We start from the raw sequence: 115343 nt of genomic DNA on the forward strand, positions 1-115343 counted from the left end.
TCGTCGCGCGCAACCGGGCCCAGCGCAGCAAGCAGGGCTCGTCGGTGTTCTACAGCGCGCCGGAGGCCGGTGCTCCGGGGGACCCGCTGGGCGGGGACGGCGCGTCCTGAGGCCGGGCGGGCTCCGTCTCACCCACCGAAGAGACGTTCCCGTCCGACCGTCACGGCAGCACCCGTGCACGCGCCCGGGTGCGGGCCGGATGCGGGCCGGGCACGGGCCGGGCGCGGAGGCGTGCCACGTCGACCCCGCGCCCCCGCGGGCCGGGCCGGTGTGCCGTTCAGGCGAGGAAGGGCAGGTCCTCGCGCCGCACCGGATGACGGAAGCCGGCACCGGACGCCCACCGTCCGGCCTCGGCGACCGCGAGGTCCGCGAGGCGGCGCCACTCGTTGCCGGACGCGCCGGCGACGTGCGGCGTGATGAGGACGTTCTCGCAGTCCCACAGCGGATGGCCGGGCGGCAGGGGCTCGGGGTCGGTCACGTCCAGCACGGCACGGATCCGCCCGGCGACGGCGGCCTCGGTCAGCGCCTCCTGGTCCACGACCGCACCGCGCGCGGTGTTCACCAGCACGGCGCCGGGCCGCATGGAGGCGATCAGTTCCCGGCTCACCAGCCCACGGGTGGCGGGCAGCAGTGGGGTGTGCACGCTGACGGTGTCGCAGGACCGGAACAGCTCCGCCGCCCGAACCCGCCGCGCGCCGAGGGCGCGGGCCTCGTCGTCGTCGACATGGGGATCGTGCAGCAGCACGTCGATGTCGTGGGAGCGCAGCAGGGCGATGACTCGGCGGCCGACGAGGGAGGCCGAGAGGATGCCGACGGTGCGGCGGTGGTTTCCCGTGGTGCGGGGCGTGCGCAGGCCGTCGGGGAGAGCGCGGGTGGCCCGGTAGGCGCGGGCGGACTCCAGGACCTGCTTGCCGGTGAGCAGGATCATGGCGAGCGTGTACTCGGCGACCGGAACGGCGTTGGCCGCGGCGGCGGAGGACACCTCGATGCCGCGTTCCCAGCAGGCCTCGGTGACGTGGCCGCGCACGCTTCCCGCGGTGTGCACGACGGCCCGCAGCCGGGGCGCCGACCGGAGCACGTCCTCGTCCAGGGGCGGGCAGCCCCATCCGGTGACGAGCAGTTCGGTCCCGGCGAGCAGGGAGCGCGCCCTGGGGGTGGTCAGGTCGTCCAGGACCGGGGGTGGGGCGAGGTCGCAGACCTCCGCGAGGGCCGCGAGCGGCTGGGCGTCGAGGACGGCGGCGGCCGCGTCCCGGGACATGGCCAGTGCGGCGCGCGGCCGGCGGCCGGGGAGCGACTCGGTCATGACGGCGACCCAACCGCCCCGCACGGCGGCCGGTCAAGCCGCCGGACCATCGACGCGCTGGTACGCAGGCGCGCCGGGGCCCCTGTCCCCGAGTGACGGGCCGTCACCCGTCGGCCGCCCGGGTCACCGCGACCGACAGGTCGTTGTCGACGGTGTAGTAGGGCCGCACCCCGGCCCCGCGGTGCGTGACCCGCGGGTACACGTGCACGTGTTTGCGGTCCGCGAGGTCGTCGAGCAGACGGCCGACCCGGATGGGCGGAGCGTCCTCGGCGGGCCGTACGAACACGTCCCACACGTGGTCACCGCCGTCCACCGGTTCCGGATGGGGCACGGTGAAGGAGACGTCCCGGCCGTCGACGTCCACCGGCAGGACGCGCACGGTGCCGGGGTGCCCGCGCAGCCGCAGCACGGCGGCGGCCCCGGCGCCGGGTTCGGCACCGTGGAGCCGGGCCCGCACGGTCAGCGCCCGGTCGTCGAGCGCGACCGGGCCGCCCTCCGCGTGCGCGGGGCGCAGCCAGGCCCGGACGGCGAGGTAGCCGTCCCGGGTGGTGTACGGGACGCGGACCGCCACCGGTGCCGTCCGGTCGCGCAGGGCGCCGTCGACGAGCGCCCGCACGTCCCGAAGCCGGGGCCGCACACGCAGCCGGGCGCCGTCCGGGCCGGTCAGCAGGAACACGTCCCAGCGGCCTTCCCGGAGCGCGGGCAGCGGGGGCAGTACGGCGGTGGGGCGGCCGTCGTCCGTGACCGGTCCGGGGGTGAGCAGGTGCGGCTCGCCCTCGGGGCGGCCCTTGCCGGGCCGCCGGACCAGGGCGGGGCGGGCACCGTCCGGCACGGGGGCGAGCAGCGCGAAGGTGAGGCGGCCGTCGGCGTCGGCCGTGCAGTCGGCGCGGGGGTGGAGGTCGGTGCTCGGGCCGGTCATCGGTGTCCCTTCCGCAGGGTGCGCAGCGCGGTGGAGGCGGCGGTGCGGGTGAGGTCGCGCACGGCGTGGCCGTGGCCGAGGAGGGCGCGGCGCGGGCCGCCCCGGCCCGCAGCGGGACGGCGGCCGTCGGCGCGGGCCTCCGTCGCCGCGCGCAGGAGGCGTTCCGCCCGCTCCACGACGGGCCCCGGGGCGTACCGTCCGGCCTGGGCGAGGGCGGCCCTGCCCATGCGGCGGCGGCGTTCACCGTCCCGTACGAGGTCCAGCAGGGCCGCGGCGAGCGCGTCGGCGTCGCCGGCCGGCACGAGCCGTCCGTCGACCCCGTCGGAGACGATCTCGCGCGGGCCGTGCGGGCAGTCGGTGCTGACCACGGGCAGTCCGCAGCGCATCGCCTCCACCAGGGTCATCCCGAAGGACTCGAAGTCGGCGGCGGCCGCCCCGATCGAGCCCTTGACCCACTCGGCCTCCATCGCGCTGACGGCGCCCATCAGGAACACGTTGTTCCACAGGCCGCGTCGCTCGATGAGGGAGCGCAGCCGGTCCTGTTCCTCGCCCTTGCCGTAGATGCGCAGCTGCCAGTCGGGGAACTCCGCCGCGACGCGGGCGAACGCCTCGATGAGCAGGTCGTAGCGCTTGACCGGGACCAGTCGCCCGGCCGCGACGACGACTTTCGCGGTGCCGTCGGCGGGCGGCAGCACGGGGTCGGGGACGCTGTTGGGCAGCGCCTCCACGAGGACGCCGGGCAGTCGCATGCGGCGCCGGTAGGCCTCGGCGTCCGCCTCGGTGACCGTGGTGAGCACGTCGAGGGAGCGGTAGGCGCGGCGCAGCGCGGTCCGCAGCCGCGGCGGGTGGTGGGCGAGGGTGAGGTGCTCCTGGCCGACCCGGGCGACCCGCTCGGGGGCCTGGAGCGCGAGGTGCACGTTGAGTCCCGGCCGGGTGCCGATGATCACGTCGGCGTCGGTGGTGGCGAGGCTCTCCGCGATCCGCTGGTCCGTCAGTTCGCTGTACTGGCGGTACCGGTACTCGGAGGCCGGATAGACGGCGGCGGGTCTGACGTGCAGGGGGTGGTCCCGTTCCCGTCTCAGGTCCACCAGGGCCCGCAGGGCGACACCGGGACCCGGGGTGAGGTTCGGGTGCTCCCGGTGCCGTAAGACGGAGACGATCTCCACGTCGTGCCGGCCGGCCAGCGCGGCGGCCAGGTTGAACGTGGTGCTGATCGTCCCCCCGATCCCGTAAGCGTTGTGGATCAGAAAGGAGATCTTCATGGCGGGCAAGACCGCATCGGCGGGTCGGGCGTTGTCTGTTGTTATCAGTTCGTGTCCCCGGCGGGGCCGGGCGAGGCGGGGGCGGGAGAACCGGGAGCGGACCGCTGGATGCGCATGCCGGGCCGGCGGCGGTGGACGGTCAGGTACGTCAGTCCGGCGGTGTCGGCGGCGAGGGAGCGGGTGGAGCCGTGCGGCAGCCAGGTGAGGCTGCCCTGCCGGAGGGAGTGCGTGCCGTCGGGGGCGGTGAGGGTGCCGCTGCCGGCGAGCACCAGCAGCAGGACGTCCAGGTCGGGTTCGCGGTGGGTGTCGACGCGCTGTCCGGGAGGGATGCGCACGACGTTCGCGTCGAGCTGACGGCCGGACTCGGCCAGCCGCCACAGGGCACCGGCCGGGGCGTCGTCGAGTGCGGCCAGGGCGGCCGTGTCGGCGAGGATCCTCGGGAGCGGGACGGCGTCACGGGGCGGCACCGGGATGTCGTCGCCTTCTGCCGTCATCTGGTCCACCCGTCCCGTGTGTCCGATCCCGTGTGTCCGGTCCGCCGGAGCGTGTCCGGCCGCGCGTAAAGATGAACGTAACATGCGTATTTGAGGGGGCGGCGAACCGCCGCACCGGGCCGGGAGGGTGCGACGGCGGCCGCGGACGGTCCGCGCTCCGACGGGCGTCCGGCCCGCGTCAGGACAGTCCCACGGGGTCCACCGCGTCGTCGGCCCGCGAGGCCGCGTCGTCCGGTGGTGTTCATGACGCCCGGGGTGCTGGTCTGCCGTTTGGGTGCTGGTCCGCCGTCCGGGGTGCTTGGGACGCCAGGGCGTTCATCTGCCGTCCGGACCGTGCGCGTCGGCGGCGACCTCCGTCCCGTCGTCCCCCGGCCGGGGCCGCGCCCCCGCGGCGGCCCGCTCACGGGTATCGATGGGCGGGCCGCCGTGCCCGTGGTAGCGCAGCAGGAGCATCGCGGCGTCGTCACCGGGCGGGCCCGCCGCGTGCTGGACGAGGTCCTCGCGCAGCGCCTCCAACGCCCGGTGGATGTCCGGCTCCTTGAGCAGGTGGGTGCGCTCGGCCAGCGGGTAGAAGCGGCCGTCGGCGTCGCGGGCCTCGGTGACGCCGTCGGTGTACAGCAGGAGTTGCTCGCCGGGCGCGAACCGGACCCGGTACGGCTGCGGTCCGTCGTCCGGAGCGGCCAGCGGGCCGAGCCCGAGCGGCAGCGCCGGGGCGGGCGGCTCGGGGAAGTCGGCGCCGCCGTCTCGCCGGACCAGCATCGGGGCGGGGTGACCGTAGTTGAGCAGGACGACCTCCTGGTCGGCACGGATCTCGGCGAGCACCGCGGTGACGAAGCGCTCGCCCTCCAACTCCCGCGCCACGCTGCGCTCCACGCGCGCCCCCAGCCCGAGGAGGTCCGGTTCGTCATGGGCGGCCTCGCGGAAGGCGCCGAGCACCACGGCCGCCGTCTCCACGGCGGCCAGGCCCTTGCCCTGGACGTCGCCGACGACGACGCGGACGCCGTGCGGCGAGGACACCACCTCGTAGAGGTCGCCGCCGATCCGGGCCTCCGCGACGGCGGAGGTGTAGGACACCGCGACCTGGACCGGGCCCGCGGTCAGCGGGACGGGACGCAGCAGTACCCGCTGCGACACCTCAGCGATCGAGCGCACGCTCGCGAGTTCCGCCTCCCGCCGGGAGCGCATCACGGCGGCGGCGATACCGACGCCGGTGACGCCGGCCACCGATCCCATCGCCGCGAAGCCCCGGCGTTCCGCGAACAGCCCGTTGAACAGGCCGAGGCCGACGCACAGGAGCAGGGCCAGCGCGCCGATCACGGCGGTCCTGCGCCAGCCGCCCACCAGGCCCGCGAAGGCCGGGCCCAGCGACACCAGCGGGAGCAGCCCCACCCCCGGGCCGGCCGTGAGGTCCATGACCGCGATCACCGCCATCACCACGAACGGCGTCAGGGCCAGCGCCGTCTGGGCCGGTGGCGGCTTGGTGTCGGTCATCCCCTGCTCCCGCGACGTCGAGGCGCTCGAGAACCTCCCGCTTCCGGCGCGGGCGTCCTTCTCCCCTCCTGAGACTATGCAAAGGCCGGCCGCGGCCCGGGACGCCCGGCACCGGTCTTTATCCGATCGAGTCCGCCCCCCGAGTCCGCACCCGGTCATGTTCTTCGCGGTCCTGCAAGCGGGCCGCCGGCCTCCGGGTCCGCTCCCCCGGCCGCTCCCCCGCCGTCCAGCGGGCGGCAACCACCCAGCGCCGCACGGGCGCAGGCCGTGCCCTCACGCGCTCGAATCCGTAGGATCTCCCGTGCCGGACCGGGAGCCGGCAGGTTCCGCCGGACCCGTCGTCGCCCTGTGCGATGATCCTTGCGGTGTTCAGGGGCGCTGGGGGCCTGCGGGGTGACCGGCGGACCTCCGCACACGAGAGGGAGCGACGGACGTGACCGCGCAGAGGCCGGACGACGACGGCGGGACGCCGGACGGGCGGGAGCCCGCGCCGTCGCTGCCCGACGACGTCTGGCAGCGGTTCCTCATGGACGACGAGCACGCCATCCGGGCTTCCGCGCCGAAGGAACCCTCGGCCGTGCAGCGGGCCGCGGCCCCCTGGCCCCGCCCGGCGGCGGCCCGGGAGACGGCCCGGCGCGGGCGGCGCCCGGCGGAGGCCGTCGGGGACCTGTGGCATCCGGACGACCCCTGGGAGGGCCCCTCCTGGCGGAACCTGGACGACCGGGCCCGGCGCCGCCGGGTCGGCCGGGTGGTGGGCGCCGCCGCCGCGTTCGCGCTGGCCCTGGGCGCCTGGTCGCAGTGGTCCACCGGTGCGACGCCCCGTCAGGAACGCCCCGGGGACACGATCCTGCAGCAGTCCGAGGAGGCGCCCGTGGAGCTTCCGGCGACGACGTCGCTGCCGACCGGTTCGCGTTCCGCGTCCCCGGCCACGCCCGCGGTCCAGCCCGGCTGACCGGGGCGGGACCGCGGGCTCGGCGTGCGGTCGCGGTGCCACGGACGGTGGCTCAGCCGCCGAGTGCGGCCAGCACCACCGACTTCGCCTCCTCCTGGACCCGGCGGAGGTGGTCGGTGCCCCGGAAGGACTCGGCGTAGATCTTGTACACGTCCTCGGTGCCCGAGGGCCGCGCCGCGAACCAGGCGTTCTCCGTGGTGACCTTGATGCCGCCGATGGCCGCTCCGTTGCCGGGTGCCTCCGTCAGGACGGCGGTCACGGCCTCACCGGCCAGGGTGTCCGCGGTGACCTGGGCCGGTGACAGCTTCGCCAGGCGGGCCTTCTCCTCCCGGGTCGCCGGGGCGTCGATGCGCTCGTAGGCGGGTTCCCCGAACCGGGCGGTGAGGGCGGTGTAGTGCTCGGACGGCGTGCGGCCGGTGACGGCCGTGATCTCGGAGGCGAGCAGCGCCAGGATGATGCCGTCCTTGTCGGTCGTCCACACCGAGCCGTCCCGCCGCAGGAAGGAGGCCCCGGCCGACTCCTCGCCGCCGAAACCGAGGGTGCCGTCGGCCAGCCCGTCCACGAACCACTTGAAGCCGACGGGCACCTCGACCAGTTCGCGCTTCAGGTCGGCCGCCACCCGGTCGATCATCGCGGAGGACACCAGCGTCTTGCCGATGCCGGCCGCCGACGGCCACTCGGGACGGTGGGTGTAGAGGTGGCCGATCGCCGTGGCGAGGTAGTGGTTGGGGTTCATCAGGCCGGCGTCCGGGGTGACGATGCCGTGCCGGTCGGCGTCGGCGTCGTTGCCGGTGGCGATGTCGAAGCGGTTGCGCTGCCGGATGAGGGACGCCATGGCGTGCGGCGAGGAGCAGTCCATCCGGATCTTCCCATCCCAGTCCAGGGTCATGAAGCGCCAGGTGGGATCGGTCAGCGGATTGACGACCGTCAGGTCGAGGCGGTGCTCCTCGGCGATCCGGCCCCAGTAGGCGACGGACGCGCCGCCGAGCGGGTCGGCCCCGATCCGCACCCCGGCCGCGCGGATCGCGTCGAGGTCCAGCACGTTCGGCAGGTCCGCGACGTAGCTGCCGAGGAAGTCGTGGCGGCCGGTGCCGTCGGCGGCGAGGGCGCGCGCGTAGGGGATGCGGCGGACGTCCTTCAGGCCGTCCCGGATGATCGCGTTGGCCCGGTCCTGGATCCAGGTGGTGGCCTCGGACCCGGCCGGGCCGCCGCTGGGCGGGTTGTACTTGAAGCCACCGTCGGCGGGCGGGTTGTGGGACGGCGTGACGACGACGCCGTCGGCGAGGCCACCGGTGCGGCCCCGGTTGTGGGTGAGGATGGCGTGCGAGACGGCCGGGGTCGGCGTGTAACCGTCGGTGCTGTCGATGAGCACCGTGACCCCGTTGGCGGCGAACACCTCCAGTGCGGTGACCCGCGCCGGCTCGGACAGCGCGTGGGTGTCGGCGCCCAGGTAGAGGGGGCCGTCGGTGCCCCGGTGCGCCCGGTACTCGCAGATGGCCTGGCTGGTCGCGGCGATGTGGTCGTCGTTGAACGCGCCGGCCAGGGACGAACCGCGGTGTCCCGACGTGCCGAACGCCACCCGCTGGGCCGGGTCCTCGGCGTCGGGGCGCACCGCGTAGTACGCCGTGACCAGCCGAGCGACGTCGACGAGATCCTCGGGGCCGGCCGGGCCGCCGGCTCGCTCGTGCTGCATGTGCCCACTCCTCCGCAGGGGTCGCATCCTTCGCTTGCGGACACATCTTTCCTCTTCGGGACGCCGACGCGCGAGTAGGGCCGGCGGCCGGCCGCTCCCGTCGGCCCCGGCGGCCGGGCCGCGGGACCCGGGCACCGGTACGGCGTCGCCGCCGCGCCCGGGCCCGGTGCCGTCGGCCCGGGTCAGATGCGTCCGCCGGTCATCCGGGTCAGCGGGCCCTGCGTGTGACGCCCGGCGCGCCGGCCCACGGCGTACGACGCGGCGCTCAGCGCGGTGAGCCCGGCGCCGACGCCCGCGGCGACCAGCTTGCGGTGGGCGACGACCGTCCAGGCGGTCTTGGCGCCGGCGGCGACCTGGCCGGTGGTGGCCACCACCGCGCGGCGGCCGGCCTCGACGCCCTTGGCCGCGGACTGCACGGCCCCGTTGGTCACCGCGGCGACGCGCTCGGTACCGGCCGCGACGGCCGACGTGGCGTCACCGGCCTTGGCGGCGGCGCCCTTGGCAGCGTCACCGGCCTTGGCCGTGGTTCCCTTGGCGGCGTCGGCGGCCGGCGCGGTCGCCTTGTCCGCCGTCTGCCGGGCCTTGTCGGCCGCGGTCCGGGTCGAAGTGGACTTCTGCCGTGTGTTCTTGCTCTGTTCACTCATGGAACTCCGACTTGCCTCGGACTCCCGCGGCAAACACTCCGGGTGACAATCCGTCCGGCGGACGGGGCTGCGGAGTGCCCCGAAGGGCTGGAAGGGACTGGGAGGGGCTGGGAGGGGCTGGGAGGGGCTCTGCGGGGCCGGGAGGGACTGCGCGAAGGGCTCCGGGCTTCCGGGCTTCGGGGCTCCGGGCCTCCGGGCCTCCGGGCCTCCGGGCCTCCGGGCCTCCGGGCTCCGGGCTCCGGGCTCCGGGCGCGAACGTCCGGCGGCGGGACGGGACTTCGCGGACGGGCGGGTCGTCGCGCCCCCCGGGGCCGGACGGAACACTGCGCCCAGGGCCGCAGGGACGGGGACGGTGTCCGGACGGCCCGGCCGGCGGGCCGGGGGCGTGGGAGACCCGCGTCCCGGTCACGTCCGGGGCGCGGGCTCCGGCACCGCGCCTCGCCGGGCCGTGTTCCCGTCTGCTCGGGTCCGGCCCGGCCCCTCCCCCACCGCGCGGCTCAGGGCTCCGGGGCCCCGGGCCCCGCTCAGCCGGGCCGGACCTGTCTGCTCGGGGTCGGCGGGGCCGGTCCCGTGTGCGCTCGGTCCGGCGGGACCGGTGCTGTGCGTGCTCCCGGTCCGGCGGGGCCGGTGCTGAGCGTGCCCTCGGTCCGGCGGGGCTGGTCCCGTGCGTGCGCTCGCTTCAGCGGGTCCGGTGCATGCGCTCGGTTCGCGGGTCCGGTTCGCTCCCGTGGGCAGGGCCGGGCGAACACTCCGGGGCTGACCATGGCCTGCGGGGGTATCCGGTCCGTGCGGGGACCAGGGCGTCCCCCGGACCTCGAAAGGAGCAGCCCATGCCGAGCATGCTGCAGCGCATCAAGGAGTTCAGCCGGAGCCCCCAGGGACGGCGCGCCGCCGAGCAGGCCCGACGGGCCGCCGCCGACCCCCGCCGCCGACAGCAGGCCCGCCGGCTGCTGAGCCGGTTCCGGGGCGGCGGTCACCGCTGACCGCGCCCACCGGGGGCTCGTCCCCCCCTCTCCGGCAGGCCCGGCGCTCCGCGGAGCGCCGGGCCGCGGCCGGTCAGGCTCCCACGTACGCGGCGAGGTGCTCGCCGGTGAGGGTGGAGCGGGCGGCGACCAGGTCGGCCGGGGTGCCCTCGAAGACGATCCGGCCGCCGTCGTGGCCCGCTCCGGGGCCGAGGTCGATGATCCAGTCGGCGTGGGCCATCACGGCCTGGTGGTGCTCGATGACGATCACGGTCTTGCCGGAGTCCACCAACCGGTCCAGCAGTCCGAGCAGTTGCTGGACGTCGGCGAGGTGGAGGCCGGTGGTCGGCTCGTCCAGGACGTAGACGCCGCCCTTGTCACCCATGTGCGTGGCCAGCTTCAGGCGCTGCCGCTCGCCGCCGGACAGCGTGGTGAGCGGCTGGCCCAGGGTGAGGTAGCCGAGACCGACGTCGGCGAGCCGCTCGAGGATCCGGTGCGCGGCCGGGGTGCGTGCCTCGCCGGAGCCGAAGAACTCCACGGCCTCGGACACCGGCATCGCCAGCACCTCGCTGATGTCCCGGCCGCCGAAGCGGTACTCCAGGACCGACGCGTCGAACCGCTTGCCCTCGCAGTCCTCGCAGGTGGTGGAGACGCCGGCCATCATGCCCAGGTCGGTGAAGAGCACGCCGGCGCCGTTGCAGGTCGGGCAGGCGCCCTCGGAGTTGGCGCTGAACAGGGCGGGCTTGACTCCGTTGGCCTTGGCGAACGCCTTGCGGATCGGGTCGAGCAGTCCGGTGTAGGTGGCCGGGTTGCTCCGCCGGGAGCCGCGGATGGGCGTCTGGTCGACCGCGACGACCCCTTCCTCGGCGGGGATCGAGCCGTGCACCAGGGAGCTCTTCCCGGAGCCGGCGACACCGGTGACCACGGTGAGCACGCCCAGGGGGATGTCGACGCCGACGTCGCGCAGGTTGTTGGCGGTGGCGCCGCGGATGGGCAGCTTGCCGGTGGGTTCGCGGACGGTCTCCTTCAGGGCGACCCGGTCGTCGAGGTGGCGGCCGGTGACGGTGTCGCTGGCCCGCAGGCCCTCCACGGTGCCCTCGTAGCAGACGGTGCCGCCCTCGGTGCCGGCGCCGGGGCCGAGGTCGACGACGTGGTCGGCGATCGCGATGGCCTCGGGCTTGTGCTCGACCACGAGCACCGTGTTGCCCTTGTCGCGCAGGCGCAGGAGCAGGTTGTTCATGCGCTGGATGTCGTGCGGGTGCAGTCCGATGGTGGGCTCGTCGAAGACGTAGGTGACGTCGGTGAGCGAGGAGCCGAGGTGCCGGATCATCTTGACGCGCTGCGCCTCGCCGCCGGACAGGGTGCCCGAGGCGCGGTCGAGGGAGAGGTAGCCCAGGCCGATCTCCACGAACGAGTCGAGGGTGTGGCGCAGCGCGGTGAGCAGCGGTGCCACGGACGGCTCGTCGAGCCCGCGGACCCACTCGGCCAGGTCCCTGATCTCCATCGCGCAGGCGTCCGCGATGGACATCTTGCCGATCTTCGACGACCGTGCGCCCGCGGTGAGCCGGGTGCCGTCGCACTCGGGGCAGGTGGTGAAGGTGACGGCCCGGTCGACGAAGGCCCGGATGTGCGGCTGCATCGCCTCCCGGTCCTTGCTGAGCATGGACTTCTGGAGCTTGGGGATCAGCCCCTCGTAGGTGAGGTTGGCCCCGCTGATCTTCACCTTGGTCGGCTCGCGGTACAGGAAGTCGTGCATCTCCTTCTTGGTGTACTTGCGGATCGGCTTGTCCACGTCGAAGAAGCCCGACTCGGCGATGACGCGTACGACCCAGCCGTCCCCGGTGTAGGTGGGGATGGTGAACGGGTCCTGGGAGAGCGACTTGGAGTCGTCGTAGAGCTGGGCGAGGTCGATGTCGGAGACGGTGCCCCGGCCCTCGCAGTGGGTGCACATGCCGCCGGTGCGGCTGAAGGTGACCTTCTCGGTCTTCGTCCTGTCGGCGCCGCGGTCGACCGTCATGCCGCCGCTGGCCGTGACGGAGGCGGTGTTGAAGGAGAACGCGCTCGGCGGGCCGATGTAGGGCTTGCCCAGGCGGCTGAAGAGGATCCGCAGCATGGCGTTGGCGTCGGTGGCGGTGCCGACGGTGGAGCGCGGGTCGGAGCCCATGCGCTGCTGGTCGACGGTGATCGCCGTGGTCAGCCCGTCCAGTACGTCGACCTCGGGTCGCGCCAGGGTGGGCATGAAGCCCTGGAGGAACGCGCTGTAGGTCTCGTTGATCATGCGCTGCGACTCGGCGGCGATGGTGTCGAACACCAGGGAACTCTTGCCCGAGCCGGACACTCCGGTGAACACCGTCAGGCGGCGTTTGGGGAGTTCGACGCTGACGTCCTTCAGGTTGTTCTCCCGCGCGCCGTGCACCCGGATCAGGTCGTGGCGGTCGGCGGCGTGCGGCTCGGACGGCCGCTTGTTCTTCCCCGTGCTGGTCATGTGCTCTCCGTCGGTGAGACGGGGCCGCCCCTCGGCCCCCTGGAACGCCCGGCTCGGTCGGGCCGTGCGGATCGGTGACTGTCCGCGGTCGCCCGCGCCCCGCCGACGCGGCGCGCGGGCACGGGGCGGGCGACCGCGCGGCCGGACGGCCGTCAGCGCACCTCTTGGACGCGGACCATGTTGCCCGCGGGATCCCGCACCGCGAAGTCACGTACACCGTACGGCTGTTCGGTCGGTTCCTGGACCACTTCGGTGTCACCGGCCTGGAGTTTCTCGAAGGTGCCGTCGAGGTCGCGGGTAGCCAGGATGATGCCGCCGTAGGTGCCCTTGGCCATCATCTCGGCGATGACGCGGCGCTCGTCGTCGGTGACGCCGGGGTCGGCGGCCGGCGGGTGCAGCACGATGGACGTGCCCGGCTGTCCCACGGGGCCGACCGTGATCCAGCGCATCCCCTCGTACCCGACGTCGTTGCGGACCTCGAAGCCGAGGACGTCCCGGTAGAAGCCGAGGGCGGCGTCCGGGTCGTCGTGCGGAAGGAAGCTCGAGTGAATGGTGATGTCCATGGCCCCCACGCTAGGCGTCGGTGGTGGTGCGCGCTTCTCGATTCCTGACCGGTCGGGTCACCTGCTTGGCCACGCACGACGGGATCCCCGCGGTGGCACGGGCCGCCTCGCGCCGGTACACGCTGGGCGGCATCCCGACGAGTTCGGTGAAGCGCGTGCTGAAGGTGCCCAGCGACGCACAGCCGACCTCGAAGCAGACCTCGGTGACGCTGAGCTCGCCGATGCGCAGGAGCGCCATGGCCCGTTCGACCCGCCGCGTCATCAGGTAGCTGTAGGGCGATTCGCCGTAGGCGAGGCGGAACTGGCGGCTGAGGTGCCCGGCCGACATGTGCACGCCGCGGGCCAGGGCCTCGACGTCCAGGGGACGCGCGTACTCCCGGTCGATCCGGTCGCGGACGCGGCGCAGCCGGGCGAGGTCCTTCAGGTGCTGCTGCGGTACGGGGGGTCTGCTGGTCACTTCTGCGATCGTGCCACGTCCCTTCCCCGTTGCCCAGGTTTTTCCGCTCTCCGCCTGAGGTCGCCGCCGGCGGGCGGTGCGGGCGGGCGGACGGACCCGTGGCCGGACCACCCGGTGCGGACAGACGACCTGCCGGCGTGGACGGGGGCCCAGGTGTGCGCGGGCCGAACCGGCTGGGCTGGACAGACGCCCAGGTGCGCGCAGACGGAGCCGACGGGGTGGACGGTTCCGGCACGGTCGGACCAGGGAGGGACTGCCCCATCCGGCGGGAGCGGACGGACCAGGGAGGGACGGCCCCACCCGACAGGGACAGCCCCGCTCGGCGGAAGCGGCCCGACCCGACAGGGCCGGACCGACCCGGCGGGGACGGGGGGAGGACCGAGCCGGCGTCGGCCACCGGACCCGGTCGGGGCCGGGCCGTCGCCCCGGCGTACGATCGGCCGGCCCTGTCCGACCCAGCCGAGGAGCACCGTCCGGTGACCGCCGCCCCGCCGCCCCCGACCGTCGACGGACTGCTGCCGCTGCGGCGGCTGAGCCGGGTCGAGGAGGGCGAAGCCCTGCACGCCCTGCTGTGGACCGCCGGCGCGGGCTGGCGGATGATCAGCAGCGCCGTCCTCGGCGGCGGACTCGGGGAGCGCGAGTGGATCCTCAACGCCCAGGTCTCCCACGGCTATCGGCGCACCGATCCCGACCGGCACCTGGCCGCGCTCGCCGCGGAGGCGGGACTGCGCGGGCCGGGGGTGGGTCTGATGACCGCCGCGGACGTCTCGGCGTACGGTCACGGCCGTGACGGGGGCGCGGAGGCCGTCGCAACCGTGGGCATCTCGGTGCGCGGCTGGGCCGCCTCGGCGCGGGAGGGCACGGACGGCCCGGCGCCCGCGGGCACGATCAACATCGTGGTGGCGCTGCCGGTGGCGCTCGGGGACGCGGCCCTGGTCAACGCGGTGAGCACGGCCACCGAGGCGAAGGTGCAGGCCCTGCTGGAGTCCGGCTACGACTGTTCGGGCACGCCCACGGACGCGGTGTGCGTCGCCGCGCGCGTCCCCTCCCCCGGTGAGGACGTGGTCGCGTTCGCGGGGCCCCGGTCGCTGTGGGGGGCCAGGCTGGCGCGTGCCGTCCACGGAGCGGTGCGGCAGGCGGCTCCGGCGCCCTGACGCGGGACCCCGGCGCCGCCGCCGCGGGTCAGGTCCGAGGCCGGGCGGCCTCCCGGTCGGCGGCGCCGCCGGCCCCCAGGAGACCGGTGTGCCGCAGGGGGTCCCGGGCCTCCAGCCGGCCCAGTTCCCGCCGGGTGGCCCACAGCACCACGGGCGGCAGCGCGGCGCGCGCCGCCTGCGCCAGACGCAGCCAGCGCGGCAGGTAGACGGCCGCGCTGCGGTGCTCCACGGCCGCGGCGAGCCGCTCGGCGGCCCGTTCCGGCGACAGCGTGCGCCGGGCGGGCGGCGGCAGGTGGGCGCGCAGTTCCCGCATCACCGGGTACCGGTCGGCGTCACGGATCATGGCCGTGTCGATCCAGTTCAGGTAGCCGATGCCGACGTCCACACCGCGGTGGGCGACCTCGGCGCGCAGGCTGTGGGCGAACGACTCGGCGCCGGCCTTGGAGGCGCAGTAGGCGCTCATCATGGGGGCGGCGGCGATCGACGCGAGCGAGGCGACCTGGAGATAGTAGCCCCGTGACGCCAGCAGGTCCGGCAGGAAGGTGCGGGCGGTGGCCGCGCTGCCGGTGAGGTTGACCTCGATCACGCGGCGCCAGTCGGCCGGATCCGAGTCGGCGAACGGGCCGCCCTCCGCGACGCCCGCGTTCGCCACCACCACGCTGGGCGGCCCGAGCCGCTCCCGTACGGCCGCGGCGGCGGCCTCCAGCGCCGCGTCGTCGGTGATGTCGACCTCGTGGGCGAGGGCGGGCGCCGGCAGGTCGGCGGCCAGCGCCCGCAGCGGCGCGCCCTCGTGCCCGAGGAGCGCCGTGCGGGCGCCGCGCCGGGACACCTCCCGCGCCAGCGCGGCTCCGACGCCGCGTGCCGCGCCGGTCACCACCACCGTGCGGCCGTGCAGGGACCAGCCGCCCGCGGCCCGCCTCACGCCGGGTCCGCCCGCTCGGCGTCGTTGCGCTCCTTCGCTCCGGTCTCGGTCTCCGGACCGGTCTCGGGGCGCGCGGTGTGGTCGGGGTGGCCGGCCGTGCGGCGGGCCTCCTTCATCTCGGCCTCGTACAGGTGGTCCCGTCCGTCGGCCAGTTCGTCGACGGCCGCGCGCTCGAAGTCGCGGAACGGCTGGTAGTAGGTGCCGTCGTAGGCCTCGACGATCTGGAAGGTCCAGTGGCCGGGGATCACGTTGCGGCCCAGCACCTGGGTGCGCACCGTCTCCGCCCAGTCCGGGTGCCCGGCCTTGTGGAGCAGTTCGACCGCCCGGTCCAGTTCCAGGTCGGCCGTGCCGGTGAGCTGGTGGAAGCTGTAGAGGTGCCCGCGGGCGCGTTCGGTGGTCTCCAGGGCCTTGGACAGCGCCCCGAGCGCCTCCACCGTCTCGGCGCTGACCCCTTCGGGGCGCCGGTGGGCACGGTCGGGTCCGTCGTCGTGACCGGTCATACGTCTCGCCTCCGTCTGTGGGTCGTCGTCAGGTACCCGGGCCGGTCAGGTGCCCGGGGTCCGGCGGCCCGGTACCGGGCGCTTGCGGCCGGTGCGGTCGCGGCGGGTCAGCAGGCGCTCCGCCAGAATCGGGACCGCCCGGCGGCGCAGGGCGGCGCGGGCCGCGTTGGCGCCCGGCGCCCCGTGGACGCCACCGCCGGGGTGTGCCGACGCCGACGCCAGGTACAGGCCGGGCACCGGGGTCTCCGGGCGGGCGGTGCCGGGCAGCGGGCGGAAGAAGAGCTGCTGGTGCATGGCGGCGGTGCCGCCGTTGATGGCGCCGCCGTGCAGGTTGCGGTCCAGCGACTCCAGGGTGGGCGGGGCCAGGATGCGGCGGGCCCGGATGCGGGAGCGGAAGCCCGGCGCGAACCGCTCGACCTGCCGCTCGACGCGGTCGGCCATGATCTCCTGCTCCCGGGCGTCCCAGGACCCGGTGAGCCCTTCCTCGCCCGCGTCGCCCACGACGTGGTGCGGTACGTGGGTGTACGCCCACGCGGACTCGGTGCCCCGGGGTGAGCGGGACGGGTCCGAGGTGGTCATCTGACCGAACAGGGAGAACGGACGGTCGGGGATCCGGCGCATGGCGAGCTGGGCGGCGAAGCGGGTGAGTTCGTCGACGCCGTCGGACAGGTGCACGGTCCCCGCGCGCGCCGCCTGCTCGGCCTGCCAGGGCACCGGGCCGTCGAGCGCCCAGTCCACCTTGAAGGTGGCGAAGTCCCACTCGAAGCGCCGCAGGTCGGACAGGACCTGCGCGGGCAGGTGCTCGGGCGCGACGAGTTCGCCGTACAGGGCGGGGACGGCCACGTCGGCGAGCACGGCGCGCCCGGCGGCGACCGTCTCCCCGCCCGCGGTGCGCACGCCCGCGGCCCGGCCGTCGCGGACCAGGACCCGCTCGACCCGCTGCCCGCAGCGCAGGACGCCGCCGAGGGACTCCAGGCGGCGGACCAGGGCGCCGGTGAGGGCGCCGGACCCGCCGGCGGGCACCGGAAAGCCGTAGGTCTGGCCGAGCATCGACATCAGCCAGCCGTAGCCGCCGCTGCCCGCGGCCTCCGGGGCGAGGTCGGCGTGCAGGGCGTTGCCGGCCAGCAGCAGCCCGCCGCCTTCGCCGCCGAACTCCTCCTCCGCCATCCGGCGCACCGGCAGGACCAGGGTGCGTGCCATGCGCAGCCCGCCGGCGGCGCGCAGCCGCAGGGCGACGCGCGCGGCCGACCGCACGGGCGGGAAGGGCGTGAACAGCGCCTCCAGCAGGTCGGGGCGCAGCCTCTCCCACGTCTGGTGCAGCCGTGCCCAGGCCGCCCCGTCGCCCGGCGCGAAGGTGTCCAGGGACGCGGCCGTGACGTCGACCCGGCGGTCCAGGACCGCGCAGCGTCCGTCGCTCAGCGGGTGGGCGAGGACGTGCGGGGCGTGCTGCCAGCGCAGTCCGTGTTCGTGCAGCCGCAGCCCTTCCAGGACGGGGGACGCCGCGGCGAGCGGGTAGAAGGCGCTGAAGAGGTCGCTGACGAAGTCGGGGTCGACGCCCCGGTCGTGGCGCGCCGCACCGCCGGGTTCCGGTTGCTCCTCCAGCACCTCGACGCTCCATCCGGCGTCCGCCAGCAGGTTCGCCGCCACCAGGCCGTTGGGGCCCGCGCCGATCACCACGGCGTCAGGCACGGGCCGGCCCCCCGCCGTTGTGCGGCGCCATGAGGTGTCCCATCGGCCGTCGGCGTTCCTCCTCGGCCGCCACCTCCTCGCAGATGTCCGCCAGCCGGGCCAGCATGGAGCGGTGCCGCAGCTGGATCAGCGCCTCCACGGCGGTGTTGTGCACGGCGCCGCCCATGCCCCGCAGCGGGTGCTCGTCGACGACGACGAGGGTGTGGTCTCCCCACGGCTTGAGGGCGATGGCGATCCGCGCGCTGCCCAGGGGGCCGGCCTTGGCCTCCAGCTCCAGGTCGTTGCCCGGCTCGCAGCGTCGGACGACCGTGCGGTTGGTCAGGGACAGAGGCCCCAGGCGCACCTGGTAGCGGATGGCCGAGCCGAGTTCCGGCCACCGGCCCCGCTCCGGTTCCGTCGTCGCGGTGCCCACCACCCATTCCGCGTAGCGGCTCCCGTCCGAGAGGACCTCCCAGACGGTCCGCGGGTCCGTTTTGATCAGGCGATGACGAACCGCCACTGCGACCTCCCGTGTCCGGCGGGTTTTCGGTCAGCACTGAGTGCCCCGTCTGCGGCGCGTCAACCGGCGGCACCTGCCAAGGCCGGCCGGACGGGTGCCGCCGGAGCCGGGCCGGACGCCGGGTTCAGGCCCGGACGGGGCGGTGGGCGCGGGCGCGAACGGGACGGGGCAGTGGGCACTGGCGCGGGCGCGGACGGACGGTGGCGCCGGGCGGCCAGGGTCTTTCGTTCAGATCAGGACGGATCAGGGCGGATCAGGGAGCGGGGTCCGGTGCCCGTATCGCAAGGCGGAGGAGGGCGGCAGGGCCGAGCCCTGCCGACCGACGAACAACGCGGCGAGGCGCGGTGCCGGGGCCCGCGAGCCCTGCCTGATCCGAACGACAGACCCTGGAGGACGGGAGACCGGCAGATGGCCCGGACCGGAGGGGCCCGGACCGGAAGCGGCCGGACCGGAGGCGCCCGGCGGCGCGGGCGGAACGGCAGGGACCGCGAAGGAGCGGCCCTGGGATCACGCGAAACGGCCCAGGACCACGGCGGAGCAGCGCGGGACACGCGGAGCGGCCCGGGACCACGGCAGAGCGGCGCAGGGGCGCCCAGCTCACGCCGGGGTGCGGCCCTCCCGGGTCGGGGCCAGGGCCCAGCGGATGCCCGCGGTCACGGCCGTGCCGAGGGGACGGACGCAGACGCCCTCGGCGGGAGGTATCCGGGGGACCCCCAGCTCGCGGGAGGCCCAGAGCGGCAGCAGCGACACGGCGTTGGCGGCCAGGACGCCGTAGGGGAGGCGGGCGAGGAACGGCACGGGCGGGTTGAGCAGCAGGAACCGGGCGGTGGCGCGGGCCTCGGGGGTGGCGCGCAGTTCGGGGCGGTAGTCGGCGAGGCGGGCCGCGAGTCCGGCGCGGCTGACCGGCGGGTCGGGGACGCCGAGGGCGGTGGCGATGCGCGCCATGTCGGCGACGTACGCGTCGCAGCCCGCAGCGTCCAGCGGGCGGGCGCCGTAGCGCTGGTGGGCGCGCAGGAACGCGTCGACCTCCGCGAGGTGCACCCAGGCCAGCAGACGGGGATCGTCGGCGCGGTACGCGCGGCCGTCGGCGGCGGTGCCGCGCACGGTGGCGTGCACCGCCCGGACGCGGTCGACGGCGCTCTGGGCGCTGTCGGCGGTGCCGTAGGTGGTGACGGCGAGGAAGGTGCTGGTGCGCTGGAGCCGTCCCCAGGGGTCGCCGCGGAACCCGGAGTGCCCGGCGACGGCGGCCATGGCGAGCGGGTGCAGCGACTGGTGCAGCAGGGCGGCGAGCCCGCCGATGAACATCGAGGCGTCACCGTGCACCCTGCGCACCGGGCGTTCGGGGCCGAACCAGCGGGGGCCGGGCGTGCCGTGGATGCGGGCCCGGCTGTCCGGACCGTCCGGCCCGGCGACCCGGGTGAAGATGGCCTGCCCGATCCGGTCGCGCAGGGCCGGCCCGGCCTCGGTCAGACGTCCCATGGTGCCCCTTTCCGCCCTGCCGGCCCGGCCGCACGCGTGTCGGCCGCCCTACGACTCCGTGTGCCCGGGGCGGCGGCCCGGTACCCCTCGGGACACCGCGCCCGACACCCGGCACCGGCCCGGGACCCCTGGGCCCGTCGTCCCGGGGCATGTCGTCCGCCCGGTGGCCCCGCTCCGCCGGGCCGGGCCGAGCACCCGCTCAGGGCAGGTCACCCCGCCACTCGAAGACACGGCCCGGCCCCCTCGGCACGTACACCGCCCGGCCACCCGGGCCGTAGCGGCCTATCTCCGTGCGCAGGCCGATCCCGTCCGCGAACTCCGCCGGGGAGCGGTCGGTGACGTCCAGCAGCAGACCGTCCAACGGCCCGCCCGACAGTTCGGCGTACACCCTCCCGTCGCGCGGCCCGGGGTCGTCGTGGTCCGCCCCGTAGACCCGGCCGCGCATGAACTCCAGTTCGTCCATGACGGCAGGGTCGCACCCCCCACTGACAACGGTCCCGGCCACCGGGACACGCGGGGCGGACCGGTCCTGCTCCGGAAGGCCGCGGTGGTGCGCAACGGGCGTGTCAGGATGGCAGGAGCTGACCCCGCCGGCAGGAGGCCAACGGTGAACTGGCGTGACTTCGCACAGCAGATGGCCGTCATGGCCCGGAACCTGCTGGCGGAATCCGGGCTCGAACCCACCCTGGAGGAGATCACCGACTCGGCGGTCCGGCTCGTCCCGGGGTGCGAGGCCGCCGGGATCCTCGTCCTGGAGGGCGGCCGGGCCCGGTCCCTGGCGCCCACCGATCAGGTGGTGGTGGACAGCGACCGTCTCCAGGACCGGCTCCGGGAGGGACCGTGCTTCGACGTCGCGCGCCCCGAACTCGACGAACGGGTCTTCCGCATCCGCGACTTCACCGCCCCGGCCGAACGGTGGCCCGCCTACGTGCCCCGGGCACGGGACCTGGGGCTGGGAAGCATGATGGGCTTCCTGCTGTACACCCGGGAGGAGGAGCTGGGCGCCCTCAACATGTACTCCCGCAAGCCCGGCACGTTCACCGAGGACAGCGAGACGGCGGGCTGGCTGCTGGCCTCCCACGCGGCGGTCGCCTTCTCCACCGCCCTCACCGACGCCCAGCTCCAGGAGGCCATCGCCACCCGGCACATGATCGGCGAGGCGATGGGCATCCTGATGGGCCGGCACCACGTGACCGAGGAGCAGGCCTTCGAGCTGCTGCGCACCCAGTCGCAGCGCACCAACACCAAGCTGCGGGACGTGGCGCGCCGCGTCTGCGAGACCGGGAGCCCGGAGCCGTGAACCGGCCCGCGGGCGGCCGTCCGGGGGTGACTGCCCCGCACGGCCGCCCGCAGGCGGTGCGCAGCGGCCGTCCGGCCCGTACGTGCGAGCCGTCCGCTCGTGCGTGCGGGCCCGGGTCCGGGCGGGCCCCGCCCCCAGACCCTGTCGTCACCTTCCCGTCTGCCGTCTGCCGTGCGTCGGGCGTCGGGCGTCGGGCGTCGGGCGGACGGGAGGGATGCGACGACAGGACCTCTAGCGGGCGCCCGTCCAGTTGTGCGCCACGTCGATCACGACGCGGTCCTGGAGTTGCAGCACCCGGAACGGCAGCCGCGCCCGGACGCCCAGTCCGACCTGCGTGTCGCCCTCGAAGCTGCCGGCGAATCGGGCGTCCCGGAAGGTGCGGTACCCGGTGAGGTCCACTCCGGGCAGGGCGTGCCCGGCGCGCGCCGGGTAGGTGGCCCGGCCGGTCTCGGGATCGTAGGCGGGCGCGGTCACCCGGATCTCCAGGACGGCTCCGCCCGCGACCGGGACGGGGCGTCCGGAGCCGTCCTGGTGGAGACGGTCGACGTAGCGGACGGAGTAGCCCACGTCCCCGGCGCCCGGGACGTCCACGACCATGCGGTCGTAGCAGTCGTGCCGTCCGGTGCGGATGTCCCGCACCGGCGTGGCGGTGGCGGGCGTGCCGGTCTCGGGCAGGCTGCCCCAGCCGGTGGGGCAGGCGGTGGCCGCCGACACGGCGGTCCGGGTGGTCGCGGCGGCCGGGACCGCGGCGGTGCCCAGTGCGGTGCCGATGAGTGCGAGCGTCGCGCAGACGATGGCGGTGCGGGTTGTTCCGGTTCGAAGCATCTTCGCCCCCCGAGGTGGCCTGTTGCTGATATCGGGTGAGACAACCGGGTTCACCCGATGGTTGCCCTGCGGCTCAGCTTCGGTGTGCGGCCCGCACCCCCGTGTTCCGCCCGGCGTTCCGCGAGGAGCTGGACGGGCCGGGACGCGGGAGACCGGCCCGCACCGGGCGACCTCGTCGCCGCCCGCCCCCCGGCGTCCGGGCGACCTTGTCGCCGACCGGCCCGGGGTACGAGCGACGCGCCGGGGCCCCGGTGCGCGCATCCGCCGCGCCCCGCCGCCCGGCATGGCACATCCTGGAGAGCGAACGATGTTCCCGTGCGTCCGCACCGGGGAGGACGCGAGATGCCAGAGCCAGCCGCCGTACCGGACGACGGTCGGTCCGGCGCGCGCGGAAACGGCGCGGCGGACCATGGGGCCGAGGCCCCGCCGGACCGGCTGGAGGACGCGCTCGCGGAGCCGCTGGTCGCGGCCGTCCGGGAGACCGGGAGCTACGGCGGTCTGGTGTACCTGCGCTCCCGCGACCGGCGTTCGCTGGTGCTGTCGGTGGTCACCGGTGTCCCCCGGTCCTTGCTGAAGACGTGGTGGCGCGTCCCGGTGGGCGGCGCGCTGCCGGTGTCGGAGTGCTACCGCACGGGCGAGGCCCTGTGGCTGGCGGACGAGCGGGTGACCATGCTCCGCTTCCCCCAGTTCACGGCCGCGCTGCCGTACGCGTTCGCCTCCGCCCAGTGGCCGGTGCGGGTCGACGGCGAGACCGTGGGCGTGCTGGTGGTGCTGCGTTCGGTGCGCGAGCCGTTGGGCCCGGGCGGCGTGGGGCCGGTGCTGTGGGACGCCGTGCGGGACATGGAGGGCCGGCTCACCCGGTACACGCGCGGGGTCCCGCCCCCGGGCCCGGCGGACGCCGACGCCGTCACGTACGGCATCGAGTACGACGACCAGCCGGTGAGCGTCCGGCTGCCCACCCCGCCGGCCCACACCGTGCAGGTCGGCATGGTCGAGTGGGACCTGGACAGCGACCGGTGGTCGGCCGACGACGATGCCCTGCACATCCTCGGCCTGACCCGGGAGGACTTCGGCGGCACCCTGGCCGACGTGGAGGCACAGGTCTGCCCGGACGACCTGTACGAGCTGCGGGCGGGCCGGCGGGACGCGCTGACGCACGGGCAGGTGCGTTCCCGGCACTTCCGGGTGGTGGCCGAGGAGGACGAGGACGGCCAGGTGCGCTACCGGCCCGTCGAGCTGTGGGGGCACGTGGTCCGCGCCGGCGTGTCCGGGAGGCTGCTGGTGGGCGCGCTGGTGGACACGGAGGGCGGGGTCACCGCCGCCGAGGCCGCCGAGCGCCTGCCCGACGGTCTGTTCTCCCTGGACCAGGACGGCCGGGTCACCTACGCCAACCGCCGCTGCACGGAACTGCTGGGGTGCGAACGTCAGCAGCTGCTCGGCCAGCACCCCTGGCACGTCATCACCTGGCTGCACGATCCGGCCTACGAGGACCGCTACCGGGCGGCGATGCTGTCCCAGGAGCCGGTCACCTACCTGGTGCGCGATCCGCACGGCACCTGGCTCGGTTTCGTCCTGTACCCGGGCGTGCACGGGCTGACCGGCCGGGTCTTCCGCACCGCCGCGCCCGTGAGCCCGCGGCCCACGACGCCCGGCCGGGCCGGTGCGCTGATCGGGGGCGCCACGGCGCCGCCGGAGCCGGTCGTGGCGGCGCGTGCGGGCGTGCTGTACCACGTGGTGCAGATGGCCAGCGTGCTCACCGAGGCGGTGACGGTGCGGGACGTGTGCCGGGCCATCGCCGAGCAGCTGCTGCCGGCGTTCGGCGCCCAGGAGGTCGCCCTCTACACGGTCCGTGACGGGCGCATGCACCTGCTGTGGGAGGCCGGTTACCCGGAGGGCTTCCTCGACCCGTTCGAGGGCGTTCCGCTGGACGCGCAGCTGCCCGGGGTGCACGCGCTGACGACGCGGTTCCCCCTCTTCTTCGAGTCGCCGGACGCGCTGAGCAAGGCGTACCCGGGGATCGCTCTGGACCGGATGCACTCCTGGTCGTTCCTGCCGCTGATCGCCTCCGGTCACGCCGTGGGCTCGTGCATCCTCGGCTGGTCGGAACCGCACCGCTTCACCCCGGACGAGCGGTCCGCCCTGACCGCGCTGAGCGGGCTGGCCGCCCAGGCGCTGGAGCGGGCCCGGCTCTACGACGCCGAGTCGGCCGTGGCCCGCGGGCTGCAGGAAGGGCTGCTGCCGCACCGTCTGCCCGCCATCGAGGGGCTGGTGACCACCGGACGGTACCTGCCGGGCACCCAGGGCATGGCCATCGGCGGCGACTGGTACGACGTGATCCGGACCGCGCGGGGGGTCGCGCTCGTCATCGGCGACGTCGAGGGGCACAGTGTCGGGGCGGCGGCCGTGATGGGCCAGCTGCGCAGCGCGGTGCACGCCTTCGCGACCAGCGGGCAGCCGCCGCAGGAGGTCATCACCCACACCAACCGGCTGCTCGCCGAACTGGAGTCGGACGCCTTCGCCACCTGCTGCTACATCGAGCTCGACCCGCGCAGCGGGCGGGCCCTCGCGGTGCGGGCCGGTCACCCGCCGCCGCTGCTGCGGCATCCCGACGGCCGGACCGAGACCCTGGACCTGGTGGGCGGGGTGATGCTGGGCGTCGAGCCGGACGCCCTGTATCCGGTCACCGCGCTGACCCTGACGCCGGGCAGCGTCCTCGCGCTGTACACGGACGGCCTGGTGGAGCAGCCGGGCAGTGACATCGAGGCCGGCATCGAGGCGGCCCGCGCCTGTCTGGCCCGTACCCGCACGGACTCGGTGGACCATCTCGCCGACCAGTTGGTCAAGGCCGCCCGCCGGGCCGAGGACCGCCCGGACGACGTCGCGCTGCTCCTGACCGCGTTCGGCTGGGAGGCCCGTGAACCGCCGTCCGGCCGGACGGGCGCGGACCCTGGCACGGGCGGGACGGGCGAGACAGGCGCGACGGGCGGGTCCTGAGGCCGCTCGTCCCGACGAAGCCAGGACGACGCCGCACCGCGTCCCGTGGCGGAAGGGGTCCCGGTCCGGCTTCGTCGCGCCCCGGCCCGGCCGGCTCGGAGGCGCCCCCCGGAGACGCGCGGGGCGGGCGGACAGCGGACCGGACGGCCCTCGGATCTCCCGGGTACGAGCGGAACGGCGGGCCCCGGCCTCACCGCCCACGGTGGGCGGCGGCCCGTCGTGATGCGGCGTCCGGACCGGGAACGGCCCGCGCGCCGCGGCCTTCCTGCTCCGCGCGCCGGGTCCCCCCTGCTCCGCGCGCCGGGTCCCCCCTGCTCCGCGCGCCGGGTCCTTCCTGCTCCGCGCGCCGGGGGCGCCCGGACCGTGACGGGCCGCCGGCCGGGCATCTCGCGGCGGTGCCCCGAGATGCCGGGACGGGACCGCCCGCCTGTAATGGGATGAGGGCCGAGAACGGCTCGGCTGGGCAAAGGGGACGACCCATGCCTTCCAGACGGGACGACGCGGCGGGGGCGGGGAAGCACGCCACGGCGGGACAGCGGCAGGGCGCGGGGACGCGGCCGGCGGGGAGACCGAGGAGGACGGGGCTGCTGCGGCGGCTGGGCGAGTGGTGTGCCCGCCACTTCGTGATCGTGATCATCGCCTGGCTGGTGGCCCTGGTGGCGCTCCAGGTCGTCAGCCGTGCGGTGGGCGGCACCTACTCGGACAACTTCACGCTGCCCGACGCGCAGTCCCAGCGGGGCATCGAGGTGCTGCAGCAGCACGATCCGCAGGCCGGGGGCTACAGCAGTCAGATCGTGCTGCACGACGAGCAGCAGCAGCTGACCGCCCTGGGCTCGCAGATGTCCACCACCATCGGCGCGCTGGAGAAGCTGCCGCACGTCCTGTCGGCGCAGAATCCGCTGTCCGCCACCGGATCCTCCTCCTCCGACGAGCAGCAACAGTCGAACGTCGGACCGCTGTCCACGGACGGGAGGACCGGTTACATCACGGTCCGCTTCGACGTGCAGCCCTCGACCCTCGGGGACGACTACCTCGACGGCGTCGACCAAGCGGTGGAGCCGTTGCGGCAGGCCGGAGCGCAGGTCGAGTACGGCGGGCCGCTCGGGGAGCTGGCCCGGCCGGCGCCCGACGACCGGATGAGCGAGCTGATCGGCTTCGCGGTCGCCATCGTGGTCCTGCTGGTGGGCTTCGGCAGTGTGATCGCGGCCGGCATCCCGCTGCTGACGGCCCTCGTGAGCGTGGTGGGCGGCCTCGCGATCCTCGGCCTGCTGGCGGCGGCGTTCACCTTCGCCACCGTCTCCCCCACGCTGGCCACGATGATCGGTCTCGGGGTCGGCATCGACTACGCGCTCTTCCTGATCACGCGGCACCGGCAGAGCCTCATGGACGGCGCGGACCCGGTGCGGGCCGCGGGTCACGCCAACGCCACCAGCGGCCGGGCGGTGCTCGTCTCCGGCTGCACCGTGATCATCGCGCTGGCCGGACTGTCGGCGTCCGGTGTCTCGTTCATCGCCAAGCTGGGACTGGCCGCGGCCGTCACCGTGGTCTCGGCCGTCGTCGGGGCCGTGACCCTGGTGCCCGCGCTGCTGGGGCTGATCGGCACCCGCATCGACCGGTACCGGGTGCGCAGGCCGGTGGCCGAGACGGGCGCGGAGCCGGGGGCCGAGGCCCACGGCACCTGGCACCGGTACGCCCAGCAGGTGGAGCGCGGGCCGTGGTGGTTCCTGGCCGCGGGGGTGGTCACCATCGCCGTGCTGGCGATCCCGGTGTTCTCGATGCAGCTCGGCCACATCGGTGACGGGGCCGACCCCACGTCCGACACCGACCGCCGCGCCTACGACCTGATGACCGACGCCTTCGGGCCCGGGTCCAACGGTCCCCTGACCGTCGTCATCGACCAGACGTCGGTCGCCGCCTCCGACCGCTCCGCCCTCGCCTCGCAGGCCCAGAAGACGCTGGACGGGGTCGCCGACGCCGCCGCGGTCACTCCTCTGACACCCACCCAGGACGGGGACGTCCTGGTCGGTACGGTGTACTCGGCCGAGTCGCCGCAGAGCGCCACGACGACCGACCTGACCAACCGGCTGGTGCACGACACGCTGCCGGAGGCCGTGCAGGGCACCGACGCCGAGACCTACGTCACCGGCACCACCGCGGCCCAGGTCGACTTCCGCGACGTGGTCGCGGACCGGCTTCCGCTGATCATCGGCGTGGTCGTCGCCCTCGCCTTCCTGATCATCCTAGCCGTGTTCCGGGGCCTGCTCGTGGCCGTGAAGGCGGCGGTCCTCAACGTCCTGTCCATCACCGCCTCCTACGGTGTCGTCGTCGCCGTCTTCCAGTGGGGGTGGGGCGGGCCCGCGCTCGGGGTGTCCGGCACGGTGCCGATCGAGAGCTACGTGCCGATGATGATGTTCGCGATCATCTTCGGCCTCAGCATGGACTACGAGATCTTCCTGCTGTCGCGCGTCCACGAGGCGTGGCAGCGCACCGGTGACGCCAAGGCGTCCGTCGCGCACGCCCTGGAGATCACCGCCCGGGTCATCACCTGCGCGGCACTGATCATGGTGAGCGTGTTCGCGGCGTTCGTCGTCAGCGACAACGTCGTGGTCAAGATGCTCGGGCTCGGCCTGGCCGTCAGTGTGCTCATCGACGCCACCGTGGTGCGCCTGCTGCTGGTGCCGGCCGTGATGACGCTGCTGGGGCGGCACGCCTGGTGGACACCGCGGTGGCTCGACCGGATCATGCCGCACATCGACGCGGAGGGCGAGGACACGCCGGCACCGGCGCGGACACCGCCCTGACCGCCCTCGCCCGGACTCGATCGGCCGCGCCGGGGCGGGGCGGTCCGGCGAGGGTGCCGCGACGGACCGGGCACCCGGACAGCACGAGGCGGCAGGACCCGCGAGGGGGCCCTGCCGCCGTGCACCTGCCGTGCGGAGGGGTCAGGCGTTGCGCCTCACGCTCCGCAGGACGAAGAAGCCGAAGATCACCAGCACTCCGCCGACCGCGGCCGGCCAGAGCTGCGCGCCGGTCTCGGCCAGGCTGCCGCCCTGGGCCTGGGCCCCGGTCGTCCTCTCGACCTCCGGGAGGGTGCCGGGCACCTGGGCGGCCTGGGCCTGCTGACCGCCGTCGTCCTTGCCGTCCTCGCCCTTGCCGTCCTTGCCGTCCTTGCCGGCGTCCTGGTTGCCGGCGCCGGTGTCCTGGTCGTCGTCGGCGGGGGACGAGGCCTTCACGTTGGGTTGAGCGGGCTTGTCGGCACCCTTGTCGGCACCCTTGTCACCGGCCGCCGGCTCCTGGCCGCCGTCGCCCTGGTCGCCGCCCTTGCCGTCGTCCTGCTTACCGTCGTTCTGCTTGCCGTCGTCCTGCTTGCCGTCGTCGCCCTTGCCCTGGTCGCCACCGTTGTTCTGGTCGCCACCGTTGCCCTGGTCGGCGCCGTCGTTCTGGTCGCCACCCTGGTTCGGGTCCTCGGCGTCGTTGTCGCCACCGTTCCCGGCGTCACCGCCGCCGTTGCCGTTGCCGTCGCCTCCGTTGTCACCGCCGTTGTCGCCGCCGCCGTTGCCGCCGGCACCGCAGGTACGGCCCTCGTTGATGCAGTCGACCATCTCGTTCATCAGGTCCTCGTCGAAGACGTTGATGAAGTCGCCGTGGTCGGTGATCGGCTTGTGCAGCTGCTCGGGGAAGGAGTCCACCGCGAACAGCGGGACCGTCTTGCCGCCGTCGTCCAGGCTCGGCGCGTCGACGTCGTAGACGATGCGCTGCACCAGCTGGGGCACGGGCTTGAAGCCGGACGGGCAGTTGCCCTGCTCGTCCACGAACGCCATGTGGGTGCGGTGGTTGGCACTGTCGGTGTTGCGGCCGTCCCAGCAGCTCTGGAAGTCGAACGTGCGCACCACGTCACTGCCCTCGGGGCACAGCGGGTACTTGTCCGTCAGCTGCCGGTCCTCGAAGCCCGTGCAGCTCCAGGACGCGTTGGCGTTGGCGGGGCCGTTGACGAACGACTTGGCGTCACCGGTGATGATGCGCAGGAACCGCGGCATCGCGGTGACCTCGCCCTTCGGGTTGCCCTCGAAGCTCAGCGTCACCTCCTTGGGCGTGACGATCTCACCGACGTTGCCCTCGATGCCGCCGCCCGGGGAGTTCGCGTCGCGCTCCTCGACGCCGTTCTGCAGACGCAGCACCGGCCAGTAGTACGACGACTTGTCGCCCTGGTCCGCACAGCTGGTCTCGGCGCGCGCCAGGTCGTCGTCGCTGGAGAAGGCGTTGGTGGCCTGGTTGCCGATGTAGTCGTGGAAGTGGTGGGCACCGTTGGCGACACCGGGCGCCGCGATCACGTTGTCCGAGTTGAACAGCCCGTTGGCGTTGACGCCGCACTCGCTGACGAAGGTGCCGCGGGAGGCGTTCGCGGACGCTTCCGGCTCGGCCACGTTGGGCTGGATGCTCTTGATGTCGACGTAGTCGCCCGCCACGGGCCCGTTGCCCGCCTCGCCGCCGTTGCCGGCGTCGCCGCCCTGCCCGCCTTCCTGGTCCTGGCCGCCCTGGCCGTCCTGGCCCTGTGCGCCGCCCTGCTGGTCCTGGCCGTCGCCGGCGTCACCGCCCTGCGCGCCCTCGCCGCCGTCGCCGCCGCCCTCCTGGCCGGCGTCCGGCTGGGCGTTGCCCGATTCGCGCACCGCGCAGGCGGCGAGCTCGTCGAGGCCCTCGGGCCGGTCACCGACGCGGTCGATGGCGGTGGCGATGCGGGCGAGGGTCGCGGACCGCTTCTCGGTGAGCGGGCCCGCGATCGCGTTCTCGGCGAAGTTCGGGTCCTGCCGGAGGGCGTCGGCGGACTCCCCGATCCGCTTGTACGCGTCGGCGATCTGCGCGTCGAGCGCGGCGAGTTCCTTGTCCACCTCCGGCCGGGCCTCTTCGGGGACGTCGGTCAGCTCGGTGGCCACGTCCGGGCAGTCGATCGTGGCGCCGGCGAACACCTGCGCGGCGTCCGCGCCCTCTTCCGTCGCGGAAGCGTAGACGTTGGCCGCCATCATCCCGCCTCCGCCCAGGATCAGGGCGAAGGCGGCGAGCGTCGCGCGCTGTTTGGGGCGTCTGCGTGTGTTGCGTGCCAAGGCAGTACTCCTACGCTTGTGTCGCGGGGGGTCGGCATGGAATTCCCACGCCCCATACGCAGGGGGACCGCCGTGTGTTCAAGGGCCGCACGAATTCTTCGCCGCTCCTCCTCCCCGACGGGCCCCGCAGGCACCCTCCCGCCCCTCCCGACTCGCCTTCCTCGACGGGGAATTGGGCAGGTCGGCGCGGCGGCGGGGGGCGCGTGCGGCGCGCGGGGGCACGGCAGGAGGAGCGGGCGTATTCCTCAGCGGCGGCCGGCGTCGGCGGTCGTCCGGCCGAGACAGGCGACCGTCGCGTCGAGCGGGGTCTCGATCTCGTGGAAGCCCATCCGGTCGTAGAAGGCCCGCGCGGGCTTGTTGGCGGTCGACATCACCAGATGGACGGCCGGGACCCCGGCCTCGTGCAGGGCGTCGAGGAAGACCCGCATCAACTCCCGCCCGTGGCCGCGCCCCTGCCACGGGGGCAGCAGGTCGATGTGCAGGTGGGCCGGGTAGGGGGCCAGTTCGGGGACGACCATCCGCTCGGGGCGGTGCAGCAGCCGGGCCATCGCCTCGTCGGGCGTGGCGGGCTCCCCGGCCGGTTCGGGGTAGCGGTCGGCCACCCGGGGCAGCCAGTCGGTACGGAAGTCCGCGGCGAAGCGGGGGGTGTCGGCGGTGCCGAGGATGTACCCGACGGCCTGCCCCCGCCCGTCGTCCAGGACGAAGGCGAGCTGCGGTTCGAGGTGGACGTAGGGGGCCGCGAAGATGGCGGGCAGGATGCCGGGATCCCGGTAGTGGGGGCGGCTGTCGAGACCGTTGTGCGCGGTGCGGATGCAGATGTCGTCGAGGGCGGGGCCGTCGGCGGGGCGGTACGGGCGGATCACGGGGTGCGAGGTCATGCCCGTGATCCTGCCCGGATGGGAGCGCTCCCACAAGACCGAGTTCCGTGACTTTCCGAGGGCGGCTTAACCGGCGGTGCGGTGGTTACCCGGTGTGCATGAAACTGCATCTACCGGGGCGGAACACCCGGCACCAGGGCGAGGCCGCGGACGGTGACGTCCGCCCGGGTTCCGGCACGGAACCCGCGGCGGCTCCCGCGCCCGGCAGGGACGACGACGCGGGCCGGACGGCGGATGCCGGCATCGAGCCGCACGACGACGCGGGCCGGAGGACGGAGTCCGGGTCCGGCGCGCGCGGTGAACCGGGGCCGACGACCGGCTCACGGCCGGGCCCCGACGAGCACGTGCAGCGGGCGGCACCGGACAATCCCACGGGTCTGCCGAAGCAGTCGTGGGGCGCGGCGCTCAAGGGCAGTCTCCGCGAGTTCAAGGACGACGAGCTCACCGACCGGGCCGCCGCGCTGACCTACTACGGCGTACTGGCCCTGTTCCCGGCGCTGCTGGTCCTGGTGTCCCTGCTGGGTCTGGCCGGGCAGTCGACCACGGACAAGGTGCTGGAGAACGTCCAGGACCTCGCACCGGGTCCGGCCCGCGACATCATCACCCGGGCCGTGGAGCAGTTGCAGGGCAACGCGGGCACCGGCTCCCTCGTGGCGATCATCGGTCTGCTGCTGGCCGTGTGGTCGGCGTCCGGCTACGTGGCCGCGTTCATCCGCGCGGCGAACGCCGTCTACGACGTCCCGGAGGGCCGGCCGGTCTGGAAGGTCCTGCCAGTACGGCTCGCGGTGACGGTCGTGCTGATGGTGCTGGCGGTGGCCAGCGCGCTGATCGTGGTCTTCACCGGCGGGCTGGCGCGCCGGGCGGGCGACTTCCTCGGGCTCGGGGACACGGCGATCACGGTGTGGTCCATCGCCAAGTGGCCGGTGCTCGTCCTGCTGGTGGTCTTCATGATCGCCCTGCTGTACTGGGCCACCCCGAACGCCAAGGTCAAGGGCTTCCGCTGGATCACACCGGGCAGCTTCCTGGCCCTGGTGATCTGGCTGGTGGCGTCCGCGGGGTTCGCGTTCTACGTGGCGAACTTCGGCTCGTACAACAAGACCTACGGCACCATGGCCGGTGTCATCGTCTTCCTGATCTGGCTGTGGATCACCAACCTGGCCATCCTGCTGGGGCTGGAGTTCGACGCGGAGATCGCCCGGCAGCGGGCCATCGCCGGCGGCCACCCTCCGCAGGAGGAGCCCTACACCGAGCCGCGCGACACCCGTGCCTGGAACGACGAGGACCGGCAGCGCCTCGACGGCACCTGACCCGCACCCCTCACCGGCTGACCGCAGCCCTTCACCGGCTGACCCCGGCCCCGGTGGGCCGGGGTCAGCCGGTGAGGCCGGCGGCGAGCGTGGCGCCCAGTTCCCAGCAGCGCTCGGTGTCGGCCTTGTCCGGGCCGCCCGTGACGGTGACCGGGTCGGCGGCGCGGCGCCAGCCCAGCCCCGTGGTGACGGTGTCGAGGGCGCGCAGCGCGCCGGTGACGTCGCTGCCGCCGTGCACGAAGGCGCCGTAGGGCCGTCCCCGGGTGCTGTCCAGGCAGGGGTAGTAGATCTGGTCGAAGAAGTGCTTGAGGGCCCCGGACATGTAACCGAGGTTGGCCGGGGTGCCGAGCAGGTAGCCGTCGGCCTCCAGGACGTCGGTGGCGGTCGCGGCCAGGGCCGCCCGCCGCACCACCCGTACGCCCTCGATCTCCGGGGCGGTGGCGCCGGACAGGACCGCCTCGAACATGGCCTGGCAGTGGGGTGAGGGCGTGTGATGCACGATCAGCAGAGTGGGCACGCCCCCGACCCTGCCGTGGCCTCCCCCGCCCGCGCAAGCCGGGCCGTGGCGCCGCCGTACGGCGGCGTCCCGTTGTCAGGGCCGGTGGCGGATGGCAGCATGCGCGGCATCGGCAAGCGGAGACGGGGTGCGTGTTGACCGACGAGGATCGCAGGTCACCGGCGGCGGTGGTGTTCGACGCGCTGGGCGACGAGTACGAGAAGGCGTTCGCCGGTTCGCCGGCCCACCGGGCCTCGCTGGAGTGGCTGCTGGCACGGCTCCCGGCGGGCAGCCGGGTGCTGGACGCGGGCAGTGGCACGGGCCGGCCGACGGCCGCCGTGCTGGCCGAGGCGGGGCACCGGGTGCTGGGCGTGGACGTGTCGCCGGTGATGACGGAGCTGGCCTCCCGCCAGGTGCCGGCGGCGGAGTTCCGGTGCGCCGACGTCACGTCCATGGAGCTGGAGGAGGAGTCCTTCGACGCGGTGTGCGTGTACTTCACGCTGCTGCTCATGTCCCGGGCCGAGCAGGCCGCGCTGGTCCGGCGGCTGACCCGGGCCCTGCGTCCGGGCGGGCTGCTGGTGCTGGCCACGGTGCCCCTGGACGTCGAGGGCTTCGCGGGCGTCTTCATGGGCCAGGAGGTGCGGCTCACCAGCTTCGCCCCCCAGGACGTCGTGGCGATGGTGCGGGAGGCCGGTCTGACGGTGCTGTCGGAGCAGAGCGCCATGTTCCGGCCGACGCATCCGGACGCCGCGCCGGAACCCCACCTCTTCCTGCACTGCCGGCGGGGGCCGGAGCCGTCCGCGGGCTGACGGGCCGGGCACCGCGGCCCGGCGCGCGCTCGGGTGTCCGGTGCGGCGGTCGGAGCGCGCCCGCGCCACGGGGCCGCCTCGCGCCGCCCTACGGCAGCCGGCCCGGCTCGTCGTGCGAGGCGCGCAGGTCGGCGAGCAGTTCGGCCTGGCCGGCCAGCACGCCGGAGAGGATGGTCCGGGCCACCCGCAGCAGTTCGGCGATGTGCGGGCTGGTCAGCGAGTAGTACACGGTCGAGCCCTCCTTGCGGGCGACGACCAGGTTCGCCCGCCGCAGCACCGCCAGCTGCTGGGAGAGGTGGGCGGGCTCGATGCGCACCTCGGGGAGCATCTCGGCGACCGCGTGCTCGCGCTCGCTGAGCAGTTCCAGCACCCGGATACGGGCGGGATGGCCGAGCGTCTTGAAGAACTCTGCCTTCAGCTGGTACAGCGGCGTGGTCATCGTGCCGTTCCCTTCCCGGCGGCACGGCCCCGACGGCCGGCTCCGAGCCCCTCGCCCCATCCGTCCGCCGGCTCCCGGCCCCGACGGTTCCCGACATTAGCAATGGCCCGCGTGCGCGCCGTCACGCGGCCCGGCCACCCGCCCCTCACAGCGGGAGGGTGATCCAGATGCTCTTGCCCCGGCCGTCGGGGTCGCCCCGGACCACGGCGGTGCCGCCGAGGCCGTGGGTGAGCTCGGTGACCGTGGCGAGGCCGCCGGTGCTCCGGTCGCCGGGCGCGGGGGCGAGCAGGCTCGGCCGGTGGGGGTGGCGGTCGTGCACGGCGAGGACGAGGCAGTCCGGGCCCGCCGCGTAGACGACCGTGATCTGCGGGGAGACGGGGGCGGCGTGCCGGACGCTGTTGGTGACCAGCTCGCCGAGGATGAGCAGGGCGGGGTCGACCGCCGGGTGGCTCCGGGCGATGCCCCATTCCGCCAGGGCCGCCTCGGCGGTCTCGCGGGCGACGCGGACGGCGGCCGGCCGGGTCGGAAGGGTCAGTACGTGCCGGTGCGCGAGTGCGGCCGGCGGCAGGGTCGTCGTCATGATGTCTCCCGGACGGCCGCGGACGGCGCGGCGGAGGTGGACGCGGCCGGGCCGGGCGGCCCGGGGGCGGGGGCGGGGTCGTCCGCGGCGCGGGCCGACGGGAGGACACCGGTCAGGTGGAGGCGGTCGCGGGCCGCGCGGATGGCCTCGGGGGTGGTGGCGTACTCCCCGTCCTCGTGCCGGAGCAGGTCCAGGACGCCGACGGAGTCGAGGACCCGGCGGTGCTCGGGGCGGATGCCGGAGACCATGACGACGATGCCGCGGCGTGCCAGTTTCTCCATCACGTCCTTCAGCACCAGGGCGCCGGTGGCGTCGACGACGCTGACGTGGGACATGCGCAGGATGACCACCCGCACGTCGGCCAGTTCGGTCAGTTCCAGCAGGAAGCGGTGGGCGGCGGCGAAGAACAGGGGGCCGTCGACGCGGTAGGCCACGATGTGCTCGGAGAGCAGTTCGTGCTCCGCGTCGGTGTGGTCGCCCTGCCGGTCGAGGGGCAGCGGGGCGAGCCGTGCCTGGCGGGCGACCGCGCTGAGGGCCAGGACGCCGGCGACGGCCAGCCCGATGATGACCGCGAGGACGAGGTCGAGCACCAGGGTCGCCACCGCGGTCAGGACCAGGATCAGGGCGTCGGAGCGGGTGGCCCGGGCCATCGCGCGCAGCGAGCCGACCTCGACCATGCGGACGGCGGTGGCCAGCAGCACGCCCGCCAGGGCGGCGAGCGGGATGCGGGACACCAGCGGGGCGGCCGCGAAGACGATCACGGCGAGGACGGCGGCGTGCGCCAGGGACGCCAGCCGGGAGGTGGCGCCGGTGCGGACGTTGACGGCGGTGCGGGCGATCGCGCCGGTCGCGGGGACGCCGCCGAACAGCGGGGAGGCGATGTTGGCGATGCCCTGCCCGAACAGTTCGCGGTCCGGGTCGTGGCGCTGGCCGACGGTCATGCCGTCGGCGACGGACGCGGACAGCAGTGACTCCAGGGCGGCGAGCGCGGCCACGGCCACGGCGGGGGCGACGAGGCTGCCGAGGGCGGCGGTGTCGACGAAGCCGAAGGAGGGGGCGGGCAGCCCGGAGGGCAGGTCGCCGATGGGCCGTACGCCGAGCCCGGCGGCCTCGGACAGCAGGGTGGCCCCGATCACCGCGAGGATGGAGAAGGGCACGGTCGGCTTCCAGCGGGCGCCGAGCAGCATGACCGCCGCCACGGCGACGGCCAGGGCGGGCGCGGTCCAGTCCGGGTGAGCGGCGAAGTCCCGGGCGGCGCTCAGGGCCACCCCCAGCACGCGTTCGCCGTCCGGCTGGTCGACGCCGAGGGCGTTGGGGATCTGCTGGAGACCGATCACGCAGGCGATGCCGAGGGTGAAGCCCTCGACCACGGGGGCGGGCACGTAGCGCATGCTGCCGCCGGCCCGCAGCAGCGCGAGGGCGACCAGCATCAGCCCCGCCATCAGGCCGACGGTCAGGACCCCGGAGGGCCCGTGGTCGGCGACGATGGGCACCAGGACCACCGTCATGGCCCCGGTGGGGCCGGAGACCTGGAGGTTGGAGCCGCCGAACACGGCGGCGAGGGCCCCGGCGACGACGGCGGTGGCCAGCCCCGCCTCGGCGCCGAGTCCGGAGGACACGCCGAAGCCGAGGGCGAGCGGCAGCGCGACGACGGCGACGGTCAGGCCGGCGAGCAGGTCACGGCGCGGACGGCGCCGCATCTGCTCCAGGTCGCCGCGGCCGGGCAGCAGTGCGGTGATCCGGGTCAGGACTCCGGCCCGCGCCATGGGTACGGACACGATTCCCCGTTCTCCCGGTGGCTTGCGGTTCCCGTGACCGGCCGGGGCCGCGTGCGGCGGCGAGCGGGCCGGGCGGGGCACCGAGGCCCCACGGGACTACGACTTACAGCATGTATGCAATTGCTAAATTTTGCAACTGCGCAGGTCAGGGCATCGCGACCGTCACCTGGGATGACCCGGGGACCCCGTCCGCCCGTCCCGCGGCGACTGTCGGAGCAGGCGCACCAGGCGCCGCGAACGGGCAGCCGGCGACCGTCGGAGCAGGCAGGCACCGCGGGTGCCGAGAACGGGCATCAAGCACCGAGGAGCACCGGGCACCCGGGGTGTCCCGAACGTACGGCTCGGTCCCGGCACGGTTCCGGCCGCGTGCGTCAGCCCGGCATCCGCCCGCGTCAGCCCAGCATCCGCTTGCGCCAGGCCGGCTCGACCAGCCGCCAGGCGGACTCCCACTCCGCCGTCCGTCGCCGCAGCAGCCGGGTCCGCAGCACCCATCCGGCGATCAGGGCCAGTCCCCCGGCGGTGACCCCGACCGTGGCACCGGCCATCACGGTCTGGAAGCGGGCCTCGGCGCCGCCGGGCGGCTCGGAGACGAGCCGGCCTTCCCGGTCGGTCCACACCGTGACCTCGGTCCCGGCCTTCGCGTCGGCGTCGGCCCTCGCCATGCCGGTGCGCGCGGTGCCGTCGGGAGCGGTCCAGCGCACCTTCGTCCACACCCGGGTGTCGCCCTCCTCCGGCGCCGGCGCGGGCAGCGCACGGGCCGCGTCCTCCGTCAGCACGGCGCCGACCGCGTGGCTGTGCGCCCGGCGCTCGGCGAGCGAGGCGTCCACCGCTCCGGCGGCGGCCAGGGCCCCGGCGCACGCGAGAACGAGCCCGCACACCAGCGTGGCGAGCAGCAGCCACGCCTCGACCACGTCGCTGCGGCGCCGCAGCGGGTTCCGCCGCCAACGCCAGAACCACACCCTGCGGGGGCACGCACCCTGCGTCCTCGCCATGGGTCGTCACCTCCTCGCGCGGTCCCGCACACCGCACCGCGCCGGGCCGCCGTCCGCCGGAGGGGCGGCGGACGCATCCGGCGGCACGGTGTCACCCTTCCAGGGTGGGCCACCGGGCCGCCGGACGCATGGGCCGAAGGGCCCCGGCCCGCTCCCCCGCCGGTCACCGCATATCGCGCCCGCGCGGAATGCGGCCGGGCGGGCAGCCCGGCGAGCACCAGGGGTCGGGTCACCAGGGGGCCGCGCGCCACCGCCGCAGCCACCGACATCCCCACCGGCACAGCACCCGGCCCACGCCACAACGCCCCCGACGGGACGCGAACAGCCGACACACCGGCCCGGGCAACGCCCGTCGAACCCACCACCAGGCACGCGACACCGCCGCGGCGCCCGAACCCGTACGGCATCAGCCCGGACGTTCGGCGGTCCGGGCATCGGCACCGCCCGTCAGGCCGCCACGGGCCGCGCGACGCCGCTGTGCAGCAGGTGACGGAGCTGCTGGAGGAACTCGCCGAGCCGAGGGGCACCGCGGGACGCGCTCTCGTAGAGGCTGCGCACCGGGCGCAGCCGCTCGAGGCGCGGGGCGAGGGCCGACAGTGCGATGGCGAGGGCCACGCCCGCCCAGGCCACCGGGCCCAGCGGGGTGCAGCCGAAGAAGTGGCTGACGCCGGGCGTCATGACCAGCGCGGCCAGCACCGCGGCGGACCCCAGCGCGGTGAACCACACCAGGCGGCTGTGGCGGCGGCCGGAGAGGGTCTGCACGAGCTGGGCGCCGACGACCCCGCACAGCGCCATGGTGGTCGCCCGGCGCTCGGTGCCCGGGGTGAGGCGGCCGATGATGTACGCGGTGACCGCGCCCAGGCAGGTGGTCACGCCCCGACGCCGGATGGCGCGCAGCAGGGGCGCGCCGAGCACGTCCAGGCCCATCGGGCCGCTCTCGGCGTGCGCGGCCGTGGACGGGTCGTCGCTCGGGGTCACGGCGACGGCCATGGCGGGGAACATGTCGGTGAGCAGGTTGACCAGCAGCAGCTGACGGGTCGACAGCGGCGAGGCTCCGGCGAGGAGGGTGCCGAGCACGCTGAACCCGACCTCGCCGGCGTTGCCGCCGATGAGGATGCTCACCGCGTCCGCGACGCTGCGCCACAGCGCGCGTCCCTCGGCGACCGCGTCGACCAGCGGGGACAGATCGCCGTTGGTGACGACGAGGTCGGCGGCGTTCCGGGCGGCCGCGGAGCCGCGGGCCTCGATGCCGACGCCCACGTCCGCTGCGCGGATGGCGGCCGCGTCGTTGGCGCCGTCGCCGGCCATCGCCACGACCCGGCCGGCCTGTTGCAGGGCCTCGACGACGTGCAGCTTCTGCTCGGGGGCGACCCGGGCGACGACCGCGGCGCCTTGGAGGGCCCGGACCCGGTCGCGCCGCCCCATGGCGACCAGTTCGTCCCCGGTGACGACGCCGGTGTGCTCCGGCCAGCCCAGCTGCAGTGCGATGGCGCGCGCCGTCTCGGGGTGGTCGCCGGTCAGCATCACGGGGGCGATGCCGAGTCGGCGCAGCTCCGCGAGCAGCGCCTCGGAGGTGTCGCGCGGGACGTCCGCCAGGGCGACGAGCCCGGCGAACTCCAGGTCGGCCAGGCCGGCGTCGAGTTCGGCGGCGGGGTCGTCGCCGCGGCAGGGCCGCCGGGCGACGGCGAGCACCCGCAGTCCCTGCCCGGCGAGGGCGTGGGCCGTCTCGGTGGCGGCGTCGGGCAGGTCCCGGCAGGCGGGGAGGACGGTCTCCGGGGCGCCCTTGACGACGAGGACCTGCCCGGTGCCGGCCGCGTCGCCGTTCCGGCCGACGGCCGCCGCGTAGCCGCGACTGGCCTCGAAGGGCAGCTCCCCGGTGGGGGTCCAGTCCGGGTCGGAAGGGGCGGCGTCGAGGACTGCCTCGTCGGTGGCGTGCGCGATGCGGCGCCCCTCCCCCGTCTGCTCCTGCGGGCAGGCGCGGGCGGCCAGCCGGACGACCGGGAGGGCGTCCTCGGCGTCCGGCGCGTGGACCGTGCCGTCGGCGGTGGCCGCACGGACCAGCCTGAGCCGGTTCTCGGTGAGGGTGCCGGTCTTGTCGAAGCAGACGGTGTCGACGCGGCCCAGCGCCTCCAGGGTGCGCGGGGTGCGGACCAGGACGCCGCGCCGGGACAGCCGCCGGGCGGCGGCCATCTGCGCGACCGTGGCGACGAGCGGCAGCCCTTCCGGGACGGCGGCGACGGCGACCGCGACGCCGCCGCTGACGGCGCGCCGCACCGGGCTGCCGCGCAGCAGGGACAGCGCCGTCACCAGCGCGCCGCCGGTGAGGGTGACCGGCAGGGCCTTGCGGGTGAGTTCCTGCAGCCGTGCCTGCACGCCGGCGGGCGGCGGGGTGCGCGCGGCCAGGGCGACGGCGCGGCCGGCCTCGGTGCGGTCGCCGGTGTCGACGACGAGGGCGGTGGCGCGTCCGGCCACCACGGTGGTGCCCTCGAAGACCATGCAGGTCCGCCGGGCCACGGGGGCGCCGGGGGTCGGCGCGACGTTCTTGGTGACGGGCAGCGACTCGCCGGTGAGCGACGACTCGTCGACCTCCAGTCCCTCCTCCTCGAGCAGGCGCGCGTCGGCGGGCACCACGTCGCCCGCGACGAGGTCGATGCGGTCGCCGGGGCGCAGCCGGGCGGCGTCGACGGTGACCGTGCGCCGGCGGGCGTCACGGCGGCGGGCCTTGGGCTGCTGCCGGGACGCGAGCCGGGCCAGCGCCTGTTCGGCGCGCATCCGCTGGAGGCCGCCGGCCACGGCGTTGAGGTCCATGGCGCCGACCACGAGCAGCGCGTCGACAAGGGAGCCCAGCAGGGCGGAGGCGACCGCGCCGGTGGCGAGGACGGGGGTGAGCGGGTCGTCGAGTTCCCGGCGGACGGCGCCGGCCGCCTGCCAGGTCCAGCGGGCGGGGGTGGCCACGGGGTGCCGGGCGAGCCGGACCGCCTGCCGGCGGGTGCGGTCGGCGAGCAGGGCGGCACCACGGGGTTCGGTCGCGGTGTCGTCGCGGCGCAGCCGGTCGCGGGCCTCGTGGGGTTCGAGCGCGTGCCAGGGGATGTGGAGCCGGGGCTCGGGCGGGGTGGCGCGGGCCACCCGGACGGCTTCGAGCACCCCGGCGCACAGGGCGTTCACGGCGGCGATGTTGACGGGGGCGTGCCGGGTGAGCAGCCGCCAGGCGCGGCCGGCGGGGGTGCCGCCGCGGGCCACCATCAGCCCGGACAGGGCGGCTCCGGCCCGGGCGAGGGCCTGCGAGCGCCGGCCGACCCGGCGGGCGGCGGGGATCGCGATGAGCAGCCGCACCACCCCGGTCAGCCCGGGGACGAGCGCGTCGGCGCCCCAGGCGACGGACGCTCCGGCGTCGGTGAGGGCGAGGGCCACGTCCGCGGCCGGCAGCCCGTCGGCCACGTCGTCGTCGCCGTGCGCGGACAGCCGGGCGACGGCGACGACGGTGCGCCCGTCGTTCTGGAGGGCCCGCACGACGTCCCCGAACGGCATGTCGTCGGGGGCGGCCTCGTCGGCCAGGCGGGTGATCTCCTTCAGGCCGGGGCCGCCCGTGACGACGACGTGCAGTCCGGCGCGCCGGGCAGCGTCCAGGACGGCCTCGGCGAACGGGTCGACCGGGTCCTCGGTGGTCTCGTGTCGCTCGTGGCCGCCGTCGAGGGAGCCGGCGGCGTCCGGCCGTCCGCGCAGGACGTCGGCGTGCAGGACGAGGGAGTCGGCGATCTCCAGCTGTCGCAGCCGTTCGGGGTTGCGCACCAGGATGCCGTCCCGGGCGAGGAAGGTGCCGAGGGTGGCGCTGAAGGCGCCGGGGCCGTAGCGGGCGGCCTTCGGGGACCCGGCGAGGACGGCCTCGGCGGCCTCCCGGGTGTCGTGGGTGACGAGCAGGGCGGCGGCGGCTCCGGCGACGCTGCCGGTCCCGGCGTGGGCCGCGTACTCCTGGGCGGGGGTGACCCTGAGCGGCGGGCGGACGCCGGCGCGGGCGGGCAGGCCGGGCCGGTCCTCCCGGCAGTAGTCGTCGTGCAGGGCCTCGAAGGCGGCGGCCCTGGCCGTCGCCTCGGTGAGCTGTCCGGCGCGCAGCAGTCCGTCGAGGACGAGCGACACCGGCGACTGCCCGGCGCCGTGCGCGGCCGCGTTGGCGGCGGCGAGGAGGAGTTCCGTGCCGCCGGAGCCGAACCGGCGGCGCAGCACCGCCCGGAACCGGGGGTTCTCGCGCAGCAGCGTCACCGTGGCGGTGACCGTCCTCGGCGTGCGGGGCAGGCGCAGGGACCGGCCGGCGAGGGCCCCGGCGGCGCCGGCCGCGTTCAGCAGCAGCGCGGCGGCGGCGACCCGGACGTCACGGGGGTCGCCGGGGTGGGGGGCGGTGTCCTCCGGTTCGGGGCCGGTGCCCTCGCCCGGGCCGAAGCGTTGTGCGAGGGCGGTGGCCCGTTCGGCCACGCGGTCGGCGGCCGCCTCCTCCACGGCGGTCACGACCAGCCGGGACAGGCCCTCGTCCCAGTGGGCGGTCAGGACGTCCGGGTGGGCGAGGAGTTCGGCGGCGACCTTGCGGGCGAGGGGGACGACGTCGGCCCCGACCGTGTGCAGGGCCAGGTGGAGGCGGTGGCCCGCGCGCCAGTGCCGTCCGCCGGCCAGGGCGTTGCGGGCGACGTGGCCGATGCGGCGGGTGGTGGTGTGGACGGACGTCGCGCCCTGGGCGGTGGTGCGTGCCGCGCCCGCCGCGGCACCGGCCACGGCCCCGGCGAGGGGGGCGACGTCGATTCGTGTGAGCATCTGCGGTGATCCCCGTCCGTTCCCTCAGGCGTCGTGCCGGCCGTTGCCGCCGGCGGTGTCGTCGGCCCGCTGCCGGGTGGGGTGCGGCTCGTGGTGCGCGGTGGCCTCCGCGACCTGCTTGAGCGCGGACGCCGTCGCGGTGTCGCCCACCTTCGCGGGTTGTTCGTGCGCCGTGTGTTCCGGCGGTGCGGGGCGGTGGCGGGCGGACTCCAGGCGGTCGCCGGGGCCGTCCGCGTCCGGGCCGGCGGAGGGGTCGGTCGCGGGTCCCGTTTCCGTGCTCTCCGCGTTGTCGGTGGTCTCCGCGTCCGCCGGCGGGTGAGGGGCCGGGGCGCCGTCGGGGTGAGCGGGGCGGGGCCGGGTGAGCCAGGCGACGGCGGCGCCGGTGACGGCCACCGGCCATTCCACGATCCCGGCCACGCCGAGCACGCCGGCCCCCGTGTAGACGGCGACGCGGCGACCGCGCGGCGACACCGCGCCGATCGCGTCGAGCGCGCCGCCGGCCACCTTGCCGGCCTGTCCGGCACCGGGCAGGTGCCGCAGGCCCGAGACGACGGCCCGCAGTGGCTGCGGAAGACCGCGCGATGCGGATGTGTCCTGGTCCATGTCGACCTCCAGAGCGCCTGTCACTCGGGCCTGAGTCGGTTTCCCAGCCTCGGACCCCATATTCGGCCCGGTTCGGCCCGCGCGCGCTCCGTGGGCCCCGGGGATGTCCGGCGGCGGCCGTCAGACCACCGTCTCCCCGTCGTGGACGCCACCGGAGCAGCGCATGGTGAAGGTCTGCCCGCCGGGTCCCTGGGCCGAGACGACGATCATGCCGCCGCCCGCGATGCACTCCCGCGCGCTGACGTCGGCGGGGGCGGCCACGGCGGCGGGGGTGCAGAGCAGGGTGAGGGTGACGGCGGTGAGGGCGGCGGACGGCAACCGGTGCATGGGGGCTCCTGCGGGGTGCGGGGCCGGACTCCCGGCCTTCGGACGCGCCCAGCGTCACCGGGCCGGAGGTGGTCCGCCACCGGGGGACGCTGCCGGGGGCCCGCCGGGCGGGGCACCCGGGCGGACGCACGGGGCGCTGCCGGGAGCCCGCCGGGCGGGGCACTCGCTGCGGAGGCCCGGCGCACCGGCGGGCGCCCACCGGGTGGGCACTCCGGATGGCCCCTTCCCGCGCGGCCGTTCCCGGGAGCGGTCCTGCGTCCGTTCTCCGGCGTCGTCCTTCGGACGGGGCCGGAAGGACGCCGTGCCGGTCCGTGTCGTGGCGGGCGCGCCGGGTACCCAGCACGGGCGGAGCGGGCCGGCCGCGGCGTGACAGGGCGCTCCCGCGGTTCGGGGTTCAGGACGATCCGGGACGAGAGGAGTGGAACGGCGATGACGGAGAACGGCGACGAGAGCCCGTTCGCGGGCCGGACGGGCATCCCCGATCTCCGCCTGGCCACGGACGTGCCCGGGCCGCCCCCGGTGGGCGTGACGCCGTCCGACGGCCCGGAGGCGGACCTGCCGCGCGACCGCAACCAGGCGATCCTGGAGGCCGCCAAGCAGGTCGGTGCGGTCCTCAAGCGGGCGGGACACCCGTTCGCCCTGGCCGGGAGCGTCGCCGTGTACGCCCACGGCGGCAACGGCAACCTCCAGCACGACGTCGACTTCTGCGTCCGGCCCGAGGAGGCCGAACGGGTGGCGGCCACGCTGCGGGAGGCCGGACTGACGGTCTACGCCCCGCCGGAGGACTGGCTGCTGAAGGCGCGGTGCTTCGGCCAGGACGTGGACATCATCTTCGAGCTGGCGCACCGGCCCGTCTCGGCGGAGATGCTGGAGCGGGCCGAGGAGCTTCCGGTGGAGTCGGTGCGGATGCCGGTCCTGGCGCCGACCGATCTGCTGTGGAGCCTGACGGCCGCCTTCTCCGAGCACCACTGCGACTTCGGCGCGGTGCTGCCCATCGCGCGCACGCTGCGGGAGAAGGTCGACTGGGACCGGGTGCGCCGCGACTGCGGTGACGAGCCCATGCCGGCCGCCTTCTTCTACCTGCTGGAGCGGCTGAACGTGATCCCGCGCCCCGAAGGGTGAGGGACCGCGCCGCGCCGTGACGACTCGGTCCGGACGCGCGGGCGTCCGGGCCCCGCGGAAAGGAGCACCCCATGAGCAGCCAAGGCGCCGCGTCCGCGAGCGGTGTGCCCCCGGCGCAGAGCCCGGAGTACCGGGTCGCCCACCTCCAGGAGCGGCTCGCCGCCGGTGCGGCGGGTCAGCTCGGGGTGCACGTCGAGGTGCGCGGCGGGACGGTGCTGGTGACCGGGACCGTCCCGTCCGCGCCGTGCCGGGAGGACGTGCTGCGCACGGTCCACGAGGAGCTGGCCGGCCTGGAGGTGCACTGCGACCTGGTGGTCGCCGAGGCGTCGTCGCCCGACCGTGCGGAGGAGCTGTCATGATCCGGATCGCCGCCGTCGGTGACATCCACCTGGGGCCGGACAGCCGGGGGCTGCTGCGGCCGGCCTTCGAGACGCTGCCCGAGTGCGCCGACGTGCTGCTGCTGGCCGGGGACCTCACCCGGCACGGGACCCCCGAGGAGGCCCGCGTGGTGGCCGACGAGATCCGGGGGCTCGGTGTCCCGGTGGTGGCGGTGCTCGGCAACCACGACCACCACGACGACCGCCCCGACGAGGTGTCGGACCTCCTGCGGGACGCCGGTGCCCGGGTCCTGGAGGGCGAGGGCACCGTGGTGGACACCGGCGGCGCACGCGTCGGGATCGCCGGGACCAAGGGGTTCGGCGGCGGCTTCCCGGGGCGCAGCGCCGGGGAGTTCGGCGAACCGGTGATGAAGGAGTTCGTCCGGCACTCGCGCGAGTGCGCCGACGGGCTGCGGACCGCGCTCGAACGCCTGGCGGCGGAGGACTGCGACGCGCGGGTCGCGCTCACCCACTACTCCCCCGTTCCCCAGACGCTGGCCGGGGAGCCGCTGGAGATCTACCCGTTCCTGGGGAGCTATCTGCTGGCCGAGGCGATCGACACGGCCGGGGCCGACCTGGCCGTGCACGGGCACGCGCACGCGGGCACCGAGCACGGGATGACGACGGGGGGCGTCAAGGTGCGCAATGTCGCCCAGCCGGTCATCGGCCGGGCCTTCCACGTGTACCACCTGCCGGTCGCGGAGCGCGTGGGCACCGGTTCCGGTGCCCGGCCCGCCGGGTAGGCCCTCCCCGCCCCGCTCCTCCGGCGCCGTCCGCACCCGCGGGCGGCGCTGTTCGTCGTGCCGGGCGGGGGCGCGTACCGCCTTGTGTGTGAACTCCCCGCACGCCGCGCACCCTTTACGCATTTTGTCTGCTTAGCATTCAGGCGCCGCCTCCCGTGATCGCTGTCGCCACACACCGGGCACGGGCGGCGGACCGCGCCGGCCGGTCCGGGCTCGCCGCCGGCCCGCGCGGGGCGACCGCCGGGGGCCCTGTCGCTCGTCGGGCCGTTCGTCGTCGACCGATCCGCCCCCGCACGAGAGGACCCCAGATGGCGCCGACCGGCCGCCGCCTCGAGCACGCCGCCTCCCCGCACGACACCGAACTGCGCACCGCCGCCCCGCGCCTGGCCCGGCGTCGCTTCCTGACCGTCACCGCGGCGGCCGCCGCCCTGGCGTTCACCACCAACCTCCCCTCCCGGGGCGCGTTCGCGGCCACGGAACTCGACGCGGCCCGCATCACCACCGACCCGTTCACGCTCGGTGTCGCCTCCGGGGACCCGCTCCCCGACTCCGTGCTCATCTGGACCCGGCTCGCCCCGGCCCCCTTCGAGGCCGACGGGGGGCTGGGGCAGCAGCGGGTGTCGGTGTCCTGGGAGGTCGCCCTCGACGCGTCCTTCGCCGTGGTCGTGCAGCGGGGCACCGCGCTCGCCTACCCGGAGTACGGCCACAGCGTGCGGGTCGACGTGCGGGGCCTGGTGCCCGGCACCCCGTACCACTACCGCTTCCGCACCGGCGCGTGGATCAGCCCGGCGGGCCGCACCCGCACCGCTCCCCCGGCCGGCAGCGCCGTGACGAGCCTGCGGCTGGCCGCCGTGGCGTGCCAGGCGTACCACGACGGCTACTACACGGCGCACCGGCACGTCGCGGAGGAGGACGTGGACCTGGTGTTCCACCTCGGCGACTACCTCTACGAGTACGCGGTCAACTCCGCGGGCGGCGCCCGCCGTTACACCGATGTGGTGCTGCCGCCGGTGTTCAACCGCGAGACGTCCTCGCTGGCCGACTACCGGATGCGGTACGCCCTGTACAAGAGCGACCCCGACCTGCGGGCCGCCCACGCGGCGCACCCGTTCGTCGTCACCTGGGACGACCACGAGACCGAGAACAACTACGCGGCCGACCGGGACGAGAACGGCAGCGCGCCCGAGCAGTTCCTGGTGCGCCGCGCCGCCGCTTACCGCGCGTACTGGGAGAACCAGCCGCTGCGGGCCGCCCAGCTCCCCCAGGGCCCCGACGCGCGGTTGTACCGCCGGCTCCACTGGGGCTCACTGGCCCAGTTCGACGTCCTCGACACCCGCCAGTACCGCTCCGACCAGGCCTACGGCGACGCGCCGCACGTCCCCGGCCCCGAGACCGACGACCCCGCGCGCACCCTGACGGGCGACGCGCAGGAGCGCTGGCTGACCGACGGGTGGGCGGCGTCGACGGCGCTGTGGAACGTGATGCCCCAGCAGGTCTGCTTCTCGCAGCGCAGGCTGGACCTCAACGCCGAGGCCAGGCTGTCCATGGACGCCTGGGACGGTTACCGCGCGAGCCGCGACCGGGTCGTCGCGGGCGCGAAGGCCGCCGGCCTCGCCAACTGGCTGGTGCTGACCGGGGACGTGCACGTCGGCTATGCCTTCGACATCAAGGACGACTTCGACGACCCCGACTCCGCCACCCTGGGCACCGAACTCACCTGCACCTCGGTGGCCAGCGGCCGGGACGGCGTGGAACGGCCGGCCAACTGGGACACCTACATGCGGGCCAACCCGCACCTCAAGCACTACGACGGACGCCGCGGATACCTCCGCGTCGAACTGGGACGGCAGAACGCCCGCGCCGACTTCCGCACCGTCGCGGCCGTGACGACCCCGGGCGCCCCGGTGACCACCACCGCCTCCTTCGTCAGCGAGGCGGGAGCGCCCGGCCTGCGGCCCGTCTGACCGTGGCGGACCGCCTCCGTACTGCACATGGCGCCCGGCGGGGTCTCCTAAGCGCGAAAAGCCGCCGCCGGTGACATCCCCTCCGGCGTCGCGGGCAAGGACTGGGGCCGTGCCGGACGCCGCGGCCGGCGCCGGGCACGACGCCCGGACGCTCGTGGACGTCACCACCGAACGAACGCTCGTGGATGCCACCACCGAACGAAGGAGATCCCCCGCATGGTCCACAGACACGCCAGGACCGCCGCACGGACGGCCCTGGCCGCCCTCGGCGCCCTCGCCCTGGCCGCGGCGCCGTCCGCGGTGGCGGCCGAACCGGCCCCCACCGCCGGGCCGGTGCCCGGCGCCGCCCAGACCCTGGGCGCCGACCGGCCCCCGGCCCACCTGTTGCAGGCCCTCGGGCGGGACCTGGACCTGACCCCGGCCCAGGCGTCGGAGCGCCTGGTCAACGAGGCGGAGGCGGGCGCCCGCGCGGGCGTGCTCCGCAACTCCCTGGGCGACCGGTTCGCCGGGGCCTGGGTGCGCGGGGCGACCTCCGCCGAGCTCACGGTCGCGACCACGGACGCCGCCGACGTCCCGGCCATCGAGGCCCAGGGGGCCGAGGCCGCGGTCGTCACCCGGACCCTGGCCGACCTCGCGGCGGCCAAGGAGAAGCTGGACACCGCCGCGGCCGGCCGGGACACCGCCGACACCCCGCTGTGGTACGTCGACGTGCCCACCAACCGCGTCGTGGTGCAGGCGCGCAGCGCGGCCGCGGGTGCCGGTTTCATCGAGGCGGCCGGGCTCTCGGGCGAGGGCGTGGCGGTCGAGGTGGCCGAGCAACGGCCGCGTCTGCTGGCCGACATCACCGGCGGCGACGCCTTCTACATCAACGACGAGGCCCGCTGCTCGGTCGGCTTCTCCGTCACCGGGGGCGAGCGGCCCGGCTTCGTCACCGCCGGGCACTGCGGCGACCCCGGCGACCCCACCACCGGCTTCGACCGCACCGCGCAGGGCACCTTCGAGGCGTCCGTCTTCCCGGGCAGGGACATGGCGTGGGTCGCCACCGACGACCCGTGGACGCCCACCGCGGGCGTGAAGGCGCAGGACGGCGAGATCGTGCAGGTCACCGGCTCGGTGCAGGCGCTGGTGGGCGCGTCGGTGTGCCGTTCCGGCTCGACCACGGGGTGGCACTGCGGCACGATCGAGCAGCACGACACGAGCGTGAGCTATGCGGAGGGCCGGGTCGACGGTCTGACCCGGACCACGGTGTGCGCCGAACCGGGCGACTCCGGCGGGCCCTACCTCGCGGGGTCCCAGGCGCAGGGCGTCACCTCGGGCGGCTCCGGCGACTGCACGAGCGGCGGCACGACGTTCTACCAGCCGGTCAACCCGATGCTCGCGGACTTCGGGCTCACGCTGACCACGGCCGCGGAGGGGGCGGCGGCGCCCCTCCCGCAGGACGGCGACACCCGGGCGTGGACGGCCGGCCGGGTCTACGAGGCGGGTGCCACGGTGACCCGCGACGGCGTCAGCTACCGGTGCCTGCAGACCCACCAGGCGCAGAGCGGGTGGGCGCCGGCGGGCACCCCGGCCCTGTGGCAGCGCGTCTGACACCTGTCCGTACGGCCCGCTTCGGCGCCGGCGGCGGCCCCCGGGCCGCGGCCGGCGCCGCCGTGTGCGGGGCGGGCGGTGCGGCGGAGCGGGCGGGCCGGCCGTACCGCTGAGGTCTGCCGCACGGCCGGGGCGGGCGAGCCCGGTCCGTCAGTCTTCCGCGAGGAGGGCGTAGGCACCCGCCACGAAGGGGTCGCGGGCACGGAAGCGGCGCGTGCAGACCGCGGCGAGGGCGGTGCCGGTGTCCGGCCGGAAGCCGAGGAACGCCTGCTGGCCCAGGGTGGCCCCGCCGTGGAAGTAGAGCGGTCCGCCGTCCGCGGGGTGGCGGAACCAGGCCGCCGTGTGGACGTGCCGGTGCCCGAGGCCCCGGCGCAGCACGGGGGTGCGCACGGCGTCGAGTGCTGCGGCCAGGTCCGGCGACCGGGACGGTTCGAGGTGGGCCTCCAGGAACGTCAGCAGATCGTGCGGGGTGGCCCGGACCGCCCCGGCCGCCTGGAAGCCCCCGGGGTCGAAGGGGGGAAGGCGCCGCCCGTCCGCCCGGTGGCCGGTGGCGTCCCGGTCGTCGGCGGCGGACCGCACGGTGGTGTCGTCCAGGCCCAGGGGGCGCAGCAGAAGGCGGTCCGTGAGGTCCGGCCAGGGGCTGCCGGTGGCGGTGGCGAGCGCGTGACCGAGCACGGCGACGCCGAAGTTGGAGTAGCGCCAGCGGGTGCCGGGCCGGTGGCGGGGACGGTGCCGCAGGAACGCGGCGACCACGCGGTCGTCGGGGAACCGGGCGTAGGGGTTGGTGTGCCAGGCGGGCAGGGCGCGGGCGAGGAAGCCGGGCGGGAGGGCGGGCAGTCCGGCGGTGTGGGTGATCAGGTGGGCGAGCGTCACGGGCGCGTCGGTCCGGGCCGGGTCGCCGCCCAGCAGGGGTGCGGCCGGTTCCCCGCCGGTCAGCCGGCCCGCCTGCACCAGCCGGGCCAGCAGGAGGCCGGTGAACGCCTTGGTGGCCGAGCCGATCTCGTAGCGCAGGCTCTCCCGGGGGCGGCCGGGGGGCGGGGCGGTGCCGCCGGAGCAGACGACGCGCCGGCCCCCGCGGGAGACGGCGAGGACGACGTCGGGCGCGTCGGCGGCGGCGACGGCCTCGGCGAGGCGGGCGCGCAGGCGTGCGTCACCGGGGTCCGGGGCCCGGCCGTTCCGCTGCGCGCGGTCGAAGGGCGTGCCGTCCGGGCGCGAGCCGTCCGGGGGCGCGGGGGGCGGCTCGTCGGGCGGCTGCGGGCGGCCCGGCCAGGGGGTGCGGACGGTGCCGGTCATGAGGCGCGGGCCAGTGCGCTCAGGGCCCGGGAGGTGGCCAGCACGGACGCGAACGCCGCGACCAGGGTGGGGTGGTAGACGATGTCGAACACCTCGTCCCGGTCGCCGAGGGGCATGTCCCGGACCGCGGGCATGGCGCCGTCCGGCTGCTGGGCGGCGGCGAACGCCGTCCACGCCGCCTCGTCGATCGTGGGGCGGGGCAGGCAGGCGTCGACCACGAGGAGTTCGCCGAGCAGGTCCCAGCGCCGCAGGTCGCACCAGTCGTCGATCCACACCGGCAGCCAGGTGGCGAGGTAGTCGGCGAGGTCGGGCGGCAGGCCGTCGGGGTTCTCCCCCCAGTCGGTCAGGTGGAACACGCAGTGGGTGATGTCGTAGGCGATGTGCCCCTCGACCGTCCAGGGTTCGGGCGTGCGGGCGAGCCAGGTGCCGCGCAGGGCCTCGGCCTCCGGGGGCCGGGGGGTGAGGCCGAAGCGGCGCTGGAAGGCGGACAGGCCCAGCCGGCGGGTCGGGGTGGTCTCGAAGGCGACCCAGCCCTCCAGCCGGTGGTTGAGGACCGCCGCGCGTTCCACCTCCGGTTGGCTGTAGCCCAGTTCGCGGAACGGCAGGTACACCTCGAACGGGATCGGGGAGATCGGCTCCTCGCGCTGGCCGCGCACCAGCATGCGGCCGCCGTCCAGGCTCTCCCGCCAGGCGTGGTCGAGGAGTTGGCGGGCGAGCCGGGTCTGGCGGGAGCCGGACACGCCCTCCCGGAACAGCACCTTGCAGATCAGGGCGAGTTCGCCGATGGGCTTGAAGCGTTCCAGGAAGCCCACTTCGGGGTCGGCGTCGGTCTCCAGCCGGAAGCCGTCGCGGTGCGCCCACAGCCATTCGAGGGCATCGGCCGAGACCTGGTGGATCAGACGGGTGTCGGTCATGCGGGCACTCCTTGTCCGCCGTGGGGTCGCACCGCGGCGGCGAGCGGGCCGACCGGCCGCGCGGCGGTCAGGACGGCCGCGAAGGCGGCCATGAGGGTGGAGTGGTAGTGGCCGGCGAAGTAGCGCTCGGCGGTCGGGGCGTCGGTGCCGTCGGCGCCGTCCGTGCCGCCCGAGCCGTCGGCGCCGTCCGTGCCGTTGGTGCCGTCGGTGCCGTCCGTGCCGCGGGGCGGGGCGGCGCCCGGGACGGCGGCAGGGGCGGGGGACGGCCCCGCCTCCTCCTCCGGCAGCGCGCCGGAGGGACGCTGGGCCGTCCGGACGCGCTGCCAGCCCTCGGTGAACAGGGGGTCCTCCGCGGGGTGCGGGACGGTCGCGGCCACGGCCAGCAGTTCGCAGGCCAGGTCCCACATCCCCGCCTCCAGGCAGGTGTCCAGCCAGGCGGGGAGCCAGTCGGCCAGGTAGGCGCCGAGGTCCGCCGGCAGGGCGCCCGCGGCACGGCCCCAATCGGTGAGGTGGAAGACCACGTGGGTGAGCGCGTACCCGGCGGAGCGCTCGAAGGCCCACGGCTCCGGCAGTCCGCCCAGCCAGGTGTGGCGTACGGCCGGCGGGTCCTCGCCGGGCCGCCGGATGCCGGCGCGCCGTTCCGCGTGCAGGACGCCGAGCCGGCGGGTGGGCTCCTGTTCGGTGAGCCGCCAGCCCCGGGTACGGCCGACGACAGCGGCGGCCGCCTCGAAGCGGGGGTGGCGCAACCCGGCGGAGGCGAAGGCCGCGTACACCTCCAGGGGGTACGTGGCGAAGGGTTCCAGGCGGTGCAGTCCGAGGAACAGCTCGCCCTCGGCGGTCTGCCGCCAGGCGAAGTCCAGCAGGCCGGCCGCCCGGGCGTGCAGGGGGTCGGCCGGGGCGGTGTGACGGGTCACCGTGGCGCACACCTGGGCCAGTTCGCCGAGCGGCTTCCAACTGCGGTCCACCCGCCCGTCGGCGGCGAGGGCGTCGTCGCCCAGCAGGAAGTGGTCGCGGTGGGCGGCCACCCACCCGAGCGCGTCCTCGGCGACCTGTCGGGCCGGTCCGTCGCCGTGCCCGGTCACACCGGCGCTCCGGCCGTCCGGGCCAGGCGGGCCGCCTGGACGTGCAGGGCCACCATGGGGTCCTGACCGCCCATCAGTTCCACGAAGTCCAGGCCGGAGGCGAGGCCGAGGGTGTCGGGAACACCGGGCAGCAGGGTGAGCCAGCGTCCCGCGCCGGCGGCCTGCCGCCAGTCCCGTCGGCGGACCGCGCGGACGAAGCCGCGGGCGACGTCGACCGGGCGGTGCGCGGCTACCCGGGCCACGGCGCAGTCCTCGCCGGGAAGCGCCAGTGGTGCCAGGACGGCGAGTTGGTGGGTGAGCAGGCGCCAGTCCGCCCCGTCGAGCCAGTCGGCGTCGGGGTGTGCGGCCGGCCCCTGGGGGACGGAGGGATCCAGCGTGCGCAGCGTGCGGACCATCGCCCAGTGGCTCCACCGGACCGTCGGAGCGGCGTCCGCGCCGGGCGGGAAGGCTTCCACCGCCTTGCGGAACACCGCGAGCCGTACCGGGTCGGGCGGGGTGTGCAACAGGATCTCCGGCAGCAGCGTGTCGGCTCCGACCACGCGCACCGCCGCGAGCGTGAGGCTCGCCGCTTCGCCGTCGGCCCCGTCGGGGGGCACGTGCGCGTGGTCCCCGCCCCGAAGGGCGGAGACCACACCGGAAGCGAGGTCCTGCACCGCGCCCTGCAAGAGGGTCGAAGTGCCTGACTGCTCCATCATTTCACTCCCGTCGATCCGGTCAGCCCTTCTTCGGCCGCGGGGTGGGCGGCGACAGAAGGAGCTGCGTCGTCCCGGAGGACAGGGCCAGCGCGGCGCACTGCCGGCTGTCGCGGTACACGCCGTCGATCTCGGCCGGGTCGAGTGCCGCCTCGATGTCGGCGCTCCGGATTCCGGTGAGTTCGTCGAGGACCTTTTCTTCGGAAGGCATAACACCATCTCCCTGAGACGTAGCGGTCACCTTCACCATTCGAATCACCCATATCGGGCGAAGCATGCCAACTTCCTCAGAAATAACTTCTGTCACATTTTGAACTTCTCGGACATCAGGCCATATTGCCCCCGCAGCCCACCCCGGGCGTCGGCGTGGACAGCAGCGACGCCCGGCCGGGTGCACCGCACCTGACCGAGCCTCACCGGCCCGGACCCTCGGCCGCCGCCCGGCCACCCGGCGCGCCTCACGGGACCGTCCGCGACCGGCGCTCCCCTCGCCCCTCGGAGGGCACCGCACGAGCGTGGGAGGGCACCGCACGGCGGCCCCCACGCCGGGCGGCCGAGAGGCCAACTGGCGGGCGACGGAACGGAGATGAGAGCGCACTACCGACCGCGGGCGGGAGGCCGGCCGTGGCGCCTGCCCGCTCAGGGCCAGGGCACCGATGGCCCGGCCGCACGCGCGGCCACCTCGTGGGCCCCTGCTCGCGCGGGGTCGCGTCCGGCGGCCCGCAACGGTGTCGCCGCGGGGCCCGGGGCGGGAGCCGGACCCGGGGCCCGGGGTGGGAGCCGGGACGGGGCGCGGGGCGGGCCAGGGGGCCGGGGCAGGCCGGGGGCCAGGGTCCGCGCCCGCTACCGGGCCCCCTGGGGGACGGCCCGACCGGGGTTCGGCCGTCCCCCAGGGCGCGCACCGTCCCGCCGAGCCCTCAGGCAGGCGGTCCGCCGTGCGCCGACGGTGGCCCCGGGCCGGTACACCGACCGCTCCCCACGACGGCCGGAGCCGCGCCGACCGCCCGACGCGGCCGAAAGCGCGCCGACCGTCCCACGGCAGCCGGGGGGACGCCGACCGCCCGACGACAGCCCGACGGCAGCCCGAAGGGCGCTACCCCTCCGACGGTGGCCGGATCCCGGTGAGGACGACGCCGCTGCGGGGGCGGGTGGGGACGCGGTGCAGCGGAATCGTCAGGTTCTGCTCGGGCACGGTGTACTCCAGGCGGGCCAGGCGCACCGTGAGCGCCTCCAGCACGCCGACGGTGACACCCTCACCGGGGCAGCGGTGCCCGGTCCGCGGGGAGCCGCCGCCCTGGGGGATCAGCGTGTCGCCCTCGGCGGGCCCGCCCAGGAACCGCTCCGGGCGGAAGGCGTACGGGTCACCCCAGAGGTCCTCGTCGTGATTCTGCCCGTACACGTCGAGCACCACCAGGCCACCGGCCGGCAGGGTCTCGCCCCGCCACTGGAGGTCGCGCACGGCCAGGCCGCCGAGGAACGGGACGAAGGGGTAGAAGCGACGCACCTCGTGGGTGAAGGCCACCGCGAACGCGGGGTCGCCCGCCCTCAGCGGCTCGCGGTGTTCCGGGCCTCGGCGCAGGGCGTGCGCGGCGAAGGCGACGAACCAGCTGACGGCGACCGTCGGGCGGAGCACGTTGAGCAGTTCGACCGCGGCGGTCTTCGCGTCGAGCCGCCCGCCGTCCGCGTCCCGGTGCCGGGCGACCAGGTCCAGCACCGAGCCGGCCGGGGCTGCGGCCCGCCCGGAGCGCACCTCGGCCACCAGGCGGGCCAGCCGTTCCTCCTGCCGGGTGCGGGCCCGGTGGGCCCGCAGGTGGCGGGGTCCGGCGGTGGCGAACCCGTCGACCATGGCGATCATGTCCCGCGCCACCGGTTCGGCCTCGGTCTCCTCCAGCGGGACGCCGGCCCAGCGGTGGACGCCGCGGGTGAGCACGGTGCTCACCTCGTCGAAGAGGGTGACGGCCGCACGTCCGCTCCAGCCGGGGAGCGCCTCGTCCCAGGCCGCGGTGACGTGGTCGACCAGTGCGGTGATCCGGTCCGGCTCCAGCAGGGGCAGGAACAGTTCCTTGCGGGCCCGGTGGGCGGTGCCGTCGAGGGTGTGCACCGCCCCGTGGCCGAACAGGGTGCCGAGAACCGGCTCGGGGATCGCCCGGTGCCGCTGCACGTTGCGCTCGTCGTAGAAGAAGCGCACGGCGTCGGGGCCGCGCAGCGCCAGGGCGGGCCGCCCCAGGAGCCGGGTGCGGACCACCGGGCCGGCGCTGTCGCGCATACGGTTGGGCAGCCAGCCGTAGCCCTCGACGAGCAGGGGCAGCGTGCGGTCGCCCAGGGGGCGGCTCAGGAGATCCATGGCCGTCGGGTGCCCCGGCCGCGCCTCGGGACACTCCGCCCGCCGGGTGACCGTCCGCCCCCACCGGTGTGGCCGACGCCACGCCGTGGAGGAGGTTTGGGTCACTCCGGAACCGTCACGTTCGGCACTACCGTGCTTAGGGAAGGCGCCCCTTACTTCCGACGTTCGGACGGCCCGCAGTGCACACAGATCTCTCCCCGGTCGTCGCGGCGACCGCCCAGTGGCTGACCCGCTCCTTCCCCGCCTGCGGCGGGGCGCTGTCCGCCGCCCTGTGCGAGGTGCAGGCCCGGCAGGCGGTGACCGTGGCGGCGCTGCTCCGCTACCCGACGGCCATGGACGCCGCGCTCGTCTCCCTGGCGGGCCCCGCCGGGTCGGCCCGGCTCGACTGGGTCACCGGCGCCGACGCCGCGGAGGCGGACGGGACCGGAGCGGCGGACGACACGGGTGCCTGGCGGACCTGGGTGGACGAGGTGGTGGCGAGCTGGGCGGCCTGTCTGCTCGGCGACCCCCGGCTGGCGGCGCGCGCGGTGGCCTCGCTCGCGGGCGACGGAAGCACCGGCGCGCCGGGCGAGTTCCGGCGGCTGCTCGCCCCCGACGACGCCGACAGCCGCGCCGCGGTCCTGCTGCGCCACCCCGACCTGCTGGCTCCCGTGCGCGCGCTGCACCAGGACGGCCTGGTCGCGCGGCTGGACCCGGACCACACGCTCACCGCCTGACGCGGACCCGCCTCGCCACTCCCCCGCCCGACGCGGACCCGCCTCTGCACCCCCCGCCCGACGCAGACGCCTCTCCACTCCCCGCCCGAAGCGGCGCGCTCCCCGCCCGCGCGCCGCGCCCCCGTGACACACCGACCCGCGCTCCGCCCGCGCCCCGCCCTCACGCCGGGTGATTCACCGGTTCGTACCAGCCCGCCGTGCCGGTGCGCGGTGGGGGGCCCACGCTGACACGGGGTCCGACACGCTGGGTACCCGGGCCCGTCCACCGACGTGCCGGAGGGCTGAGCACATGACCACCGTCATCTCGCGGGAGTGGGAACACGTCGTCGTCACCGGCGGCGCGGGCTTCGTCGGCTCCCACCTGTGCACCGCCCTGCTGGACGCGGGCGCCGCCGTGACCTGTGTCGACGACTTCTGCACCGGCCGGCCGGAGAACATCGCGCCGCTGCTGGACCGCCCGGGGTTCACCCTGGTGCAGGCCGACGTGTCCGAGGAACTGCCCGTGCGGCGCTCCCCCGATCTGGTCCTGCACTTCGCCTCCCCCGCCTCTCCCGCCGACTATCTCCGGCTTCCGCTGCACACCCTGGCCACCGGCAGCGACGGCACCCGCCACGCCCTCGAACTGGCCCGGGGCGCGGGCGCCCGCTTCGTCCTCGCCTCGACCTCCGAGGTCTACGGCGACCCGCAGCAGAACCCGCAGGACGAGCGCTACTGGGGCAACGTCAACCCGGTCGGCCCCCGCAGCGTGTACGACGAGGCCAAGCGGTTCGGTGAGGCGCTGACCACCGCGTACGCCGACGCGCACGGCGTCGACACATGCATCGTGCGGCTGTTCAACACCTACGGCCCGCGGATGCGGGGCCACGACGGGCGCGCCGTGCCCACGTTCGTGCGGCAGGCGCTGGACGGGGAGCCGCTCACCGTGACCGGTGACGGCGGACAGACCCGCTCCCTGAGCTACGTCGACGACACGGTGGCCGGCATCCTGGCCGCGGCCGCCCACGGCATGCGCGGCCCCGTCAACATCGGCAACCCCGGTGAGATCACCATGCTGGAGCTGGCCGAACTGGTCATCGAACTCGCCGGGTCGGACTCGGAGATCCGTTTCATCGAGCGGCCGGTGGACGACCCCGCCGTGCGCTGCCCCGACATCACGCTGGCCCGCGACAAGCTCGGCTGGCAGCCGCGGGTGGCCGCCGAGGACGGGCTGCGCCGCACCATCGACTGGTTCCGCGCCGAGTCGGCGGCCTGACCCCCGGCGGCCCCGCCCCGTCGGCGGGTCGGCGGGGCCGGCCGCCGGGGTCAGGCCGCGCGGCTCAGCGCGGGACGGACGGCGAGGTCGCCCCGGTCTGCGGGCGCGGGCGCGAGCACGGGCTCGGACGTGGGCGCGGGCGCCGGTGCGGGGGTGCGCCGGCCGCGCAGCAGGTGACCGGCTCCGATGGATCCGGCGATGATCAGTCCGCCGGTGACCAGGGCACCGCGCGGCCCGGCGAGCTCCATGAGGAGACCGAGGGCGGGCGGACCGCCGAGGCCCCACACCGTGCCGATGCTGCCCCACACGCCCAGCACCCGGCCGCGCAGATGGGCGGGCGGGTCGGTCTGCAGGACGGCGGTGCCCGCGGTGTCGGAGACGGACTCGACCACCGCCATGGGCAGCACCAGGACGAGCAGCACCGCCAGCGAGGGCGACAGTCCCGCCACCACCTGCAGCAGCGCCCCGGCCGCCGCGAGGGCCCCGACCAGCCGCACGGACGGCCTGCGCAGGCGGGCGCCGAGCAGCGCCCCGATGATGCCACCGACCGCCAGGACCGTGGAGACCGTGCCGAACGCCCCGGCACCACCCGCGAGCGGGCCGGTGACCAGGACGGCCAGGGTGAGCGCGTAGTTCCGGCCGAAGACCGCGCTGACCCCGGTGACCCCGGCCAGGGCGAGGAGGCGGGGGCGGCGCGCGAAGAAGGCCAGTCCCTCGCGCACGCTCATGCCCCGCCCGCGGCCGGCCCGCCGCTCCTCCGCGACCCGCCGGGCGGCGCCCCGCACGGGACGCAGGAGGGGGATGACGGCGGTGACGAAGAGGAACGAGAACCCGTTGGCGAAGTAGGCGGCGGCCGTCCCCAGGAGGCCGACGGTGACGCCGGCCAGCGCGGCACCCGCCAGACGCCCGGCGTTGTGCACCAGCGCGCCCACGCCGATGGCCGAGGGCACGTCCTCGGCGGGCACCAGGTCGTTGCCGAGCAGGGCGCAGGCGGGTCCGTCGATGGTGGCGACGACGCCGGTGACGGCGGCCAGGGTCATCAGGGACGCCAGGTCGAGCCGGTCCAGGGCGACCAGGACCGCGGTGGTGAAGGCGATCGCGCCGAGCAGGGCCTGGCTGACGGCGGCGGTCAGCTTGCGGGGGAAGCGGTCGACCGCGGCGCCGCCGAGGAGGCTCATCAGCAGCGCGGGGGCGGCCTGCACGGACATGGACAGACCGGTCGCGGCGGCCGATCCGGTGATCTGGAGCACGAGCAGGTTCTGCACCGTGAGCTGCATCCACGTGCCGGCGTTCGACACGAAGTTGGCGAGGGACCACCAGCGCATGCTGCGGTGGCGCAGGGACCGCCACGGCGAGCGGGCCCCCTTTCCGGCGCCGGTCGGCGGACCGGGGTCCGGGGCAGGGGTGGGCCGGGCGGGTACGGGTGAGGATGACACTGTGCGCTACTCGGGGACGAGCCGGAGGACTCCGGGCGAGGGGGCGCGGGGGGGCGGAGCACCGGCTGCGTCGCGCGGCGGCCCCCGGCACCGCGGGACAAGGCGCGGACCATCGTGGCAGACGGGGGCGGCGAGTCCTGTCCCGCGGACCGCGCGGCGGGGCCGGACGCGAGCCAACGGCAGGGGCGCACAGGGGGCTTGGCGGCGTGAGTGGGGTTGATCACAGCGGCGGCCCGGACGGGGGCGGGCACGCGAGGAGGGGCCCGCCTGGTGCGGGCCCCTCCTATGACGGTCCGGCGTCGTGCCGGTCGCGCGGGTCTGCGGTTCAGTCGGCCTTGCCGCGACCGCTGAGCGCGTCCCGGATCCGGTCCACCATGCCGGCGCCCGGCGCGAGCAGCTTGTTCGCCGGGGGCTTGTCCGGGGCGGCGGGGTGCGGACGGGTCGGCGCGGTCTTCTTCGCCTGGCGGACCTTCTCACCGAGCCGGTCCAGATCCTCGGTGCCGCAGGCCGCCCGGAGCTGGGGGAACAGGTTCTGCTCCTCGTCCGCGATGTGTTCGCGGATCTCGCTCATCAGCATGCCGATGAGCCGGTCGAACTCGGGGTCGTCCGCGTCGCAGCCCTCCAGATCCTTCATGATCTGCTCGGCCTCGGCGTGGTCCCGCAGTTCCCGGTCGGCCAGGGCGGCACCGCCGGGGACGTGCTCGCGCACCGCCGGGTAGAGGTAGGCCTCCTCGGCCACCGAGTGCCGTACCAGCTCCATGGTGGCCTGGTCGGCGTAGAGCTTGCGGTCCTTGTGACCGGGCGGCAGCGCCTCGATCTTGCCGAAGAGTTCCTCGACCTCCCGGTGGTCGGTCACCAGCTCGTCGATGACGTTTCCGCCGTGTCCCATCGTCTTCACCTCCGTATCGGCAGTGGCACCCGGCCGGGCGCCACTGTCCTCCCCCGGGTCCCCAGGGCCCCGCCGGGCTAACCACGGTGTTCCGCCGTCGCGACCCGGTCCTCCGCCGTCGCGGCCCGATGTTCGGCCGTCGCGGCCCGGCCGTGGTCAGCCGGGCAGTTTGGCGCGGACCCGGCCCGCCACGGCGGCGGGGCGGGCGCCGGCCCTGACCGAGCGGCGCACCAGGTGGGCGTCGCGGCGCAGGTCGTGGGCGGCGTGCCGGCCGCGCCACAGCAGGGAGGGGGCGGCGCCGGTGTCGTCGGCGGCGATCAGGAGCCCGCCGAGCATGGACAGGTTCTTCAGGAAGTGGACGCGCTGCGCGGAGCGCTCCGACGGGTCGTCCACCTCCCAGAAGCGGTGGGCCGCCAGGGTCGTGGGGACCAGCGTGGCGGCGACCGCGAGGGCGGCGGGCCGGGGCAGGCGCCCGGTGGCGAGGAGCAGCCCGCCGACGACCTGGACGGCGCCGCTCAGCCGTACCGACTCCTCGGTGCGGTCGGGCAGGACCGCGACGCGCTCGGTCACCGGCTGCACGACGGGTTCGGCGGCCGGTGCCACGCTCTTCGGGTTGCGGACGGACTCCAGACCGCCCGCGACGAACATCGAGGCCAGCATCGGGCGGCCGAGGACGCGCAGCAGACTCATGCCTTCTCCTGAGGTTCCGTGGGTGCGGGACGGGGCGTCGGGTTCCCCCACGGGGTGCGGGCATGCGACGGGCGGGGCGTGCTCACCAGTAGCGGGTGGTGAGCGCGGGCTGGTGGAGGGCCTCGACGGCGTCCCGGAGTGCCAGGGCGACGCTGATGGTGGCGCGCAGGGCCGAGGGCCGTACCTGCTGCGCGGTCTCGGTCGCCAGGACCAGCAGGCAGCCCGCGGCCTGCTCCACCACGGAGACGGGGAGGGTGTAGTCGCTGTCCGCGGCGGAACGGAACGCCTTCAGCGGGATGCCGGCCCCGTCGACGGTGCGCCGGGCGGCCTGTTCGAGGTGGTGCGCGGCCTGCTCGCAGACGGCGGCCGGCAGGATGAGGGTGCGCTGGAACGAAGAACTCGTCATGGTCCCATCAGTCCCACGGCGCCCGGCGGTTCGATCGCCGGCGGACCGGATTTCACCGTCCCGCGTGACCGGCGGCGGGTGCATCCGGAGCCGGTCCCGCGCGGGCCGCCCGGCCGGCCGTCGGCGCGCCTCGGCCGTCCCACCGCGCGTGGCGGGCCGTGGGCCTGTGGGCGCTGCGCGGTCGGCCGCGGTCCCCCGGCGGCCCGGGGCCGGGCACCCGCGTGCGCCGGCCGCCCTCATGGGTGGCCGGCGCACGCCTGTGCCGGGATGCGACCGCCGAGCCGCGGCCGGGTCACCGCCCGACGGCGCCGTCGGTGATCGGGGTGATCACCGGGACGCACGCCGGGGCGGGCCCGAGCACGTCGGTGGGGCGGCGGGTCAGCGGGTCACCACGTGCCGTTCGTTGGGCACGCAGTGCGTCATGGTGAGCCCCTCGACGTCCCGCGGGGGGTTGTCACCGAGGTTGGCGAGCCGCTTGCGGTCCTCGTCCGTGAGGTCCTGGCTCTGCAGCGGCTCCAGGTGGGCGATGTCCTCGGGCGTGATGCCCAGCCCCTCGGCGACCCGGCGGCCGAGGTCGTTCTCGGCCATGTAGCAGTGCCACACCATGCGGTCGCGGACCTCCTTGTCGCACTGGCCAAAGAGGTCGACGAAGTTCTTCACCAGGTCGTCGCGCTCCCAGTCCTCCATCAGGCAGTAGCGCTGGCCCGCCTGGAGGTAGTCGTTGGTGCGGGGGATGCGCTTGCGGGTGAGCCGGCCGCGGATCTCCGGGCCCTGCTCGTCGTGCGTCGGGAACTGCCCCTCGCGCAGACCGCCGGTGATCGACGGCTCGTAGTTGACCTGCGGGTTCTCCCCGCCGCCGTCCACGTGGTACGTCATCTGGCCGTCGCGCTGGTTGGTGCGCACCGAGGCGTTCTTCGCCTGGTTGACCGGCAGCTGGAGGTAGTTGGGGCCGACGCGGTAGCGCTGGGTGTCGCTGTAGGAGAAGGTCCGGCCGACGAGCATCTTGTCGTCGGAGAAGTCCAGGCCGTCGACGAGGACACCGGTGCCGAACGAGATCTGCTCGTTCTCGGCGAAGTAGTTCTCCGGCATCCGGTCCAGCACCATCCGCCCCACCGGCTTCGGCGGGAAGTCCTGCTCGGGCCAGGTCTTGGTGTCGTCCAGCGGGTCGAAGTCCAGCTCCGGGTGGTCGTGGTCGTCCATCATCTGGACCAGCAGTTCCCACTCGGGGTACTCGCCGCGGGACACGGCCTCGTACAGGTCCTTGGTGGCGTGGCCGAGGGACTCCGCCTGGACGTTGGCCGCGTCCTCCTCGGTCATGGACCGCACGCCCTGCTTGGGCATCCAGTGGTACTTGACCAGCTTGGTCTCGCCGGCCTCGTTCACCCACTTGTAGGTGTTCACGCCGAAGCCCTGCATGTGGCGGTAGTCCGACGGGATGCCGCGCGGGCTGAACAGGTTGACCAGCATGTGCATGGACTCCGGCGACTGCGACATGAAGTCGAAGATCCGGCGCGGCTGCTGCTCGAAGGTGACCGGGTCGGGCTTGAGGGCGTGGATGACGTCGGGGAACTTGATGGCGTCCCGGATGAAGAAGACGCCGAGGTTGTTGCCGACGAGGTCCCAGTTGCCGTCCTCGGTGTAGAACTTCACGGCGAAGCCGCGCGGGTCGCGGGCCGTCTCGGAGGAGTCGCGTCCGCCGATGACCGTGGAGAAGCGGACGGCGACGTCGGTCCGCTTGCCCTTCTCCTGGAACAGCTTGGCGCGGGTGTAGCGGGAGATCGGCTCGTCGCCCCAGGTGCCGTACGCCTCGAAGTGGCCGTAGGCGGTGACGCCGCGGGCGTGCACGACGCGCTCGGGGATGCGTTCCCGGTCGAAGTGGCTGATCTTCTCCAGGAACTGGTAGTTCTCCAGCGTGGCGGGGCCACGGGCGCCGACCGTGCGCTGGTTCTGGTTGTCGTAGACCGGGTGGCCCTGTCGGTTGGTGAGTACCTCGCGGTCGTCGCCCGGAGCGGGGCCCCGGCTGGAAACGTCCGTCATGATCGTGGGCTCCTTCGAACTGCTCATGGCTGGGCGGGCCGGTGCACGGTGAGCCGGCCACCGGCCGCCGTGGCGGGGGCCGGGTATCCCCGCGGGGCGGGGTCACGCATACGGCCCGCGTCCGGTTCGCCCGATCCGTCCGCCGGGCGGACGACGCGGGGCGGGGCACCGGGAGGCGCGCCGGGTGCGTACGCGGCCATGGTGCCGTGGATCACCCTCGACGGCGACTCGGCGCGCAGCGGTAGTTACTTTCCGTGACGGGCCACCGAGTCATTGCAAAGCGGAACAGCGATCCGTATCGTAAGCGGAGCAGTGTTCCGTTTCTCCTCGGACGGCGGTGCGCCTCCGGCGTGCTGCCCGGAAGGCCCCTCATGCATCCTGCGCACACCCGTCACCCGAACCCCGTGATCTCCGTCCAGCCGGTGGTCCTGCCCGCCCCCGGCCGGGGTGCGGACCTCCAGGTCCGGGTGTCCGCCCCGGCGGCCGGCGACGGCCTGCCGGTCGTCGTCCTCTCGCACGGCCACGGCTGCTCGATGCGCCACTACGGCCCGCTGGCGGACCACTGGGCCGCCGCCGGCTTCGTGGTCCTCCAGCCCACCCACCTCGACTCCCGCACGCTCGCCCTGCCCGCCACCGACCCGAGGACACCGCGGATCTGGCGGTACCGGGTCGAGGACCTGGTCCGCGTCCTGGACGGTCTCGAGACGCTGGAGAAGGCCCTGCCCGGGCTCACCGGGCGGGTCGACCGGGAGCGGGTCGCCGTGGCCGGCCACTCGTGGGGCGCCCAGACGGCGGGCGTCCTGCTCGGCGCACGGGTCCTCGGAACCGACGGCGAGCCCGGCGAGGACCTGTCCGACGCCCGGGTCGGCGCGGGCGTCCTGCTCGCCGCGGCCGGCCTGGGCGACGACCTCACGCCGTTCGCCGTCGAGCACCTGCCCTTCATGCGGCCGCACTTCGCCACCCTGACGACGCCGACGCTGGTCGTCGCCGGCGACCACGACCGGTCCGCGCTCACCACCCGCGGGCCGGACTGGTTCACCGACGCCTACCTGCACAGCCCCGGCGCCACCGACCTGCTCACCCTCTTCGGGGCGGAGCACTCGCTCGGCGGGATATCCGGCTACGAGGCGGCCGAGACGACCGACGAGAGCCCGGCCCGGGTGGCCCTCGTCCAGCGGCTCACCACCGCCTACCTGCGCAGCGCCCTGCGGCCGGAGGACACCTCCTGGAAGGAGGAGGCGTCGGCACCGGGGGCCGGGGCGGAACGGCTCGGGCAGCTGCGGAGCAAGTGACCGGCGGGCGCACCCGGTTCCCGCCGGGGCCGCCCTACGCGCGCGGTTCCGGGGCCGGGGCGGTGAGGAAGCGGTCCAGGGCGGCGGTGAGCGCCGCGGGCTTCTCCACCGGGAGTTCGTGTCCCGCGTCCACGATGCGGATCACCGCGTCCGGGTAGCGGGTCGCCATCCGCAGCATCTGCCGCACCGGCAGCTGGATGTCGTGCAGGCCGTGCACCAGCAGGACGGGAACGCGGATCTCGCCCACCCGGTCCAGGACGTCGAAGGCCCGCATCGCCGCGTACAGCGTCATCACCACCTCGCGGGGCGTGGCCGCCGAGTCGCGGACGTACCGCCTCACCTCCTCCCGGGGGTGGCCGGGGGCGAAGGCCCGCCGGATGTTGGCGGCGACGAACAGCTTGAAGGGCACCCGGGTGGACGCCGCCATCAGCAGCCCCCGCCCCCGGCTGTAGGTCACGCGGCTGATGGAGTTCACCAGCACCAGGCGTTCGACCCGGTCGGGGTGGGCGAGGGCCAGGGTCTGGGCGATCATGCCGCCCATCGAGTGGCCGACGGGGACGCAGCGGTCGACGCCGAGGTGGTCCAGCAGCGCGACGACGTCGCGGGCCAGCACGTCGATGGTGGGCACCCCGGCGCCGCCGCTCTCGCCGTGTCCGCGCAGGTCGAGGCGGATCACCCGGCGGCCGGGGGTGAAGTGGGCCATCTGGTGGTCCCAGCGGTGCCGGTCGGCGGTCCAGCCGTGGAGGAACACCAGGGGGACGTCCGCCGCGTCGCGGGGCCCCTCGTCGTCGTACGTCAGGTCCGCGCCGTCGACAGCGAACTGGGGCATGGGCGTCGCCTCCTGGGTGCGGTCCGGCGCGATCCGGTACGTCCGGCGCGATCCGGTTACTGGCGGGTAGCGTAGCGGGCGGCGGGACGGTCGTCAGCGCCGTTCGGCGAGGAAGTCCAGGATGTGGCCGTACACGTCCAGGGCGGCCCCGCGGCCGAGGAACGTGTCGAGGTGGCCGTAGCCCGGGATCTCCGTGTACCGCACGTCCAGGTGCGGCCGGCGGCGGGTCAGGACCTCGTGGCAGAGCTTCTGCGAGTCCAGCCACAGCCCGTTCTCGCTGCCCGACAGCAGCAGCACCGGCGTGTCGATCCGCCCGGCCGCGTCCAGCGCGTTGGCGGGCAGGGCGCGGTAGCGGTGGTCGGTGTCGTGCCAGCGGACCACGGTGCGGGCCAGCTCGATGCGCCGCAGGTGGGGCAGGATCCACAGCGGCGCGGGACCCAGCAGGTCGGCGAGCCGGTCGTGGGTGGCCGCCGCGAGGTTCTCGTGCCGGAACAGTGACGCGCCACTCCCCCAGGCGGAGTGGTGCAGGATCCGGCAGGTGGGGTCCGGGCAGCCCTCCCCTCGGGAGGCGAGGGCGAACAGCGGGGTGTACTTCGACCACAGGCCGACGGTGCGGAAGTCGACGGGGATGTGGTCGATCCGGTTCCTGAGCAGCTCCCCCGCCAGCGACATCCGCAGGGAGGTGCGGCCGGACAGCTTGGGGGTGAGGAACACCCCCTGGGTGACCACCCCGGCCAGTCCCGGCACCAGGCCCGCCGTCATGCTCAGGGACAGCGAGAGGGCGCCGATGCAGTGCGCCACCACGAACAGCGGCCGGTCGCCGACACGGGCGCGGACGTGCTCGACGGCGGCCGGGATGTCGTACAGGGCGACGTCGTCGTAGGTGTAGCGCGCGCCCGTCTCGTTGTAGGGCAGCCGGCAGCTGCCGCGCCAGTCGAGCAGCCAGGGCTCGCAGTCGTCGTCGAGCAGCACATCGACGAGGTTGCGGACCTCCGGCAGCAGGAACATGTCGGCGGAGGCGGTGTGGCCGTGCAGCAGCAGCACCGCCGGACGGTTCGGGCCGCCCCCGGGGCCGACGCGGGTGAGGGCGAGGCGCACGCCGTCGCCCGCGGTCAGGGGGATCTCCTCGACGGCGGCCGGGTCGAGCCGGTGCCGCAGCGGGCGCGGGGCGGGGCGCGACCGGACCCTGCGCAGGGCGGGCCGGGGCGCGGGGCGGGCGGTACGGAAGATCATCGGTGGCGCTCCGTGAGGGTCGTGGTGCGGCGCAGGTCGAGGAGGTCCGCGGTGACCCGGGCGAAGGGGGCGAGCAGGCCGCGGCCCATTTCGAGGCCGAACCAGGCGAGCCAGGCCAGCTTGGCGGCCCGCGCCTCCCGGTCCGTCAGCCGCGGGTCGGTCCGCAGGCCGTCGATCTGGTCCCGGACGTAGGAGTCGGCGGGGACGACGACCTCACCGCGGAAGGCGGCCGGTTCGCCCTCGCGGCCGATGCGGACGCTCAGCGCGCGGGCCTGCCGCCACAGGTCGCGGCGCGCCCGGGCGTGCTTGCGTCCCTCCAGCCACCAGATTCCGCCGTCGGGGTCCCGCAGCCGCAACCGGTAGCGGATGAGCTGGTGCGTCGTGCCGTGCTCCTCGGGGATGCCCTCCTCGGGGCGTACCCACAGCTCGCCGTGGGCCACCGTCAGCGGCCCGGTGTGCACAGCGGGACATGTGACCTCGCCGCGGACGTCCACGCGGCGCTCGGTGACCAGTTGGTGCATGCTCGCCACGGACAGCGTCAGCGCCATGGAGCACGGGCCGGTGGTGTCCTCGCCGACGGGCCCGACGGTGCCCTCGGTCGTCTCGGTGAACCACAGCAGGGGCGGGTCCGCGGCGCCCGGCAGCCGCCCCAGGCCGTCCTCGGCGAGCCGCTCGAACGTCCTCAGCTGCGCCCGGGCGTCGTAGCGGGCGGCGCGCGGCAGGTCCAGGGCCTCGACGAGGGCGGCGGTGCGTTCCGCTCCGGCCGCGGGTCCCGTGAGGGTCGCCTCGCACAGCTTCAGGGCGGTGGGGCTGCGCAACACGCGGGTGAGGAAGTCCAGTCGGGGGACCGGATCGGCCTCGAGCCGGGCCAGGACGTCGGTGCGCCACTCGTCCCAGTCCCGCACCCGGACGTGCAGGCCGCCGGACGCCATGTCCCGGACGACGTCGTCGAGGGTGTTGGGGACACCGGTGAGGTGGTAGTCGAAGCCCCACGCGTCGGGTTCGCAGATCACGGCGACGGCCGTCCGGCTCACCCAGTCGACGGGCGCCACGTTGAGGTGTCGGAAGGCGGGGACGGTGCGGAAGCGGCCGAAGGCCGAGATCAGGCCGCTGCTGAGGTCCTGCGGGTTGTAGGCGCCGGTGCGGGTGTGGCCGCCGATGCCGCCCGGGCGCAGGGCGGTGACGACCAGCCCGTGGTCGCGGGCCCGGCGCAGTGCCACCTCGGCGGCCCACTTGCTCTGGTCGTAGCCCGCGACGAGGCGGTCGACGTGGGCGAGCGGGTCGTCCTCCCCCATCGAGACGATCCCGACCTGGTTGAACACGGCGATGGAGGAGACGTGGTGCAGCGGCTTGGGGCGCCCCGTCGCGGCCAGTTCGGCGAGGGTGAGGGCGCCGAGGACGTTGCTCTGCCGCAGCGACGGGTAACCCCGCAGGAAGTCGACGGCGGCGGCCACGCCGACGATGCCGTCCAGGTCGTCCGCGAGGCGGGTCCAGGTCTCGTCGGTGAGGCCGAGACGCGGGCGGCGCAGGTCCCCGGGCAGGACGGTGATCCGGCGGCGCACCTCCGACGACCAGGGCAGGCGGTAGTTCCGGAGGGCCTCGCCCAGACGGTCCTGTGCGGCTCGCTCGTCGGCGGCGCGCACCAGGCAGTACACGTGGGCGTCGCTGTGCCGCAGCAGGTCCAGCAGCAGGTGACCGCCGAGGAAGCCGGTGGCGCCGGTGAGGAGCAGACGCCGGGGCGGCACCGGCTCCGGGTCCGCCGTGAAGGGCAGGCGGTCGGCCAGGGCCAGGTCGGCGAGGATCTGGTCGAGGTCCTCGCGCCGGGCCCCGGCGGGTGCCCGATCCGTGACGGCGACGGGCGCGGGGCTGCGGACGGGGGGCGGTGGCGGCGGGCTCTGAGGCGTGCCCGACGTGCTGACGGTGCCGGGCGTGGCGCCCTCGGGGGCCGCCGGTGACCGCGGCGCGGATCCTGCTGCGGGGACGGGGACGCTCGCGGGCGGCGACGCCTCGGCGGTGGACGCCGAACCGGTGTCCGGGGCCGGTGCGACCGCGGTCGTCCGCGAGCCGGCCGCGGGGCCCGCGGCGGGCCGGCAGCGGCGGGCGAGGCTGTTCGGGCGGGCGTCGGCGAAGAGGTCGTCGAGGTCGAGGACCAGGCCCAGTTCGTCCTCCAGGGCGGCGGCGAGCTCGACGGCCTGCACGGAGGTGCCGCCGGCGTCGAAGAAGTCGGCGTCGGCGGCGAGGTGCCCGTCGGGCAGGAAGCGGGCGGCCAGCACGGCGATGGCGGCAGCGAGGTCGTGCGGAGCCCCCGGGGAACGCGGGGCTCGCGGGGTGGGAGCGTCGGGTGGGGATGTGCCCGCCGTGGCCGGGCGGGGCGCCTCCGCCGCCGTGGGGACCCCGGGCTCCGGCGTGGCCGACGGGGCGTCCGCTCGGGCGGACCGTGTCGCCTCGGCCGCCTCGACCCGGGTGAGCAGGTCCGACACTCCGAGGGGGCCGCCGCCCCGTTCGATCGCCTCGGCCCGGGCCGCCGCGTCCTCGTCCGTCCCGCGCACGGGGTCCCCCGCCGCCTTCGGTGCCGTCACTGGTCGGTGTCCTTTCCGTTCCGCGGTCGCGGGTGGTGGTCGGTCGCCGGTCCCTCGTCCGTGAGTGCCGACGGGGCGTCGGCGTCCGTGAGTGCCGACGGGGCGTCGGCGTCCGTGGGCGCCGGCGGGGCGTCAGCGTCCGTGGGCGCCGGCGGGGCGTCAGCGGCGCGCCAGGACCGGAAGGTGCGCAGGTGCTCCGGGGTCACGATGGCCTCCAGCCGCTCGTCGTCCGGGGTGCCGCCGCCGAGCGCGGCCAGCAGCCGACGGGCGGGGGCGTTGCGCGGGGTGCGGTCGGCCGTCAGCCGCACCTTGGTGCAGCCCAGGGCACCGGCACGGTCGGCCAGCCACTGGAGGAGCCGTTCCTCCACACCGCGGCCGAGGGCCCGGCAGCTCATCGACCAGGCGAGGACGTCGAGCAGGTCGCCGTCCGCCCGGACGGCGAGCAGGGCGATCTGGCCGTAGTCACCGAAGCGGTCGCGGGCCGCGGCCGTCCACACCTCGCCGGCCGCCCGCCACCGGTGGAGGTCGCGGCCGTCGGCGGACCGGGCGCGCAGCGTGAACTGGTTGGTGCGGCGGACCAGTTGCTCGCCGCGCCGCACGTCGGCGTCGGCCAGCGGGCGGACGTCGACGGTCAGGCGCAGTCCGGCCAGGAAGTCCTCGAAGCCCTCCTCGGCACGCGCGGCGTCGCGCTCGCGTTCCTGTGCGTAGAAGCGGGCCCGGAGGCCGTCCTCGGCGGTCGCCGCGGCCGGGACCAGCGGCCACAACCGGTGGAGCAGGTCCGGCAGTCGCGCGGCCGGCGGGCAGGTCACCGACAGCACCCGCGGGTGCGCGGACCGCATGCGGGCGATCTCGGCGGGGTTGTCGTCCAGGAAGAGGAAGGTGTCGAGACCGAGGCCGAGATTGCGGGCGGCGCGGGCGAGGCGCCCGGGCTTGGGCTCCCAGCCGGCGGACAGCACGCTGAAGTCTTCGGGTGCCAGTGGGCTGTCGGGGCGGTCGAGCACCGCGCGGACGACGTCCTCGTCGTTGTTGCTGACGAGCACCAGCAGGGTCCCGGCCCGCCTCCACTGGAGCAGGCGGCGCGCGAGCAGGGCCCGCGGTCCGGTGAGGTCCACGGCCTCCGGGCCGATCTCGCCGGCCACGCCGCCCCACAGCGTCTCGTCGCCGTCCACGGCGATCACCTTCGGGACCGGGCGGCGCACCGCGTCCACGACCTCCGCGAGGGTCAGGGCGACGGCCGCCTGGAACTCGGGCGTGAAGGGCAGGTGGGCGAGCCGTTCGGTGCGCTCGTCGAAACGTTCCCCGACCGGGTGGTGCCGGGTCCAGTCCTCCGGGCCGAGGACCGCGATGCCGGGCTGCTCGGCGAGGGCCTCCGTCACGCCCCGCTCCCACGCGGTGAACCGGTCCTCGGGGCGGGCTGTCGGCAGGACGCCCACGACGAACGGTTTCCCCGTCCGGGCGGCCAGCTCGCGGAGGGCGTCCGGGAGGGCGGTGCCCAGTTCGGCGAGTACGGCCTCGTCGACGGGGCCGAACCGGGTGAGGTCGGCAGCGCGCAGCAGCACGACGCCCACGGCCGTCCGCGGATCGGCGAGGACACCGGACGGGTCACGGAGCGCGGCGAGCACCTGGTGGTACGGGGCCTCCGCGACCGTCACCCGGCCGTCCTCCCCGGTGCCCGGCGCGTCCTGCCGCCGGGCCTCGACGGCCGTGGCGCACAGCAGGGGCAGCCGGCCCGTGGCGAAGGTGGCGGCGAGGGCCAGGCGGAGCTCCGTGTCCCGGCCGGGGGGCCCGGCCTGACCGGCTGTGGCACCCCTCGCATCGGAACCGACACCGGAATCGACACCGGGACGGGTAGCGGCGACGGGGGCGGAGGCCGCGTCGGAGCCGGCATCGGCAGCGGCATCCGCACCGGCACCGGCACCGGCACCGGCACCGGCACCGGCACCGGCACCGGCACCGGCACCGGAAACGCTGTCGGCCTCGGTGCCGGCCTCGGTGTCGGCCTCGGTGTCGGCCTCGGCGTCCGCCCCTCTGCCCGTGCCGGATTCCGGCTCCCGGGCGACCGTCGCCGAGGGGTCGTCGGCCGCCGCTCCCAGCAGGTCCAGGAACGCGCGGGCCACGTCGCCCGTCGCCCGGGCGTCGAGGATGTCGAGGTTGTGGTCCAGCCGGATCCGCCCGGCGTCCGGGGTCATGGTGACCATCAGGTCAAGGTCGGACCAGCCGATGCCGGCGGGCAGCACCTCCAGATGCTCCGGCCGGGCGGCACCGGAACGCACGTAGTTGAAGTAGACCTCCACCAGGGGTGCCTCGGGCCGGTGCAGCCCCTGCCGGGCCAGGAGCGGCAGCACGTCGGAGAACATGGCGCCCCGGGCGAGGATCCGCCGCAGCCGCCGGTCGGTGCGGCGCAGCACCTCCTCGATCCTCTCCCCCTCCCGGGCGCCCGCCGGGAACGGCACCGGTACCCCGAAGAAGCCGACGGCGCCCTGGGCGTCGGCGTGGATGCGGGTGTCCACGGGCACGGCGAGGACGAAGCGTTCCCGCCGGCGCAGCCGGGCCAGCAGGACGGTGAGGACGCCCAGGCAGAAGGCGGCGGGGGTGACGGCCAGCCGGCTCGCGGCGGTCGCGATGCGTGCGGTGAGGTCGTCGGGGAGGGGCACGGTGACGCTGCCCGCCCGGTAGGTCCGGCGGGCCGGGCGCGGGCGGGTGAGCGTCAGGTCCAGCCGGGCCGCGCCCTCGAAGGCCGCACGCCACTCGGCGGCCCCGGCATCGCCCGTCCCGGAGCCCGCACCGGGGCCGGCCACGGCGGGGCCGGCCACGGCGGGATCACCCGAGGCAGAGCCGACCACGGCGGGATCACCCGAGGCGGGGCCGACCGCGGCGGGATCACCCGAGGCGGGGCCGGCCGCGGCGGGTTGCTGGGCCTCGGTCAGCAGGGCGAGGTCGTGGTTGTCGGGCGTGCCGTCCAGCACGGTGCCGGACAGTTCCGCGTCGATCTCCCCGGCGACGAGCAGCAGGGACTGCAGGTCGCCGACGACGTGGTGGGCGCCGTAGAGGAGGAAGCGGCCGCGGGCGCCGCCGTCCACGAACTCGAACCGCCACAGGGGCGTGACCGCCAGGTCGAACGGCGGCTCCAGCAGCGCCCGGAGCCGTTCGGCGGGGTCCAGGTCCTCGGGGTCGGGGACCGTGGTCCAGCGCAGCAGCGGCCCGCCGGGTTCGCGGTCGGCGCGCAGCAGCGGGCCGCCGCCCGCGCCGGGCACGACGGCGGTGCGCAGGGCGGCGTGGCGGGCGGCGAGGCGGGCGAGGACGCCGGTGAGGTGCTCGCGGGTGACGGGGGTGGTGACGCGGACCGCGAGGCCGATGGCGTGGGCGGCGGCGGGCATGCCGGGCCGGGCGCTGCGCAGCAGGCGGACGACGTCACGGGTCGCCGGGAACACCTCGCGGTCGGGCACCGGCACGGGAGGGCGCGTCCCGGGGCCCGGTGCCGGTCGCGGTGCCGGGGCGGCCGTCCGGCCGGGGAGGGCGGAGGCCAGCATCCTGGTGAGCCCGCGGGTGTCGGTGGCCGCGAACACCTCGGCGGCGGGGATCTCGATGCCCAGGTCGCGGGCGAAGTCGTTGCGCAGCCGGACCAGCATCAGGGAGTCCAGGCCGAGTTCCTTCAGTGCCGCGGTCACCGGGACGTCGAGGGCGCCGCCCGAGACGGCGGTGATCCGGGCGCGTACGTACGCCTCCAGCCAGGTGGTGCGGTCGTCGTCGGTGGTGGCGGCCAGGGCCTTGGCGGCGAGGCCGTCGGCGGCGCCGGGTGCGGCCGTGCCGTCGGCCAGGTCGCCGAGCAGGGGGCGGGTGCGCACCAGGTCGGGTGCGAGCGCCAGCAGTTCCCGGTCCAGGGCGAGCGGGGCGAGCTGGCGCCGGGTGCTGCCCAGGACCCGGTCGAAGAGGGCGCCCCCCTCCTCCGGGGTGAACGCCGCGAGACCCGAGCGGCCGGTCCCGGCGGCCCGCGCGTCGGACGCGGCCACCATGCCGACGCCGCTCCAGGCGCCCCAGTCCAGGCTCAGCGCGCGGCGGTCGGCGCGGGACAGGTGGTGGGCCCAGGCGTCGAGGAAGGCGTTGGCGGCGGAGTAGGGCGCCTGCCCGGCCGAGCCGAGGAGTCCGGCGGCGGAGGCGAACAGGACGACGCTGCGCGCCTCGGGGGCGAGTTCGGTGAGCAGAGCGGTGCCGAGGACCTTGGGTGCCAGGACGCGGCGGACGCGGGCCTCCGTCAGGTGGGCGAGCGTGGCGTCGTCGAGGACGCCGGCCGCGTGGACGATCGAGGCGAGGGGCCCGGCGTCGCGGCGCAGGGCGTCCAGGGCGGTGGTGAGGGCGGCGCGGTCGGCGACGTCGGCGCGGGGCAGGTGCACGGTGACGCCGCGGGCCTCCAGCCCGGCGATCCAGGCGGCGGTGTCCGCGTCGGGCGTGCCGCGGCCCAGCAGGGCGAGTTGTCGGGCGCCGCGGCGGACCAGCCGCTCGGCGACGACCCGTCCGAGGCCGCCCAGGCCGCCGGTGACGAGGTGGACGCCGTCCGGGGAGGTCGGGGCGCCGTCGTCGTCGGGGCGGGTGCGGGCCAGGCGGGGCACCAGCCGCCCGGTGTCGCGCAGGGCCACGAGGCGTTCGTCGTCGGCGTGGGCGAGGGCGGTCCACAGGGCGTCGGTGCCGCCCGTCTCCGGCAGGTCGATCAGGGTGGTGGTCAGTTCCGGGTGCTCCTGGGCGACGGTGAGGCCGAAGCCCCAGGCGAGGGCCTGCTGGGGGTGGGCGACCCGGGTGCTGTCGCCGGCCGCCTGGCTGCCCCGGGTGACCACGAACAGGCGGGGCGCCCGGCCGCGTCCGGTGAGCGCGCGGACCAGGTGGAGGGTGGTGAGGCAGCACAGCCGGGCCGCCTCGTCGGCGGTGCGCCCGTCCGCGATGCCCGGGGCGTCCAGGGCGTTGAGCTGGACCACGCGGGCGGGCGGGGTGTCGGCGAACGCCTCGTCCAGGAGCCGGGTCAGCTGGTCCGGGTCGGCGGGGTCGAGGACGTAGCGGCCGGGGCCCTCGGCGGCGAACTCCGGCCCGCGCCGGGCGACGACGTGCGGTGCCGCCGGGCCGAGCCGGCCGGTCAGGTCGGCCGCGACGCCGGTGTCGTCGGCGAGGATCAGCCAGCTCCCGTCGGCGGGCCGTCCGGACGGCTCGGGGCGCGGCTGCCAGCGGGTCTCGAACAGGGCGCCGTCGAGGGGCGACAGGGCGGCGAGCCGGAGTTCCTCGGCCTCCAGGACGAGCTGTTCGTCGGCGTCCCACAGCCGCAGGTCGTACCGGGCTCCGTCACCGGACGCCGAGCGCAGGGCGCAGGTCACCCAGGCCGGGGCGGTGTTCCGTCCGGTGAACCGGAGCCGGCCGATGCCGGCGGGGACGAAGGCCCGCCCCTCGGGTGCTCCGCCGGGCAGGGCGGCGGTGTGGAGGGCGGCGTCGAGGAGCGCCGGGTGGATCAGGTGCCCTTCGGAGGGCCGTCCGATGAGGCGGGCGACGGCGAGGCCGTCGGTGCGGTGGCCCTCGGCGAGGCCGCGGAAGGCGGGGCCGTAGTCGATGCCGAGGGCGGCGAACCGGTCGTAGAGGGCGGGCAGGTCCGCCTCCTGGGTGCAGCGGGCGCGCAGCGCGGTGGGCGGTTCGGGGGCCGTCGGGGCGGCGGGGGGCGCGGTGCGCAGGCGGCCCGTCAGGTGCCGTTCCCAGCGGGCGCCGGGGGCGGCGGCCAGGGCGGTGACCTCGTGGCCGCCGTTCTCGGCGGGCCGCAGTACCAGTTGCAGCCGCACCGGTCCGTCCTCCGGCAGGCGCAGGGGGCGCAGGAAACCGACGTCGGTCAGCTCCGCGCCTTCCCCGGGACCGAGCACGGCGGCCGCTTCCAGGACCGCCTCCAGGAAGGCGGCGGCGGGCAGCCACACCTCACCGGTGACCCGGTGGTCGGCCAGGTGGGCGAAGCGGCTGTCGCGCAGGTCGATCTCGCTCTGGAACAGGTGCCGTCCGGGCTCGTCGGCGGCCTCCACGTGGGTGCCCGCGAGGGGCTGGTCGCCGGGGACGGCGGCCGGGGCGGGGGCGATCCAGTGCCGGGAGCGGGCGAAGGCGTAGGTGGGCAGGACGACGGGCCGTCCGGTCGGGAACAGGATGGTCGGGTCGGGTGTGAGGCCGCCCGCGTAGAGCTCCCCGGCGCGGCGCAGCAGTACGTCCCGGCCGTCCTGCTGCCGTCGCAGCGAGCCCACGACGGACACGGTGGTCCCGGCCTCGGCCGCCACCGCCTCGACGGCGGCGGTGAGCGAGGGGTGCGGACTGAGTTCGACGAAGTGCCGGTAGCCGTCGTCGAGCAGGCGGCGGACGGTGTCGGCGAAGCGGACGGGGCGGCGCAGGTTGTCGAACCAGTGGGCGGCGTCGAGCCGTTCGCCGGGGACGGGTTCGGCGTGCACGGCCGAGTAGACGGTGAGGCCGGCCGGGCAGGGCCGGACGGGGCCGAGCCGTTCCAGGAATCCGTCGCGCAGGGGCTCCATCAGCGGCGTGTGGGAGGCGAAGGGCGTCGACAGGGGGCGCACGCCGACACCTCGCTCCTCCAGGTGCGCGCGCAGCGCGGCCAGCGCGCCCGACTCGCCGGAGACGGCCGTCGCGTGCGGGCCGTTGACGGCCGCCACGTACAGCCGTCCCTCCGCGGGGGCCAGGAGGGCCTCGGCCTCGTCCGGCGGCAGTTCCAGGGCCAGCATGCCGCCGTGTCCGACGTGCGGGACGACGGCGTGGGCGCGGGCGGTCACCACGCTCACCGCGTCGTCGAGGCCGAGGGCGCCCGCGGTGTAGGCGGCGGCGATCTCGCCGAGGCTGTGCCCGACGACCGCGTCCGGGCGGACGCCCAGGCCCCGCCAGGCGGCGGCGAGGGCCGCGTTGAGCGCGAACAGCACCGGCTGGAGGTACTCGGTGCGCTGCAGCGGGGAGAACTCCTCGGGTGCGCGCAGCACGTTGAGCACGGACCATCCGGCGTGCCGCCGCACGGCCTCGTCCACGCGGTGCAGTTCCTCGTGGAACTCCGGTGACTGGCCCAGGAGTTCGAGGCCCATGCCGGGCCACTGCCCGCCGTGTCCGGCGAACACGAAGGCCACCTTGCCCGCCGGGTCGGCGGCGGCGGGCGCCACGGGCACGCGTCCGCTCGCCAGCGCGTCGAGGTGGGTGAGGAGCGCGTCGCGGTCCCGGGCGACGAGTCCGGCGCGCCACTCGAAGTGGCCGCGGTGCCGGGCCAGGGTGCGGGCCACGTCCGGCAGGGACGTGGCGTGGTCCAGGTGCCGGGCCAGCCGGGCGGCCTGGCCGCGCAGGGCGGGTTCACTGCGCGCGGACAGCAGGAACAGGTTCCGTCCCGGCGCGGGCGGTTCGGTACCCGGGTCGCCTCCGGTCCCGGCGGCCGCCACCGGGGCGGGCGGGGCCTCCTCGACGACGACGTGCGCGTTGGTGCCGCTGATGCCGAAGGCGCTGACCCCGGCCCGCCGCACCCGGTGGCCGGGCGGCCACGCCACGGGCTCGTGCAGCAGCCGCAGCCCGCTGTAGTCCCAGTCGACGTGCCTGCTGGGGGTGCCGGCGTGCAGGGTGCGCGGCAGGGTTCCGTGCCGCAGCGACTCGACGACCTTGATGAGTCCCGCGATCCCGGACGCCGCCTGCACGTGGCCGATGTTCGACTTGAGCGATCCCAGGTACAGCGGACGGCCGTCCGGGCGTCCGCCGCCGAAGACCCGCGCCAGGGCGTTCGCCTCGATCGGGTCGCCGAGGGTGGTGCCGGTGCCGTGTGCTTCGACGTGGTCGATGTCGGCGGGCCGGAGGCCGGAGCGGTCCAGCGCGCGCCGGATCACGTCCTCCTGGGCCGGGCCGTGGGGGGCGGACAGGCCCTGGCTGCGTCCGTCCTGGTTGACGGCGGTGCCGCGCAGCACGGCCAGTACCAGGTCGCCGTCGCGGTGCGCGTCGCCCAGCCGCTTCAGGACGACCATGCCCGCGCCCTCCGCCCACACGGCGCCGTCGGCGTCGTCGGCGAAGGAGCGGCAGCGGCCGGTCGGGGACAGCCCGCCGAGGCGGCTGAACTCGACGAAGGTCTGCGGGGTGACCATCAGGGTGGCGCCGCCCGCGAGGGCCAGGTCGCACTCCCCGGAGCGCAGCGCCTGCACGGCGAGGTGGGTCGCCACCAGGGACGAGGAGCAGGCGGTGTCCACGGTCATCGCCGGGCCGTGCAGCCCGAGCGTGTAGGCGAGGCGGCCGGAGGCCACGCTGAGCGCGGAGCCGGTGCCGACGTAGCCGTCGAGCCGGTCCAGCCGGGTGCCCGCGCCGTAGTCGCTGCCGAACATGCCGACGTACACGCCGGCGGTGCTGCCCGCCAGGTCGCCGGGCACGATCCCGGCGCGTTCCAGTGCCTCCCACGCGGTCTCCAGCAGCAGGCGCTGCTGGGGGTCCATGGCCGCCGCCTCCTTGGGCGTGATGCCGAAGAACCCGGCGTCGAAGGACTCGATGTCGTCCAGGAACCCGCCCTCGCGGACGTAGGACGTGCCGGGGGTCGCGGGGTCGGGGTCGTAGAGGGACTCCACGTCCCAGCGGTCGGCGGGGAACGGGCCCACCGCGTCCCGGCCGTCGGCGAGCAGCCGCCACAGGGCCTCGGGGTCGTCGGCCCCGCCGGGCAGCCGGCAGGCGGTGCCCACGACGGCGATCGGCTCGTCGGCCGGGGCCGGTGCGGGAGCGGCGGGTCCGGGGCGGGCGGGGGCCGGGTGGCCGGTGCGGAGGTGGGTGAGCAGGTGGGCGGTGAGGCGCGCCGGGGTGGGGTGGTCGAACAGCAGGGTGGCGGGGAGCCTGGTTCCGGTGCGGGCGCCGAGGCGGTTGCGCAGTTCGACGGCCGTCACCGAGTCCATGCCGAGGTCGCGCAGCGGCTCGTCGGGCCGGACCGGGCCGGGGTCGGGGAGGCCGAGCACCCGGGCGGCCTCCTCGCGGACCAGCGCCAGGACGCGTGCGCCGCGTTCGGCCTCGGGGAGCCGGGCCAGCCGTTCGGCGAACGCCGTGCCGGAGCCCGGGGCCGGACGGGGCGCGGGCAGCAGGTCGCGCCAGAGCGCCGACGCGGCGGCGGGGCCGGTCGTCACCGCCTCCCGCAGGCGGGGCAGGTCCAGAGCCGTGGCCACCAGGTGGGCGGAGTCCCGGCGCAGGGCCAGCGCGAGGAGGTCACTGCCCTGCTCGGGGGTGAGGGCCCGGTGGCCGAGACGGGCCAGCCGGTCCCGGTCGGCGTGTCCGGCGGCCAGCCCGGCGCCCGCCCAGGCGCCGAAGGAGACGGACACGGCGGGCAGGCCCAGGGCGCGGCGGTGGTGGGCGAGTTGGTCGAGGAAGACGTTGGCGGCGGCGTAGTTGGCCTGGCCGGCGTTGCCCATGACGCCGGCCGCCGAGGAGATCAGCAGGAACAGGTCGACGGGCAGGTGCGCGGTGAGGCGGTGCAGGTGGGCGGCGCCGTCGGTCTTGGGGCGCAGCACCTCCGCCAGGCGGTCGGCGGTGAGGCCGTCCAGGGCGGCGTCGGCGAGGGTTCCGGCGCAGTGCACGACCCCGCGCAGCGGCGCGTCGTCGCCCAGCGCGGCGAGGAGGGCCGCCAGGGCGTCCCCGTCGGCCGCGTCGCAGGCGGCGATCTCCACCCGGGCGCCCAGCGCGGTGAGTTCGTCGGTCACCTCCCGCGCGTGCGGGTGGTCCGCGCCCCGGCGGGAGGTCAGCAGCAGCCGCGGCACGCCGTGCCCGGCGAGCAGGCGGGCGGCGGCCCGGCCGATCGTGCCGAGCCCGCCGGTGATCAGCACGGTGCCGTCGGCCGGCACCGCGACCGTGCGGCCCACGAGGTCGAGGACGACGGGACGGGCGGCCCGGGAGCGGGCCCGGCGGGCGGCTTCGCCGGCGGAGGTGACCGGCAGCACCTGCGGGAGCGGGCCGGCGGGGCCCGTCCCGGCAGCGCCGACGGGGAACGGCACGCCGTCCGGCAGCACGGTGACCGACGCGGCGTCGGCCGGGGTACGGGGGCCGGGTGCGGCCCCGGCGGGAGCGGTCACCCTGGTGCCGGGGGCGAGGTGGCCGACGTCGGGGCCGCACTCCGTGATCACGCCGGCGACGGTGCCCGGCACGCCCTCGTCGGTGAGGGCGAGGGCCCGGACGTCGACCAGCACCTGCCCGGGGCCGGGTGCGGGCGCCGGGGCGGGGTGCGCCCGCGGGTCGTCCGGGAAGCCGGTCAGCCGGTGGTCCCCGGCCGGGCGGCGCAGCCCGGCACCGGGACGGGTCCGCACCAGCCGTGGGACGAGCACCGCCCCGTCCCGCAGCGCGAGTTCGGGCTCGTCGTCCGGGGCGGCGGCGCGCAGGAGGGCGGGCACGGCGGCCGGGGCGGGGACGGCAGCCGGGGCGGGCACGGCGGCCGGGGCGGCGTCGTCCGGCTCGCCCGCGTCCGCGTCGGTCACCGTCGCGGCGGCGGATCGCGGGGTGGCGGCGGATCGCAGCGCGACGGTGGCGGCCGGGTCGTCGGCGGTGGGGTGGTCGGCGGCGGGGTCGTCGGCGGTGAGGTCGTCGGCGGTGGGGTCGTCGGCGGTGGGGTCATCGGCGGCGGGGTCGAGGTCCAGCAGCGTGAGGCCGAGGCCGGGGTGTTCGGCGCGGGCGCCGCGGGCCAGGCCCCACAGCACCGACTGGGCGAGTCCGGGCACCGTGTCCCCGGCGCGGGCCGCGACCGCTCCGCGGGTCACCCACAGGATCCGGTCCGGTGCCCGGTCCGGCGGCAGGGCGGCCGCTTCCCGTACCTCGGTGAGGGCTTCGGCGGCCAGCGCGTGCGCGGCGGCGGCCGGGTCGTCGTCCTCGCCGGGGAGCGGCCAGAGGCGTACCAGGACGTCCGGACGGGTGCCGGGCGCGGCCGGCGGCACGCCCGCCGCCGTGAGGGCGGCCGTGAGGGTCGACGCGTCCTGTGCGGGCCCCCGGACGCTCCAGGCGGCGCCCTCCGCCGGCGGGGCGGGTGGCGGTGTGCCGGGCAGGGGCGTCCAGGTCACCTCGTACAGGTGCCGGGCGGTCCCGGAGGCGTCGGCCAGGTCGGCCGGGTCGGTCGCCCGCAGCCGTACGTCCTCCAGCCGGCCGGCGGGCAGCCCGTCGGTGTCCCAGAGACGGACGTCGAGGGTGACGTCCGTGCCGGAGGCGCCGGTGCGCCGCACGGCCGCGGTGAGGTCGCGCGCGCCGCCGGGCGGCAGGGAGCACCGGCCCACCGCGACGGGGAGCAGCACCCGGCGGCCGTCGGCGTCGAACGCCGCCGCCACCTGGAGCGCCGCGTCCAGGAGCGCGGGGTGGACGGGGTACGCGGCGGTGTCGCCGGAGCCGTCAGAAGCGGTCCGGGGCAGGGACAGCCGGGCCAGGAGCGTGTCGTCGTCGGTGCGGACCACCTCGCGGACGCCGCGGAAGGCGGGGCCGTAGCCGAGTCCGAGACCGGCGAGCCGGTCGTAGGTGTCCTCCGGCCAGAGGGAGTCGGCGCCCTCGGGGCGGAGCGGTGGGCGCTCCCCCGGGTCCGGGGGCGCCGGGTGCCCCGAGGCGGTGGCGTGCAGCACCCAGTCGGTGCCCTCCCGGCCGCGCGGCCGGCTGTGCACGGTGACCTCCGGCACGGGCAGGGCCGTGACGACCTCGACGGACACCTCGACGGTGCCGGTGGCGGGCAGGGCGAGGGGCGCCGACAGCAGCAGGCCGGTGACGTCCGGCGGGCTCTCCGGGCGGGCGGCGGCGAGGGCCGCGCGGCACAGCTCCAGCAGGGTGGTGCCGGACAGCAGGGTGCGCCCGAAGACCTCGTGGTCGGTCAGCCAGGGCGCGGTCGCGGGCGACCACTCGTTGCGGAACGTCCAGCGGGAGGCGTCCGCCGAGCGGAGCTGCACGCCGAGCAGGGGGTGCTCGGCCCGGTCGAACAGGCCGGATGCGGTGGTCGCGCCGGCCGGCTGTGCCCAGTAGCGGTGCGGGTCCCAGGCGTACGTGGGCAGGTCGGCCGGGGCGGTGCGGGGCACCAGGCGCCGCCAGTCGACCGGCAGCCCCCGGACGTGGAGTTCGGCGGTCGCGCGGTCGAGGCAGGCGACGCCGTCCTCGTCGCGGCGCAGGGAGCCCACGGCGACCACGCCGTCGGTTCCGTCCGGGCCGGCCCCGTCGTCCGTCTCCCCGGCGACCGTGCGCACAGCGGTGAGCAGCGCGGGGTGCGGGCCGAGTTCGACGAACCAGCGGTGCCCGTCGGCGATCATGCGCGCCACGGTGGGTCCGAACCGGACGGGTTCGCGCAGGTTGGTGTACCAGTACCCGGCGTCCAGTTCCCCGGTGACGGGTTCGCCGGTGACGGTGGAGTACCAGGTGACGGGGGTGGGCGAGGTGAGGACGCCGTCGAGTTCCGCGAGGAGTCCGGGGCGCAGGGGTTCCACCCCGGCGGTGTGGGAGGCGTAGTCGACGTCGAGGCGGCGGGCGAAGATCTGCTCGCGGTGGAGTGCGGCGAGCAGGCGCTCGACCGGTTCGACGTCCCCGGCGAGGACCGTGGAGCGGTCGCTGTTGACGGCGGCGACGGACACCCGGCCGCCGAACCCGGCCAGGCGCGCCTCCGCTTCGGCGTGCGGGAGGCCCACCACGGCCATGGTTCCGGTGCCGGACAGGCGGGTGAGGGCCTGGCTGCGCAGGGCGACCACCGCGGCCGCGTCGTTGAGGCTGAGGGCTCCCGCGATGCAGGCGGCGGCGACCTCGCCCTGGCTGTGGCCGATGACGGCGTCGGGCCGGACGCCCCGGGCCCGCCACACGGCGGCGAGGGAGACCATGACGGCGAACAGGACGGGCTGGACGACGTCCACCCGCTCGATCCCGGGGGCGCCGTCGTCGCCGCGCAGGACGGCCGCCGGCGACCAGGTGGTGTACGGGCGCAGGGCGGCGTCGCAGCGGTCGAGTTCGTCGGCGAAGACGGGGTCGTGGGCGAGGAGGTCGCGGGCCATGCCGGCCCACTGGGAGCCCTGGCCGGGCAGGACGAAGGCCACCTTGCCGCCGTGCGGGCGGGTGCCGGGACCCACGACGGCCTCGGGCAGCCGGGCGTCGGGGCTGTCGGAGGCGAGGGACCGCAGGGCGGTGAGCAGGGTGGGGTGGTCGGCGGCGGTGAGGACGGCCCGGTGGGCGAAGTGGGTGCGGTGGTGTGCCAGGGCGGCCGCCACCGCGTCGAGGGGCGTCCCGGGACGGGCGGTGAGGGCTTCGGCGAGGCGGTCGGCCTGCCGGCGCAGGGCGGCCGGGGTCCGGGCCGACAGCGGGAACAGCAGCGGGCGGGGCCCGGGCGGCGGGGTGCCCGGCCGGGCCGCCCGGGGGCCGGCCTGCTCGGCGGCGTCGCCCGGGGCGCCGTCCGGTGCGGGGGTGTCCGGCTCCTCCTGCGTGCCGGATGGCGCGGGGGCTTCTTCGAGGATCACGTGGGCGTTGGTGCCGCTGATGCCGAAGGCGCTCACGCCCGCCCGCCGGACGCGGTCCGGATCGCGGGGCCACGGCTCGGGGGCGCCGACGACGCGCAGCGGTCCCGCCTCACGGTCGGCGGGCTCGGCCGGGTTCCCGGCGTGCAGGGAGGCGGGGAGGGTCTCGTGGCGCAGGGCCAGGATCGTCTTGATGACGCCGCCGATCCCGGCGGCGGCCTGGGTGTGGCCGAGGTTGGACTTCAGGGAGCCGACGGCGAGCGGCCGGCCGGCGGGGCGGTCCGGCCCGAACACCCGGGTGAGGGCCCGCAGTTCGATCGGATCGCCGAGCCGGGTGCCGGTGCCGTGGGCCTCCACGTGGTCCAGGTCGGCGGGTTCGAGTCCGGCCGCGTCGAGCGCGGCGCGCACCACCCGCTCCTGGGCCGGGCCGCTGGGGGCGGTCAGGCCCTGGCTGCGGCCGTCCTGGTTGACGGCGGAGCCCTTGACCACGGCGAGGACCCGGTCGCCGTCGCGCCGGGCGTCGGCCAGCCGCTTGAGCAGCACCAGGCCGCAGCCCTCGGCCCAGACCACGCCGTCGGCGTCGGCGGAGAAGGGGCTGCACCGCCCGCTGGGCGACAGGCCCCGCAGCCGGCTGAACTCCACGTGGGCGCGCGGCGTGACGAGCAGGGTGGCGCCGCCCGCCAGGGCCAGGTCGCAGGTGCCGTCCGCCAGGGCGCGGGCGGCCAGGTGCAGGGCGACGAGGGAGGAGGAGCAGGCGGTGTCGACGGTCACGGCCGGGCCTTCGAGGCCGAGGGAGTAGGCGATGCGCCCGGACGCCACGCTGGGGGCGGAGCCGGTGCCGACGTGGCCGTCGAGGCGGTCCAGGGCGGCCGAGGCCAGGTAGCCGCTGTCGTAGAGGCCGATGTAGACGCCGGTGGCGCTGCCGTGCAGCGTGGCGGGCACGGTCCCGGCGCGTTCCAGGGTCTCCCAGGCGGTCTGGAGCAGCAGTCGCTGCTGGGGGTCCATGGCCTCGGCCTCGCGGGGCGGGATGCCGAAGAACGGGGCGTCGAACCGGTCGATGCCGGTGAGGTAGCCGCCGCGGAGGCTGTACGCCGTGCCGGTGGTCTCCGGGTCGGGGTCGTACAGGCCGTCGGTGTCCCAGCGTCCCGGGGGGACGTCGGTGACGGCGTCGCGGCCCTCGGCCAGCAGCTGCCACAGCGCCTCGGGGTCGTCGGCGCCGCCGGGGAAGCGGCAGGCCATGGAGACGACGGCGATGTCGTCCCCGGCGGCGCCGGGCCGGGCGGCGGGGCCGGGGGTGGACGGCGCGCGGGAGGCGGCGTCCCGCGTGCGGGTTCCGGGGGTGGAGCCGGGCGGGGCCAGGACGGCGGCGGCCAGGGCGGTGATCGTGGGGTGGTCGAAGACCGCGGTGGTGTCCGGCCGGTGGCCGGTGTGGGCGGCGAGTTCGGCGGCGATGGTGACCAACTGGCGGGACCCGAGGCCGAATTCGGCCATCGGGCGGTCGGGGTCGACGGTGCGGGGGTCGAGTCCGGCCGCCTCGGCGACGGCCGTCACCAGCCACTCCCGCACGCCGTCGACGGTGGTCGGGAACGGCTGGTCGGACGGGTGGGGACGGTCGTTCGCGGGCGTGTTCGGCACGGGTTTCCTAGGCGGCTCGGGCGCTGGGCGGGACGGTCCCCGGGCGCCGGGCGGGACGGTCGGGCGACGGGAGCGGGCGGAGGGGGCGGAGAGGGCCCCGGCGGCGGGCCCGCCGAGCGCGGTCCTGGGTGGCGGCCGGGCGGCGGGGTGCGCCGGGGCGGGGCCGACGGGGTGCCGGAGGGCGGCGTCGGCCCGGGGTCACCCGGCGGGCCGCACGTCGATGCGGGAGAGGGTCCCGTCGAGGAGCGCCGTCCGGCAGGCGTGGCGCCGGATCTTGCCGCTGGAGGTCTTGGGGATGGTGCCGGGCCGCACCAGGACGACGTCGCGGACGGCGAGGCCGTGGGCGTCGGCGAGCGCGCCGCGGACCACGTCGATGATCTTCTCCGCCTCCTCCGCCGCCTCCGGTGCCGTCTCGGCGACGAGGGCGGCCCGTTCCCCGTCGGTGCCGGTGTCGACGGCGAAGGCCGCGGTGCAGCCGGGCCGGAGGGCGGGGTGGGCCGTCTCGGCGGTGAGTTCGAGGTCCTGCGGGTAGTGGTTGCGGCCGTCGACCACGATGAGGTCCTTGAGGCGGCCGGTGACGAAGAGTTCGCCGTCGCGCAGGAAGCCGAGGTCGCCGGTGCGCAGGAAGCGTCCTTCCCGGCCGTTGACCCCGGCGCGGAACGTCTCGCGGGTGGCGAGGGCGTTGCGCCAGTAGCCCTGGGCGACGCTCGGCCCGCCGACGCGGATCTCGCCGACCTCGCCGTCGGGCAGTTCGTCGTGGGTCACGGGGTCGGCGACGACCACGGTCAGGCCGGGACCGGGCCGCCCGGTGCCGACGGCCGCCGCGTCGGCCGCGCCGGTGTGCGGGCCGTCGTCGTCGGCGCGCAGCAGGGTGGGCGGGGCCCCGGCCGGGGCGGAGGTGACCATGAGGGTGGCCTCGGCGAGTCCGTAGCAGGGGGTGAGGGCCTCGGGGCGGAACCCGGCCGGTGCGAAGGTGTCGGCGAAGCGGCGCAGGGTGGCCGCCCGTACCGGTTCGGCGCCGTTGAAGGCGACCCGCCAGCGGCTGAGGTCGAGTCCGTCGAGGAAGGCGGGGGTGGCGTGCTTCAGGGCCAGTTCGTAGGCGAAGTTGGGGGCGCCGCTGGTGTGCGGGCGGTACCGGCCGACGGCGGCGAGCCAGTGCCGGGGCTGCCGCAGGAAGTCCAGCGGGGAGAAGAGGGTGCTGGTGGCACCGGTGTGGACGGTGTTGAGGACCGGGCCGATGAGCCCCATGTCGTGGTACACGGGCAGCCAGCTGACGAACAGTTCGTGGTCGTGCGCGGCGAGGGCGTCGGGGGTGTGGCCCAGCCGTTCGGTGATGACGCGCTGGTTGTCCAGCAGGTTGCCGTGGGTCACCATCACCCCGCGCGGGGCGGAGGTGGAGCCGGAGGTGTACTGCAGGAAGGCCACCGTGTCGGGGCCGAGATCGGGCTCCCGCCAGGCGGCGGACAGCTCGTCGGGGATGTCCTCGGTGGCGACGCGGACGAGGGCACCGCCCGGCTCCGGCTGGTGGTCGGCCAGGGCGGACGGCCCGGTCACCACCTCGCGGTCACCGAGGACGACCGTCGCGTCGGCGTCGGCCATCAGGCGCTTCATGCGGGTCAGTGCCCGGTGGTCGTGGGTGCGGCCGCGCGGCGGCACCCCGGGGACGGCGACCACGCCGGCGGCGAGGCAGCCGAGGTAGGCGGAGACGAACTCCAGGCCGGGCGGGTACAGCAGCAGGGCGCGGGCGCCGGTCAGGCCGCGCTGCTGCAGCCAGGCGGCGACGGCGCGGGACCGCTCGGCGAGCCGGGCGTAGGACACGGTGCGGATCTCGCCGTCGCCGTCCCCGGAGACCAGGAAGCGGAAGGCGGTGCGGTCGGGGTGCTCGGCGGCGTGGTGGAACAGCAGGTCGACCAGGGATCGGGCCATGGAGGAGAATCACCTGTTCTGCGTCGGTGCGTCGGTGCGAGGAACCGGAGTGAGGGCCGCGTTTCCGGGTACGCGCGACGCCGCGGCCGGCCCAGCCCCCTTGCCAGGCCCTGCCGTTGACACCCCGGGGAGCACCGGTGTGGTCAACACCCGCTCCCCGAGCCCCCGTTGGGCGTGCTACCGGCGCGTGGCACGGTAGCAACCGCTTCCGCCCGGCACAGCGGGCGGAGATGAACGCTGCGTGACCAAGCGAGTTGGACGCGTATGCGACCGTAGCAGATCCGTGCGACTCCACCGGGGGAAAGACGAAGGCCCGGCCGACGCGCGATGCGCGCGCGGCCGGGCCCGGTGGGACGGAGCGTCAGCCTCCGCTCAGCCGGCCCCGCAACAGGTCCTTGCCCAGTTCGGCGCCCTTGCGGCTGTCGGCCTGCGCCTTGCGGAACAGGTCCGCGACCTCCTTGTCCCCGGCCCGCTCGGCGTCCTGGATGTAGCTGTCGAGGCGGAGCGCGTTGCTCAGGCAGGCCTCGACGTACCAGATCAGGTTGTAGTCCTTGTCCTTCGTACCGGTGACGGTGCCGGTCTCCGACTCGCTGCCCATTCCGACCTCCTCCATAGCGGTGCTTCGGTCGGGGTCCTCCGCCGGTCACGGCGCGGTGGGCCGCCCCGCGACCGGGGCACCGGACCCCACACTGCGGCGGTCGGGTACCCGCCCCGCACGGGGACACACGGTGCGCTCGGCACACACGGCGGGGGCTCGGGGCGGTCCCCGGTGCGGCTGCCGGGAGGACGCCCGGGCGAAGGGCGGTGTGGAGGGTGAGGACCGGCCGGTGCGCGACGCCGGGGCCGACGCGGAAGGCCGGACCGGCAGGCGCAACGGGCGGTCCGACAGCGACGGCTGGATGCCGACGGACGGACGGCGACGGACGGGAGCGGGCCCGGGGCGGGAGCCGGGCCAGGGACCGGAGCCGGGAGTCCGGCGGATCGGGGCGAGGCGGCGGACGGACGAGGGCGGGCCTCGGGGCCGGGCGAACGACCAGGGCCCGACGACGCGCCCGACCGCGACCGCGACCACGGACGGGACAGGGACGAGGGACGGGACCGCGACCGGGACCCCGAACCGGACCAGGACCACGGACGGCGCGGGAGTCGACCGGTCCCCCGTTCCGGTCGCACTCCCGCGCCACGCAGAAAAGTACGTGACCTGCTTCGCGCCCCGGTACCGCGTCCGTGCCCGGTGCGGCCGTCGGAGGACTCAATCGTGCACAACCGCGTCCGATCCGTCCGGATATGTCCGCCGAGGCCCGGACGGCCCCTACGGGTGCGCCCGCCGGGCCCGGACGGCCCCAGGATCCGTGGAGGACTCCCCGCGCCGAGGCGGGCGCCCGCTCGGCCGCCGCCGGAGGCAGCGGCGGTCACGCGAGCGGCGGCCGGGGTTCCGGCTCCCCGCAGAGCACCGGCCGCGGCAGGTCGCCCACCGCCAGGTGGGCGAGGACCACCTCGTAGAGGTCCGTGCCGAAGGCCGGCAACTGGCGTTCCAGGACCGGCTCCGCGCTGCGTACGTGCTCCCGCACGGTCTGGGCGTGGACCCCGAGGGTCTGGGCCGCCCGCTCGGCGTTCCCGCCCGCGGCGATCCAGGCGCGCAGGGTGCGGCGCAGGGTGCGGGCGTCCTCGTCGAGGCGGCCGAGCAGCTGCCCGGCCCAGGCCCGGACGGCGGGGCCGGCCAGCAGGTCGGCGAGCCCGGTGGGCGGCGCCCCGGGGTCGGTGCCCGCCCTCCCGTCCTGGAGGTTGATCTGGGTGCGCAGCGCCAGGTGCACGACGGCCCGGGCCGCGATGTCGTCGAAGTCGGCGCCCAGCATCGACTCGACGCGCTCCATGCGGGCGCGCACGGTGTTGCGGCTGACACCGAGGATCTTGGCGGTGTTCACCGCGGTGAACTCCAGGCCGAGTCGGGTGGTGCCGACCAGTTCGGCCCGGGTGTGGTGCGGCAGCGCGTCGAGCGGGCGCAGCACGGCGGCGGTCCAGGCGCGCAGGGCCACCGGGTCCATCAGCCGCTCGGGGCGGGTGCGTTCGGCGTACACGGCGGCCTTGTCGGGCCGGAAGCGGGCGACGGCGAGGGCGCTGACCGCCTGCCCGTACGCGGTGGCGGTGCGGGCGAGGCTCTGCCGGACGCTGCCGCCGAGGTAGGTGTCGGGGTGGCGCCGCACCAGGGAGCGCAGGGCGGCGGCCGTGGCCTCGCGGGGACTCACGACGATCACATGACCGTCCATGGCCGGGCACCGCACGACCAGGGCCTCCTCCTCGGTGCTGTCCAGGCACTCCTCGGCGAGCCGGTCGCGCCGTGCGGCGTCCGACTCCATCACGTAGACGCACGCCGTCTCCGCGTCGAGCAGGCCGGGCCAGAGACCGGCGGCGACCCGGCGGGCGGAGACGGTGTCCTCGACCATGAGCAACTGCAGGATCGCCAGCCGCAGGTCGGCGGTGGCGCGGCGCAGCCGCCGCCCGGCCAGCGCGCTCTCCCGCGCGGCGAGCAGGAGTTCGATCACCTGTGCGGTGTGGGTGACGGCCTCGGAGGCGTGCCGCTCGAAGGGGGCCCGGCGGGAGGCCGCCAGCACGTGGATCCGGTCGGCGTGCTCGACCTTGGCCAGCCGCAGGTGGTGTCCGTCCCCCTCCCAGGCCGCGGAGGCGAGCCGTCCGGAGGTGAGGCCGTGGACGAGGTCCCGGTCCAGCGGCAGGGGCGCGCCGGCGAGGAGGGCGCCGTCGGCGTCCTGGAGGCTCGCGGCGCCCCGTACGTTTCCGGCCAGCCAGTCGACGACCCTCCCGACGTCGCGTCCGGACGGGCGGAGGTGCTCCAGCAGTTCCCGCGCCCAACCGGGAGCGGCACCTGCCCCGGGGGCGGACCGTCCCGGCACCGCACCGCGCGGGGTGGTCGCCCCTGCCCCGGCGGACTCCCCCGTCTCCTCCGTGCCTGCCGTCCGCGCCTCACGGGCCCCGTCCGTCCCACCTTTCCCACCGGGCCGCCGGACACCGTCCCTACCGCCTGTCACCTCGGCCTTCCCCTCGTCGCACTCACTGTTCCGGCCAGTTCGGGGACGGTACCCCACCCCCGGTCCGGGCTCATCCCGAGCGGATCGGAAGCCCCTCGCCCGCCTGCCCCGGGTGGTGCGGGACGGCCCTGCCCGAAGGCCGGGGGACAGCCTCCGCCGTGGCGGGATACCGCCGCGGGCTCACCCCGAGCGGGTGGCGAGTCGCCTCGACCGGGCTCCGCGGGAGGTGCGGGACGACCCCTGCCGTAGGGGAAGACCGCTGCCACGGCCGCGGCTCGGACAGCGGCCACGGCTCGGACAGCGGCCACGGCTCGGACAGCGGCTGCGGCTCGGACGGCGGCTGCGGCTCGGACGGCGACGGACGGCCGCTGTTCGTCCCCCCGAGCGGGCCACGGGCCGACGACCGACGCCCGGGTCCGGAACCGGCCACGGCCGACCACCCCGGGGAGACCGTGGCCGGGCCTGCCCGCGGGGCGGCGGGGGCCGGTGGTGCTGCGCTGTCGTGCGGGAGGCATAAGCTCGATGAATGGCGAAGTACTTCGACGTGCACCCCGACAACCCCCAGCCGCGCACCATCTCCCAGGTGGCCGAGAGCATCCGCTCCGGCGCGCTGGTCGCGTACCCGACGGACTCCTGTTACGCCCTGGGCTGCCGCCTCGGCAGCAGGGACGGCATCGACCGGATCCGCACCATCCGCAAACTGGACGACCGGCACCACTTCACCCTCGTGTGCCGCGACTTCGCGCAGCTCGGTCAGTTCGTCCGCATCGACAACGACGTGTTCCGCGCGGTCAAGGCGTCCACGCCGGGCAGCTACACCTTCATCCTGCCCGCGACGAAGGAGGTGCCGCGCATGCTCCAGCACCCGAAGAAGAAGACCGTCGGAGTCCGCATCCCGGACCACGTCGTCACGCAGTCCCTGCTCGCCGAGCTGGGTGAGCCCCTGCTGTCCAGCACCCTGCTGCTGCCCGGCGAGGACGAGCCGATGACCCAGGGCTGGGAGATCAAGGACCGTCTCGACCACGTGGTGGACGCGGTGCTGGACTCCGGTGACTGCGGCACCGAACCCACCACGGTGATCGACTTCTCCGGCGGCGAGGCCGAGATCGTCCGCCGGGGCGCCGGCGACGTCTCGAGGTTCGAGTGACCGTGAGCGCCGTGCGGGGCACCGACGTCGCCGTCCCCACCACCGACGGTGCCGCCGACGCCTACCTGACGCATCCGGCGGACGGGAGCCCCCGCCCGGCGGTGCTGGTCTACACGGACGCCTTCGGCCTGCGCCCGGCGGTGCGCGAGGCGGCGGACCGGCTCGCCGCGGCCGGCTACACGGTGCTGGTGCCCAACGTGTTCTTCCGGCGCGGACCCGCCCCGGTGACCGAGGTGCCCGCGTTCGTCGACGACCGGTCACGCGGCCTGATCCTCCGTCGGATGATGCCGGTGATGCGCCAGTTGACGCCCGAGCGGGCGGTGCGCGACGCCGACGGCTACCTGCGGTGGCTGGCCGCCTGCCCGGCGGCGGACGGCGGCCCGGTGGCCGTGACCGGCTACTGCATGGGCGCGGCGCTCGCCCTGCGCACCGCGGGGGCCCACCCGGACCGCGTCGCGGCGGCTGCCGGGTTCCACGGGGGCCGGCTGGCCACCGACCGGCCGGACAGCCCGCACCGCGTGGCGGACCGGGTCACCGCCGAGCTGTACTTCGGCCACGCGGACCGGGACCCGTCGCTCCCCCCGGAGCAGATCGACCGCCTGGAGAAGGCCCTGACCGACGCCGGGGTGCGCCACCGCTGCGAGGTCTACACGGGGGCCGCCCACGGCTTCACGCAGGCCGACACCGCGGCCTACGACCGGGCGGCCGACGAGCGTCACCGGGCGGCACTGCTGGACCTGTTGCGGCGCACCCTCTGAGCCGCCCGCCGGACCCGCCCACGAGTCGCGCCCCCATGCCCGGCACGGCGTCGAGGTGACGACCCCTCACCAGCGGCCGGGGGCGGTGCCCGTCAGCGGCTCGGACGGGCGGCCGTCCACCCCGACCGGGACGTCCCCGGCGAGCATCACGCGGTGCATCACGCGCGGATGCCCGAGGTGGGCGGCGTCGGACGGGGCGAGGTGGATGGTCGCCCGGTTGTCCCAGAACGCCACGCTCCCCGGCTCCCACCGGAAGCGCACCGTGTACTCCGGCCGGGTCGCCTGCTCCAGCAGCATCCGCAGGACGGCCGCGCTCTCCGGCCGCGACAGGCCGGTGATCTGCTCGACGTAGTAGCCGTTGACGAACAGCACCCGCTCCCCCGTCTCCGGGTGGACCCGCACCAACGGGTGCTCGGTGGCGGTCTGGTGGTCCAGGAGGTGACGCAGGTACGCGTCGTCGCCGGGACGGGCCTGGTAACCGACCCCGAGGCGGTGCTCGGCGCGCAGGCCGTCGGCGAACTCCCGTACGGGCGCCGACAGTCCGGCGTAGGCCGCGGCCAGGTTGGCCCAGGTGGTGTCGCCGCCGTAGGGCGGGACGGACTCGGCGCGCAGGAGGGTGGCGGCGGGCGGGTCCACGCGGGCGCCGTGGTCGCAGTGCCAGCCGCGCAGCAGGCTGTGCCGGCGGCGGCGCAGCCACTCGTCGTGCTCCATGCCGTACCGGCCGCCCAGTTCCAGCCGGTCGGCCGTCGTCTCGACCTCGGGGAAGTCCGCCGGTGAGGCGGTGCCGCGCCGGGGCAGGACGACGGGTTCGCCGAACCGGCGCGCCAGCGCGACGTGTCCGGCGTGGTCCAGGCGCTGGCCGCGGAAGAAGACCACCTTCCACCGCAGCACCGCCGCCCGGATCGCCGCGATGACGTCGTCGCCGGGGTCGCCGGCCAGATCGACTCCGGTGATCTCCGCCCCGATGTGCCCGGCGGCCGGTCGCACCTCGACCCCGGGCACCGCCGGCCCTCCGCCGTCCCACACGGCCGGTGCGCCGGGCCCGCCGCTCCCCGTGGCCGGGGCACCGGACCCGTTCGCCGCGGCCGGGGGGCCGTCTCCGCCCGGCACACCGTCCGACGCCGGGCCGGCGCCCGTCCCGCCCGCTCCGCCGGTCACGGGGCTCGCGTGGCCCCCGCCCTTCGGTCCGCTCGCGTCCGTCACGTCACTCCGCTCCGTCATGCCTCTCCCGTCGGCCGGCCGGTCGGTTCCGATGGTGACAGGAACGGGGCGGTACGGCGACGGTGCCGGGGCCCGCGCCGGGCCGGCGGCGCCCTCCGGTTGATCACCCCCCGTCCCGTCCAGGAGGGTGGAAGGACGACACCCCCACCGGAAGGTCCCCCCGTGAGCAGCATCCCGAGCCACACGCTGAACGACGGCACGACGATCCCCGCCCTGGGCCTGGGCACCTGGCCGATGGACGACGCGGAGGCGGAGCGGGCGGTGACGACCGCCCTGGAAGCGGGCTACCGCCTGATCGACACGGCGGTGAACTACCGCAACGAGGCCGGTGTGGGCCGTGCGGTCGCGCGGTCGGGTGTCCCCCGCGAGGAGATCGTCGTGACGACGAAGCTGCCGGGCCGCCACCACGGCTACGAGGAGACCCTCGCCTCGTTCGAGGAGTCCCGGGCCCGGCTCGGCCTGGACCACGTCGACCTGTACCTGATCCACTGGCCGCTCCCCCGGGTCGACCGGTACCTCGACTCCTGGCGGGCGATAATCGAGCTGCGCGAGCGGGGTCTGGTGCGGTCGATCGGCGTCTCGAACTTCACCGCCGACCACATCGGCCGGCTGGAGCGCGAGACGGGCGTGCTGCCCGCGGTCAACCAGATCGAGCTGCACCCGTTCTTCCCGCAGGAGGAGCTGCGGGCCGACCACGCCGAGAGGGGCGTGCTCACCGAGAGCTGGAGCCCCCTGGGCCGGGGATCGCAGCTCCTGGACGACCTGGCGGTGGCCGCCGTGGCGGAGGCCCACGGGGTGACGCCCGCCCAGGCGGTCCTGCGGTGGCACGTCCAGCTCGGGGCGCTGCCGGTCCCGAAGTCCTCCGACCCCGCGCGGCAGCGGGCGAACCTGGACGTGTTCGGCTTCACCCTCGACGACGCCCAGATGCGGACCCTCTCCGACCGGGCCCACCGGCGGCTCGGCGGCGACCCGGAGGTGCACGAGGAGTTCTGAGGCCGCGGGGCGGGTACCCGGGGCCCGCACGCGGGGAGGGCCCGCACGGAGAGGAGTGCCACCGTGGGCGAGCGGGACCGGCTGCGGGACTACCACGCCAAGCGGGACTTCGGACGCACCGGCGAGCCCCGGGGCCGGAGCGCGGACGGGGACGCGGAGCCCCGCTTCGTGGTGCAGATCCACGACGCGCGCCGGATGCACTTCGACGTCCGGCTCCAGGTCGGCGACGTGCTCATGTCGTGGTCGGTGCCCCGGGGCCCGTCCGCCGATCCCCGGGACAAGCGGCTGGCCGTCCCCACGGAGGACCACCCGCTGGAGTACGAGGAGTTCGAGGGCGTGATCCCGCGCGGCGAGTACGGCGGCGGCACGGTCATCGTCTGGGACTTCGGCACGTACGAGCCGCTCAGCCACGACCGCCGGGGCCGCCCCGTCGACTTCGCCGAGTCGCTGCGCCGCGGGCACGCCACGTTCCGGCTGCACGGCAGGAAACTGCGCGGCGTCTACGCGCTCACCCGCTTCCGCGGGGACGGGGAGGGCGACGGCGAGCAGGCGTGGCTGCTGGTGCGCAAGGCCCGTTCGGGGGGCGGTGGCCGCGGGGCGCCCGATCCCCGCCGGGCCCGGTCGGCCCGGTCCGGCCGCACGCTGGCCCAGGTCGCCGCCGACGAGGGGAGCTGAGCCGGGCAGCGGAACACCCGCGGTCGGTGCGCGGTCCGGACGTCGCCGGTACCGACCGGCCACGGCACCACCCGGGCCGACGCGCGGCGGCAGCCGTCGCCCGGACGCGGGACGCCTACGGGACGCCTACGGGCCGACGCGACCGCCGTGGTCGCCGTCGTGGCCGCCGCTGCCGTCGCCTTCGCCTTCGCCTTGCCTCGCCCTCGCCCGGGAGCGTCAGCCGGCGGCGTGGGCCCTGAGCGCGGCGAGCGCCCGGTCCGCGTGCGCGTTCATCCGCAGTTCGCTGCGGACCACGTCGAGCACGGTGCGGTCCCGCGCGAGGACGAAGGTGGCGCGCTTGGTGGGGGCGAGGGCGAAGCCCCGCTTCACGCCGAACCGTTCCCGCACGGTGCCGTCGGCGTCGGAGAGCAGGGTCATCCCGAGGGTGTGCCGCCCGGTGAACTCCGCCTGCCGCTCCACGGCGTCGCCGCTGATACCGACCGGCCGGGCGCCGACGGCCTCGAACTCGGCGGCCAGGTCCCGGAAGTGGCAGGCCTGCGCGGTGCAGCCGGGGCTGAGCGCGGCGGGATAGAAGAACAGCACCACCGGCCCGTCGGCGAGCAGGTCCGACAGCCTGCGCTCGGTACCCGTCTCGTCCGGCAGCGCGAAGTCCTCGACGACGTCGCCGACGGCGACACCCCCGCTCACGCGGCGCCCTCCGCGCCCTCGCCCGCCGAGTCCGCCCACGGCCGCGCCGGCGGCAGGTGTCCGGGTAGCCGCGCGGGGGCCGGGGCGCACCGCGGGGCACTCGGCACGATCCGGCGCGAGGGGCGCCGCGCGGCGGCGGGGTCACCGCCCGCGATCCGGGGGCAGCGGGCGGGTGCGGGGCCCGCGGCGGCCGGAGGGCCGGCGAGCAGCGGGGACGTGCGGGACGACCGGGACACGGTTCCTCCTCCGGAGACGTGCCGCAACATTACCGGACGGTAAGTGGGCGTCCGGTGCGCCGGGGAGGACGGACGGTGCGCCGGAGAGGGCGGGCGGTGCGCCGAGCGGGCGGGCGGCGGCAGGAGCGGGGTCCCCGGACCGCCCCCGGGTGATCCGCCCGCCGACGTCACCGCAACGGTGGCCGGCCGCTGAGACACCCGGACCGCCCCCGGGCCCCGTTCGGGGGAAACCGCCGGATGCCGCGCGTGACGGCCCGGGCAGGCGTCCACACCTGTCCCGTGACCCTGCCGCAGATCGCCCCCATGCTCGCCACCCCCGGCTCCCTCCCGTCCCCCGCCGCGGACGCCCGGTGGGCCTACGAGACCAAGCAGGACGGTCAGCGCGTGGTGGTCTATCTCCCCGGGGACGGCGGCATCGTCCTGCGCGCCCGGTCGGGTCACGACATCACCGGCGCGTATCCCGAACTGGCCCCCCTGGCCACCGCGCTCGGCCGCACCCCGGCGGTGCTGGACGGCGAGATCCTGGCCCTGGACGAACAGGGGCGCGCCAGCTTCCAGTTGCTCCAGTCCCGGATGGGCCTGGCGCACGCCCCCGGCAGGGCGGCACGGCGGGCGGCGGCCGTCCCCGTCCACCTGATCCTGTTCGACGTGATGCACCTGGACGGCCGGTCCCTGCTCCGCCTCCCGTACGCGGGGCGCCGCGAGACGCTGGACGGGCTGGGCCTCGACGGGCCCTCCTGGTCGACCCCGTCGGCGCTGGTGGGACACGGCACGGAAGCGCTGCGGGCCACCCGGGAGCACGGGCTGGAGGGACTGGTCTGCAAGCGGCTGGACTCGGTGTACGAGCCGGGGGTGCGGTCCCGGGCGTGGATCAAGATCCGCAACATGCGCAGTGAGGACGTGCTGGTCGGCGGCTGGCTGCCCGGCAAGGGGCGGCTGACGGGGCTGCCGGGTTCGGTCCTCGTCGGACAGCGGTCCGCGGGCCGGCTGCGGTACGTCGGCGGGGTGGGCACCGGCTGGAGCGAGGACGAACGGACCGAGCTGGCGGGCCTGTTGCGGGCGGCGGCGACCGACGTGTGCCCCTTCGACCCGGTGCCGGCGGTGCCGGGCGCGCACTGGGTGGTGCCCCGGATCGTCGGCGAGGTCCGCTACAGCACCCGTACCCGGGACGGCCGGCTGCGCCAGCCCTCGTGGCTGCGCCTGCGCCCGGACCTCGCCCCCGAGGAGTCGGCCGCCGACATTCCGGACGACGCGGGCTGATCCGGAGCGGATCACACCCCTCTCAACGGCCTTGCTCCATAGGGCTCTTGGCACCGATGCGTCCAGCCGCAATGCTGAACGCCCTTGCCCCCCACAGCCGTTGGGCTGCGCCCGAGCCAGGAGGAGGACGCAGTGTCGTCGAGCACGTCCCGGACCCACCGCAGGAGATGGCTGACCGGCCTCGCCGGAGCCGCCGCGCTGGTGCTGGCCTTCCCCGCCACCGCCTTCGCCGCACCGCCCCCGGCGCTGCCGGCCGACGCGAGCGAACTGGAGCGAACCTTCCAGCCCGCCTACGACTACGACAAGGACGGCTGCTACTCCTCCGCCGCCATCGGTCCCGACGGCTCCGTCAACGCGGGCCTGAAACCGACCGGTGCGCTCAACGGCAACTGCCGGGACGCCTCCGACCTGGACAACACCAACGGCTACGCGCGCTCCACGTGCAACAACGGCTGGTGCGCGATCGTCTACGCCCTCTACTTCGAGAAGGACCAGGCGCTGCCCGGCGTCAGCCTCGGCGGACACCGGCACGACTGGGAGCACGTGGTGGTGTGGGTGCGGGACGGGCGGGCGGAGTACGTGGCGACGTCCAACCACGGCTCGTTCTCGGTCCACGCCCGCTCGGCGGTCCGCTTCGAGGGCACCCACCCGAAGGTCGTCTACCACAAGGACGGCATCGGCACGCACTGCTTCCGCCTCGCCACCGCGGGCGACGAGCCGCCGGAGAACCACAAGGGCACCTGGCAGTACCCGCCGCTGGTCGGCTGGGACGGCTATCCGCCCGGGCTGCGCGAGAAGCTGGTCTCCCACGACTTCGGCAGCGCCCACTTCGGGCTCAAGGACGGCAGCTTCTCCTCCCACCTGGCCAAGGCGAAGCCGGCGGGGATCCCGTTCGACCCGAACGGCTGAGGGGCGTGAGTCCGCGGGCGTCCACGCCGCCGTCACCGGGCCCGTGAGGGCGGTGGCGGCGGCGCGGACGCCCCCGTCAGGCGGTCCCCTCCTCCGCCTGGCCCTGAAGGAAGACGCTCACCTGCTGGGCGAGGCTCTCCCGGCCCGCCGCCGGCTGCGTCTCCGGGGTCCTCTCGTGCACGCCGATGCCGCCGGTCCACAGTCGGCGGCCGGTCCACTCCTCGTCCACACGCAACTGGACCTGGACGTCGACGTGGCTCAGCGACGCCTCCCGCCCGGCCGCGTACACGACGGCGGTGGCGCGACGCAGCGGATAGACGTCGAATCCCTCGATGAACTGGGAGTTGCGCCAGTCGATGAAGGCACTTTCCCCGTCGGGGCCGACGCGCACGTCGATCTGTCCGTCCTCGAGATGAATTCCGACAGCGCGCCGTCCGCGATTCTCGACGGTCACGCGGACACTGAAGTACGTCAGCCCTTCGGCCGCCTCGTCGCGCCCCCGCGGCGGTTCGCCCGTTTCCAGACGGTGGACGCGGACGCGCAGACCGGCATGCTCGTCGTACTCCTGCCAGTCCCCGACCACGTTCGGCTCGTACACAGTGCCCCTCTCGACTTCTGTGGCAGCTTCCTATCTGTGGGCTCAGCGCACTGTCAAATGGGCAGAATGCGTGGTGGACAGGCAGTTCGCCCCTTCTGATCGATGATCAAGCGCTGCGCTGGAGCGATGGGACGGGTCCCGGCGCCCGGCCCCGGAGCGGCGTGCCGCACATCACGTCCGGACGCCCGCCGCCGTCGGCGCGGGCGCGCCCCACGGCGCGCCGGGCGCCTCCCCGGCCCGTCACCGGGCGTCCGGCCCGGGAATTTCACCCTTCGCATTCCGCCGGTTCCTTACCGTGTACGGCCGCGGGTGTTTTTCCGTTCCGCGCCCGCCCGCATTCCGCGCGGCCTTTCCGGACGGGTTCCGCATATCACCGCGGCACCGTTTCGGAATGCCGCGCCGCGGGAAAGGATTGCTCAGTGCTTCGGACAGGAGGCACGTCCGAGGGAACGGCGCGCCGGGTCCCGGATGTTCCCGTGATCCGAGTCCGCGCCTCCGCGGTGTCTGTCCCCCGGCACCCCGCTCAGGGAGGTGCGCATCATGCGTATCGCCGCCAGCACCACCAGGACCACCGGCAGCACGAGCACGCCGCATCCGCACGACGACGCCCCCGACACGGCCGAGGACTTCGCCCGGCTGGTCCGGCTGCCCGACGGCCCGGAACGCCGGGACCTGCGCAACTCCCTGGTACGGGCCTGGCTGCCCATGGCGGAGCGGCTCGCGGTCCGCTTCCGGGGCCGCGGCGAGACCCTGGAGGACCTGTACCAGGTGGCGTCGCTGGGTCTGGTGAAGGCCGTCGACCACTACGACCCGGCGCGCGGACACGCCTTCGAGGCGTACGCGGTGCCGACCATCACCGGTGAGATCAAGCGCCACTTCCGGGACCACATGTGGACCCTGCACGTACCGCGCCGCGTCCAGGACCTGCGCAACCGGGTGCGCGCGGCCGTCCGGGACCTGGCCCAGACCACGCCCGGCCGGGCTCCGACGGTCGCCGAGATCGCCGCGCACGCGCGGCTGACGGAGGACGAGGTGCGCACCGGCGCGGAGGCCCTGGAGTGCTTCACCGCGCTGTCGCTGGAGGCGGAGCTGCCGGGCACCGACGGCTACGCGCTGGGGGACGCGCTGGGCGGCCCCGACCCGGCGTTCGACCAGGTCGTGGACCGGGTGGCGGCCCGCCCGTGCCTGGAGGCGCTGCCGGAGCGCGAACGGCTCATCCTGTACCTGCGCTTCTTCCGCGGGATGACGCAGAGCGACATCGCCGAGCAGCTCGGCATCTCGCAGATGCACGTGTCCCGGCTGCTGAGCGGCTGCTTCGCCCAACTGCGGGCGGAGCTGCTCCCTGAGGGCTCCTGACGGCCGGCTCGGGAGCGGCCGGAGCGGGATCCGGCCGGCGGGGCGGCGGCCGGAGCGGGGCGGCCTCCGGAGCGGGAGAGCTGCCGGAGTCCTGAACGGAAGTCCGGCCGCGCGATCAGGACTCCAGGGGTCACGACTCCAGGGGTGCCCCGGGGACGTGGGTGGGGCCCAGCCGGTCCAGGGCGTCCTCCAGTTCCGCGCGCACCTCGGGCGGCAGGAGCCCCGTACGGCCCCAGACCAGGATCAGGTCGGCGACGTTGCGGAGTTTGATGTTGGTGCGCTGGGAGACCTCCCGCAGCACCGTCCACCCCTGGTCGGGTGTCACGCGCCCGAGGGCGACGACCATGCCGATCGCCTGGTCCACCACCGCGTGGGAGACCACGGCGTCCTTGAGCTGCTGGACCTCTTCCTCCAATCGGAGTATGCGGTCCGCGCTCTCGTCCGTGGGCATCGTCACGGTCACCTCCGGATCCGGTGTGCCGTCGTCGTGTTGCCGTCGTTTCGCCGTCGTGTTGCCGTCGTGTCGGCGTCGCAGAGTGCTTGAGTGCCTTCACCCAGTGTCCGCCCTCTCCATGGTCGCCACTCGTCCCGCCCTCTGCCACCGGGGCGGACGGCGGCATTCCGGATCTTCGTTTCGCTGGTGCCGCCGGGGTACTCGGCAGGCGCCCGAAGCGGTCCGGGCCGGACACTGGTGTCCATGCGGTGGCTGCCCGGCCGAAGAGATCAGGACGCGACTTCCATGAACCACGACATGCCCTCCCCCACCGGCGCGACGGACGTCGTCTCGACGCACGCCGTGTACGGCGCGCCCTGCTGGGTGAGTCTGACCAGCCGCGACGTGAAGACGACCGAGGAGTTCTACAGCGCCGTGCTGGGCTGGCAATGGCGGCCGGCCCGGCTCGGCGACCCGTTCCGGGTGGCCCTGGCGGACGGGTCGCCGGTGGCCGGCCTCGCGGCGGTCGCCACGATGTGGCAGATGGCCGTGGTCTGGACCCCGTACTTCGCCGTGCGCAGCGCCGACGAGGCGGTCTCCCGGGTGCAGGAGCGGGGCGGCACCCTCGCGGTCGGTCCGCTCTCGCTGCCGCCGGGCCGGGCGGCACTGCTGGCCGACCGGGACGGCGCGGGCTTCGGGATCTGGGAGGGTGAGCTGTTCACCGACTGGCTGACCTGGCACCGCGCCCAGCCGGTCTCCATCAGGCTGCACACGCGGGACGCCTTCGACGCCGCCATCTTCTACGGCGAGGTCTTCGACTGGGGCACGCAGGGCCCGGACCTGTGCGAGGTGCGCTACGAGAGCGACGAGGTCGTGCTGCGCAGCGGCGGGGACGTGGTGGCGCGCATCGAGTCGGGGGCGCTGGAGTCGGCGCCGGACCCGGCGATCCGGCCGCACTGGCGGGTCCACTTCGCCGTGTCCGACGTCGCCGCCTGTGCCGCTGCCGCCGCGCGGCACGGGGGCGCCGTCCTCTCCCAGGACGAGGACGAGGCGGTGCTGAGCGACCCGGACGGCGCCCGGTTCACGGTGAACCGGCGCCGCGGCTGACTCCCGCCCCCGGCCCCTCCGCGGCCGGCCGTCCGACCCCGCGCGGGGTGGGACGGCCGGCCGCCGCCGTCAGGGGGTCAGCCGGCGGTGCGGGACGGCCGGGAGAGCACCATCAGGCTGCGGGCGCCGACCGTGAGCCGGGTGGCGGCCTTGTACTCGGACTCGTCGGGCGTGCCCTCCGGGTCGGCGGTGTCGATCAGCGCCGTCCAGCGCTCCCCGTACGTCTTCGGGGGCAGCCGGAAGCCGACGGGCTCCCAGTGGCTGTTGAACAGCAGCAGGAAGGAGTCGTCGACCACCCTGCCGCCCCGCTCGTCGCGCTCGGCGATGGCGTCCCCGTTGAGGAAGACCCCCACCGAGTGGGCGTCGGCGCGCTGCCAGTCGTCGTCGGTCATCTCCTCGGCGGTCGGCAGCAGCCACACCAGGTCGGGCAGGGGCTGCCCGGCGTGCCGCACCGTCTCGCCGAGGAAGAACCGCCGCCGGCGCAGGACGGGGTGGGCGGCGCGCAGGGCGATCAGGCGCCGGGTGAAGTCGAGCAGGTCGCGCTGCTCGTCGCCGAGCCGCCAGTCGATCCAGGAGATCTCGTTGTCCTGGCAGTAGGCGTTGTTGTTGCCGCGCTGGGTGCGGCCGAGCTCGTCGCCGTGGGAGAGCATCGGGATGCCCTGGGACAGCAGCAGGGTGGCGAGGAAGTTGCGCTGCTGGCGGGCCCGCAGTTCGAGGACGGCGGGGTCGCGGGTGGGGCCCTCGACGCCGCAGTTCCAGGACCGGTTGGTGCTCTCGCCGTCCCGGTTGTGCTCGCCGTTGGCCTCGTTGTGCTTGTCGTTGTAGGAGACCAGGTCGCGCAGGGTGAACCCGTCGTGCGCGGTGACGAAGTTGACGCTGGCCCGCGGGCGGCGCCGGCTGTGGGCGTACAGGTCGGCCGATCCGGTCAGGCGGGAGGCGAACGCGCCGAGGGTGTGGTCCTCGCCGCGCCAGAAGTCCCGTACGGCGTCCCGGTACTCGCCGTTCCACTCCGACCAGAGCTGGGGGAAGTTGCCCACCTGGTAGCCGCCCTCGCCCAGGTCCCAGGGCTCGGCGATCAGCTTGACCCTGCTGATCACCGGGTCCTGCTGGATGAGGTCGAAGAACGCCGAGAGCCGGTCGACCTCGTGGAACTGCCGGGCCAGGGTGGCCGCGAGGTCGAAGCGGAACCCGTCGACGTGCATCTCGGTGACCCAGTACCGCAGCGAGTCCATGATCAGTTGCAGGACGTAGGGGTGGCGCATGAGCAGGCTGTTGCCGGTGCCGGTGGTGTCGTAGTAGTGCCGCCAGTCGCCGTCCACCAGGCGGTAGTAGGAGGAGTTGTCAATGCCGCGGAAGGAGAGCGTGGGGCCCTTCTCGTTGCCCTCGGCGGTGTGGTTGTAGACCACGTCCAGGATCACTTCGAGGCCGGCCGCGTGCAGGGTCTTGACCATCTCCTTGAACTCGGTGACCTGCTGACCCCGGCTGCCGGCCGCCGCGTAGGCGTTGTGCGGGGCGAAGAAGCCGATGGTGTTGTAGCCCCAGTAGTTGGCCAGGCCGCGCCCCTGGAGGACCCCGTCCTGGACGAACTGGTGCACCGGCATCAGTTCGACGGCGGTGACGCCCAGCGAGGTCAGGTGCTCCACCACCGCGGGGTGCGCCAGACCGGCGTAGGTGCCGCGCAGCTCGGGCGGCACCTCGGGGTGGGTGCGGGTGAGTCCCTTGACGTGGGCCTCGTAGATCACGGTGTCGGCGTAGCGGCGGCCGGGCCGGGTGTCGTCGCCCCAGTCGAAGGCGGGGTCGGTGACCACGCCGAGCATGGTGTGCCCGGCGCTGTCGCGCGGGTCGGGCCCGTGCGGGTCGCGTTCGTGCAGCGAGGCGTGGTTGTCGATCTGCCCGTCGACGGCGGTGGCGTACGGGTCGAGGAGCAGCTTCGCCGGGTTGCAGCGGTGCCCGGCGGACGGGTCCCAGGGGCCGTGCACCCGGTAGCCGTAGCGCTGTCCCGGGCCGACGCCCGGGAGGTAGCCGTGCCACACGAAGCCGTCGACCTCGGTCAGCGGGACGGTGCGGTACCGGCCGTCGTCGTCCACCAGGACCAGGTCGACGCCTTCGGCGACCTCGCTGAACAGGGCGAAGTTGGTGCCCTCGGCGTCGGGGGTCGCACCCAGCGGACAGGGGCGCCCGCTCCACGCGGGCGCCCCTGTCCTGTTCTTCCGCCGGGTCACCGGGCCTCCTCCAGGACACCGGTCGGCGTGCGTACGAGGCCGGTCGCCTGGGCGACGGTCAGTTCGCGGGGCAGGTCGAGGCCCTCGCTGGTGCGCGGGTCGGGCGCGGTGGGCACCAGCGGGACGCGTTCCCCGGCGCGGGCGCGCTGGGAGAACCAGATGACCTTGCTGCCGCCCTCGGTGGCGCAGCAGCCCCAGCCGTCGCTGCTGGCGGCGATGCGCCGCAGGCAGTCGCGCAGGTCCGGGTCCGGGCGCAGGGCGCGGTCGTGGTCCCCGATGGCCGTGATGAGGTGCTGGCCGGTCCACCACATCTCGATCGACGTGTTCTTGTCGGTGGCGTGCTCGTCGATGGCGCGCAGCAGCATCTCGGCGCCGTCGCAGACGCGCTCCACCAGGTTCTCCAGGTGCCAGAACCGGAGGTGGGCCGCGAGAATGCGGCTGACCTGGTCGACCTTCTCCGGGCCGACCTCCACGTCGAGGTGGTAGTAGCGGGGCACTGCGGTCTTCATCGTCGTTGGCTCCTCACCGCGAAGCTCGGGCGTTCCTCTCGTCCGTGGGGACGGACCCCGAGTACGGAACGTGAGCGGTTGGCGCTTCTGAGTCACCTTCAGCGTGAGGGGGTTGGTCCATTCGTGCAACACGAGCGCACAGCTGAGGCAGATGGGGCGACATCCGAGCGCGCACCGGCCACGAACGCCACCCAAAACGGTTGAATTTCCAACAAGACGCGGAGTGATCGTCCGTGCACCATGTGTGAAGACCTCGATCGCCGTTACGGGTCCGTGCCGTCACGTGCACGGCCACCGCCCGACCGTCGGGACAACGTGCCCTCATCGAGCCCCGGAAAGGTGAACGGCGCCATGCTGCTACCCGCCAAAGCCGAAGTTGCCCGGCAGTTGCGTCGCTACCGGGCCTGGGAACGCGTGATGCTCGCCGCCCCGGCGGACCTCACCGTGCGGGCCACCTTCGAGGATTCCGGTTACACCCTCTGCGTGCTGATGGGGAAGCGCTGCGCCCGGGAGGCCGCCGACGCCGCCGAACGGTATCTGCGCACCACTCCCGTCACCTATCTGCAGGAGCAGGGCGACAGGCCGCGCCCGGCCGCGACGGTCCGCGGGGGACCGCCGGTCGGCGAGCGGCACTCCACGGCGGGAAGGTGAGGACCTTCCCGCCTCGGTTTGGTCCCACGACCGGGCGCGGGCCCGGCGTCGAGCACGGCGGAGGTGCAGATCCATGAAGACGACCCACCCCATCGGCCGCATCCCGGTACGGGACGTCCGCCCGTCCGTCGAGTGCGGCCGGCGGCCGGCGAAGGCGGTGGTGGGCGAGACCTTCGAGGTCTCGGCCACCGTGTTCCGTGAGGGGCACGACGCGGTGGCGGCCAACGTGGTGCTCAAGGACCCGGAGGGCCGGCCGGGTCCGTTCACGCCGATGCGGGAGCTGGCGCCGGGCAGCGACCGGTGGGGCGCGGAGGTCACGGCCGACGCCGTCGGGCTGTGGACCTACCGCGTCGAGGCGTGGGCCGACCCGCTCGCCACCTGGCGCCGCGTCGCCGGGGTGAAGGTGCCCGCGGGCATCGACACCGGCCTGGTGCTGGAGGAGGGCGGCGACCTCCACGAGCGCGCGGCGGCCGGTGTGCCCCGGGAGGACGGGCGCGACCTCGTGCTCGCCGCGGCCGAGACCCTGCGCGACGACTCCCTGCCCTGCGCCACCCGGCTGGCGGCGGCGTTGACGCCCCGGGTGTGCGCGGTGCTGGCGCGGTATCCGTTGCGGGAGCTGGTGACCAGCAGTGAACCGTTGCCGTTGCTGGTGGAGCGGGAGCGGGCGCTGTTCGGGTCGTGGTACGAGTTCTTCCCGCGCTCGGAGGGCACCGAGCAGGAGCCGCACGGCACCTTCGAGACCGCCGCGCGACGGCTGCCGGCGATCGCGGCGATGGGCTTCGACGTGGTGTACCTGCCGCCGATCCACCCGATCGGGACGACGTTCCGCAAGGGCCCGAACAACACGCTGGACGCGGGCCCGGACGATGTGGGGGTGCCGTGGGCGATCGGGTCGGCGGAGGGCGGCCACGACGCGGTGCATCCGCGGCTGGGGACCCTGGAGGACTTCGCCCGGTTCGTGGCGCGGGCCGGTGAGCTGGGCATGGAGGTGGCGCTGGACTTCGCGTTGCAGTGCTCGCCGGATCATCCGTGGGTGCACAAGCATCCGGAGTGGTTCCACCACCGCCCCGACGGGTCGATCGCGTACGCGGAGAACCCGCCGAAGAAGTACCAGGACATCTATCCGGTGGCGTTCGACGCGGACATGGACGGGCTGGTGGCGGAGACCTGCCGGGTGCTGCGGCACTGGATGGGGGTGGGGGTGCGGGTCTTCCGGGTGGACAATCCGCACACCAAGCCGGTGGTGTTCTGGGAGCGGGTGATCGGTGAGATCAACCGGACCGACCCGGACGTGATCTTCCTGGCGGAGGCGTTCACCCGGCCGGCGATGATGCACACGCTGGCGCAGATCGGCTTCCAGCAGTCGTACACCTACTTCACCTGGCGCAACAGCAAGCAGGAGCTGACCGAGTACCTGACCGAACTGTCGGGGGAGGCCGCCTCCTACATGCGGCCCAACTTCTTCGCCAACACCCCCGACATCCTGCACGCCTATCTGCAGCACGGCGGCCGGCCCGCCTTCGAGGTCCGCGCGGTCCTCGCCTCCACCCTCTCCCCGACCTGGGGCATCTACAGCGGCTACGAACTGTGCGAGAACACCCCGCTGCGCGAGGGCAGCGAGGAGTACCTCGACTCCGAGAAGTACCAGCTCAGGCCCCGCGACTGGGAAGCCGCCGAACGCGAGGGCCGCACCATCGCCCCGCTCATCACCACACTCAACACCCTCCGCCGCGCACACCCCGCGCTCCGACGGCTCAGGAATCTGCGCTTCCACGGGACCGACAACGACTCGGTCATCGCGTACAGCAAGCGCAGCGGCTCCGACGTCGTCCTCGTGGTCGTCAACCTCGACCCGCACCACACCCAGGAGGCCACGGTCTTCCTGGACCTGCCGCACCTCGGACTGGACCCGCACGAGCCGGTGCCGGTGCGCGACGAACTCACCGGTGAGACCTATCACTGGGGCAGCGCCAACTACGTGCGGCTGGAGCCGGGGCGGGCTCCCGCGCATGTCCTGCACGTCCAGCGACCGCCCGCCGCACCGCGAAACGGAGGGTCACCCACACCATGATCGTCAACGAGCCCGTCCCGGACACCTTCGAGGACACCCCCGCCCGGGACCGGGACCCCGAGTGGTTCAAACGCGCCGTCTTCTACGAGGTGCTGGTCCGTTCCTTCCAGGACAGCAACGGTGACGGCGTCGGCGACCTGAAGGGCCTGACCGCCAAGCTCGACTATCTGCAGTGGCTCGGCGTGGACTGCCTGTGGCTGCCGCCGTTCTTCAAGTCGCCGCTGCGCGACGGCGGTTACGACGTCTCCGACTACACCGCCGTGCTGCCCGAGTTCGGCGACCTCGCCGACTTCGTGGAGTTCGTGGACGCCGCCCACCAGCGCGGCATCCGGGTGATCATCGACTTCGTCATGAACCACACCAGCGACCAGCACCCGTGGTTCCAGGAGTCCCGCACGGACCCCGACGGCCCCTACGGCGACTTCTACGTGTGGGCCGACGACGACACGGGCTACCCGGACGCGCGCATCATCTTCGTCGACACCGAGGCGTCCAACTGGACCTACGACCCGGTGCGCAAGCAGTACTTCTTCCACCGCTTCTTCTCCCACCAGCCGGACCTGAACTACGAGAACCCGCGCGTCCAGGAGGAGATCCTGGCCGCCCTGCGCTTCTGGCTGGACCTCGGGATCGACGGGTTCCGGCTGGACGCGGTGCCCTACCTCTACGCGGCCGAGGGCACCAACTGCGAGAACCTGCCCGCCTCGCACGCGTTCCTGAAGCGGGTGCGCAAGGAGATCGACGCGCAGTACCCCGACACCGTGCTGCTGGCCGAGGCCAACCAGTGGCCCGAGGACGTGGTCGACTACTTCGGCGACTACTCCGTCGGCGGCGACGAGTGCCACATGGCCTTCCACTTCCCCGTCATGCCCCGCATCTTCATGGCCGTCCGCCGCGAGTCCCGCTACCCCGTCTCGGAGATCCTCGCCAAGACCCCCGCCATCCCCTCCGGCTGCCAGTGGGGCATCTTCCTGCGCAACCACGACGAGCTGACCCTGGAGATGGTCACCGACGAGGAACGCGACTACATGTGGGCCGAGTACGCCAAGGACCCCCGCATGCGCGCCAACATCGGCATCCGCCGCCGGCTCGCCCCGCTGCTGGACAACGACCGCAACCAGATCGAACTCTTCACCGCCCTGCTGCTCTCCCTGCCCGGTTCGCCGATCCTGTACTACGGCGACGAGATCGGCATGGGCGACAACATCTGGCTCGGCGACCGCGACGCGGTGCGCACCCCCATGCAGTGGACCCCGGACCGCAACGCCGGCTTCTCCTCCTCCGACCCCGGCCGCCTCTACCTGCCGACGATCATGGATCCGGTCTACGGCTACCAGGTGACGAACGTCGAGGCGTCGATGGCGTCCCCGTCCTCCCTGCTGCACTGGACCCGCCGGATGATCGAGATCCGCAAGCAGAACCCCGCCTTCGGCCTGGGCACCTACACCGAGCTGCCCTCCTCCAACCCGGCCGTCCTCGCCTTCCTGCGCGAGTACGAGGACGACCTGGTGCTCTGCGTCCACAACTTCTCCCGCTTCTCCCAGCCGACCGAGCTGGACCTGCGGGAGTTCGCCGGGCGGCACCCGGTCGAGCTGTTCGGCGGGGTGCGCTTCCCCGCCGTCGGGGAACTGCCGTACCTGCTGACCCTCGGGGGGCACGGCTTCTACTGGTTCCGGCTCACCCGAGTCGCATCCCGCATCGGCCGCCGCGCGTGAGCGTGCGCCGACGTCAGGAGGCGTCACCATGACGAAGACCGCATTCCTGCGCCCCCGCAGCGCCCCCGCCGAGCCGACGGAGTCGCTGGCCGGGCTGCTGCGCGACTGGCTCCCCGGCCAGCGCTGGTTCGCCGGCAAGGACCGCCCCGTCACCGACCTGCACGTGCTGTCGATGACGGAGCTGTTCCCGGGCTGCCTGCACGTGCTGGTCCACGCGGGCCACGGCGGCGTGCCCACGCCCGGGAACACGCCCCCGGCCGGTGACTGCTACCAGCTCTTCCTCGGCGTGCGGGACCACCCCTCGCCGCGGCTGGGCCGGGCCCTCATCGGCCGGGTCCAGGACGGGCCGCTGGCCGGCCGCACGGTCCACGACGCCCTCCACGACCCGCGCTCCGCCCAGCTGCTGCTGGAGCGGCTGCGCACCCCCGGGGCGGCGGGCCCGCTGCGCTTCGCGTGCGACGCCCGCGAGCCGCTGCCCGCCGGACTGGTGCCGCGGCTGCTGGACGCCGAGCAGTCCAACTCCTCGCTGGTGTACGGCGACGAGTACATCCTCAAGGTGTTCCGGCGGATCCAGCCGGGGGTCAACCCGGACCTGGAGGTGCCCGGCGCGCTGTCCCGCCAGGGCTGCCACCGGGTGCCCGCGCCGGTCGCCTGGTTCCACACCACGCATCCCTTCAAGGCGACGCTGGGTGTGCTCCAGCCCTACCTGCGGGACGCGTCCGACGGCTGGACGCTGGCCCTGGCCGCGCTGTCCGCGGGCGACGACTTCACCACCCAGGCGTACGCGCTCGGCCGGGCCACCGCCGACGTCCACCTGGCGCTCGCCTCGGCGTTCCCGCTGGGCGGTCCCGGTGAGAACGGGCGCACGGCGGCGGCGATGACCGAGCGGCTGACCGCGGCGGCGCACTCGGTGCCGGCGCTCCAGCCGTTCGTGCCGGGGCTGCGCGCCGCGTTCGCCGCCCTCACCACCTGCGACTCGGGGCCGCCCGCCCAGCGCATCCACGGCGACCTGCACCTCGGCCAGGTCCTGCGGGCCGGGCGCGAGTGGTTCGTCATCGACTTCGAGGGCGAGCCGTCCCGTCCGCTCTCCGAACGGCGCAGCGCCCACTCCCCCGTGCGGGACATCGCCGGGATGCTGCGCTCCTTCGACTACGCCGCCCGCCAGCGCCGCCCCTGGCGCCCGGAGTGGGCGCGCCGCTGCCGCGAGGCCTACTGCGCGGGCTACGCCGCCCGCGCCGGCTGGGACCCCCGCAAGAAGCACGGTCTGCTCCGCGCCTACGAGACGGACCGTGCCGTGTACGAGGTGCTGTACGAGGCCCGGCACCGACCCGACTGGCTGCCCGTACCGATGGCGGCGATCGAGCGCCTCGCCGTGAGAGGAGACTGAGCCGTGGCCCTGCGTGACACCCCACTGCCCGAAGCCGCGGGGCCCGCCCCGTCCGCCCCCGTGGCGGGCGGGACCGCTCCCCCGCTGGACCCGGCCGACCGGGGCCGCCTGCTGGCGGGCGCCCACCACGATCCGCACGCGCTGCTGGGCGCCCACCCGGTGCCCGGCGGGATCGCCTTCCGCGCGCTGCGGCCGTTCGCCCGCGAGGTGGGGGTCGTCGTGGACGGCGAACACACCCCCCTGGTGTCGGAGGGCGACGGCCTGTTCTCCGGTGTGCTGCCGCTGGACGCGATCCCCGCGTACACGCTGGCCGTGGCCTACGGCGACGGCCCGGCCGAGCGGACGCACGACCCGTACCGGTTCCTGCCCGCGCTGCCCGAGTTCGACCTGCACCTGATCGGCGAGGGCCGCCACGAGGAGCTGTGGACGGCGCTCGGCGCGCACCCGATGACCCACCAGGGCGTGACCGGCACCCGGTTCACCGTGTGGGCCCCCAACGCCCAGGGCGTGCGGGTCGCGACGGACTTCACGCACTGGGACGGCACCGCCTTCCCGATGCGCTCGCTCGGGTCGACCGGGGTGTGGGAACTGTTCCTGCCGGGCGTCGGTGAGGGCACCCGGTACAAGTTCGAGATCCACTCCCGGCACGGGCACCGCTTCCTCAAGGCGGACCCGATGGCGCGCCGCGCGGAGGAGCCGCCGAACACGGCGTCCGTCGTGACGGCCTCGCACTACGAGTGGAACGACCGGGAGTGGATGGAGGGCCGGGCCGCCACCCCCGTGCACGAGGCGCCGTTCTCGGTGTACGAGGTGCACCTGCCGTCGTGGCGGCCGGGGCTGACCTACCGCGAGCTGGCCGAGGAGCTGCCCCGCTACGTCAGGGACCTCGGGTTCACGCACGTGGAGCTGATGCCGGTCGCCGAGCACCCGTACGGCCCGTCCTGGGGCTACCAGGTCACCGGCTTCTACGCGCCGACGGCCCGGCTCGGCACCCCCGACGACTTCAAGTACCTGGTGGACGCGCTGCACCGGGCGGGCATCGGCGTGATCATGGACTGGGTGCCGGCGCACTTCCCCAAGGACGACTGGGCGCTGGCCCGCTTCGACGGGGAACCGCTGTACGAGCCCGGGGACTCCCGCCGGGCGGACCACCCGGACTGGGGGACGTACACCTTCGACTTCGCGCGGACCGAGGTGCGCAACTTCCTCGTGGCGAACGCCGTGTACTGGTGCCAGGAGTTCCACATCGACGGGCTGCGGGTCGACGCGGTCGCCTCGATGCTCTACCTGGACTACTCGCGCGAGGACGGCCAGTGGGAACCCAACGCGTACGGCGGCCGGGAGGACCTGGCGGCGATGGCGTTCCTCCAGGAGATGAACGCGACCGTCTACCGGCGCTGCCCCGGGGTGGTGACGATCGCCGAGGAGTCGACCGCCTGGGGCGGGGTGACCCGGCCCACCGACACCGGCGGCCTGGGCTTCGGGCTGAAGTGGAACATGGGCTGGATGCACGACTCGCTGGAGTACGTCTCCCACGAGCCGGTGCACCGCAGGTACCACCACCACGAGATGACCTTCTCGATGGTGTACGCCTACAGCGAGAACTACGTGCTGCCGATCTCGCACGACGAGGTGGTGCACGGCAAGCAGGCGCTGGTGACGAAGATGCCCGGCGACTGGTGGCAGCGACGGGCGAACGTGCGGGCCTACCTGGGCTTCATGTGGGCCCACCCGGGCAAGCAACTGCTGTTCATGGGGCAGGAGTTCGCCCAGGGTGCCGAGTGGTCCGAGGAGCACGGCCCGGAGTGGTGGCTGCTCGACGACGGCTACCACTCCGCGGGCGACCACCGCGGTGTCCAGGACCTGGTCCGCGACCTCAACGCCCGCTACCGCGACACGCCCGCGCTGTGGCAGCGGGACACCGACCCGGCGGGGTTCCGGTGGGTGGCGGTGGACGCGGCGGACGACAACGTCTTCGCGTTCCTGCGGTTCGACGCGTCGGGCCGGCCGCTGCTGGCGGTCACGAACTTCTCCCCCGTGGTCCGGCACGACTACCGGCTCGGGGTCGGTGACGAGGTGGTCGCCTGGCAGGAGGTGCTCAACACGGACGCCGCCCGCTACGGCGGGAGCGATGTCGCCAACCCCGGCCCGGTCAAGCCGGAGGACGGCTGCGTGGAGCTCACCCTGCCGCCGCTGGCCACCCTGTGGCTGAGTCCGTCCCTTCCGTGAGAACGGCCGCCGACGTGAGGTGTCCGATGCCCTGAGCGGGGCATCAGGGGTCGTACGGCCGGGGGCACCCCGGCGTCGACGCGGCAGTTCACGGGAAGGCGGCCACACGTGCGCACGGTGGGAGTGGAGGAGGAACTCCTCCTGGTCGATCCGGATTCCGGCGAGCCACGGGCCCTGTCCACGGCCGTGCTCGCCCGGGCCGCCCGGGACGAGGCGGACGACGTCTTCGAGCGGGAACTGCACGAGCAGATGCTGGAGTTCGCCACGCATCCGCAGTCCTCGATGGAGCGCCTGCACGACGAGATCGTCCGGTGCCGCAAGGAGGCCGCCGGGCACGCCGGGGAGATCGGATGCACGGTGGCGGCCCTCGCCACCTCACCGCTGCCGGTCAGCCCCTCCATCGGGGTGAACCGGCGCTACCGGTGGATGGAGGAGCAGTTCGGCATCGCCACCCGGGAGCAGTTGGTCATGGGCTGCCACGTGCACGTCTCGGTGGAGTCCGACGAGGAGGGCGTCGCGGTCGTGGACCGGCTGCGGCCCTGGCTGCCGGTGCTCACGGCGCTCAGCGCCAACTCGCCGTTCTGGCAGGGCAACGACTCCGGGTACAGCAGCTACCGCAGCCGGGTCTGGCAGCGCTGGCCGTCGGCCGGGCCGACCGGGCTCTTCGGCACGCCGGAGCGGTACCACCGTCTGGTGGCGGACATGGTGGCCACCGGCGTCATCCTCGACGAGGGCATGGTCTACTTCGACGCGCGGCTCTCCCCGCGCTACCCCACGGTCGAGATACGGGTCTCCGACGTGTGCCTGCACGCGGAGACCGCCGCCCTGATCGCCACGCTGACCCGCGGCCTGGTGGAGACGTCGGCCCGCGCGTGGCGGGCCGGGCGGGAACCCCTCGACCCGGGGGTGAGCATGCTGCGCCTGGCCGCCTGGCAGGCCGGCCGCTCGGGCCTGTCCGGCGAACTGCTGCATCCGGTGACCCTGCGCCGCTCGTCGGCCGAGGCCGTGGTGCGGGCCCTGCTGGACCACGTGGGCGAGGCGCTGGCCGACAGCGGGGACCTGGAGCGGGCGCGCGAGGGCTGCGCCCGGCTGCTCCGCGAGGGCAACGGGGCACAGGTGCAGCGCGCACTGCTGGAGAGCACCGGCAGTCTGCGCGACGTGGTCACGCGGTGCGCGCGGCAGACCCAGGCCTGAGGCGTCCGGGCGGGCCGGACGCCGGCGGTCAGAGGATCAGCACCAGGGCGTAGGCCAGGAAGAACGCGGCGACCAGCACCGCGACGACGATGATCGCGGTCAGGGGGCCCTTGCTCCAGCCCTTGGCCGGGTTGTGCCGTTCCAGCGGGCCCGCCTCGGGCATGCTGCTCTCCCCGGGCGGGGTCTCACCCGGGGGGACGCCGCCGCCGGGTTCGAGGCCGGTGGTGCGCTCGGGTTCGGGATCGGGATTGAAGTGGCTCATGTCGTACGGGTCCCCCGTCGGGCCGAGATCATCGGTCCGGGAACAATCCGCCGTACCCGGCCCCGCGCGGCTCCGGCTGGGCTACATTCAGGCACCGCCGATGACCGTCCCCGTCGGCCCAGTCACACCGCGTACCTGTCAGGAGCAGTGCATGCGCGACCTCGCTCTGGCTCCCCCATCCACCCCGCCCCTGACCGGGGGCCTCGCCGACAGCCTCTTCGAGACGGCGGTCCGCACGCCGACGCTGCCGATGCTCGCCCGCCGCACCGGTCCGGCGTCCTCCACCTGGGAGGAGATCACGGCCGTGGAGTTCCGTGACGAGGTCGTCGACCTCGCCAAGGGGCTCATCGCGTCCGGGCTCTCCCCGGGCCACCGCGTCGCGATCATGGCGCGTACCCGCTACGAGTGGACCGTCCTGTGCTACGCGCTGTGGGCGGTGGGCGCCGAGGTCGTGCCGATCTACCCGACCGCCTCCCGCGACCAGGTGGAGTGGATCCTGCGGGACGCGGAGTGCGTGGCCGTGGTGGTGGAGGACGAGCAGGGCGTCATGACCGTGGGGTCGGTGTGCGCCGGCCTGCCGCGGCTGCGGCACGTCTGGCAGCTGGACGCCGGGGCGCTGGAGCAGCTGGTGGCGCACGGCGAGTTCATCCCGCAGGCCACGGTGGACTCGATGCGCCGGATCGTGCTGCCGGACGCCACGGCCGTGGTCGCCTACACCTCCGGCACCGCCGGGCACGCCATGGGCTGCGCGCTCAGCCACCGCGGGATGGCCTCCGTGTGCGACGTCCTGCTGGCCGGCTGGGGCCACACGGCCGCGCCGCCGGGGCAGCAGGCCGCCGTCCTCGCCTTCCTCCCCTTCTCCCACGTGTACGGGCTGATGGTGCAGGGCCTGTGCGTGCGCGGGGGCCTGCTGATGGGGCACGAGCCGGACCTCGGCCCGGAGGCGCTGTCCTCGGCGCTGCGCACCTTCCGGCCCACCTATCTGTACGCGGTGCCCTCGCTGCTGGAGAAGATCTACAAGAACTTCCTGCGGGCGGCGCAGCAGGCCGGCCGCGGCGCCCTGTTCGAGAAGGCCGCCGGCACGGCGCGGGACTTCGCCGCCGCCGTGGAGCGGCAGCGGCTGGGGCGCGGTCCGGGGCCGGGCCTCGACCTGCGGCTGCAGCACGCGCTGTACGAGCGGACGGTCTACCGCAAGCTGCGGGCGTCCCTGGGCGGCCGGGTCTGCCGGGCCACCTCCGGCGGCTCGCCGCTCAGCCGCGACCTGTCCCTGTTCTACGAGGGCATCGGCATCTACGTGCACGACGGTTACGGCCTGACCGAGACCAGCGGCGGGGTGACCATGCAGCCCTTCGGCCGGGAGAAGTCCGGCACGGTCGGACGCCCGCTGCCGGGCAGCGAGATCCGGCTGGCCGAGGACGGGGAGATCCTGGTGCGCGGCCCGTCGGTGTTCCAGGGCTACGTCAACGACGAGGCGGCGACGCGTGCCACGCTGCGCGGCGGCTGGCTGGCGACCGGCGACCTCGGGCGGCTGGACACCGAGGGGTACCTCACCATCACCGGCCGCAAGAAGGACATCATCGTCACCAGCAGCGGCAAGAGCGTGGCGCCGGCTGCGCTGGAGCAGCGGCTGCGGATGCACCCGCTGGTGCACCAGGCGGTGGTGGTGGGCGACAACCGGCCGTGTGTCGGTGCCCTGATCACGCTCGATCCGGAGTTCCTCAGCCACTGGCGGGCGGCCCTGTCCCTGCAGGGGGACGCGCCGACCCGGCAGGCGCGGGAGGACAACGCGCTGCGCGAGGAGATCGGGCGGGCGGTCGCGGCGGCCAACAGCGCCGTCTCCCCGTCGGAGTCCATCCGGGTGTTCCGGGTGCTGCCGGAGCCGTTCGACGTGGCGAACGGGCTGCTGACGCCGTCGATGAAGCTGCGCCGGGACGAGATCGTGCGCCGTCACGCACTGGAGATCGACGCGATGTACCAGTCGCGGGTGCGGCCCGGGCGGACGCCGGCGGCGGAGCTGCCGCCCGGCTGGGACGACGCGGACAACGTCTTCCGCTGAGCCGGGCCCCTGAGGGAGCCGCTCGGGAAGGGGCGTGCGCTTGGCATATGCCGGGCGCACGCCCCTTCCGTATGCCCGGCCACCGCCGTGTGCCGCCCGGCCGCGCCCCGCGGGGCGCGGCCGGGCGGTGACGGGTTTGTCACCGGCCGCTCTCGGGCATGCGGGCGCGTAGGCTCCGTCGGCGCGGGAACCCACAGACCGAGAAGCCTCACTGACGACACGGGGAAAGCAGCAGGGAAAGGACGCTGCCCCGCCGAGGGGCCGGGAAGGCGAGATGGCATTCGAGTCGCGTTGGGACAGGACACTGGCTGCCGAGGAGATCACGAGTCGCGTCGCCGGCTTCCCGGGGGAGCTGCACGATGTGACGGACGCACGCCTGGTCGCGGAGGAGTTCCTCTTCGACCTGGCCCGGTTGCAGGCGCCGTCCGCTCCGGAGCACTGGGACGACATCCTCCTGGTGGTCACGGAGCTGGCCGCCAACGCGGTGCAGTACGCGCCCGGACCGTTCGAGCTGCGGTTGCGCCGGACGTTCGACGGTGTGCACGTGGTGATGCACGACACGAGCACCACCGAGCCGGCGCCGAGGCCGTTCCATCCCAGTCACGGAGGGGGCGGCATCGGCTGGCACCTGATCCACACGCTGTGCGACCAGGTCAGTGTCGTCACGCAGGACGAGGGCAAGGACATCCACGTCTTCCTGCCGTGGTGACCGGCGCCGGTGAACCGGCGCCGGTCCGCGCGGTCGTGACGGGTCAGCAGGTGGGTCCGGCTCCGCCGGACAGGCCCCGGTAGTAGTCGCCCACGGACGTCAGGTAGACCGGGTCCTGCGTCTCGCTGTCCGTGCGGAACCTGGGCGCGGCCTTCACCTCCGCGCGCGTGCAGGCGAGCGTCACCTTCCGCTCCCCGGTGTCGATGCCCTCGACCACGCCGACCGGCACGAGCTGGCTCCGGCCGAACACCCACACCCCGGTGTCGACGACCAGGTGCCGCATGCCGTGGTGGTCGGCCTGCCGGTCCACGTGCCCGATCGTGCCGTCGCTCGCGGCGACGGAGTAGCCGGTCAGATCGTGGTCCCGGGCGGGACCCAGGTCCGACGCGTAGGACCAGATGGTGTCGTTGGGCACGCTGTCCCCTGCCTTTCGGTGCGTGACGGTTCCGTGGAGCCGGCGGCGCGGGGGGCGCGCGGTCGGATCTGCGCGGTCCGCGCGACTCACAGCACCGGATACCCGGCTCCGGGCCTGCGCATACACCGTGTCAGGTCCGGGAAACCCGAGTGCTTCGACATCCCGTCGGAACGCCCGGCCGCGCGGACCCGAAACCGGTCCGATTACCCCCTCACGCCCCGGTCATGCCTGCCGTCCGTCCCTTCTTCCGGCTCGCTCCCGCACGGGTGCCCGCGCTTTGGTCCGGGCCCGCGAACTGGGTTAGCCTTC

At 75.3% G+C, this 115343-nt stretch carries 86 protein-coding genes (1 of these 86 running past the window's edge); 33 read left to right on the plus strand and 53 right to left on the minus strand.

What is annotated here, in order from left to right; translation table 11 throughout:
• Window positions 1-110, plus strand: the 3' portion of a protein-coding gene (locus tag AB0F01_RS21160) for a hypothetical protein (protein WP_362097828.1). 733 nt of this gene lie to the left of the window's left edge; 110 of the gene's 843 nt are visible here — the last part of the coding sequence; its start codon lies beyond the left edge, outside the window; its stop codon occupies window positions 108-110.
• A 167-nt stretch (window positions 111-277) separates the two neighbouring features.
• On the opposite strand, the gene AB0F01_RS21165 is transcribed toward AB0F01_RS21160, so the two are convergent.
• From AB0F01_RS21165 to AB0F01_RS21185, 5 genes are all read right to left on the minus strand, one after another.
• Entirely contained in the window at window positions 278-1303 is a 1026-nt protein-coding gene (locus tag AB0F01_RS21165) for a hydroxyacid dehydrogenase (protein WP_362097831.1), read from the minus strand.
• Between the two features lie 103 nt (window positions 1304-1406).
• Complete coding sequence (locus AB0F01_RS21170; RefSeq protein WP_362097833.1) at window positions 1407-2222, minus strand: transferase; 816 nt, start codon at window positions 2220-2222, stop codon at window positions 1407-1409.
• A complete protein-coding gene (locus tag AB0F01_RS21175) occupies window positions 2219-3484 on the minus strand; it encodes a glycosyltransferase family 4 protein (RefSeq protein WP_362097836.1) in 1266 nt (421 codons plus the stop codon). Before AB0F01_RS21175 ends, AB0F01_RS21170 begins: the two co-directional genes overlap by 4 nt.
• A gap of 44 nt (window positions 3485-3528) precedes the next feature.
• Entirely contained in the window at window positions 3529-3978 is a 450-nt protein-coding gene (locus AB0F01_RS21180) for an AraC family ligand binding domain-containing protein (protein WP_362097839.1), read from the minus strand.
• Between the two features lie 315 nt (window positions 3979-4293).
• On the minus strand, window positions 4294-5469 hold the full coding sequence (locus AB0F01_RS21185; RefSeq protein WP_362097841.1) for a PP2C family protein-serine/threonine phosphatase: 1176 nt from the start codon (window positions 5467-5469) through the stop codon (window positions 4294-4296).
• A 433-nt stretch (window positions 5470-5902) separates the two neighbouring features.
• Here AB0F01_RS21185 and AB0F01_RS21190 point away from each other — a divergent pair, with 433 nt between their 5' ends.
• Window positions 5903-6421 carry a hypothetical protein gene (locus AB0F01_RS21190; RefSeq protein WP_362097844.1) on the plus strand — a complete coding sequence of 173 codons (519 nt, stop codon included), beginning with the start codon at window positions 5903-5905 and terminating at the stop codon, window positions 6419-6421.
• 52 nt (window positions 6422-6473) lie between these two features.
• Here AB0F01_RS21190 and pgm read toward each other — a convergent pair whose 3' ends face one another.
• Window positions 6474-8114 carry a phosphoglucomutase (alpha-D-glucose-1,6-bisphosphate-dependent) gene (gene pgm, locus AB0F01_RS21195; protein ID WP_362097846.1) on the minus strand — a complete coding sequence of 547 codons (1641 nt, stop codon included), beginning with the start codon at window positions 8112-8114 and terminating at the stop codon, window positions 6474-6476.
• Between the two features lie 182 nt (window positions 8115-8296).
• The gene (locus AB0F01_RS21200; RefSeq protein ID WP_362097849.1) at window positions 8297-8758 is read right to left on the minus strand and encodes a hypothetical protein; all 462 of its coding nucleotides are present in this window, start codon (window positions 8756-8758) and stop codon (window positions 8297-8299) included.
• Between the two features lie 830 nt (window positions 8759-9588).
• Here AB0F01_RS21200 and AB0F01_RS21205 point away from each other — a divergent pair.
• A complete protein-coding gene (locus AB0F01_RS21205) occupies window positions 9589-9741 on the plus strand; it encodes a hypothetical protein (RefSeq protein ID WP_362097852.1) in 153 nt (50 codons plus the stop codon).
• Between the two features lie 73 nt (window positions 9742-9814).
• On the opposite strand, the gene AB0F01_RS21210 is transcribed toward AB0F01_RS21205, so the two are convergent.
• The 3 genes from AB0F01_RS21210 to AB0F01_RS21220 form a co-directional block, all read right to left on the minus strand.
• Window positions 9815-12205, minus strand: coding sequence for an excinuclease ABC subunit UvrA (locus AB0F01_RS21210; RefSeq protein WP_362097855.1), 2391 nt, complete (start codon window positions 12203-12205; stop codon window positions 9815-9817).
• A gap of 152 nt (window positions 12206-12357) precedes the next feature.
• Entirely contained in the window at window positions 12358-12768 is a 411-nt protein-coding gene (locus AB0F01_RS21215; protein ID WP_362097858.1) for a VOC family protein, read from the minus strand.
• Between the two features lie 10 nt (window positions 12769-12778).
• Window positions 12779-13225, minus strand: coding sequence for a helix-turn-helix transcriptional regulator (locus AB0F01_RS21220; RefSeq protein WP_362097861.1), 447 nt, complete (start codon window positions 13223-13225; stop codon window positions 12779-12781).
• Window positions 13226-13701: 476 nt separating this feature from the next.
• Between AB0F01_RS21220 and AB0F01_RS21225 the strand changes: the two genes are divergently transcribed.
• Window positions 13702-14379 carry an adenosylcobinamide amidohydrolase gene (locus tag AB0F01_RS21225; RefSeq protein WP_362097864.1) on the plus strand — a complete coding sequence of 226 codons (678 nt, stop codon included), beginning with the start codon at window positions 13702-13704 and terminating at the stop codon, window positions 14377-14379.
• A gap of 28 nt (window positions 14380-14407) precedes the next feature.
• Here AB0F01_RS21225 and AB0F01_RS21230 read toward each other — a convergent pair whose 3' ends face one another.
• The 6 genes from AB0F01_RS21230 to AB0F01_RS21255 all read right to left on the minus strand — a co-directional run bounded on the left by AB0F01_RS21230 (window position 14408) and on the right by AB0F01_RS21255 (window position 19931).
• Window positions 14408-15301, minus strand: coding sequence for an SDR family oxidoreductase (locus AB0F01_RS21230; RefSeq protein WP_362097867.1), 894 nt, complete (start codon window positions 15299-15301; stop codon window positions 14408-14410).
• On the minus strand, window positions 15298-15801 hold the full coding sequence (locus AB0F01_RS21235; protein WP_362097870.1) for a hypothetical protein: 504 nt from the start codon (window positions 15799-15801) through the stop codon (window positions 15298-15300). Before AB0F01_RS21235 ends, AB0F01_RS21230 begins: the two co-directional genes overlap by 4 nt.
• A gap of 45 nt (window positions 15802-15846) precedes the next feature.
• Window positions 15847-17490 carry an NAD(P)/FAD-dependent oxidoreductase gene (locus tag AB0F01_RS21240; RefSeq protein ID WP_362097873.1) on the minus strand — a complete coding sequence of 548 codons (1644 nt, stop codon included), beginning with the start codon at window positions 17488-17490 and terminating at the stop codon, window positions 15847-15849.
• Window positions 17483-17989: an SRPBCC family protein gene (locus AB0F01_RS21245; RefSeq protein WP_362097876.1), complete on the minus strand. Its 507-nt coding sequence runs from the start codon at window positions 17987-17989 to the stop codon at window positions 17483-17485. Before AB0F01_RS21245 ends, AB0F01_RS21240 begins: the two co-directional genes overlap by 8 nt.
• Before the next feature lie 597 nt (window positions 17990-18586).
• Window positions 18587-19468: an oxygenase MpaB family protein gene (locus AB0F01_RS21250; protein ID WP_362097879.1), complete on the minus strand. Its 882-nt coding sequence runs from the start codon at window positions 19466-19468 to the stop codon at window positions 18587-18589.
• A 199-nt stretch (window positions 19469-19667) separates the two neighbouring features.
• Window positions 19668-19931, minus strand: a complete 264-nt coding sequence (locus tag AB0F01_RS21255) for a hypothetical protein (RefSeq protein ID WP_362097882.1) — start codon at window positions 19929-19931, stop codon at window positions 19668-19670.
• A gap of 144 nt (window positions 19932-20075) precedes the next feature.
• Here AB0F01_RS21255 and AB0F01_RS21260 point away from each other — a divergent pair, with 144 nt between their 5' ends.
• Window positions 20076-20768 (plus strand): GAF and ANTAR domain-containing protein, encoded by a 693-nt coding sequence (locus AB0F01_RS21260; RefSeq protein ID WP_362097884.1) that lies wholly within the window; start codon window positions 20076-20078, stop codon window positions 20766-20768.
• 231 nt (window positions 20769-20999) lie between these two features.
• On the opposite strand, the gene AB0F01_RS21265 is transcribed toward AB0F01_RS21260, so the two are convergent.
• Entirely contained in the window at window positions 21000-21593 is a 594-nt protein-coding gene (locus tag AB0F01_RS21265; RefSeq protein WP_362097887.1) for a hypothetical protein, read from the minus strand.
• A gap of 342 nt (window positions 21594-21935) precedes the next feature.
• Here AB0F01_RS21265 and AB0F01_RS21270 point away from each other — a divergent pair, with 342 nt between their 5' ends.
• Entirely contained in the window at window positions 21936-24587 is a 2652-nt protein-coding gene (locus AB0F01_RS21270) for a SpoIIE family protein phosphatase (RefSeq protein ID WP_362097890.1), read from the plus strand.
• Window positions 24588-25066: 479 nt separating this feature from the next.
• Window positions 25067-27388, plus strand: a complete 2322-nt coding sequence (locus AB0F01_RS21275) for an MMPL family transporter (RefSeq protein WP_362097893.1) — start codon at window positions 25067-25069, stop codon at window positions 27386-27388.
• Window positions 27389-27529: 141 nt separating this feature from the next.
• Here AB0F01_RS21275 and AB0F01_RS21280 read toward each other — a convergent pair whose 3' ends face one another.
• Together AB0F01_RS21280 and AB0F01_RS21285 are read right to left on the minus strand one after the other, a co-directional pair.
• Window positions 27530-29605 (minus strand): DUF1996 domain-containing protein, encoded by a 2076-nt coding sequence (locus AB0F01_RS21280; RefSeq protein ID WP_362098200.1) that lies wholly within the window; start codon window positions 29603-29605, stop codon window positions 27530-27532.
• A 326-nt stretch (window positions 29606-29931) separates the two neighbouring features.
• Window positions 29932-30564, minus strand: coding sequence for a GNAT family N-acetyltransferase (locus AB0F01_RS21285; protein WP_362097896.1), 633 nt, complete (start codon window positions 30562-30564; stop codon window positions 29932-29934).
• 98 nt (window positions 30565-30662) lie between these two features.
• Between AB0F01_RS21285 and AB0F01_RS21290 the strand changes: the two genes are divergently transcribed.
• Window positions 30663-31871 carry a YihY/virulence factor BrkB family protein gene (locus AB0F01_RS21290; RefSeq protein ID WP_362097899.1) on the plus strand — a complete coding sequence of 403 codons (1209 nt, stop codon included), beginning with the start codon at window positions 30663-30665 and terminating at the stop codon, window positions 31869-31871.
• 64 nt (window positions 31872-31935) lie between these two features.
• Here AB0F01_RS21290 and AB0F01_RS21295 read toward each other — a convergent pair whose 3' ends face one another.
• Window positions 31936-32388 (minus strand): NAD(P)H-dependent oxidoreductase, encoded by a 453-nt coding sequence (locus AB0F01_RS21295; protein ID WP_362097902.1) that lies wholly within the window; start codon window positions 32386-32388, stop codon window positions 31936-31938.
• Between the two features lie 134 nt (window positions 32389-32522).
• Here AB0F01_RS21295 and AB0F01_RS21300 point away from each other — a divergent pair, with 134 nt between their 5' ends.
• The gene (locus AB0F01_RS21300) at window positions 32523-33176 is read left to right on the plus strand and encodes a class I SAM-dependent methyltransferase (protein WP_362097904.1); all 654 of its coding nucleotides are present in this window, start codon (window positions 32523-32525) and stop codon (window positions 33174-33176) included.
• Between the two features lie 88 nt (window positions 33177-33264).
• Here AB0F01_RS21300 and AB0F01_RS21305 read toward each other — a convergent pair whose 3' ends face one another.
• The 7 genes from AB0F01_RS21305 to AB0F01_RS21335 all read right to left on the minus strand — a co-directional run bounded on the left by AB0F01_RS21305 (window position 33265) and on the right by AB0F01_RS21335 (window position 42695).
• Window positions 33265-33615, minus strand: a complete 351-nt coding sequence (locus AB0F01_RS21305) for a metalloregulator ArsR/SmtB family transcription factor (RefSeq protein WP_362097906.1) — start codon at window positions 33613-33615, stop codon at window positions 33265-33267.
• Between the two features lie 145 nt (window positions 33616-33760).
• Window positions 33761-34195 carry an ATP-binding protein gene (locus AB0F01_RS21310; RefSeq protein WP_362097909.1) on the minus strand — a complete coding sequence of 145 codons (435 nt, stop codon included), beginning with the start codon at window positions 34193-34195 and terminating at the stop codon, window positions 33761-33763.
• Window positions 34192-35961, minus strand: a complete 1770-nt coding sequence (locus AB0F01_RS21315) for a SulP family inorganic anion transporter (protein WP_362098203.1) — start codon at window positions 35959-35961, stop codon at window positions 34192-34194. Before AB0F01_RS21315 ends, AB0F01_RS21310 begins: the two co-directional genes overlap by 4 nt.
• 404 nt (window positions 35962-36365) lie before the next feature.
• A complete protein-coding gene (locus AB0F01_RS21320; protein WP_362097912.1) occupies window positions 36366-36965 on the minus strand; it encodes a hypothetical protein in 600 nt (199 codons plus the stop codon).
• Between the two features lie 447 nt (window positions 36966-37412).
• Window positions 37413-41765 carry a cation-translocating P-type ATPase gene (locus AB0F01_RS21325; protein ID WP_362097915.1) on the minus strand — a complete coding sequence of 1451 codons (4353 nt, stop codon included), beginning with the start codon at window positions 41763-41765 and terminating at the stop codon, window positions 37413-37415.
• Between the two features lie 24 nt (window positions 41766-41789).
• Entirely contained in the window at window positions 41790-42368 is a 579-nt protein-coding gene (locus tag AB0F01_RS21330; RefSeq protein ID WP_362097918.1) for a hypothetical protein, read from the minus strand.
• A 120-nt stretch (window positions 42369-42488) separates the two neighbouring features.
• The gene (locus tag AB0F01_RS21335) at window positions 42489-42695 is read right to left on the minus strand and encodes a hypothetical protein (RefSeq protein WP_362097921.1); all 207 of its coding nucleotides are present in this window, start codon (window positions 42693-42695) and stop codon (window positions 42489-42491) included.
• A gap of 429 nt (window positions 42696-43124) precedes the next feature.
• Between AB0F01_RS21335 and AB0F01_RS21340 the strand changes: the two genes are divergently transcribed.
• The 5 genes from AB0F01_RS21340 to AB0F01_RS21360 all read left to right on the plus strand — a co-directional run bounded on the left by AB0F01_RS21340 (window position 43125) and on the right by AB0F01_RS21360 (window position 48491).
• On the plus strand, window positions 43125-43817 hold the full coding sequence (locus AB0F01_RS21340) for a nucleotidyltransferase family protein (RefSeq protein ID WP_362097924.1): 693 nt from the start codon (window positions 43125-43127) through the stop codon (window positions 43815-43817).
• 71 nt (window positions 43818-43888) lie between these two features.
• A complete protein-coding gene (locus tag AB0F01_RS21345; protein ID WP_362097926.1) occupies window positions 43889-44176 on the plus strand; it encodes a BON domain-containing protein in 288 nt (95 codons plus the stop codon).
• Window positions 44173-44937 (plus strand): metallophosphoesterase, encoded by a 765-nt coding sequence (locus tag AB0F01_RS21350; protein WP_362097929.1) that lies wholly within the window; start codon window positions 44173-44175, stop codon window positions 44935-44937. The genes AB0F01_RS21345 and AB0F01_RS21350 overlap by 4 nt, the downstream gene beginning before the upstream one ends.
• Before the next feature lie 308 nt (window positions 44938-45245).
• Window positions 45246-46901: an alkaline phosphatase D family protein gene (locus tag AB0F01_RS21355; protein WP_362097932.1), complete on the plus strand. Its 1656-nt coding sequence runs from the start codon at window positions 45246-45248 to the stop codon at window positions 46899-46901.
• 216 nt (window positions 46902-47117) lie between these two features.
• Window positions 47118-48491: an alpha-lytic protease prodomain-containing protein gene (locus AB0F01_RS21360; RefSeq protein WP_362097935.1), complete on the plus strand. Its 1374-nt coding sequence runs from the start codon at window positions 47118-47120 to the stop codon at window positions 48489-48491.
• Between the two features lie 150 nt (window positions 48492-48641).
• Here AB0F01_RS21360 and AB0F01_RS21365 read toward each other — a convergent pair whose 3' ends face one another.
• From AB0F01_RS21365 to AB0F01_RS21390, 6 genes are all read right to left on the minus strand, one after another.
• Window positions 48642-49784 (minus strand): serine hydrolase domain-containing protein, encoded by a 1143-nt coding sequence (locus AB0F01_RS21365; RefSeq protein ID WP_362097938.1) that lies wholly within the window; start codon window positions 49782-49784, stop codon window positions 48642-48644.
• Complete coding sequence (locus AB0F01_RS21370; protein WP_362097940.1) at window positions 49781-50698, minus strand: hypothetical protein; 918 nt, start codon at window positions 50696-50698, stop codon at window positions 49781-49783. The genes AB0F01_RS21365 and AB0F01_RS21370 overlap by 4 nt, the downstream gene beginning before the upstream one ends.
• Window positions 50695-51780: a hypothetical protein gene (locus AB0F01_RS21375; RefSeq protein ID WP_362097943.1), complete on the minus strand. Its 1086-nt coding sequence runs from the start codon at window positions 51778-51780 to the stop codon at window positions 50695-50697. The genes AB0F01_RS21370 and AB0F01_RS21375 overlap by 4 nt, the downstream gene beginning before the upstream one ends.
• A complete protein-coding gene (locus tag AB0F01_RS21380; protein WP_362098206.1) occupies window positions 51777-52472 on the minus strand; it encodes a hypothetical protein in 696 nt (231 codons plus the stop codon). Before AB0F01_RS21380 ends, AB0F01_RS21375 begins: the two co-directional genes overlap by 4 nt.
• Before the next feature lie 22 nt (window positions 52473-52494).
• Window positions 52495-52683, minus strand: a complete 189-nt coding sequence (locus AB0F01_RS21385) for a hypothetical protein (protein ID WP_362097946.1) — start codon at window positions 52681-52683, stop codon at window positions 52495-52497.
• An 882-nt stretch (window positions 52684-53565) separates the two neighbouring features.
• Window positions 53566-54816, minus strand: a complete 1251-nt coding sequence (locus AB0F01_RS21390; protein WP_362097949.1) for a cytochrome P450 — start codon at window positions 54814-54816, stop codon at window positions 53566-53568.
• 179 nt (window positions 54817-54995) lie between these two features.
• Between AB0F01_RS21390 and AB0F01_RS21395 the strand changes: the two genes are divergently transcribed.
• The gene (locus AB0F01_RS21395; RefSeq protein ID WP_362097952.1) at window positions 54996-55532 is read left to right on the plus strand and encodes a hypothetical protein; all 537 of its coding nucleotides are present in this window, start codon (window positions 54996-54998) and stop codon (window positions 55530-55532) included.
• A 289-nt stretch (window positions 55533-55821) separates the two neighbouring features.
• Entirely contained in the window at window positions 55822-56784 is a 963-nt protein-coding gene (locus tag AB0F01_RS21400) for a UDP-glucuronic acid decarboxylase family protein (RefSeq protein WP_362097955.1), read from the plus strand.
• A 50-nt stretch (window positions 56785-56834) separates the two neighbouring features.
• Here the strand turns inward: AB0F01_RS21400 and AB0F01_RS21405 are convergent, their stop codons facing one another.
• The 5 genes from AB0F01_RS21405 to AB0F01_RS21425 form a co-directional block, all read right to left on the minus strand.
• Window positions 56835-58220, minus strand: a complete 1386-nt coding sequence (locus AB0F01_RS21405; protein WP_362097958.1) for an MFS transporter — start codon at window positions 58218-58220, stop codon at window positions 56835-56837.
• 325 nt (window positions 58221-58545) lie between these two features.
• Entirely contained in the window at window positions 58546-59109 is a 564-nt protein-coding gene (locus AB0F01_RS21410) for a hemerythrin domain-containing protein (RefSeq protein WP_362097961.1), read from the minus strand.
• A gap of 156 nt (window positions 59110-59265) precedes the next feature.
• Window positions 59266-59799 carry a DoxX family protein gene (locus tag AB0F01_RS21415; protein WP_362097964.1) on the minus strand — a complete coding sequence of 178 codons (534 nt, stop codon included), beginning with the start codon at window positions 59797-59799 and terminating at the stop codon, window positions 59266-59268.
• Window positions 59800-59881: 82 nt separating this feature from the next.
• Window positions 59882-60205 (minus strand): hypothetical protein, encoded by a 324-nt coding sequence (locus AB0F01_RS21420; RefSeq protein WP_362097967.1) that lies wholly within the window; start codon window positions 60203-60205, stop codon window positions 59882-59884.
• A gap of 378 nt (window positions 60206-60583) precedes the next feature.
• The gene (locus AB0F01_RS21425) at window positions 60584-62242 is read right to left on the minus strand and encodes a catalase (protein WP_362097970.1); all 1659 of its coding nucleotides are present in this window, start codon (window positions 62240-62242) and stop codon (window positions 60584-60586) included.
• 371 nt (window positions 62243-62613) lie between these two features.
• Between AB0F01_RS21425 and AB0F01_RS21430 the strand changes: the two genes are divergently transcribed.
• Complete coding sequence (locus AB0F01_RS21430; protein ID WP_362097972.1) at window positions 62614-63534, plus strand: chlorophyllase; 921 nt, start codon at window positions 62614-62616, stop codon at window positions 63532-63534.
• 34 nt (window positions 63535-63568) lie between these two features.
• On the opposite strand, the gene AB0F01_RS21435 is transcribed toward AB0F01_RS21430, so the two are convergent.
• From AB0F01_RS21435 to AB0F01_RS21465, 7 genes are all read right to left on the minus strand, one after another.
• Window positions 63569-64363 carry an alpha/beta fold hydrolase gene (locus AB0F01_RS21435; protein ID WP_362097975.1) on the minus strand — a complete coding sequence of 265 codons (795 nt, stop codon included), beginning with the start codon at window positions 64361-64363 and terminating at the stop codon, window positions 63569-63571.
• A gap of 93 nt (window positions 64364-64456) precedes the next feature.
• Window positions 64457-65596, minus strand: a complete 1140-nt coding sequence (locus AB0F01_RS21440) for an alpha/beta fold hydrolase (RefSeq protein ID WP_362097977.1) — start codon at window positions 65594-65596, stop codon at window positions 64457-64459.
• On the minus strand, window positions 65593-68175 hold the full coding sequence (locus tag AB0F01_RS21445; RefSeq protein WP_362097980.1) for a thioester reductase domain-containing protein: 2583 nt from the start codon (window positions 68173-68175) through the stop codon (window positions 65593-65595). Before AB0F01_RS21445 ends, AB0F01_RS21440 begins: the two co-directional genes overlap by 4 nt.
• Window positions 68172-83264: an SDR family NAD(P)-dependent oxidoreductase gene (locus AB0F01_RS21450; RefSeq protein WP_362097983.1), complete on the minus strand. Its 15093-nt coding sequence runs from the start codon at window positions 83262-83264 to the stop codon at window positions 68172-68174. Before AB0F01_RS21450 ends, AB0F01_RS21445 begins: the two co-directional genes overlap by 4 nt.
• Window positions 83265-83462: 198 nt before the next feature.
• Window positions 83463-85190, minus strand: coding sequence for a fatty acyl-AMP ligase (locus AB0F01_RS21455; protein WP_362097986.1), 1728 nt, complete (start codon window positions 85188-85190; stop codon window positions 83463-83465).
• A 361-nt stretch (window positions 85191-85551) separates the two neighbouring features.
• Complete coding sequence (locus AB0F01_RS21460; protein ID WP_362097989.1) at window positions 85552-85788, minus strand: hypothetical protein; 237 nt, start codon at window positions 85786-85788, stop codon at window positions 85552-85554.
• A gap of 814 nt (window positions 85789-86602) precedes the next feature.
• Window positions 86603-88099 (minus strand): helix-turn-helix domain-containing protein, encoded by a 1497-nt coding sequence (locus AB0F01_RS21465; RefSeq protein ID WP_362097991.1) that lies wholly within the window; start codon window positions 88097-88099, stop codon window positions 86603-86605.
• Window positions 88100-88760: 661 nt separating this feature from the next.
• Between AB0F01_RS21465 and AB0F01_RS21470 the strand changes: the two genes are divergently transcribed.
• Complete coding sequence (locus AB0F01_RS21470; protein WP_362097994.1) at window positions 88761-89381, plus strand: L-threonylcarbamoyladenylate synthase; 621 nt, start codon at window positions 88761-88763, stop codon at window positions 89379-89381.
• A gap of 2 nt (window positions 89382-89383) precedes the next feature.
• Window positions 89384-90139: a dienelactone hydrolase family protein gene (locus tag AB0F01_RS21475; protein WP_362097997.1), complete on the plus strand. Its 756-nt coding sequence runs from the start codon at window positions 89384-89386 to the stop codon at window positions 90137-90139.
• Between the two features lie 66 nt (window positions 90140-90205).
• On the opposite strand, the gene AB0F01_RS21480 is transcribed toward AB0F01_RS21475, so the two are convergent.
• Window positions 90206-91141, minus strand: coding sequence for a TauD/TfdA family dioxygenase (locus AB0F01_RS21480; RefSeq protein ID WP_362097999.1), 936 nt, complete (start codon window positions 91139-91141; stop codon window positions 90206-90208).
• 381 nt (window positions 91142-91522) lie between these two features.
• On the opposite strand from AB0F01_RS21480, the gene AB0F01_RS21485 reads away from it, so the two are divergent.
• Both AB0F01_RS21485 and AB0F01_RS21490 read left to right on the plus strand, forming a co-directional pair.
• Window positions 91523-92353 carry an aldo/keto reductase gene (locus AB0F01_RS21485; protein ID WP_362098002.1) on the plus strand — a complete coding sequence of 277 codons (831 nt, stop codon included), beginning with the start codon at window positions 91523-91525 and terminating at the stop codon, window positions 92351-92353.
• Between the two features lie 63 nt (window positions 92354-92416).
• Window positions 92417-93028 carry a DNA polymerase ligase N-terminal domain-containing protein gene (locus AB0F01_RS21490; protein ID WP_362098004.1) on the plus strand — a complete coding sequence of 204 codons (612 nt, stop codon included), beginning with the start codon at window positions 92417-92419 and terminating at the stop codon, window positions 93026-93028.
• A 216-nt stretch (window positions 93029-93244) separates the two neighbouring features.
• Here AB0F01_RS21490 and AB0F01_RS21495 read toward each other — a convergent pair whose 3' ends face one another.
• Window positions 93245-93715, minus strand: coding sequence for a peroxiredoxin (locus AB0F01_RS21495; protein ID WP_362098007.1), 471 nt, complete (start codon window positions 93713-93715; stop codon window positions 93245-93247).
• Between the two features lie 515 nt (window positions 93716-94230).
• Here AB0F01_RS21495 and ligD point away from each other — a divergent pair.
• Together ligD and AB0F01_RS21505 are read left to right on the plus strand one after the other, a co-directional pair.
• A complete protein-coding gene (gene ligD, locus AB0F01_RS21500) occupies window positions 94231-95211 on the plus strand; it encodes a non-homologous end-joining DNA ligase (RefSeq protein ID WP_362098010.1) in 981 nt (326 codons plus the stop codon).
• Between the two features lie 132 nt (window positions 95212-95343).
• On the plus strand, window positions 95344-96120 hold the full coding sequence (locus AB0F01_RS21505; RefSeq protein WP_362098013.1) for an NPP1 family protein: 777 nt from the start codon (window positions 95344-95346) through the stop codon (window positions 96118-96120).
• Window positions 96121-96196: 76 nt separating this feature from the next.
• Here the strand turns inward: AB0F01_RS21505 and AB0F01_RS21510 are convergent, their stop codons facing one another.
• Window positions 96197-96718, minus strand: a complete 522-nt coding sequence (locus tag AB0F01_RS21510; RefSeq protein WP_362098016.1) for a hypothetical protein — start codon at window positions 96716-96718, stop codon at window positions 96197-96199.
• 540 nt (window positions 96719-97258) lie between these two features.
• Here AB0F01_RS21510 and AB0F01_RS21515 point away from each other — a divergent pair.
• On the plus strand, window positions 97259-98074 hold the full coding sequence (locus tag AB0F01_RS21515) for a SigB/SigF/SigG family RNA polymerase sigma factor (RefSeq protein ID WP_362098019.1): 816 nt from the start codon (window positions 97259-97261) through the stop codon (window positions 98072-98074).
• A 130-nt stretch (window positions 98075-98204) separates the two neighbouring features.
• On the opposite strand, the gene AB0F01_RS21520 is transcribed toward AB0F01_RS21515, so the two are convergent.
• Window positions 98205-98525, minus strand: coding sequence for an ANTAR domain-containing protein (locus AB0F01_RS21520; protein ID WP_362098209.1), 321 nt, complete (start codon window positions 98523-98525; stop codon window positions 98205-98207).
• Between the two features lie 288 nt (window positions 98526-98813).
• Here AB0F01_RS21520 and AB0F01_RS21525 point away from each other — a divergent pair, with 288 nt between their 5' ends.
• Entirely contained in the window at window positions 98814-99614 is an 801-nt protein-coding gene (locus AB0F01_RS21525; protein ID WP_362098022.1) for a VOC family protein, read from the plus strand.
• Window positions 99615-99691: 77 nt separating this feature from the next.
• On the opposite strand, the gene glgX is transcribed toward AB0F01_RS21525, so the two are convergent.
• The gene (glgX, locus tag AB0F01_RS21530; protein WP_362098025.1) at window positions 99692-101836 is read right to left on the minus strand and encodes a glycogen debranching protein GlgX; all 2145 of its coding nucleotides are present in this window, start codon (window positions 101834-101836) and stop codon (window positions 99692-99694) included.
• Entirely contained in the window at window positions 101833-102345 is a 513-nt protein-coding gene (locus AB0F01_RS21535) for a pep a2 (RefSeq protein ID WP_362098028.1), read from the minus strand. Before AB0F01_RS21535 ends, glgX begins: the two co-directional genes overlap by 4 nt.
• 351 nt (window positions 102346-102696) lie before the next feature.
• On the opposite strand from AB0F01_RS21535, the gene AB0F01_RS21540 reads away from it, so the two are divergent.
• From AB0F01_RS21540 to AB0F01_RS21565, 6 genes are all read left to right on the plus strand, one after another.
• On the plus strand, window positions 102697-102996 hold the full coding sequence (locus AB0F01_RS21540; protein WP_362098030.1) for a DUF5133 domain-containing protein: 300 nt from the start codon (window positions 102697-102699) through the stop codon (window positions 102994-102996).
• 73 nt (window positions 102997-103069) lie between these two features.
• Window positions 103070-105067 carry an alpha-1,4-glucan--maltose-1-phosphate maltosyltransferase gene (locus AB0F01_RS21545; RefSeq protein ID WP_362098033.1) on the plus strand — a complete coding sequence of 666 codons (1998 nt, stop codon included), beginning with the start codon at window positions 103070-103072 and terminating at the stop codon, window positions 105065-105067.
• On the plus strand, window positions 105064-106782 hold the full coding sequence (gene treS / locus AB0F01_RS21550) for a maltose alpha-D-glucosyltransferase (protein ID WP_362098036.1): 1719 nt from the start codon (window positions 105064-105066) through the stop codon (window positions 106780-106782). The genes AB0F01_RS21545 and treS overlap by 4 nt, the downstream gene beginning before the upstream one ends.
• A gap of 28 nt (window positions 106783-106810) precedes the next feature.
• Window positions 106811-108169, plus strand: a complete 1359-nt coding sequence (locus AB0F01_RS21555; protein WP_362098039.1) for a maltokinase — start codon at window positions 106811-106813, stop codon at window positions 108167-108169.
• A gap of 3 nt (window positions 108170-108172) precedes the next feature.
• Window positions 108173-110398 (plus strand): 1,4-alpha-glucan branching protein GlgB, encoded by a 2226-nt coding sequence (gene glgB / locus AB0F01_RS21560; protein WP_362098042.1) that lies wholly within the window; start codon window positions 108173-108175, stop codon window positions 110396-110398.
• A 108-nt stretch (window positions 110399-110506) separates the two neighbouring features.
• Window positions 110507-111592: a glutamate--cysteine ligase gene (locus AB0F01_RS21565; protein ID WP_362098044.1), complete on the plus strand. Its 1086-nt coding sequence runs from the start codon at window positions 110507-110509 to the stop codon at window positions 111590-111592.
• A gap of 28 nt (window positions 111593-111620) precedes the next feature.
• On the opposite strand, the gene AB0F01_RS21570 is transcribed toward AB0F01_RS21565, so the two are convergent.
• Window positions 111621-111854 (minus strand): DUF6480 family protein, encoded by a 234-nt coding sequence (locus AB0F01_RS21570; protein WP_362098047.1) that lies wholly within the window; start codon window positions 111852-111854, stop codon window positions 111621-111623.
• A 151-nt stretch (window positions 111855-112005) separates the two neighbouring features.
• Between AB0F01_RS21570 and AB0F01_RS21575 the strand changes: the two genes are divergently transcribed.
• Window positions 112006-113910, plus strand: a complete 1905-nt coding sequence (locus tag AB0F01_RS21575; RefSeq protein ID WP_362098050.1) for an AMP-dependent synthetase/ligase — start codon at window positions 112006-112008, stop codon at window positions 113908-113910.
• Window positions 113911-114184: 274 nt separating this feature from the next.
• Window positions 114185-114619: an ATP-binding protein gene (locus AB0F01_RS21580; RefSeq protein WP_362098053.1), complete on the plus strand. Its 435-nt coding sequence runs from the start codon at window positions 114185-114187 to the stop codon at window positions 114617-114619.
• Between the two features lie 43 nt (window positions 114620-114662).
• On the opposite strand, the gene AB0F01_RS21585 is transcribed toward AB0F01_RS21580, so the two are convergent.
• Complete coding sequence (locus AB0F01_RS21585; RefSeq protein ID WP_362098056.1) at window positions 114663-115034, minus strand: PRC-barrel domain-containing protein; 372 nt, start codon at window positions 115032-115034, stop codon at window positions 114663-114665.
• Window positions 115035-115343 lie beyond the last annotated feature (309 nt).

It is taken from the genome of Streptomyces sp. NPDC029526 (assembly GCF_040637405.1).
Taxonomy (GTDB): domain Bacteria; phylum Actinomycetota; class Actinomycetes; order Streptomycetales; family Streptomycetaceae; genus Streptomyces.

Bases quoted from the DNA above. Each gene is read 5' to 3' on its own strand.
- AB0F01_RS21165 (WP_362097831.1), bottom strand. From the start codon at position 1,303: ATGACCGAGTCGCTCCCCGGCCGCCGGCCGCGCGCCGCACTGGCCATG.
- AB0F01_RS21170 (WP_362097833.1), bottom strand. From the start codon at position 2,222: ATGACCGGCCCGAGCACCGACCTCCACCCCCGCGCCGACTGCACGGCC.
- AB0F01_RS21175 (WP_362097836.1), bottom strand. From the start codon at position 3,484: ATGAAGATCTCCTTTCTGATCCACAACGCTTACGGGATCGGGGGGACG.
- AB0F01_RS21180 (WP_362097839.1), bottom strand. From the start codon at position 3,978: ATGACGGCAGAAGGCGACGACATCCCGGTGCCGCCCCGTGACGCCGTC.
- AB0F01_RS21185 (WP_362097841.1), bottom strand. From the start codon at position 5,469: ATGACCGACACCAAGCCGCCACCGGCCCAGACGGCGCTGGCCCTGACG.
- pgm (WP_362097846.1), bottom strand. From the start codon at position 8,114: ATGCAGCACGAGCGAGCCGGCGGCCCGGCCGGCCCCGAGGATCTCGTC.
- AB0F01_RS21200 (WP_362097849.1), bottom strand. From the start codon at position 8,758: ATGAGTGAACAGAGCAAGAACACACGGCAGAAGTCCACTTCGACCCGG.
- AB0F01_RS21205 (WP_362097852.1), top strand. From the start codon at position 9,589: ATGCCGAGCATGCTGCAGCGCATCAAGGAGTTCAGCCGGAGCCCCCAG.
- AB0F01_RS21210 (WP_362097855.1), bottom strand. From the start codon at position 12,205: ATGACCAGCACGGGGAAGAACAAGCGGCCGTCCGAGCCGCACGCCGCC.
- AB0F01_RS21215 (WP_362097858.1), bottom strand. From the start codon at position 12,768: ATGGACATCACCATTCACTCGAGCTTCCTTCCGCACGACGACCCGGAC.
- AB0F01_RS21235 (WP_362097870.1), bottom strand. From the start codon at position 15,801: ATGACCGGTCACGACGACGGACCCGACCGTGCCCACCGGCGCCCCGAA.
- AB0F01_RS21250 (WP_362097879.1), bottom strand. From the start codon at position 19,468: ATGGGACGTCTGACCGAGGCCGGGCCGGCCCTGCGCGACCGGATCGGG.
- AB0F01_RS21255 (WP_362097882.1), bottom strand. From the start codon at position 19,931: ATGGACGAACTGGAGTTCATGCGCGGCCGGGTCTACGGGGCGGACCAC.
- AB0F01_RS21265 (WP_362097887.1), bottom strand. From the start codon at position 21,593: ATGCTTCGAACCGGAACAACCCGCACCGCCATCGTCTGCGCGACGCTC.
- AB0F01_RS21270 (WP_362097890.1), top strand. From the start codon at position 21,936: ATGCCAGAGCCAGCCGCCGTACCGGACGACGGTCGGTCCGGCGCGCGC.
- AB0F01_RS21275 (WP_362097893.1), top strand. From the start codon at position 25,067: ATGCCTTCCAGACGGGACGACGCGGCGGGGGCGGGGAAGCACGCCACG.
- AB0F01_RS21280 (WP_362098200.1), bottom strand. From the start codon at position 29,605: ATGGCGGCCAACGTCTACGCTTCCGCGACGGAAGAGGGCGCGGACGCC.
- AB0F01_RS21285 (WP_362097896.1), bottom strand. From the start codon at position 30,564: ATGACCTCGCACCCCGTGATCCGCCCGTACCGCCCCGCCGACGGCCCC.
- AB0F01_RS21290 (WP_362097899.1), top strand. From the start codon at position 30,663: ATGAAACTGCATCTACCGGGGCGGAACACCCGGCACCAGGGCGAGGCC.
- AB0F01_RS21305 (WP_362097906.1), bottom strand. From the start codon at position 33,615: ATGACCACGCCGCTGTACCAGCTGAAGGCAGAGTTCTTCAAGACGCTC.
- AB0F01_RS21310 (WP_362097909.1), bottom strand. From the start codon at position 34,195: ATGACGACGACCCTGCCGCCGGCCGCACTCGCGCACCGGCACGTACTG.
- AB0F01_RS21315 (WP_362098203.1), bottom strand. From the start codon at position 35,961: ATGGCGCGGGCCGGAGTCCTGACCCGGATCACCGCACTGCTGCCCGGC.
- AB0F01_RS21320 (WP_362097912.1), bottom strand. From the start codon at position 36,965: ATGGCGAGGACGCAGGGTGCGTGCCCCCGCAGGGTGTGGTTCTGGCGT.
- AB0F01_RS21325 (WP_362097915.1), bottom strand. From the start codon at position 41,765: ATGCTCACACGAATCGACGTCGCCCCCCTCGCCGGGGCCGTGGCCGGT.
- AB0F01_RS21330 (WP_362097918.1), bottom strand. From the start codon at position 42,368: ATGGACCAGGACACATCCGCATCGCGCGGTCTTCCGCAGCCACTGCGG.
- AB0F01_RS21335 (WP_362097921.1), bottom strand. From the start codon at position 42,695: ATGCACCGGTTGCCGTCCGCCGCCCTCACCGCCGTCACCCTCACCCTG.
- AB0F01_RS21340 (WP_362097924.1), top strand. From the start codon at position 43,125: ATGACGGAGAACGGCGACGAGAGCCCGTTCGCGGGCCGGACGGGCATC.
- AB0F01_RS21345 (WP_362097926.1), top strand. From the start codon at position 43,889: ATGAGCAGCCAAGGCGCCGCGTCCGCGAGCGGTGTGCCCCCGGCGCAG.
- AB0F01_RS21350 (WP_362097929.1), top strand. From the start codon at position 44,173: ATGATCCGGATCGCCGCCGTCGGTGACATCCACCTGGGGCCGGACAGC.
- AB0F01_RS21355 (WP_362097932.1), top strand. From the start codon at position 45,246: ATGGCGCCGACCGGCCGCCGCCTCGAGCACGCCGCCTCCCCGCACGAC.
- AB0F01_RS21360 (WP_362097935.1), top strand. From the start codon at position 47,118: ATGGTCCACAGACACGCCAGGACCGCCGCACGGACGGCCCTGGCCGCC.
- AB0F01_RS21365 (WP_362097938.1), bottom strand. From the start codon at position 49,784: ATGACCGGCACCGTCCGCACCCCCTGGCCGGGCCGCCCGCAGCCGCCC.
- AB0F01_RS21370 (WP_362097940.1), bottom strand. From the start codon at position 50,698: ATGACCGACACCCGTCTGATCCACCAGGTCTCGGCCGATGCCCTCGAA.
- AB0F01_RS21380 (WP_362098206.1), bottom strand. From the start codon at position 52,472: ATGGAGCAGTCAGGCACTTCGACCCTCTTGCAGGGCGCGGTGCAGGAC.
- AB0F01_RS21385 (WP_362097946.1), bottom strand. From the start codon at position 52,683: ATGCCTTCCGAAGAAAAGGTCCTCGACGAACTCACCGGAATCCGGAGC.
- AB0F01_RS21390 (WP_362097949.1), bottom strand. From the start codon at position 54,816: ATGGATCTCCTGAGCCGCCCCCTGGGCGACCGCACGCTGCCCCTGCTC.
- AB0F01_RS21400 (WP_362097955.1), top strand. From the start codon at position 55,822: ATGACCACCGTCATCTCGCGGGAGTGGGAACACGTCGTCGTCACCGGC.
- AB0F01_RS21410 (WP_362097961.1), bottom strand. From the start codon at position 59,109: ATGGGACACGGCGGAAACGTCATCGACGAGCTGGTGACCGACCACCGG.
- AB0F01_RS21415 (WP_362097964.1), bottom strand. From the start codon at position 59,799: ATGAGTCTGCTGCGCGTCCTCGGCCGCCCGATGCTGGCCTCGATGTTC.
- AB0F01_RS21420 (WP_362097967.1), bottom strand. From the start codon at position 60,205: ATGACGAGTTCTTCGTTCCAGCGCACCCTCATCCTGCCGGCCGCCGTC.
- AB0F01_RS21425 (WP_362097970.1), bottom strand. From the start codon at position 62,242: ATGACGGACGTTTCCAGCCGGGGCCCCGCTCCGGGCGACGACCGCGAG.
- AB0F01_RS21430 (WP_362097972.1), top strand. From the start codon at position 62,614: ATGCATCCTGCGCACACCCGTCACCCGAACCCCGTGATCTCCGTCCAG.
- AB0F01_RS21435 (WP_362097975.1), bottom strand. From the start codon at position 64,363: ATGCCCCAGTTCGCTGTCGACGGCGCGGACCTGACGTACGACGACGAG.
- AB0F01_RS21440 (WP_362097977.1), bottom strand. From the start codon at position 65,596: ATGATCTTCCGTACCGCCCGCCCCGCGCCCCGGCCCGCCCTGCGCAGG.
- AB0F01_RS21455 (WP_362097986.1), bottom strand. From the start codon at position 85,190: ATGGCCCGATCCCTGGTCGACCTGCTGTTCCACCACGCCGCCGAGCAC.
- AB0F01_RS21460 (WP_362097989.1), bottom strand. From the start codon at position 85,788: ATGGGCAGCGAGTCGGAGACCGGCACCGTCACCGGTACGAAGGACAAG.
- AB0F01_RS21470 (WP_362097994.1), top strand. From the start codon at position 88,761: ATGGCGAAGTACTTCGACGTGCACCCCGACAACCCCCAGCCGCGCACC.
- AB0F01_RS21515 (WP_362098019.1), top strand. From the start codon at position 97,259: ATGCGTATCGCCGCCAGCACCACCAGGACCACCGGCAGCACGAGCACG.
- AB0F01_RS21520 (WP_362098209.1), bottom strand. From the start codon at position 98,525: ATGCCCACGGACGAGAGCGCGGACCGCATACTCCGATTGGAGGAAGAG.
- AB0F01_RS21525 (WP_362098022.1), top strand. From the start codon at position 98,814: ATGAACCACGACATGCCCTCCCCCACCGGCGCGACGGACGTCGTCTCG.
- AB0F01_RS21535 (WP_362098028.1), bottom strand. From the start codon at position 102,345: ATGAAGACCGCAGTGCCCCGCTACTACCACCTCGACGTGGAGGTCGGC.
- AB0F01_RS21540 (WP_362098030.1), top strand. From the start codon at position 102,697: ATGCTGCTACCCGCCAAAGCCGAAGTTGCCCGGCAGTTGCGTCGCTAC.
- AB0F01_RS21545 (WP_362098033.1), top strand. From the start codon at position 103,070: ATGAAGACGACCCACCCCATCGGCCGCATCCCGGTACGGGACGTCCGC.
- treS (WP_362098036.1), top strand. From the start codon at position 105,064: ATGATCGTCAACGAGCCCGTCCCGGACACCTTCGAGGACACCCCCGCC.
- AB0F01_RS21555 (WP_362098039.1), top strand. From the start codon at position 106,811: ATGACGAAGACCGCATTCCTGCGCCCCCGCAGCGCCCCCGCCGAGCCG.
- AB0F01_RS21570 (WP_362098047.1), bottom strand. From the start codon at position 111,854: ATGAGCCACTTCAATCCCGATCCCGAACCCGAGCGCACCACCGGCCTC.
- AB0F01_RS21575 (WP_362098050.1), top strand. From the start codon at position 112,006: ATGCGCGACCTCGCTCTGGCTCCCCCATCCACCCCGCCCCTGACCGGG.
- AB0F01_RS21580 (WP_362098053.1), top strand. From the start codon at position 114,185: ATGGCATTCGAGTCGCGTTGGGACAGGACACTGGCTGCCGAGGAGATC.